The sequence below is a fragment of the Exiguobacterium sp. s95 genome (assembly GCF_018618655.1).
Classification (GTDB): domain Bacteria; phylum Bacillota; class Bacilli; order Exiguobacteriales; family Exiguobacteriaceae; genus Exiguobacterium_A; species Exiguobacterium_A oxidotolerans.
Window position 1 is genome coordinate 1 of the sequence record NZ_JACSMM010000003.1, and the last position, 115,343, is coordinate 115,343.

The 115,343-nt window shown below is 44.8% G+C and carries 112 protein-coding genes (1 of these 112 running past the window's edge); 79 read left to right on the plus strand and 33 right to left on the minus strand.

Annotation, left to right across the window (positions count from 1 at the left end; translation table 11 throughout):
* The first annotated feature begins 1 nt into the window (after window position 1).
* Complete coding sequence (locus tag KNP99_RS07270) at window positions 2–88, plus strand: IS3 family transposase (protein ID WP_353048409.1); 87 nt, start codon at window positions 2–4, stop codon at window positions 86–88.
* A gap of 80 nt (window positions 89–168) precedes the next feature.
* On the opposite strand, the gene KNP99_RS07275 is transcribed toward KNP99_RS07270, so the two are convergent.
* From KNP99_RS07275 to KNP99_RS07290, 4 genes are all read right to left on the minus strand, one after another.
* Window positions 169–1,083, minus strand: coding sequence for a peptidylprolyl isomerase (locus KNP99_RS07275; RefSeq protein WP_214765550.1), 915 nt, complete (start codon window positions 1,081–1,083; stop codon window positions 169–171).
* 263 nt (window positions 1,084–1,346) lie between these two features.
* On the minus strand, window positions 1,347–1,916 hold the full coding sequence (locus KNP99_RS07280) for an HTH-type transcriptional regulator Hpr (protein WP_029332813.1): 570 nt from the start codon (window positions 1,914–1,916) through the stop codon (window positions 1,347–1,349).
* A gap of 84 nt (window positions 1,917–2,000) precedes the next feature.
* The gene (locus KNP99_RS07285; RefSeq protein WP_029332814.1) at window positions 2,001–2,342 is read right to left on the minus strand and encodes a hypothetical protein; all 342 of its coding nucleotides are present in this window, start codon (window positions 2,340–2,342) and stop codon (window positions 2,001–2,003) included.
* Window positions 2,343–2,469: 127 nt separating this feature from the next.
* Window positions 2,470–2,895: an HIT family protein gene (locus KNP99_RS07290; RefSeq protein ID WP_214765547.1), complete on the minus strand. Its 426-nt coding sequence runs from the start codon at window positions 2,893–2,895 to the stop codon at window positions 2,470–2,472.
* Window positions 2,896–3,009: 114 nt separating this feature from the next.
* Between KNP99_RS07290 and KNP99_RS07295 the strand changes: the two genes are divergently transcribed.
* On the plus strand, window positions 3,010–4,086 hold the full coding sequence (locus KNP99_RS07295; RefSeq protein ID WP_214810682.1) for a TcaA second domain-containing protein: 1,077 nt from the start codon (window positions 3,010–3,012) through the stop codon (window positions 4,084–4,086).
* Between the two features lie 65 nt (window positions 4,087–4,151).
* Here the strand turns inward: KNP99_RS07295 and KNP99_RS07300 are convergent, their stop codons facing one another.
* Genes KNP99_RS07300 through KNP99_RS07320 form a run of 5 tightly spaced genes read right to left on the minus strand, consistent with a single transcriptional unit; the run spans window position 4,152 to window position 5,590 of the window.
* Window positions 4,152–4,403, minus strand: coding sequence for a GlsB/YeaQ/YmgE family stress response membrane protein (locus tag KNP99_RS07300; protein WP_088836456.1), 252 nt, complete (start codon window positions 4,401–4,403; stop codon window positions 4,152–4,154).
* A 51-nt stretch (window positions 4,404–4,454) separates the two neighbouring features.
* Complete coding sequence (locus KNP99_RS07305; RefSeq protein WP_159172723.1) at window positions 4,455–4,706, minus strand: GlsB/YeaQ/YmgE family stress response membrane protein; 252 nt, start codon at window positions 4,704–4,706, stop codon at window positions 4,455–4,457.
* Between the two features lie 42 nt (window positions 4,707–4,748).
* Window positions 4,749–5,000, minus strand: coding sequence for a GlsB/YeaQ/YmgE family stress response membrane protein (locus KNP99_RS07310; protein ID WP_088836458.1), 252 nt, complete (start codon window positions 4,998–5,000; stop codon window positions 4,749–4,751).
* A 45-nt stretch (window positions 5,001–5,045) separates the two neighbouring features.
* The gene (locus tag KNP99_RS07315) at window positions 5,046–5,297 is read right to left on the minus strand and encodes a GlsB/YeaQ/YmgE family stress response membrane protein (RefSeq protein WP_159172722.1); all 252 of its coding nucleotides are present in this window, start codon (window positions 5,295–5,297) and stop codon (window positions 5,046–5,048) included.
* 44 nt (window positions 5,298–5,341) lie between these two features.
* On the minus strand, window positions 5,342–5,590 hold the full coding sequence (locus KNP99_RS07320) for a GlsB/YeaQ/YmgE family stress response membrane protein (RefSeq protein ID WP_088836460.1): 249 nt from the start codon (window positions 5,588–5,590) through the stop codon (window positions 5,342–5,344).
* 338 nt (window positions 5,591–5,928) lie between these two features.
* On the opposite strand from KNP99_RS07320, the gene KNP99_RS07325 reads away from it, so the two are divergent.
* Both KNP99_RS07325 and KNP99_RS07330 read left to right on the plus strand, forming a co-directional pair.
* A complete protein-coding gene (locus KNP99_RS07325) occupies window positions 5,929–6,663 on the plus strand; it encodes an ABC transporter ATP-binding protein (protein WP_214810684.1) in 735 nt (244 codons plus the stop codon).
* Window positions 6,660–7,796 carry an ABC transporter permease gene (locus KNP99_RS07330; protein WP_214845798.1) on the plus strand — a complete coding sequence of 379 codons (1,137 nt, stop codon included), beginning with the start codon at window positions 6,660–6,662 and terminating at the stop codon, window positions 7,794–7,796. Before KNP99_RS07325 ends, KNP99_RS07330 begins: the two co-directional genes overlap by 4 nt.
* 97 nt (window positions 7,797–7,893) lie before the next feature.
* On the opposite strand, the gene KNP99_RS07335 is transcribed toward KNP99_RS07330, so the two are convergent.
* A complete protein-coding gene (locus KNP99_RS07335) occupies window positions 7,894–9,189 on the minus strand; it encodes an ammonium transporter (protein ID WP_214765535.1) in 1,296 nt (431 codons plus the stop codon).
* Window positions 9,190–9,306: 117 nt separating this feature from the next.
* Between KNP99_RS07335 and KNP99_RS07340 the strand changes: the two genes are divergently transcribed.
* From KNP99_RS07340 to mscL, 7 genes are all read left to right on the plus strand, one after another.
* Complete coding sequence (locus tag KNP99_RS07340) at window positions 9,307–9,609, plus strand: MerR family transcriptional regulator (protein WP_088836463.1); 303 nt, start codon at window positions 9,307–9,309, stop codon at window positions 9,607–9,609.
* Between the two features lie 143 nt (window positions 9,610–9,752).
* Entirely contained in the window at window positions 9,753–10,799 is a 1,047-nt protein-coding gene (gene hemE / locus KNP99_RS07345) for a uroporphyrinogen decarboxylase (protein ID WP_088836464.1), read from the plus strand.
* The gene (gene hemH / locus KNP99_RS07350; RefSeq protein WP_088836465.1) at window positions 10,796–11,728 is read left to right on the plus strand and encodes a ferrochelatase; all 933 of its coding nucleotides are present in this window, start codon (window positions 10,796–10,798) and stop codon (window positions 11,726–11,728) included. The genes hemE and hemH overlap by 4 nt, the downstream gene beginning before the upstream one ends.
* Entirely contained in the window at window positions 11,718–13,124 is a 1,407-nt protein-coding gene (hemG, locus tag KNP99_RS07355) for a protoporphyrinogen oxidase (protein ID WP_214765529.1), read from the plus strand. The genes hemH and hemG overlap by 11 nt, the downstream gene beginning before the upstream one ends.
* Window positions 13,125–13,235: 111 nt before the next feature.
* Entirely contained in the window at window positions 13,236–14,699 is a 1,464-nt protein-coding gene (gene cls / locus KNP99_RS07360) for a cardiolipin synthase (RefSeq protein WP_214765526.1), read from the plus strand.
* A gap of 116 nt (window positions 14,700–14,815) precedes the next feature.
* Window positions 14,816–15,700 (plus strand): Cof-type HAD-IIB family hydrolase, encoded by an 885-nt coding sequence (locus KNP99_RS07365; protein ID WP_214765523.1) that lies wholly within the window; start codon window positions 14,816–14,818, stop codon window positions 15,698–15,700.
* Window positions 15,701–15,712: 12 nt separating this feature from the next.
* Window positions 15,713–16,099 carry a large-conductance mechanosensitive channel protein MscL gene (gene mscL, locus KNP99_RS07370; RefSeq protein WP_029332829.1) on the plus strand — a complete coding sequence of 129 codons (387 nt, stop codon included), beginning with the start codon at window positions 15,713–15,715 and terminating at the stop codon, window positions 16,097–16,099.
* 75 nt (window positions 16,100–16,174) lie between these two features.
* On the opposite strand, the gene KNP99_RS07375 is transcribed toward mscL, so the two are convergent.
* Complete coding sequence (locus KNP99_RS07375; RefSeq protein ID WP_214765520.1) at window positions 16,175–18,337, minus strand: ATP-dependent helicase; 2,163 nt, start codon at window positions 18,335–18,337, stop codon at window positions 16,175–16,177.
* 267 nt (window positions 18,338–18,604) lie between these two features.
* Here KNP99_RS07375 and KNP99_RS07380 point away from each other — a divergent pair, with 267 nt between their 5' ends.
* Window positions 18,605–19,102 (plus strand): GNAT family N-acetyltransferase, encoded by a 498-nt coding sequence (locus tag KNP99_RS07380; RefSeq protein WP_088836469.1) that lies wholly within the window; start codon window positions 18,605–18,607, stop codon window positions 19,100–19,102.
* A 162-nt stretch (window positions 19,103–19,264) separates the two neighbouring features.
* Here the strand turns inward: KNP99_RS07380 and KNP99_RS07385 are convergent, their stop codons facing one another.
* The 3 genes from KNP99_RS07385 to KNP99_RS07395 form a co-directional block, all read right to left on the minus strand.
* Window positions 19,265–20,728, minus strand: coding sequence for a glycoside hydrolase family 32 protein (locus tag KNP99_RS07385; RefSeq protein ID WP_088836470.1), 1,464 nt, complete (start codon window positions 20,726–20,728; stop codon window positions 19,265–19,267).
* An 86-nt stretch (window positions 20,729–20,814) separates the two neighbouring features.
* The gene (locus KNP99_RS07390; RefSeq protein ID WP_214845800.1) at window positions 20,815–22,413 is read right to left on the minus strand and encodes a sensor domain-containing diguanylate cyclase; all 1,599 of its coding nucleotides are present in this window, start codon (window positions 22,411–22,413) and stop codon (window positions 20,815–20,817) included.
* Window positions 22,414–22,455: 42 nt separating this feature from the next.
* Window positions 22,456–22,947, minus strand: coding sequence for a GNAT family N-acetyltransferase (locus KNP99_RS07395; RefSeq protein WP_088836472.1), 492 nt, complete (start codon window positions 22,945–22,947; stop codon window positions 22,456–22,458).
* A gap of 154 nt (window positions 22,948–23,101) precedes the next feature.
* Between KNP99_RS07395 and KNP99_RS07400 the strand changes: the two genes are divergently transcribed.
* Window positions 23,102–24,019 carry an ABC transporter ATP-binding protein gene (locus KNP99_RS07400; protein ID WP_214765516.1) on the plus strand — a complete coding sequence of 306 codons (918 nt, stop codon included), beginning with the start codon at window positions 23,102–23,104 and terminating at the stop codon, window positions 24,017–24,019.
* Window positions 23,997–24,740 (plus strand): ABC transporter permease, encoded by a 744-nt coding sequence (locus tag KNP99_RS07405; RefSeq protein WP_088836474.1) that lies wholly within the window; start codon window positions 23,997–23,999, stop codon window positions 24,738–24,740. The genes KNP99_RS07400 and KNP99_RS07405 overlap by 23 nt, the downstream gene beginning before the upstream one ends.
* Window positions 24,741–24,785: 45 nt before the next feature.
* Here KNP99_RS07405 and KNP99_RS07410 read toward each other — a convergent pair whose 3' ends face one another.
* Window positions 24,786–25,427 (minus strand): YczE/YyaS/YitT family protein, encoded by a 642-nt coding sequence (locus KNP99_RS07410; RefSeq protein WP_239456834.1) that lies wholly within the window; start codon window positions 25,425–25,427, stop codon window positions 24,786–24,788.
* 155 nt (window positions 25,428–25,582) lie between these two features.
* On the opposite strand from KNP99_RS07410, the gene KNP99_RS07415 reads away from it, so the two are divergent.
* From KNP99_RS07415 to KNP99_RS07480, 14 genes are all read left to right on the plus strand, one after another.
* Window positions 25,583–26,146 (plus strand): glycerol-3-phosphate responsive antiterminator, encoded by a 564-nt coding sequence (locus KNP99_RS07415; RefSeq protein ID WP_088836476.1) that lies wholly within the window; start codon window positions 25,583–25,585, stop codon window positions 26,144–26,146.
* Between the two features lie 190 nt (window positions 26,147–26,336).
* Window positions 26,337–27,161: an MIP/aquaporin family protein gene (locus tag KNP99_RS07420; protein ID WP_214802676.1), complete on the plus strand. Its 825-nt coding sequence runs from the start codon at window positions 26,337–26,339 to the stop codon at window positions 27,159–27,161.
* A 28-nt stretch (window positions 27,162–27,189) separates the two neighbouring features.
* A complete protein-coding gene (gene glpK, locus KNP99_RS07425; RefSeq protein ID WP_214765506.1) occupies window positions 27,190–28,680 on the plus strand; it encodes a glycerol kinase GlpK in 1,491 nt (496 codons plus the stop codon).
* 137 nt (window positions 28,681–28,817) lie between these two features.
* Complete coding sequence (locus tag KNP99_RS07430) at window positions 28,818–30,491, plus strand: glycerol-3-phosphate dehydrogenase/oxidase (protein WP_088836478.1); 1,674 nt, start codon at window positions 28,818–28,820, stop codon at window positions 30,489–30,491.
* A gap of 561 nt (window positions 30,492–31,052) precedes the next feature.
* On the plus strand, window positions 31,053–31,736 hold the full coding sequence (locus KNP99_RS07435) for a DsbA family oxidoreductase (RefSeq protein WP_088836479.1): 684 nt from the start codon (window positions 31,053–31,055) through the stop codon (window positions 31,734–31,736).
* 33 nt (window positions 31,737–31,769) lie between these two features.
* Entirely contained in the window at window positions 31,770–32,759 is a 990-nt protein-coding gene (gene lplA / locus KNP99_RS07440; protein ID WP_029332843.1) for a lipoate--protein ligase, read from the plus strand.
* A 51-nt stretch (window positions 32,760–32,810) separates the two neighbouring features.
* Window positions 32,811–33,698: an SDR family oxidoreductase gene (locus KNP99_RS07445; RefSeq protein WP_215193145.1), complete on the plus strand. Its 888-nt coding sequence runs from the start codon at window positions 32,811–32,813 to the stop codon at window positions 33,696–33,698.
* Window positions 33,699–33,823: 125 nt separating this feature from the next.
* Window positions 33,824–35,368: a fatty acid--CoA ligase family protein gene (locus tag KNP99_RS07450; protein ID WP_214765571.1), complete on the plus strand. Its 1,545-nt coding sequence runs from the start codon at window positions 33,824–33,826 to the stop codon at window positions 35,366–35,368.
* Between the two features lie 121 nt (window positions 35,369–35,489).
* Window positions 35,490–35,921 (plus strand): methylglyoxal synthase, encoded by a 432-nt coding sequence (locus tag KNP99_RS07455; RefSeq protein ID WP_088836481.1) that lies wholly within the window; start codon window positions 35,490–35,492, stop codon window positions 35,919–35,921.
* A 101-nt stretch (window positions 35,922–36,022) separates the two neighbouring features.
* Window positions 36,023–36,178 (plus strand): hypothetical protein, encoded by a 156-nt coding sequence (locus KNP99_RS07460; RefSeq protein WP_167331094.1) that lies wholly within the window; start codon window positions 36,023–36,025, stop codon window positions 36,176–36,178.
* A 131-nt stretch (window positions 36,179–36,309) separates the two neighbouring features.
* The gene (locus tag KNP99_RS07465) at window positions 36,310–36,975 is read left to right on the plus strand and encodes a response regulator transcription factor (RefSeq protein ID WP_088836482.1); all 666 of its coding nucleotides are present in this window, start codon (window positions 36,310–36,312) and stop codon (window positions 36,973–36,975) included.
* A gap of 11 nt (window positions 36,976–36,986) precedes the next feature.
* The gene (locus tag KNP99_RS07470) at window positions 36,987–38,354 is read left to right on the plus strand and encodes a HAMP domain-containing sensor histidine kinase (protein WP_239456836.1); all 1,368 of its coding nucleotides are present in this window, start codon (window positions 36,987–36,989) and stop codon (window positions 38,352–38,354) included.
* Window positions 38,355–38,464: 110 nt separating this feature from the next.
* Complete coding sequence (locus tag KNP99_RS07475) at window positions 38,465–38,938, plus strand: competence protein ComK (RefSeq protein ID WP_034801199.1); 474 nt, start codon at window positions 38,465–38,467, stop codon at window positions 38,936–38,938.
* Between the two features lie 120 nt (window positions 38,939–39,058).
* Window positions 39,059–39,469: a hypothetical protein gene (locus tag KNP99_RS07480; RefSeq protein ID WP_029332849.1), complete on the plus strand. Its 411-nt coding sequence runs from the start codon at window positions 39,059–39,061 to the stop codon at window positions 39,467–39,469.
* A gap of 72 nt (window positions 39,470–39,541) precedes the next feature.
* On the opposite strand, the gene KNP99_RS07485 is transcribed toward KNP99_RS07480, so the two are convergent.
* Both KNP99_RS07485 and KNP99_RS07490 read right to left on the minus strand, forming a co-directional pair.
* On the minus strand, window positions 39,542–39,880 hold the full coding sequence (locus tag KNP99_RS07485; RefSeq protein ID WP_029332850.1) for a hypothetical protein: 339 nt from the start codon (window positions 39,878–39,880) through the stop codon (window positions 39,542–39,544).
* Between the two features lie 59 nt (window positions 39,881–39,939).
* Window positions 39,940–40,320, minus strand: coding sequence for a truncated hemoglobin (locus KNP99_RS07490; RefSeq protein ID WP_088836484.1), 381 nt, complete (start codon window positions 40,318–40,320; stop codon window positions 39,940–39,942).
* A gap of 138 nt (window positions 40,321–40,458) precedes the next feature.
* Between KNP99_RS07490 and addB the strand changes: the two genes are divergently transcribed.
* The 9 genes from addB (at window position 40,459) to KNP99_RS07535 (ending at window position 56,356) form a co-directional block, all read left to right on the plus strand.
* Complete coding sequence (gene addB, locus KNP99_RS07495) at window positions 40,459–43,896, plus strand: helicase-exonuclease AddAB subunit AddB (protein ID WP_251132491.1); 3,438 nt, start codon at window positions 40,459–40,461, stop codon at window positions 43,894–43,896.
* Window positions 43,893–47,444 (plus strand): helicase-exonuclease AddAB subunit AddA, encoded by a 3,552-nt coding sequence (gene addA, locus KNP99_RS07500; RefSeq protein ID WP_214810692.1) that lies wholly within the window; start codon window positions 43,893–43,895, stop codon window positions 47,442–47,444. Before addB ends, addA begins: the two co-directional genes overlap by 4 nt.
* Before the next feature lie 455 nt (window positions 47,445–47,899).
* Window positions 47,900–48,277, plus strand: coding sequence for a response regulator (locus KNP99_RS07505; RefSeq protein ID WP_029332854.1), 378 nt, complete (start codon window positions 47,900–47,902; stop codon window positions 48,275–48,277).
* Window positions 48,258–50,798 carry a HAMP domain-containing sensor histidine kinase gene (locus tag KNP99_RS07510; RefSeq protein WP_214765498.1) on the plus strand — a complete coding sequence of 847 codons (2,541 nt, stop codon included), beginning with the start codon at window positions 48,258–48,260 and terminating at the stop codon, window positions 50,796–50,798. The genes KNP99_RS07505 and KNP99_RS07510 overlap by 20 nt, the downstream gene beginning before the upstream one ends.
* 88 nt (window positions 50,799–50,886) lie before the next feature.
* On the plus strand, window positions 50,887–51,267 hold the full coding sequence (locus KNP99_RS07515; RefSeq protein ID WP_088836487.1) for a DUF1516 family protein: 381 nt from the start codon (window positions 50,887–50,889) through the stop codon (window positions 51,265–51,267).
* A gap of 231 nt (window positions 51,268–51,498) precedes the next feature.
* Entirely contained in the window at window positions 51,499–52,497 is a 999-nt protein-coding gene (locus KNP99_RS07520; RefSeq protein ID WP_088836489.1) for a class I SAM-dependent methyltransferase, read from the plus strand.
* 106 nt (window positions 52,498–52,603) lie between these two features.
* A complete protein-coding gene (locus KNP99_RS07525) occupies window positions 52,604–54,094 on the plus strand; it encodes a phytoene desaturase family protein (RefSeq protein WP_088836490.1) in 1,491 nt (496 codons plus the stop codon).
* The gene (locus tag KNP99_RS07530; protein WP_214810694.1) at window positions 54,091–55,563 is read left to right on the plus strand and encodes a phytoene desaturase family protein; all 1,473 of its coding nucleotides are present in this window, start codon (window positions 54,091–54,093) and stop codon (window positions 55,561–55,563) included. Before KNP99_RS07525 ends, KNP99_RS07530 begins: the two co-directional genes overlap by 4 nt.
* On the plus strand, window positions 55,529–56,356 hold the full coding sequence (locus tag KNP99_RS07535; protein WP_088836492.1) for a phytoene/squalene synthase family protein: 828 nt from the start codon (window positions 55,529–55,531) through the stop codon (window positions 56,354–56,356). The genes KNP99_RS07530 and KNP99_RS07535 overlap by 35 nt, the downstream gene beginning before the upstream one ends.
* Window positions 56,357–56,789: 433 nt before the next feature.
* On the opposite strand, the gene KNP99_RS07540 is transcribed toward KNP99_RS07535, so the two are convergent.
* From KNP99_RS07540 to KNP99_RS07570, 7 genes are all read right to left on the minus strand, one after another.
* Window positions 56,790–58,262, minus strand: coding sequence for a phytoene desaturase family protein (locus tag KNP99_RS07540; protein WP_088836493.1), 1,473 nt, complete (start codon window positions 58,260–58,262; stop codon window positions 56,790–56,792).
* Window positions 58,263–58,278: 16 nt separating this feature from the next.
* Window positions 58,279–59,355, minus strand: a complete 1,077-nt coding sequence (locus tag KNP99_RS07545; RefSeq protein WP_088836494.1) for a glycosyltransferase family 2 protein — start codon at window positions 59,353–59,355, stop codon at window positions 58,279–58,281.
* Window positions 59,352–60,050 carry a lysophospholipid acyltransferase family protein gene (locus KNP99_RS07550; RefSeq protein WP_214810697.1) on the minus strand — a complete coding sequence of 233 codons (699 nt, stop codon included), beginning with the start codon at window positions 60,048–60,050 and terminating at the stop codon, window positions 59,352–59,354. Before KNP99_RS07550 ends, KNP99_RS07545 begins: the two co-directional genes overlap by 4 nt.
* Entirely contained in the window at window positions 60,019–60,774 is a 756-nt protein-coding gene (locus KNP99_RS07555) for a carotenoid biosynthesis protein (RefSeq protein ID WP_029332864.1), read from the minus strand. The genes KNP99_RS07550 and KNP99_RS07555 overlap by 32 nt, the downstream gene beginning before the upstream one ends.
* A 130-nt stretch (window positions 60,775–60,904) precedes the next feature.
* Window positions 60,905–61,642, minus strand: a complete 738-nt coding sequence (gene pssA, locus KNP99_RS07560) for a CDP-diacylglycerol--serine O-phosphatidyltransferase (protein ID WP_200872399.1) — start codon at window positions 61,640–61,642, stop codon at window positions 60,905–60,907.
* 20 nt (window positions 61,643–61,662) lie between these two features.
* Complete coding sequence (ybaK, locus tag KNP99_RS07565; RefSeq protein ID WP_214765488.1) at window positions 61,663–62,130, minus strand: Cys-tRNA(Pro) deacylase; 468 nt, start codon at window positions 62,128–62,130, stop codon at window positions 61,663–61,665.
* On the minus strand, window positions 62,090–63,472 hold the full coding sequence (locus KNP99_RS07570) for an MATE family efflux transporter (protein ID WP_088836498.1): 1,383 nt from the start codon (window positions 63,470–63,472) through the stop codon (window positions 62,090–62,092). Before KNP99_RS07570 ends, ybaK begins: the two co-directional genes overlap by 41 nt.
* Before the next feature lie 198 nt (window positions 63,473–63,670).
* On the opposite strand from KNP99_RS07570, the gene KNP99_RS07575 reads away from it, so the two are divergent.
* On the plus strand, window positions 63,671–64,444 hold the full coding sequence (locus KNP99_RS07575) for an enoyl-CoA hydratase/isomerase family protein (protein WP_214765482.1): 774 nt from the start codon (window positions 63,671–63,673) through the stop codon (window positions 64,442–64,444).
* Between the two features lie 71 nt (window positions 64,445–64,515).
* Here the strand turns inward: KNP99_RS07575 and KNP99_RS07580 are convergent, their stop codons facing one another.
* Both KNP99_RS07580 and KNP99_RS07585 read right to left on the minus strand, forming a co-directional pair.
* Window positions 64,516–65,667 (minus strand): cation:proton antiporter, encoded by a 1,152-nt coding sequence (locus tag KNP99_RS07580; RefSeq protein WP_088836500.1) that lies wholly within the window; start codon window positions 65,665–65,667, stop codon window positions 64,516–64,518.
* A gap of 303 nt (window positions 65,668–65,970) precedes the next feature.
* Entirely contained in the window at window positions 65,971–67,758 is a 1,788-nt protein-coding gene (locus KNP99_RS07585) for a glycoside hydrolase family 13 protein (RefSeq protein WP_088836501.1), read from the minus strand.
* A gap of 455 nt (window positions 67,759–68,213) precedes the next feature.
* Here KNP99_RS07585 and KNP99_RS07590 point away from each other — a divergent pair, with 455 nt between their 5' ends.
* The 7 genes from KNP99_RS07590 to KNP99_RS07620 all read left to right on the plus strand — a co-directional run bounded on the left by KNP99_RS07590 (window position 68,214) and on the right by KNP99_RS07620 (window position 78,047).
* The gene (locus KNP99_RS07590) at window positions 68,214–69,473 is read left to right on the plus strand and encodes an extracellular solute-binding protein (RefSeq protein ID WP_204251432.1); all 1,260 of its coding nucleotides are present in this window, start codon (window positions 68,214–68,216) and stop codon (window positions 69,471–69,473) included.
* 126 nt (window positions 69,474–69,599) lie between these two features.
* Window positions 69,600–70,955: a carbohydrate ABC transporter permease gene (locus KNP99_RS07595; protein WP_088836503.1), complete on the plus strand. Its 1,356-nt coding sequence runs from the start codon at window positions 69,600–69,602 to the stop codon at window positions 70,953–70,955.
* A complete protein-coding gene (locus tag KNP99_RS07600) occupies window positions 70,955–71,788 on the plus strand; it encodes a sugar ABC transporter permease (RefSeq protein ID WP_029332873.1) in 834 nt (277 codons plus the stop codon). The genes KNP99_RS07595 and KNP99_RS07600 overlap by 1 nt, the downstream gene beginning before the upstream one ends.
* 19 nt (window positions 71,789–71,807) lie before the next feature.
* Window positions 71,808–73,337: an alpha-amylase family glycosyl hydrolase gene (locus tag KNP99_RS07605; RefSeq protein WP_088836504.1), complete on the plus strand. Its 1,530-nt coding sequence runs from the start codon at window positions 71,808–71,810 to the stop codon at window positions 73,335–73,337.
* 34 nt (window positions 73,338–73,371) lie between these two features.
* Window positions 73,372–74,403, plus strand: a complete 1,032-nt coding sequence (locus KNP99_RS07610; protein ID WP_088836505.1) for a LacI family DNA-binding transcriptional regulator — start codon at window positions 73,372–73,374, stop codon at window positions 74,401–74,403.
* A gap of 255 nt (window positions 74,404–74,658) precedes the next feature.
* Window positions 74,659–76,959, plus strand: coding sequence for a glycoside hydrolase family 65 protein (locus KNP99_RS07615; protein ID WP_088836506.1), 2,301 nt, complete (start codon window positions 74,659–74,661; stop codon window positions 76,957–76,959).
* A gap of 236 nt (window positions 76,960–77,195) precedes the next feature.
* Entirely contained in the window at window positions 77,196–78,047 is an 852-nt protein-coding gene (locus KNP99_RS07620) for a YitT family protein (protein ID WP_029332877.1), read from the plus strand.
* 63 nt (window positions 78,048–78,110) lie between these two features.
* Here KNP99_RS07620 and KNP99_RS07625 read toward each other — a convergent pair whose 3' ends face one another.
* The gene (locus KNP99_RS07625; protein WP_088836507.1) at window positions 78,111–78,920 is read right to left on the minus strand and encodes a Cof-type HAD-IIB family hydrolase; all 810 of its coding nucleotides are present in this window, start codon (window positions 78,918–78,920) and stop codon (window positions 78,111–78,113) included.
* A gap of 196 nt (window positions 78,921–79,116) precedes the next feature.
* Here KNP99_RS07625 and KNP99_RS07630 point away from each other — a divergent pair, with 196 nt between their 5' ends.
* The 14 genes from KNP99_RS07630 (at window position 79,117) to KNP99_RS07695 (ending at window position 90,021) form a co-directional block, all read left to right on the plus strand.
* The gene (locus KNP99_RS07630; RefSeq protein WP_012369663.1) at window positions 79,117–79,311 is read left to right on the plus strand and encodes a YjzD family protein; all 195 of its coding nucleotides are present in this window, start codon (window positions 79,117–79,119) and stop codon (window positions 79,309–79,311) included.
* 69 nt (window positions 79,312–79,380) lie between these two features.
* Window positions 79,381–80,514: a beta-aspartyl-peptidase gene (gene iadA / locus KNP99_RS07635; RefSeq protein ID WP_214845803.1), complete on the plus strand. Its 1,134-nt coding sequence runs from the start codon at window positions 79,381–79,383 to the stop codon at window positions 80,512–80,514.
* A 13-nt stretch (window positions 80,515–80,527) separates the two neighbouring features.
* Window positions 80,528–81,019, plus strand: a complete 492-nt coding sequence (locus KNP99_RS07640; protein WP_214765474.1) for a thioredoxin family protein — start codon at window positions 80,528–80,530, stop codon at window positions 81,017–81,019.
* A complete protein-coding gene (locus KNP99_RS07645; RefSeq protein WP_214845804.1) occupies window positions 81,012–81,791 on the plus strand; it encodes a phosphatidylserine decarboxylase in 780 nt (259 codons plus the stop codon). The genes KNP99_RS07640 and KNP99_RS07645 overlap by 8 nt, the downstream gene beginning before the upstream one ends.
* A 143-nt stretch (window positions 81,792–81,934) precedes the next feature.
* Complete coding sequence (locus KNP99_RS07650; protein WP_088836511.1) at window positions 81,935–82,519, plus strand: YqeG family HAD IIIA-type phosphatase; 585 nt, start codon at window positions 81,935–81,937, stop codon at window positions 82,517–82,519.
* 141 nt (window positions 82,520–82,660) lie between these two features.
* Window positions 82,661–83,770 carry a ribosome biogenesis GTPase YqeH gene (gene yqeH, locus KNP99_RS07655; RefSeq protein ID WP_029332883.1) on the plus strand — a complete coding sequence of 370 codons (1,110 nt, stop codon included), beginning with the start codon at window positions 82,661–82,663 and terminating at the stop codon, window positions 83,768–83,770.
* Window positions 83,770–84,555: a shikimate dehydrogenase gene (aroE, locus tag KNP99_RS07660; RefSeq protein WP_214765469.1), complete on the plus strand. Its 786-nt coding sequence runs from the start codon at window positions 83,770–83,772 to the stop codon at window positions 84,553–84,555. Before yqeH ends, aroE begins: the two co-directional genes overlap by 1 nt.
* Window position 84,556: 1 nt before the next feature.
* On the plus strand, window positions 84,557–84,850 hold the full coding sequence (gene yhbY, locus KNP99_RS07665) for a ribosome assembly RNA-binding protein YhbY (RefSeq protein WP_088836513.1): 294 nt from the start codon (window positions 84,557–84,559) through the stop codon (window positions 84,848–84,850).
* A complete protein-coding gene (locus KNP99_RS07670) occupies window positions 84,847–85,416 on the plus strand; it encodes a nicotinate-nucleotide adenylyltransferase (protein WP_088836514.1) in 570 nt (189 codons plus the stop codon). Before yhbY ends, KNP99_RS07670 begins: the two co-directional genes overlap by 4 nt.
* Window positions 85,406–85,981, plus strand: a complete 576-nt coding sequence (gene yqeK, locus KNP99_RS07675) for a bis(5'-nucleosyl)-tetraphosphatase (symmetrical) YqeK (RefSeq protein ID WP_214765466.1) — start codon at window positions 85,406–85,408, stop codon at window positions 85,979–85,981. The genes KNP99_RS07670 and yqeK overlap by 11 nt, the downstream gene beginning before the upstream one ends.
* A complete protein-coding gene (gene rsfS / locus KNP99_RS07680) occupies window positions 85,978–86,325 on the plus strand; it encodes a ribosome silencing factor (protein WP_029332888.1) in 348 nt (115 codons plus the stop codon). Before yqeK ends, rsfS begins: the two co-directional genes overlap by 4 nt.
* Complete coding sequence (locus KNP99_RS07685) at window positions 86,325–87,053, plus strand: class I SAM-dependent DNA methyltransferase (RefSeq protein ID WP_214765464.1); 729 nt, start codon at window positions 86,325–86,327, stop codon at window positions 87,051–87,053. Before rsfS ends, KNP99_RS07685 begins: the two co-directional genes overlap by 1 nt.
* A gap of 191 nt (window positions 87,054–87,244) precedes the next feature.
* Window positions 87,245–87,859: a helix-hairpin-helix domain-containing protein gene (locus tag KNP99_RS07690; RefSeq protein WP_214765462.1), complete on the plus strand. Its 615-nt coding sequence runs from the start codon at window positions 87,245–87,247 to the stop codon at window positions 87,857–87,859.
* The gene (locus KNP99_RS07695; protein ID WP_214769877.1) at window positions 87,859–90,021 is read left to right on the plus strand and encodes a DNA internalization-related competence protein ComEC/Rec2; all 2,163 of its coding nucleotides are present in this window, start codon (window positions 87,859–87,861) and stop codon (window positions 90,019–90,021) included. The genes KNP99_RS07690 and KNP99_RS07695 overlap by 1 nt, the downstream gene beginning before the upstream one ends.
* Window positions 90,022–90,056: 35 nt before the next feature.
* On the opposite strand, the gene KNP99_RS07700 is transcribed toward KNP99_RS07695, so the two are convergent.
* The gene (locus KNP99_RS07700; RefSeq protein WP_029332892.1) at window positions 90,057–90,218 is read right to left on the minus strand and encodes a YqzM family protein; all 162 of its coding nucleotides are present in this window, start codon (window positions 90,216–90,218) and stop codon (window positions 90,057–90,059) included.
* Between the two features lie 100 nt (window positions 90,219–90,318).
* Between KNP99_RS07700 and holA the strand changes: the two genes are divergently transcribed.
* Together holA and KNP99_RS07710 are read left to right on the plus strand one after the other, a co-directional pair.
* The gene (gene holA, locus KNP99_RS07705; RefSeq protein ID WP_214765458.1) at window positions 90,319–91,320 is read left to right on the plus strand and encodes a DNA polymerase III subunit delta; all 1,002 of its coding nucleotides are present in this window, start codon (window positions 90,319–90,321) and stop codon (window positions 91,318–91,320) included.
* Window positions 91,321–91,335: 15 nt separating this feature from the next.
* Window positions 91,336–91,773: a GNAT family N-acetyltransferase gene (locus KNP99_RS07710; RefSeq protein ID WP_215193146.1), complete on the plus strand. Its 438-nt coding sequence runs from the start codon at window positions 91,336–91,338 to the stop codon at window positions 91,771–91,773.
* Window positions 91,774–91,908: 135 nt separating this feature from the next.
* Here KNP99_RS07710 and rpsT read toward each other — a convergent pair whose 3' ends face one another.
* Entirely contained in the window at window positions 91,909–92,169 is a 261-nt protein-coding gene (gene rpsT, locus KNP99_RS07715) for a 30S ribosomal protein S20 (RefSeq protein WP_014969761.1), read from the minus strand.
* Between the two features lie 233 nt (window positions 92,170–92,402).
* On the opposite strand from rpsT, the gene lepA reads away from it, so the two are divergent.
* On the plus strand, window positions 92,403–94,226 hold the full coding sequence (gene lepA, locus KNP99_RS07720) for a translation elongation factor 4 (protein ID WP_029332895.1): 1,824 nt from the start codon (window positions 92,403–92,405) through the stop codon (window positions 94,224–94,226).
* Between the two features lie 60 nt (window positions 94,227–94,286).
* Window positions 94,287–95,432 carry a radical SAM family heme chaperone HemW gene (gene hemW / locus KNP99_RS07725; protein ID WP_088836523.1) on the plus strand — a complete coding sequence of 382 codons (1,146 nt, stop codon included), beginning with the start codon at window positions 94,287–94,289 and terminating at the stop codon, window positions 95,430–95,432.
* A 112-nt stretch (window positions 95,433–95,544) separates the two neighbouring features.
* Here hemW and KNP99_RS07730 read toward each other — a convergent pair whose 3' ends face one another.
* The gene (locus KNP99_RS07730) at window positions 95,545–95,724 is read right to left on the minus strand and encodes a hypothetical protein (protein ID WP_215193147.1); all 180 of its coding nucleotides are present in this window, start codon (window positions 95,722–95,724) and stop codon (window positions 95,545–95,547) included.
* A 77-nt stretch (window positions 95,725–95,801) separates the two neighbouring features.
* Here KNP99_RS07730 and hrcA point away from each other — a divergent pair, with 77 nt between their 5' ends.
* From hrcA to KNP99_RS07795, 13 genes are all read left to right on the plus strand, one after another.
* Window positions 95,802–96,839 carry a heat-inducible transcriptional repressor HrcA gene (gene hrcA / locus KNP99_RS07735; RefSeq protein ID WP_029332898.1) on the plus strand — a complete coding sequence of 346 codons (1,038 nt, stop codon included), beginning with the start codon at window positions 95,802–95,804 and terminating at the stop codon, window positions 96,837–96,839.
* Window positions 96,840–96,863: 24 nt separating this feature from the next.
* Window positions 96,864–97,424, plus strand: coding sequence for a nucleotide exchange factor GrpE (grpE, locus tag KNP99_RS07740; protein WP_029332899.1), 561 nt, complete (start codon window positions 96,864–96,866; stop codon window positions 97,422–97,424).
* 53 nt (window positions 97,425–97,477) lie between these two features.
* A complete protein-coding gene (gene dnaK / locus KNP99_RS07745; RefSeq protein ID WP_088836525.1) occupies window positions 97,478–99,304 on the plus strand; it encodes a molecular chaperone DnaK in 1,827 nt (608 codons plus the stop codon).
* Window positions 99,305–99,439: 135 nt separating this feature from the next.
* On the plus strand, window positions 99,440–100,549 hold the full coding sequence (dnaJ, locus tag KNP99_RS07750) for a molecular chaperone DnaJ (protein ID WP_088836526.1): 1,110 nt from the start codon (window positions 99,440–99,442) through the stop codon (window positions 100,547–100,549).
* A 24-nt stretch (window positions 100,550–100,573) separates the two neighbouring features.
* Entirely contained in the window at window positions 100,574–101,521 is a 948-nt protein-coding gene (gene prmA / locus KNP99_RS07755) for a 50S ribosomal protein L11 methyltransferase (protein ID WP_029332902.1), read from the plus strand.
* Window positions 101,522–101,525: 4 nt separating this feature from the next.
* The gene (locus KNP99_RS07760; RefSeq protein WP_088836528.1) at window positions 101,526–102,272 is read left to right on the plus strand and encodes a 16S rRNA (uracil(1498)-N(3))-methyltransferase; all 747 of its coding nucleotides are present in this window, start codon (window positions 101,526–101,528) and stop codon (window positions 102,270–102,272) included.
* Window positions 102,273–102,277: 5 nt separating this feature from the next.
* Complete coding sequence (gene mtaB, locus KNP99_RS07765; RefSeq protein ID WP_214802707.1) at window positions 102,278–103,612, plus strand: tRNA (N(6)-L-threonylcarbamoyladenosine(37)-C(2))-methylthiotransferase MtaB; 1,335 nt, start codon at window positions 102,278–102,280, stop codon at window positions 103,610–103,612.
* A 480-nt stretch (window positions 103,613–104,092) separates the two neighbouring features.
* A complete protein-coding gene (gene rluF / locus KNP99_RS07770; protein ID WP_088836530.1) occupies window positions 104,093–104,788 on the plus strand; it encodes a 23S rRNA pseudouridine(2604) synthase RluF in 696 nt (231 codons plus the stop codon).
* A 55-nt stretch (window positions 104,789–104,843) separates the two neighbouring features.
* Window positions 104,844–105,719, plus strand: a complete 876-nt coding sequence (gene rarD / locus KNP99_RS07775; RefSeq protein ID WP_029332906.1) for an EamA family transporter RarD — start codon at window positions 104,844–104,846, stop codon at window positions 105,717–105,719.
* Window positions 105,720–105,741: 22 nt separating this feature from the next.
* Window positions 105,742–106,626: an EamA family transporter RarD gene (gene rarD / locus KNP99_RS07780; protein WP_215193148.1), complete on the plus strand. Its 885-nt coding sequence runs from the start codon at window positions 105,742–105,744 to the stop codon at window positions 106,624–106,626.
* 77 nt (window positions 106,627–106,703) lie between these two features.
* A complete protein-coding gene (gene deoC / locus KNP99_RS07785; protein WP_029332908.1) occupies window positions 106,704–107,369 on the plus strand; it encodes a deoxyribose-phosphate aldolase in 666 nt (221 codons plus the stop codon).
* A 152-nt stretch (window positions 107,370–107,521) separates the two neighbouring features.
* Window positions 107,522–108,499, plus strand: a complete 978-nt coding sequence (locus tag KNP99_RS07790) for a BMP family lipoprotein (protein ID WP_088836533.1) — start codon at window positions 107,522–107,524, stop codon at window positions 108,497–108,499.
* Window positions 108,496–110,145, plus strand: a complete 1,650-nt coding sequence (locus KNP99_RS07795; RefSeq protein ID WP_214765450.1) for a methyl-accepting chemotaxis protein — start codon at window positions 108,496–108,498, stop codon at window positions 110,143–110,145. The genes KNP99_RS07790 and KNP99_RS07795 overlap by 4 nt, the downstream gene beginning before the upstream one ends.
* 70 nt (window positions 110,146–110,215) lie before the next feature.
* Here KNP99_RS07795 and KNP99_RS07800 read toward each other — a convergent pair whose 3' ends face one another.
* Both KNP99_RS07800 and KNP99_RS07805 read right to left on the minus strand, forming a co-directional pair.
* Window positions 110,216–111,409 (minus strand): murein hydrolase activator EnvC family protein, encoded by a 1,194-nt coding sequence (locus KNP99_RS07800; protein WP_239456840.1) that lies wholly within the window; start codon window positions 111,407–111,409, stop codon window positions 110,216–110,218.
* Window positions 111,410–111,934: 525 nt separating this feature from the next.
* Window positions 111,935–112,675, minus strand: a complete 741-nt coding sequence (locus KNP99_RS07805) for an SDR family NAD(P)-dependent oxidoreductase (protein ID WP_214845806.1) — start codon at window positions 112,673–112,675, stop codon at window positions 111,935–111,937.
* A gap of 162 nt (window positions 112,676–112,837) precedes the next feature.
* On the opposite strand from KNP99_RS07805, the gene KNP99_RS07810 reads away from it, so the two are divergent.
* From KNP99_RS07810 to KNP99_RS07820, 3 genes are all read left to right on the plus strand, one after another.
* Window positions 112,838–113,272: a YkvA family protein gene (locus tag KNP99_RS07810; RefSeq protein ID WP_088836537.1), complete on the plus strand. Its 435-nt coding sequence runs from the start codon at window positions 112,838–112,840 to the stop codon at window positions 113,270–113,272.
* Window positions 113,273–113,411: 139 nt separating this feature from the next.
* The gene (locus tag KNP99_RS07815; RefSeq protein ID WP_215193149.1) at window positions 113,412–113,978 is read left to right on the plus strand and encodes a DedA family protein; all 567 of its coding nucleotides are present in this window, start codon (window positions 113,412–113,414) and stop codon (window positions 113,976–113,978) included.
* 12 nt (window positions 113,979–113,990) lie between these two features.
* Window positions 113,991–114,617 (plus strand): HAD family hydrolase, encoded by a 627-nt coding sequence (locus tag KNP99_RS07820; protein WP_215193150.1) that lies wholly within the window; start codon window positions 113,991–113,993, stop codon window positions 114,615–114,617.
* 54 nt (window positions 114,618–114,671) lie between these two features.
* Here KNP99_RS07820 and KNP99_RS07825 read toward each other — a convergent pair whose 3' ends face one another.
* Window positions 114,672–115,343, minus strand: partial view of a PTS sugar transporter subunit IIC gene (locus KNP99_RS07825; protein WP_251131923.1) — the 3' portion only. The gene runs 432 nt beyond the window's last position; the window shows 672 of its 1,104 coding nt (coding positions 433–1,104); its start codon lies beyond the right edge, outside the window — the gene reads right to left on this strand; its stop codon occupies window positions 114,672–114,674.

The following is a 115,343-nucleotide window of genomic DNA, read 5'->3' on the forward strand; positions in this document are numbered from 1 at the left end:
CATTGACTATTACAATAGCGAACGAAGACAATGGAAACTACAAAAGATGACTCCGGCACAATACCGAAGCCATCTCATAGCAGCTTAAAACAATAAAGGTGCTTTTATTAAATTGTCCAAACTATAGGGCGCAGTTCAATAGAAAACGGAATCATCGGCGTTTTTTGATTACTGCTGTTGTTGCATCATTTGTTGCTGCATTTGTTCTTGTTCTTGTTTATCGAGATCAAATGCGTCTTTAAAGTCTTTATTTTCGACTTTGACATCGTACTCTTTCATCAATGCACGGTAGATATCGTTCGGATTGACTTGTGCTGCTTTTTCTTCAGCAAGTTCTTTTTTGATCCGGTCTTCTTCTTTTTCAAGTGTAAAGTCCTTTTGTTCTTTACGATCCGTTACCTTGATGATGTGGTAACCGAATTGTGTTTTGATTGGATCAGAGATTTTACCTTCAACGCCATCTTTGAAGGCATACGTTTCGAATTCCTCGACCATTTTACCTTTTGTGAAGTAACCGAGGTCTCCACCTTTCGTAGCGCTACCTGTATCTGTCGATTTCTCCTTAGCGATTTTTGCGAAGTCTCCACCGTCATCTAACTCTTTTTTGATTGCTTTTGCTTCTGATTCTTTTTCGACAAGAATGTGGCTTGCTTTTACTTCAACTTTTTCTTGATTGAAACGTTCTTCAATTTCTTTATCTGTTACTTTAGATTTCGCAGATTTCGCTTCTGTTAGGAGCATTTGTGTGCGAAGAACTTTTTCGAATTCTTTTTCACTTTTAATACCGGCTGTTTCCAATGTAGAGTTGAATTGCTCTTCATCCGGGAATTGGTCTTTTGTTTTTTTGACTTCTGCCTCTACTTCTTTATCCGTTACTTTTTTGCCATATTCTTTTTCAAGAAGCTCGTTCATTGTTTGTTGGAAAGCGATTTGCGCACCCGCTTTTTCATAGGCCTCTTCCTGGACATCAGCCTTGTTCACTTCGCCACCTTTATAGTTGATGACGGCTTCATCATTTGACCCACACGCTGCTAGTGTGAAAACACTTGCGACTGCTGCTGCACTTAAAAATTTCTTCTTCATACATACACCCCTAATTTACCATTTATTTCAACCGTTCTATCATATCATATCCTGGCTAGGTTGACAGCTGCACACCTTTTCAAAAGATGTTTGCTCTTTTCTATGCTATCACATTCATCATCAACAGCGTCGACTATTTTTATGGGAAATTGTGATGGGAATTCTGTCTTTGACACAGACTAGTAATGTGACCGTCACTCCACAAAACAGACAAAAAGCGTTCTAGGAAGAGGCTAGAACGCCTGATTTTTAAAAGCATCGAGTTATGCCTTTTTGATTGAATCGATGACAGGGTCTTGCGGGCGACGATCAGCTTCTTCTGTAATCATTTTCGACGTTTCAGCGAAGATATCCATGAAGCTGTCCCCGTATAAACGACGAACGATTGCAGAGATGTCCGTCAGCTCAGGAAACTTCCCGTATAATTCTTGAAGCGGGAGTGAGGCACGGAAGACACCGTTCTCTTCCGGACGGAACGCTTGGATGGTCTCAAGTAAAAGCGTTTCGCCAGCCGGTGTGAGTTGAACGTAGGTATTTCGTTTATCCGTCTCTTTCTTAGAGAATGTCAACAGACCACGGTCTTCTAATTTTTTAGAGAAGTTAAACGCCGTTGAAACGTGCATGACACCGTACTTCGCGATCTCAGAAATCGAAGCACCACCTAAAGCATGTGAAATCCAGAGGATATGATGCTCATTGATGTTTAAATCAAAGGGCTTAATCCAATTTTGCCAATCTTTTTCTACCGTTTTCCATAGTGCTTTGCTCAGCTGGACAATTTTATGACTGTATAACAGTGCTTCTTGTCCAGGATATAATTTTTCATGTTCCATATCTGACTCATCCTTTCGAAAGGTGACGATGGCTAAAAAACGCAAAATGCAAACTATACAAAAAACAAATCGAAGCAATGGACCTTACTTTTGAGGAGAGAGGTGATCCGCATCTTGTTTCGCCTCATCAGCTAATTCTTGGATACGCGAAATGGATTCTTGAATCTCGGCTTGATACACAGAGACATCTTTCGTAACTTCATCTTTGAAGGTTGTACCGGAAATTTTAGCTGTCTCTATTAAGTTCTTGCCCTCCTGTGTTAAATCCTGCACGTTCGTTACGATTGTAGAATAAGAATTTCGACGTTGTTTACCATTCGAAGAGTCACTTTTAGTACCTTGGCGAAGCGCCTTCAAACCGTAAAAAGTCACAAGCGACAGCGTAGCACCAAAAGCGACCCAGTTACGTTGGGGACGCTTCGACATAGTTTACCTCCTTCTTTAATATTAAAATATTTGTTTCATATTATTTTACCGAAAATCCGATATTGGAAACCTATTTTGACAATATTTCTAAAAAAGGGTGTATGGAATAATGCATTCGAAGGTCTTTTTACAGGTGAGTCGAGATTGAATTTGCTAAAATGGCAAGCTCTTCAGCCGTGTAGTCTTCATTATGAACTTCCCATTTTGCGCCAAAACCATCATGTTTATCATGCCGTGGGATTAAATGAATATGAAAGTGTGATACGGACTGTCCAGCGACCTTGCCCGTGTTCGATAGAATGTTGATGCCAGCAGCTTGTGTTTCCTTTTGTAAGGCACGACTAATTTCCGGAACTACGGCAAAGACTGATTGAGCATCTTCGACCGATAAATCGTATACGTGATCTGCATGTTGTTTTGGAATGATTAATGTATGACCTTTTGTAACTTGAGAAAGATCGAGGAATGCAAGAACCTCATCATTTTCAAACACTTTATGGCTAGGTACTTCGTGCTTAGCAATTTTGCAGAAAATACAGTTATCTTTTTGCATAGGGATTACTCCTTTTTTAAAAATAGAATTATCTCCATCTTAAGTGTGATTGACAACGTAATCAAACGTTTTTACACTTAGATACACAAGATTAAAGAAAGTAGGGAACTCACGATGCCGTCTCGTATGACGTTACATGAACAAAGGAAAAAACGAAATCAGCGTTTGCTCATCATCGGAATCGTTCTCCTCTTAGTTGCAGGGGGAGTCTGGGGGTACGTAAGCCAAATCAAGCCGGCTGCTGAGCGAGAGCGTACAGAAGCTGTTTTTGTGAAAGCCGTGAACGATCAGGACCGGGCTGCGTTCCAAAAACTCGTCTATGAAGACGATCAGGTTGTATCGATTGCGGAAGCAACTCGTTTGATGAAATGGTTTCAGGCAGAGGACGGACGTCTCAGCCGAGCAGCGGCGGAGATTAAAGCCGATCAGCAAAATTACCCTGAACCTACAGCAGAGAAAAATGAACAAGATTTGTTCGAGCTAAAAAAAACAGCAGGGCGCTTTTGGTATGACGAATATGTGCTTCATCTAAATAAACAGCTACTTCAAGTAACGAGTGATGTACCAGAGACGACTGTCTTCATAGATGATGAAGAAGTAGGCGTCCAGGAGGATGAGCCGTTGAAAATCAAACGTTTTCCGGGTGAGTACGATGTACTTGCAAGTGTCGAAGCCAATGGTAAGACAGGACGAGACCGTCAAACCGTTCAACTGGGAGACGAAAAAACAACGGAAGTAACGTTTAAGTTAGCGAAGCAAATCAAACCAGACGTCACGGAGCAGTATGGATTAGACATCGAAAAATTGTTAGAAACTGAAGTCGAGGCACGAACAGGCAAGTCGATCGATACGATGACGACTTATCTAGGAGGCGACCGTACGTCGTTCGAAAAAGAATTTGGTCCTCCAGTATCGCCTCCAGCATCAAATGTAGCAAATCGTGCAGTGTACGACGGTTTTGAAGTGACGTATGCAAACAATGATGTAAAAAGCATCATGATTGATTTAAATAAGACGCCGTCTGAGCTTGAAGCAGTCGCCGGTAAACCGGAATCGAAAAGTAATGAATCGATCGGGACCGTCTGGGAGTACCCGACGAGCTTCTTTGAAGATATACTAGGTTGGCTTAACTTGCGCTCAGAAAAAAGAGTGATCGAGCGTTCGGATAAAATGTGGTTAGAATTACGCTGATGGTACAAAAGAAGCACCGGTAACGACTTTGAGAACTTCGAGTCTGTTACCGGTGCTTTCATTTATTATTTTTTGTTCACTGCACGAAGAATGAACGAAACGATTAGAATCAAGATGATTGCTCCGAGTAATGCTGGAATGACGGCGAATCCTCCAAGATCAGGTCCCCAACTACCGAAGAGAGCTTGACCGATCATGGCCCCGACGAAACCTGCGATGATGTTACCGATGATACCACCGGGAACGTCTTTACCAAGAATAAGACTTGCCAACCAACCAATGATACCACCAACGATTAAAGCCCATAAGAATCCCATTTAAAACACTCCTTTTTTAGTTTGAATAAGGTCTCAAGTAATTAGTTTTTATTACCGTTTACGAACTGAACGAAGAACGAGTGATACGATGAAGATTAAGATGATTGCACCGATGATTGCAGGAATGACTGCGAAACCGCCGATGTCAGGTCCCATGTCTCCGAAAATTGCTTGTCCGATCATTGAACCGATGAAACCAGCGACGATGTTACCGATGATGCCGCCAGGAACGTCTTTCCCTATAATTAAACTCGCTACCCAACCAATTAAACCGCCGACGATTAAAGCCCATAAGAATCCCATTAAAATACACTCCTCTGAATTAGTAGTTGTAGTTACTGTTACTTATTTTTTGTTTACTGAACGAAGAATCAACGATACGATGAAGATTAAGATGATTGCACCGATGATTGCAGGAATAACTGCGAATCCGCCGATGTCAGGTCCCATGTCCCCGAAGATGGCTTGTCCGATCATTGAACCGATGAAACCTGCGACGATGTTACCGATGATGCCACCAGGAACGTCTTTCCCGATGATCAAGCTCGCTACCCAACCAATCAAACCGCCAACGATTAAAGCCCATAAAAATCCCATTAAAAAACACTCCTTTGAATTACTAGTTTTAGTGGTTACTGCTACTTACTTTTTATTTACTGAACGAAGAACGAGTGACACGATGAAGATTAAGATAATTGCACCAATGATTGCAGGAATTACCGCGAAACCGCCGATGTCAGGTCCCATGTCACCGAAGATAGCTTGTCCGATCATTGAACCGATGAAACCTGCGATGATGTTACCGATGATGCCGCCCGGTACGTCTTTCCCGATAATCAAGCTCGCTACCCAACCAATTAAACCGCCGACGATTAAAGCCCATAAAAATCCCATTTAAAAACACTCCTCTAATTTAAATTGTTATTCGATGATAATGATTACTTGCGAATGGCACGAAGAATCAATGACACGATGAAGATTAAGATGATTGCACCTAAGATTGCAGGAATGATTGCGAACCCGGCAAGATCAGGTCCCATTGAACCGAAGATTGACTGTCCGATGATTGCGCCGATGAAACCAGCAATGATGTTACCGATGATGCCACCAGGAACGTCTTTCCCGATGATTAAACTTGCTACCCAACCGATTAGTCCACCAACGATTAAAGCCCATAAGAATCCCATTTGAAACACTCCTTTTCATACTTAGATTTACCTGTTTTCAGGTTGTTATAAACACTTTGAAAATGAATGACTCATAAACGTAATTTTTGATGAGAAGTAAAACAATACAAGTAGATAAGATAGCTAGACGATTAGACCAGTTACTTCTCTATAAAACGTTTGATGTGACATACACTTTCAATTTTTGTAAATCGTTTTTCATATATTGATGTAACGATTACACTTAGAGTAATTGCCGTAATAAGATGTATTGAAACCTTTTCTTTTAAAAAAAATCATCAACAGTAGAAAAACAAGGATGAATTGTCTAGGATAGTTAATGAGAGGAGTGGCTAGATTTGTTATTAGAAATTAAAGATCTTTCAGGTGGATATGGATCGAAAACAGTGTTGCATCATATTGATATAGCAGTAAAGCAAGGGGAGTTAGTTGGACTGATTGGATTGAATGGTGCCGGGAAATCGACGACGATTAAGCACATATTAGGATTGTTACCTATTAAGTCAGGTGAAATCTTGATTAACGGTGTCAGTCTGTCAGCTGATGAACAAACGTACCGGAAACAAGTGGCATACATCCCGGAACAGCCGATGTTATACGAACAGTTGACTCTTCGAGAGCACCTTCGCTTAATGGCGCAAGGGTATGATGTCGATGAGAAAACAGCACAAGAACGAATCGAACATTACACAGAGCGATTGCGGATGACGAAACAGCTGGAATGGTTTCCAAGTGTATTTTCTAAAGGAATGAAACAAAAGGCGATGATTCTCTGTGCTTTAATCACAGGCAGTGAGTTATTGATTGTCGACGAACCGTTTGTTGGTCTCGATCCACTAGCGATCCGGGAATTGTTGCATATTTTTAGTGAATTAAAAACCGATGGAAAAGGTATTTTAATGTCCACACATATTTTAGAGACTGCGGAGCGGCATTGTAATCGATTTATTCTCCTTCACGATGGACATATCGCAGCAGAGGGGACGACCGAGGAATTGCGGAAACGTTTTGATTTAACGGGTAGTTCGCTTGATGACATTTATGTAGCTGCCATCGAGGAGGCAGAAGGATGACGAGTGCTACCTTATGGCGAGAACGCTATCAAGCTGCGATGTCGGAAATGACCAAGTACATGAAGTACATGGCGAACGGTGGATTGTTATTTACGGTCTACTTCGTCATCTTGTATGCTCTCGTCGTCTATGGGCGGTTTCTGAATCAAATCAATGGCGACTTTCCTGGAAATCTGCTGATGGGCGGTTTATTCATTATCATCGCCTTTTATCGGACGGCACGAACGTTCTTAGTCGAGGCTGACCAAGTATTTTTATTGCCGAACTTGCCGCAACTTCGTTCTTATATGAAGCGGGTCCGACTGTACAATGCTTTTTTAGGAATGGTTCGAGTTGTCATTCCGTTTTTAGCAATCGCTGTCCTTTATGTAAGAACGGAATCAACGAGTCCGCTTGAGATGATCGTATTATTTTTCGCTCTCGCGATGATTGGTGCGAGCGCGAACCTATCGAAACTAGAAGCGATTCCGCACCGGCTTGTCGTTCTGTATGCAGTGGGCGCAGGGATTTTAGTGATGATTGATATGCCGCTTTTCAGTATAGTGATTACGAGCTTACTGCTCGTCACGCTGCACTTAAAAAAATATCAGCAGTTACCGCTGATGGAATGGATTGCAATCGAGCAGGAGTCGCGTGATCGTTTCTACCGGATTGCGAACTGGTTCGTTGATGTTCCACGCTTATCGAAGACGTATAAACAACGCCGTATCTTAAGCCAACTCGTCGAAAAAATTCAATTTGATAAAAAACAAACGTTCGACTACCTTTACATGAAGCAACTCATTCGTAGCACAGACGGAATTGGATTGATTATTCGGCTCACATTGATTGGAGCAGTCTTCATTTGGCTCGGAAAAGATAATCCATGGCTTGTCACGTTTGCAATTCCTGCCTTCAGTGGTTTGACAAGTTTCCAATTGGCACCGTTCACACGAGCGATTGACTCACACCTCTTAACGCGCTTGTTGCCTTTTGGAGATGCGAATAGCTCTCGTAAAAAAGTCATCCGGGTCGCGTCAATCCTTCAGATTATCGCATTAGCATTAATCGCTATGTTAATGAACGGACAACCTATCGTCTTGGTTGGGGCAATCATCGCCATTGCCGTTAGTGAAATGTATCTCAGAAAATGAAATGTAATGTAATGTATGACAGACTAACCCCCGATTTCTCGTTCCTAAGTAGGTACGAGAAATCGGGGGTTAGTTTCTTGTTTAAGAAAACGAGATGTTAATTCACTTTTTCAGAAGTTTCAGCATCATACGTTGCTTTTAGTTCTTTACTGATTGGAGCGGGGAGGTCATATGAAGCTTGTCCGTGTTCAGCGACATCAAGTCCGCGGAGTTCATCTTCTCGCGTGATCCGAAGGCCGATCGTTACATCGAGGAGTTTGAGGAAAGCATAACTTAAGACACTGACGACGATGACAGCGAAGACAACACCGAGTGCTTGGACACCGAGTTGACTAAAGCCACCCCCGTAGAATAATCCAGCTTGTCCAATCCCTGTGATTTCAACGAGGCGTGGTGAGGCGAAGAACCCGGTAGCAAGTGTGCCCCAAATCCCGGCGACACCGTGAACAGAGAAGGCACATAATGGATCATCGACACGGCGCGCGAGTAAAATGCTTGTTCCGTACGTGATGATACCTGCGAGGAAACCGATGACGACGGCACCCCACGGTTCAACGAATGCACAGGCTGCAGTAATCGCGACGAGTGCTGCAAGTACGCCGTTGATAATCGAAGGAATGTCTGCCACACGACGATGCCAGAAAGAAATAGCGAGTGCGCCGAGTGCGCCGGCAGCTGTCGCAAGTAACGTCGTCAAGGCGACATAACTGAAGAACCCGTCGGCAATCGTCAATGTCGATCCAGCGTTGAAGCCGAACCAGCATAACCAAAGAATGAAGGCGCCGACGACAGAATAGATGACGTTGTGACCAAGGAGCGGCGTTTTTTCAGCGCCAATCCGCTTTTTCAAAATTAACGCGGCGACGAGAGCGGCGATTCCACCTTGTAAGTGGACGACGGTCGAACCGGCGAAGTCTTGCATACCGAGTGAACCGAGGAAACCACCTGCCCAAACGGAGCGAGCGATGATTGGATAAATGATGGCGACAAAGAATGTTCCGAACAGCAGATAAACAGATAGTTTAGCTCGTTCAGCAAACCCGCCCCAGGCAATCGCTAAGGAAACAGCGACGAATGAGAGTTGGAAGAGGAACTTAACATCGATTGTAACATTTGACCAGTCGAGACTTGAGAACCCTCCTTGTAAGAAGAATCCTTCCGTTCCGATTAGACCAGGTCCGTCTCCGAACGTCAGTCCAAACCCAATCGCCCAAAAAGCTAACGCGGCGACGGAAAAACTAATGAGCTGTTTGACGGCGACGTGCCCTGCATTTTTGGCGCGTAACATTCCCGTTTCAAGTAATAGGAAACCGATTTGCATCGTAAAGACGAGTAGCGTAGCGAATAAGACATAAAACGTATCAACTGAAATGATCATTTCTTCAAGATTCATCGTCGTTCCTCCTTTATCAATTTAAAGTATGTGTTTACTTTAAACGGAAATTGTTTTTAAGGAACGACTTGTGTCAGAAAATCTGACATGGTATTTTTATCAAAAGGAGTGACGAAGATGAGTTACCGTGAAAAGAAAGTGATGTCGATCGGGATTGTCTGTGAATTGACAGGGTTATCGGAACGTCAGATTCGTTACTATGAGGAGCGGAAACTTATTTTCCCGGAGCGTACGAACGGGAAAACACGAAAATATTCATTTACAGATATTGAACGACTAGTTGAAGTTGCAGAAAAAATCGAAGATGGTTGGCGGACGCATGAAATCCGTGAAAAAGAGCGGAAAGTAACGGAGCAGCAACGAACTGATTTAATTCGGGGACAATTGAATGCTGCGTTTGGTCTTTACAAGAAACGGTGAACATTTAATGAACTGGATAAGGAACTGTAATTTTGTAACCGATTTATTGGCACAGACTTCTTCATTTCAGATATAATGTTTCTGTGTTCACAAACTTATCGTACGTTATTTTGGGGCGTTAGTAAGAGTATAAAGGGGTAGTTATGATGAAAAACTTCAATGATACGTTTTTACGGGCGGTCCGTGGCGAACAAGTGGGCCACGTACCTGTCTGGTACATGCGACAAGCAGGTCGTTATCAAGCGGAATATCGTGAAATTAAAAAGACGCGTACGCTGTTCGAGATCACACATGATCCAGAACTATGTGCATACGTCACTGAATTGCCGGTTAAACAACTTGGTGTTGACGCAGCGATTCTGTACAAAGACATCATGACGCCATTACCATCTATGGGTGTTGATGTTGAAATTAAAAGTGGCATCGGTCCGGTCATCGCGAATCCGATTCAAACGATGGAAGATGTACAGGCGCTACAACCGTTTAAAAAAGAAGATATTCCATATATCTTCGAGACCATCAAGTTATTACGGGAACGATTAGAAGTACCATTGATTGGGTTTTCAGGCGCACCGTTTACACTTGCCAGCTATATGATTGAAGGTGGACCTTCAAAAGGCTACCATAAAACGAAAGCATTGATGTATGGACATCCGGATGTATGGCATGCATTAATGGAGAAACTCGGAGACATGGTGATTGACTACATTAAAGCTCAAGTTGATGCTGGGATTCAAGCGTTTCAGATTTTTGATTCATGGGTCGGAACGACAAGTCAGAAAGATTATGTTCTCTACATCAAACCGACAATGGAGCGGATTTTCACGGAATTAAAAGAAACGGGCGTTCCGATGATTATGTTTGGTGTCGGTGCAAGTCACTTAGCAGAAGAGTGGCATGATTTACCGCTCGACGTCGTTGGACTTGATTGGCGTCTGTCGATCGACGAAGCACGCGAACGCGGGTTGACAAAAACGTTGCAAGGAAACCTTGATCCCTCTTATTTACTTGCACCATGGGAAATCTTAGAAGCGAAAGCAACAGAGATTCTTGACATGGGAATGAAACGTCCTGGATTCATCTTTAATTTAGGACATGGAATCTTCCCGGAAGTCGACCCAGAAGTCTTAAAACGCTTGACTGCATTTATCCATGATTATTCGAAAGAAAAAATGGAGGTAGCAAAATGAAAACACTTGGATTACTCGTAATGGCATACGGAACACCGTATAAACCGGAAGATATCGAACGATATTACACGCACATCCGTCGTGGGCGTAAACCGTCACCTGAAGCACTCGCTGAACTGACGGAGCGTTATGAAGCAATCGGCGGTGTCTCGCCACTTGCACAAGTCACGATTGACCAGGCGGAAGAATTACATCGTCAGTTGTCTGCAAAATATGCGGGCGAAATTGAGTTCAAACTCTATCTAGGTCTCAAGCACATCGAACCGTTCGTCGAAGATGCGGTCGAGCAAATGGCAAAAGACGGCATCACGGAAGCAGTGACGGTTGTTTTAGCACCACACTATTCGACATTCAGCATTCGTTCATACAATGGACGAGCAAAAGAAGTCGCGGACAAACACGGAATTCAGCTTGCTTCTGTCGAATCATGGTACCAAGAAGAAGCATTCATCAACTGGTGGGGACAAGCGATTCGTCAAACATTCGATGCACTGCCTGTAACAGAAGAAAAAGCGGTCCTCGTCGTGTCAGCGCATAGTCTTCCTGAGAAAATCATTGCAAACGGTGACCCGTATCCGGATCAATTGAAAGAAACGGCAGAGTTGATTGCAAAACGTGCTGGTGTCAAACATATGATTACAGGATGGCAATCGGCAGGACAAACACCTGAACCTTGGCTCGGGCCAGACGTTCAAGATTTAACGCGTGATGTTTATGAAACAGAAGGGTATGAAGCATTCGTATACGTACCAGTCGGATTCGTCGCTGACCATTTAGAAGTTTTGTTTGATAATGATTACGAGTGTAAAGTCGTATGTGACGAACTCGGTATCCACTATGCTCGACCAGGTATGCCAAACGCGGAGCCGGCTTTCATGGAGGCAGTCACGGAAGCCGTCGCAAAACAAGTTGGTAGCTATGTCAAGTAAACGTCTCGTTATCGTCGGCGGGGGTATTACTGGTCTTGCCGCTGCCTATTTCGCAGAACGTTTATTTCCTGATTTAAATATCACCGTCCTAGAAGCAGGTGAGCGACTTGGTGGTAAAGTCGCGACCTATCGAGAAGACGGCTTCATGATTGAGCGTGGTCCGGATTCTTACGTCGCACGAAAACACATCTTGACCGATTTAATTGAAGCGGTTGGATTAGGCGATAAGTTGGTTCGAAACAACACGTCGCAAGCATTCATTTTAGATCCAGGTGGTCTCCATCCGATTCCGAAAGGGTCTGTGATGGGGATCCCGACCGATTTAAACTTATTTTCAGAGACGACGTTGCTGACAGATTCGGAAAAAGCGGAGGTTGCACGATTGTTGCTTCATCCTTCTGATCAATTGACGATTCCTGAAGAAGATATTCCGCTCGGTAGTTACTTGCGTCCTCGCCTCGGGGATGCGCTGGTCGAGAAGTTGATCGAACCGTTATTGTCGGGAATTTATGCCGGGAACATTGATCAAATGAGTACGTTCGCGACATATCCGCAGTTCGTTGCGAATGAACAAAAAGCGGGATCGTTATTCGAAGGGATGCGTTTGATGCGTCCGACTGCTCAAGTTCAAGGACAAACGAAACCAGCGACAGGACAGTTCCTGTCACTTTCAACGGGACTTGAATCGCTAGTCGAACGTTTAGAAGAAGTGCTTGAACGGACTGAAATTCGTCTAGAAACGCCTTTACTCGAAGTTGCGCGTGAAAATGAACGGTATCGCTTAAAAACAGATCATGGTCCTGAGTATGCCGATTATGTACTCTTGACGATTCCTCATCCTCAAGTCGTCAGTTTACTTCCGGATGCCGATTTACGGGAACTTGAGCAGTTGAAGACCCATTCAACGGCGACGGTTACGCTGATTTTCGATGAGCAAGCGACATTACCCATTGAAGGTACAGGTTTTGTCGTCAATCGACGTGCCCCGTATTCGATTACGGCATGTACGGCGATCGATCAAAAGTGGAGTCATTCTGCACCAAATCATACGGTTTTACGCGCTTTTGTCGGTCGGCCAGGTAATGATGCGCTCGTTCACGAGACGGATGATGTCATCAAGGAAACAGTATTAAAAGATTTGGAACAAATTTGTGGTCAAACGCTTGCACCGAGACAAGTCATCATCAGCCGGTTAGTTGATGGTTTACCAGCTTATACGGTTGGTCATGCAGGACGGATTCAAATTGTCCGTGACGAAGTCATGAGTAAGTATCCTGGTGTGTATTTAGCGGGATTGGCTTATGATGGCGTCGGTTTACCGGATTGTGTTGCCAGTGCGAAAACGATGGTTGAAGAAATCGCTATACAGCACGGACACGAACAGTCGAACGCTTAAACTAACATGCCTGAAATTCAGTTACTACTGAATTTCAGGCATGTTTTTTAATGAACGGCAAAGGGACTAAAGAATGGATGCTGGGGAATAGAAGGGAGAGGAGGGATGGATATGATGGATGTACTTAGCACGTTTACAGTTGTCTTACTGTTTGGACTGGGAATCATGAATTTACTTGCAGTGTTGACGGTCATCTTCTTGGAACGGCGTGATATTGGTGCGACATGGGCCTGGATGCTCGTCCTCTATTTCATTCCGATCGTTGGATTTTTAATTTATTTATTTTTTGGACGCCTACTCAAGAAAAAGGATTTTTATCATGTTAAAGAAGAGGAGCGGTTGGAACAGTCACGACGTGTCGAGCTACAGATTGCAGAATTGAACCATTTGGGTGACCTTCGACGGACATATCCGTTGATCGAACGATACAATCAATTGATTCAAATGAATCTGAAATCAAACGGGTCATTACTCAGCCTGAAAAATGAAGTGACGATTCTATCAGATGGTGAACAAAAATTTAATCGAATGATGACAGACATCATGAATGCCAAACATGAAATCAATATCCAGTATTACATCATCCAAAAAGATTCCCTTGGCTTAGCATTGATTGACGCATTGACGAAGATGGCGCGTCAAGGAATCAAAGTCCGTTTATTGTATGATGCAGTAGGCTCTCGTGATTTGAAACGACAAGATTTTAAAGACTTACTTCATCATGGTGGAGAAGTGTTTGCGTTTTTCCCACCGACGTTTGGAGTCATTAATTTTCGAATGAACAACCGGAATCATCGTAAGTCTTGTATCGTCGATGGGCAGATTGGTTACATCGGAGGCTTTAATGTCGGAACGGAGTATTTTGGAATTGATGAGAAATTCGGCTATTGGCGTGATACACATTTTCGGCTAGAAGGTGAGGTCGTTCACGATCAATTAGATCGATTTATTTTGGATTGGAATCAAGCGAATGACATCTACACGGATAAAACGCTCTTTTATTATGGATCTCACGAAATCAATCAGCCGTTACCCATGCAAATTGTCACATCAGGACCAAATTCTGAGACAGAACATTTAAAAAATGTATTGATTAAAATGATTTCACTTGCTAAGAAATCAGTAATGATTCAGTCGCCTTATTTCATACCAGATGCCAGTTACATGGATGCGTGTAAGATGGCGCTATTGTCTGGTGTCGATGTTCGAATCATGATTCCGAATAAACCGGATCACCCATTCGTTTACTGGGCGACGACAGCCGCAGCGGGAGAACTGATTGCCTATGGAGCGAAAATCTATACGTACGAACCAGGGTTTCTTCATGCAAAGACAATTGTCGTCGATGGAGAGATTGCTTCAGTCGGAACGACGAACATTGATGCCCGGAGTTTTCGATTGAACTTTGAAATGAACTCGATTGTATATGACCGAGCGACTGCGCTCGAGTTAGAACAATTATTTCTCGCTGATTGTGATGTATCAAAGTTGTTAACTGCTGAAATATATGCAGAACGGTCGAGGCTGATTAAATTTAAAGAGAGCATTTCTAGATTGTTGTCTCCGATTTTGTAAGGAAGAAAAAGTAAAGGTATGACTTTGATCACGATTCGTTCGAAACAGGTTTGAGAAGGCAAAGAAAAAGAGAAATGGTATAGTGGGATTGAAAAAGATAAAGGAGAGTGGAAGAAGTGGCAAAAGCAATCAAGTTATTGATTTCCGACATGGATGGTACGGTTTTATCGAGTAATCAAAAAATCGAACAGGAAACGATTGATGCGATTAAGGCGGCAAAGGAACAAGGCGTCGATTTTGCGATTGCAACAGGGCGGAACTACTTAAATGCGAAGGAATTAACGGATCAAGCAGGAATCGTTTGTCCAATCATTGCATCGAACGGTGCACGTGTCATGACGCGCGATGGTGAACAACTGAGCGCAACGACGTTGACGGCTGAACAAGCGCAACAAATTTATAGTATCATCAGCCAATATGAAGTGTTTTTCGAGATGTTCTGTGATCAAGGTCTCGTAACAGCGCAAGGCGCAACAATCGATGCAGCGTATGACTCATTAAAAGATATGAGTCGTGAAAGTGACCGTGCGAAAGAAGTTCTCGACTTTTTCTATAAACGCTATTACGTCAATGAAGATGTAAAAATGATTGATGGGTTCCGTTCCTTCATCCGGAATCAGGCGGGACAAGTCTTTAAATTCATCTCATTCTCGTTCGATCAAGACTTAATGAATAAGATTTGGAAAGAAGTCGAAGAAAAAGTTGACGGTATTTATGTGACGTCGTCTGGTCACGATAACATCGAAGTCATGGCAGTCGGTGCCGATAAAGGAACAGCTGTCAAAACGTTAGCGAAGCACTTAGGTGTATCAATCGATGAGGTCGCAGTCATCGGTGACAACTTAAACGACGTTCCAATGTTCAAAGTCGCAGGTGTTGCGATTGCGATGGGAAATGGACATGAAGATGCAAAAGCGATTGCCTCTCACGTCACAAAAACAAACGATGAACATGGTGTCGGTCATGCAATCAGTCAACTTGCAGCCGGAACATGGTCTTAACGGGAGGGTAATATGTTTAAAGCGTTTAAAGAGTTTGCCTTTCGCGGAAATGTCGTTGATTTAGCGATTGGTGTCATCTTAGGGGCAGCATTTAGTAGTATCATCAAGGCACTCGTCAACAGTATCTTCATGCCGTTGATTGGCATCGTAGTTGGTGGAGTAAATGTAAAAGGATTATCAGTGTCCGTCGGGAGTGCAGAATTATTGTATGGACAGTTTCTTCAAGCAACGATTGAATTCATCTTAATTGCCTTTGCGTTGTTTTTATTCGTCAAAGCTATCAATCGTTTTCGGAGTAAAGAAGAAGTTACGGAAGAAGTCCCGGAACCGACGACGGAAGAAAGACTGCTTACAGAAATTCGAGATGCACTCGTCAGTCGAAACGATGATCGTATTTAAGTAGAAAATTAAATCAAGAAAAAACCCGTCAGCTTTTCTACTCGTCGTAGCAGTAGAAAATGCAGCGGGTTTTTCTTATAAAATGGAAATGAGTTGATTCTCTGAACAAACTTGAAGGGAAAATTGTTTTTCGACACCTTGATCAAATTGAACATCGAGAACGTCTCCTGTTAAATGAAGAACAGTCCCTTCGCCAAATGATTTATGGGCAATCCGCATCTTTTCCTCGATTGGTAATAGTTCTACGGGAGGACGCATACTCGGTCGAACTTGTGCTTGCTGTTTCTGTCGTTTAGCGGCATCTGGATTCAGGATTTGTCGCACGTTGCCAACAAAAATCGATTCTTCGACGACTTTTGATTTGTAGCGATACGAAATCAAATGGAGTTCATGACGTGCTCGTGTCATGCCGACATAGAACAACCGAGCAGCCTCTTCCATTTCTTCGAGCTGACCATCTTTATAGGATTTGATATTATCTGATGATGGTAAAACGCCATTGATTAAATCAATCATGAAGACACGATTAAATTCGAGTCCTTTTGCACTATGGAACGTGGAAAGCGTGACTGCGTTTTGATGTTTATTGGACTTGGCATCACGCATCAGTTGCTCTAAGTGAACAATACGCTCCTTGAATGCGAGAGCGGTCGGTAAGTCACTGGCGACATTTTCAATCGTGTTCAACATCTCAAGTAAATAATCGATACTGAATCCAAGACTGTCACTCATCTTACGTAAGTTTTTTTCGTATCCGAGTTCATTACGAATCAAAGCAAGAGCAGCAGCCGGACGGGCAGTTTGAATCGAAGCGAAAACAGTTTTCATCGTTTTTAATTGTTTCTTTTGGTAAAACTTCATCTCGACATGTTGAAGTAACAAGTCAAACGCATGTTCACCATTACGTAATTCATAGAGGCGTTGCAACTGGACTTTAGAAATATAGCCGGCAAACTTCGTATGAATTTGTGCCAATACATCGATGTCGGAAGGATCCTGGGCGAATTCGATAAAATGTAAAATATCTTTTAGGACCCAGTGACTGAAGAATTTATGATCGACATCTTTAATGTAAAATGGAACATTTGCTAAATCGAGTGCATTCATGACATTGATTGACGATGCATTGTTCCGGTAAAGAATCGCGACTTCCTCAAAGTTCGTTTCCTGCCGCAACTGATTGATGACATATCGCGTTTGATCTTCATAAGAAGCAAGCTGTTCAATCGTAATCGGACGGATGGATGGATTTTCTGTGAACATTTTTTTTGGATGTCGTACTTTATTCCGTTGAATGAATTGATTCGCCGTTTCGACGATTTCTTTTGACGAACGATAATTTTGTTCCATATACAAAACCGTTGCATCCGGGTACGTGTCCTTGAAGTGGATAATCTTCGAAACATCGGCACCACGCCAGCTATATAAAGTTTGGTCATCATCAGCGACAACACAGAGATTGTTATGCGGAAGAGCCAATTTTTCAACGAGTTGATGCTGGACGAGAGAGGTATCCTGACTTTCATCCGTCAATATATATTCGAAACGTCGTTGATAGTTAGCTAACAAAGAAGCATCGTCAGCAAGAATCGTATTGGCATACGTCAACATGTCATCAAAATCCATCAAAGGATGTGAGGGATCGCGCAGTTTAAATTGTTCATATGCAAGATAGATTTCTGTGAAGTTTTTAATCGTTGTTTTTAATGTACGAATATCTTTTTCGACGAGGAGGCGGTTTTTGACAAAAGAAATCATCCGTAACAACTCGTCCATTTGATCTTCTGTGATGACGCTACGGTTTATTTCCTGGAAAATACGACGTAATACCATTCGTTTATGCATCGGCTGATTCGCTGTCTTTTCCAAAGCACCTTCGATGATCGTATATTGTAACTGATTCAATGACGCATAATCTCGCACGACCTGAAAAGCGAAACTATGGATGGTGGAAAAGGACGCAGTCGTCCCAATAAGATGATGAAACCAACCGTGAAACCGTTCCGCCATTTCATGGGCTGCTGCTTTACTAAACGTCAAACCTAGAATCGCTCGTGGATTTACTTTCTTTTCTAAGATTAAATAAGCAATTTTAAAGTTTAAGGTAGTTGTCTTACCAGACCCGGGGGAAGCAAGTAACAGAAGCGGACCTTCATCATGCTCAATCGCAGCACGTTGAACGGGGTTCAACTTCGTACCAGTTTCAAGCTCCATTTTTTTAAAGAAATCATCGGACATGTCAATCTTCACCTCTAACATCTGTAAACTCGATTTTCTTTCCCTAGTTTAGCATTTCCGACATCATAATTGATTAAGGAAGTAAAAGAAGTGGAATAATATTAGAACGAAACAGAAAGTATGATATGAGAAAAAATGAGAAGTGACTTCGTTTTTCGGTGAGTTATGTATAGGATAAAACTTAAAATCAGTGTAAAATGGGAATTGATGTAAGTCTAGTGAGCTAAAGTAGCTCTTTTTGAAATAGACGGAAGGATGAAAAAAACCATGTCTCAAATCAGATTATTTATGTATACGGATGAACACTATGAGCAATGCGATGCCTTTATACTTCCGGAAGAACAAGTTCAATTTACGACTTTCCCGACTCGTGTCGTAACGGAAGCGTTAGAAAATCCAGATAAGTTTCCTGTCGTCATCAAAAAAGACTTGGAAGTCGTCGGCTTTTTCATCTTGCACTTAAACCCCCCGAAAACGCATCGGACAGAAGAACAAAGTGTTCTCTTACGTGCATTTTCGATTGATGCTAAACATCAAAAACAAGGGTATGCCAAAGAAGCGATGTTGCAGCTACCAAAATTCGTTCAGCAACACTTTCCACAAGTAACTGCCATTACATTAGCTGTCAATAAAAAAAATATCGCGGCTAAATCGTTATATTTTAAAACCGGTTATGTAGATACGCTCCAATCAGTCATGGGACCAATCGGCGAACAACACATACTCGCTTTTAGCTTGCAAAAAGAAACGCAATTAGAGCGTTGAGTACCATCGAAAAGGCTTGAGATACAATCGGATGATTTTGAACAGGACGAAATTAAAGAAGGGATTGCGCATCGATTTTAGATGGCAATCCCTTCTTTAATTTTTTTTAGAGCAAATCACGTGTTTCGGACTCTCGGTCTAAAAGTGCTGTGCTTTTTATATTTACAATTCGTAGATCGCAATATCTGCTGTCAAATCACCGATTAACGTAATATCCTGACTCGTTGATTTCGGGAAAATGCGAGTGGAAGCGACAGCTTCACCGTCATTCAAAAAGATTTCGATTGATGAGCGATCAACGAATAGCCGTAGTTGATGTAACGGTTGTTCTAATTGAACAGTACGTGTCGTACCGTAATCGACAGCAGGAACTTCAGCGCCAGAACGACTACGATCAAGCGTAAAGCGTTGTGTCATCGCATCATAAGTTAGGACGGTTGCTTCCTGGTCAGCGGCTCGAACATGTATCTCGAACTGCGTTGTTTGAAGTGCTAAGTTTGATAGATCGAGTTCAAATGTCTCTGCTTGGGCCATCACCATCGCATGATTAATTTCAGTAGATTGCGCGTAAATTGTACGTTTTCTAAGAAGATCGAGTTCACGGACAGGCAATTGTTTCAAACGTCCTTCCTGCAACGTCAGTTCACGTGGAAGTGTTAATGCATGAGCCCAGTTATACATGTCGCTCGGGTATGAAATGTCTGGTAAGCCCATCCATCCGACTAAAATCCGGCGTCCATCTGCTGCTTGCGTCGTTTGGGGGGCATAAAAATCAAACCCGAAATCGAGTTCTGAGAAGGCATGGTGTTGATACGTTAACTCAGGCAAAGCTAGTTTTTCCCCAATCATGTATCCGGATTGGAAAATGTTTTGATAAGCGTCCCCGTCCGGCTCAATGCCTTGTGGGCTGAATAATAAAATACCTTTATCGTCGAGCTCGAAGTAATCAGGACATTCCCACATGTAGCCAAAGTCAGGGTATTGTGTCTTCAACTCTCCGAGGAACGTCCATGTTTCAGTATCTTCCGACTGATAGAGGACGGTGCATCCCGTTAAATCGTCGCGCTGAGCTCCGATGATGCAATACCATGTACCAGACGCTTCCTGGAAGACTTTCGGGTCGCGAAAATGTTCTGTATAACCTGCAGGAACGTTCGGAATCGCAGGAGGTAAGTGTTTGTCGATGCGACCATCCGAACGCAAATGACCAACGATTTGACTTGGATGCCGTACCCAATCTGCATCGCGTTTGTTTCCTGTATACATAATATGGACAGCATCATCCTTAATGAAGCCGCTACCTGAGTATGCACCATGGGAATCTGCATCATCGTTCGGAATAAGTGCCGCGCCTTCGTCAAACCAATGGACTAAATCTTTTGATGTCATGTGGTACCAATACTTTAGACCATGAACAGGTCCAAGTGGGAACCACTGATAAAATAAATGATACGTTCCGTCGTGATATACAAAACCGTTCGGATCGTTTAGGAGACCGGTTGGAGGTTGGATATGGTAAGAAAACCGCCAAGGAGAATTTCTTACTTCTTCCTTCATTGTTTGATAAACTTCCGGTGCGATATCTGAGAGGGGGCGATAGCGTGCCTCGCGTGTCCACTGATTCATGCTGACAGCTCCTTATGCATTTATTTATATTTTTTCTTCTATTTGCTTACATTACGGAGAGCGTTCCCTCTTGTCAATGTCTAATGTTAGCGATGGAACGTCAATCGACCTTTACCAAGTTTTTTAGAATCATATAGTGCAATATCAGCACGGTGGATGACTTGTTCAACCGATTCGTTTAATCGTCGCGTCGCAATTCCGATACTTACCCCAATCTGAAGTGTGGATTGATCGATGACATAGGAATCTGAAAGATACGCTATGATTTCTGTTCCGTACTGATCGAGTAAATCAAAGGATACGACATCGTTCAAAACGATTAAAAATTCATCTCCGCCAAGTCGTGCGATCATACTGTTCGGGCGTCTCATCTGGCTCAAACGTTCAGCTACTTCTTTTAATAATACGTCACCTGTCTGATGTCCAAATCGATCATTGATTGCTTTGAAGCCATCTAAATCAATATAAAGATAGATTTCGGGCGTTTCATTTAAAGAAATCTCATGTAAGTAGTTCGACAGTCCGTTTCGGTTCGGTAAACCGGTCAGCGGATCGATGAGCGCTAACGTCTCATACGTCGTTCGTTGCTGTTCTGTATCAGACAGCTGAGCAATCAGTTGACGTAAGGCAACCGATAGAACGGTGATTTCTCGAATTCCTTTATGGGACGGGATTGAGATTGAATGATCGTGTTGCATCTGCTCAGCAGCCAATGTAATTTTCTTGAGTGGTTTCGTAATGAGTTGCGCGATGAACCAACCGATGACGGCAGTAACGATGGAAGCAATCAGTCCAGCGAAAAAAATAAATTTCTTCAATAGGATGGCGTCGTTAAAAGCGATTTCACTTGGTTGACGGACAAGAATCGTCCAGCCGAGACCATCGTAGTTTTTGTAGCCTTGGCTTTTAGTCGAGCCGGTCAAATAGACATTTCCATCAGACCATTCCGATACATGATAACCGGACTCGACGGGTTCGACGAGATTCTGTGGGAGCGCTTTACCGCGCCACTCATTCGGTCCGAGTAAAACAGTCCGTTGATTTTCGCTGACGATGAAAAATTCTAAACCCTCGATTTGTTTGGTTGAACTCTTAAAGCTTTGTTCGATTTCTTTTGCCCAGGCGAAGCTCAGGTGCGCTGCAAGGACGCCAGTCAATCGACCATCAGTGAATAAAGGGGTGCTGATATCAACGAACTGTAAAGGTTCATTACTCGGATTGGGAAGCAGTTTTGCAAGCAAGACGGCATCATGGACATCACCAATGAATGGGCGTTCTGTCGCTTCTTGGAAGACGGGGCGTGATTGAATCGATTGCCCTTCTAAGATTTGATCCGTCGAAGCACGCACTGTACCGTTCGCATCGAGTAGACCAATCCAAGAGAAATCAGGAATTTGTTGCTGAAGTTGTTCTAACGTCGTTCGCGTGACAGGGAGGTCTGCTGAATTTTTAAGCGTCGGAAGCGTAGCAAGTAGATTAACTTCTGCTGCCCGTGACCACATGTAATGGTCGAGTTTATCAGACAACTGGTAGGCAGTCGCAGACAACGTCATTCCGACTTCTTCTTTTAGGCGATCTGTTGCACGGTCACTAATAAAAAAGGTTAAACATAAGGTCATTGTAAAAAAGAGTAGGGCAATTAGCATTGCAAGTAACACATCAAAACGAATTGATAACTTTTGCATCTAGTGAGCTCCATTTCACCTGTAAATATACGATGACGTATTCTACTTTATTTTATCATAGTTCCTCGACAGGTCTTGAAATTTGACGAAAACTTCGACCTCCTGGTTCGTATTAGAAATACTTTTCTGTTCGAAAATATAACTTAGTTTCCGCCAAAAAGATTGTCCGATTTGATTTTTTGGAAGAACAGCTAAACGAATGACGTCTTTGTTCTTTAAATAGCGTTCATGAAAAGTATGATAAAGGATTGTACCGACTCCCTGGTGATGATAGCGGCCATCAATCAAAAAGAGACCAATCCAAGTTGATCCGTCCCTTGGATGTTCAGGCAAATAGTCGATAATTGCAAAAAATCCCGCATCACTTCGACATAGAAGACTGACGGTTTCGGGGTTAAGGAACTCTTCTGTGAATGCTTGACGAGTTAAAGGAAGTTGACGATTTTCTAGCTGAGCATATGCCAGGTTGTGATTAAAAATGGTTTGAACATCTTTAAAGTGGTCCGGGGTGATTTCAATAAACGTAACGTCCATGTCGAACCTCTCTTTCATCAATTTCGTAACATTCAATGCTTTTATTATACAAAGAGCAAGTGGGTTTTGATTACATAATTGTAAGAAAAGGAACTTTTTCTTTTATTTCCCGTACAATGTAAAGGTAGAGTAAAAAAATGAGGAGGCGAAAAAAATGTTGAAGATTGAACATATCTCGAAGCGGCTCGGAAAAGAGCAAATCCTAAAAGATGTCAGCTTTGAAGTTGCACCCGGAGAAGTCTTTGGATTTTTAGGTCCGAACGGTGCAGGGAAAACGACGACAATTCGAATCATTACAGGGTTGTTAGAGCAGGACGAAGGTAAAGTGACCGTGAATGGACATGATGTCGTCGAGGAGCGTTCGAAAGCATTGACGCAAATTGGAGCGATTGTCGAAAATCCGGCATTTTATCCGTATATGACAGGGAAGCAAAACCTCGTTCATGCGAAAAACTTAATTCCAGGTTTAGGTGAAGTCGACTACGAGGCACTTTCCCGTCTCGTTGGGCTGGAAGGGAAGCTGTCGAAAAAAGTCGGCGAGTATTCTCTTGGGATGAAACAACGTTTAGGAATTGCCCGCGCTTTATTACATAATCCGCGTGTTCTCATTCTCGATGAACCGACGAACGGGCTTGACCCAGCCGGAATCGCAGAACTGCGTGAGTATTTACGGGCGATGGCTCGGGATCAACAGATTGCGATTTTAATATCGAGTCATATGTTGGGTGAAATGGAGCAGATTAGCGACCGGTATGCCATCATCGATCAAGGTGTCATCAAATCTGTCGAATCCGTCCGCAATGAGACGGGATCGAAAATTTTATTACGTGTTGCGACGGAAGAAACGGAAGACGTACTTGAAGCACTTAAAGCAGCAAACTATCAAGCGGATCTGTGGAATGATCGAATCGTCGTTACGGCTCCTGAAACGTCATGCCCGGCGATTGCTCGCCTAGTCGTTCCGATTGCTGATTTACACGAGTTAACCATTAAACGGATGACGTTAGAAGAACAATTCTTGCAAGTCACGAAAAAAGAGGGGGATTCACATGCTTTCACTCATACAAAATGAATGGATGAAATGGTGGACGATGAAAAAATCGAAAATCGTATTGGCCTTGTATGTACTCGTTACGATTGGAATCATCATAATCGCAAAGACAAATGATATCGATTTTACGCGAAGTGAATTTTATTCAATCACGTCGATGGTTTTAATTGCACTGCTTGGTATCATCACAATCGTCTTCACAGCTGAAGCGATTGGTAATGAAGTCCGGTATGATACGATGAAACATTTATTGATGAGTCCATATTCTCGGATGACGATTTATTTCTCGAAATTAGCGTTTTCCGTTCTCATCATGCTCGGTCAGTTCCTGTTTATCGTCCTGCTTTCATACGCATTGTCATTTACGTTCTCTGAAGCTGGAGACCCACTCGTCATGCGGGATACCTGGTTACAACTGGTAGGTCCAATCTTTACGATTTTCATGACGTTATTCTTTTCGCTCGTTTTCCGCTCCGTCGGAATGATCATCGGTTTTACTGTACTTGCTCAGTTCTTTACTTCGATTGCCGGGAACGTCTTGCTTGCCTTTAAACCAGAAATCGCGAAATGGATCGTCTTCATGCACCTCGATTGGTCGATGTACTTCGATGGTTCACTAATGGCAGAGATGGCTAATCAAATGGACACGACATTGACGTTCTCCGTGCTCTTTGTACTTGCGCATATCTTAGTATTGCTCGGTGGATCAATTTTAATCTTCCAAAAGAAATCATATACGTAAAAAAATCTCGTCCTCATATGATTCGTGAGGGCGGGATTTTTTTAATTACTTCACTCGATTGGAAATCGGGAAAATCCGCTGGAAAAACTCGATTAATGGACCATTCAATAACAAGAACACAAAGGTTCCGACACCAATTCCAATCAATTCGTGTTCGACGATGGAAAGAACACTTGCGATGAGGAAAGGGATTGCTAAGCTGATCGTCGCACCGATTGTCGTACTGTTAAAACGACTGATTAACGATTTCATCAAGTAATCAGGCGGCATTAAGACGAAACCGATTTGTAGATAAAGGGCGAGACCTAATGAAATCATCGGCATCCCGATTATCATATAAACCGAACGGGTTACAAGGTTCGATGGCACATAGAGTAACTGATGAATAGCTAAGAAAAAGTCAATCGCAACACCAAATAAAACGACGAGCGAAAAACTTAAAATAATTGTCCACCAACTAAAACGACTTCCTAAAGCGAGAGCGCTGGCGAGCGCGAAGATATGCAGACAAACGATTGCTAACCCGACCGTTAAAGGTGAAATTCTCGCTAAAGCTTCGCTGGCGGAAGTCCAAGGAGCACTCCCGATTGCGGCGGTGACCATAAAGCTGTTCCCTAAGGCGTTGATGATGATAGAAAATAAGTAAATCGTAATTCGTTTTTGTTGACTCATGGTGGAACGTAGCAAGTGATGCTACGCTTCTCACCTCCTTTTCAGACAGTTTTACGTTAAGGTATACCCTAAAAGTGTTGACTCTTTTCATGGAAATTCAGGAAACCCCATTGCGAAACCTTTACTGGACACGACATACTGAAAACAATTCAAAGAAATGGGGAGTGACGATGACTTATTTTGGTCAGAAAATTTTACCGTCCGTCAGGAAACTTGAGGACTTTGAAAAAATGCTGAAAAGTCCGTATGAATACGGAGTGTTACTCGAGATGCACGTCTCGCGTTTGAAGTCGGTTTATGAATTAGCCAATCGATATGATAAAAAAATGTTTTTGCATATGGATTTAGTTCAAGGACTAAAAAATGATGAATACGCGACGGAGTACGTCTGTCAGGAATTAAAGCCATATGGTGTCATTTCGACGAAAGCGAGCGTCATCTTAAAGGCGCGTCAAAAGAAAGTTAAAACGATGCAACGGATGTTCTTGCTCGATTCCAGTTCACTCGAAAAAAGTTATCAATTGATGGAGCGGACTCAGCCTGATTATATCGAAGTGTTACCCGGATTGATGCCAAAATACATTGAAGAAGTTAAACGAAAAACGGGACGACTCGTTTTTGCGGGTGGGTTGATTGATACGGTCGAGGAAGTAGAACAAGCGATCGCAGCGGGTGCGTCGAGTATTACGACGTCCAATAAAGAGTTGTGGCGACATTTTGAACCTGAACGATGAAAGCGCTATGATAAAACGCACAAAAAGTGTTTGACAGCGTTTTCATCGATTGTTATAGTGACATTAAGTTAATACACAGTGACGGAGAAATCGGAGATTCACGCTTTTATTCCCTTTGAGTAATTCTCAAGAGGGAGGAAGTGTGAATCTCTTTTTTTTGTTGCTATTTTGATAAAAGGGGGAATAGAACATGTCAGCAGTACTAGCAGAATTTTTAGGGACAGCCTTACTTGTTGCGTTAGGTAACGGAGTCGGGGCAGGGGTTTCGCTATCAAAGTCGTATGCTAAAGACGCTGGATGGATTGTCATTACGTTTGCTTGGGGATTTGCGGTAGCGTTGTCCGTCTATGCCGTCGGTCAGTTCAGTGGAGCCCACTTGAACCCTGCCGTCACACTCGGATTAGCCTTTGACGGTTCATTTGCTTGGGCAGATGTACCAGGATACATGATCGCGCAGGTCTTAGGTGGAATCGTCGGTGCCAGTATCGTTTATCTTCATTACTTACCGCACTGGGCAGAAACAAAAGACCCGGCAACAAAATTGGGTGTTTTCGCAACGTCACCCGCTATTCCACATACATTCGCAAACGTAGTCAGTGAATTGATTGCTACGTTCCTGCTCGTCGTCGGAATCTTATCGATTGGTGCTAATACGTTCTCAGATGGTTTGAATCCACTCATCGTCGGCTTTTTGATTGTTAGTCTCGGTATGTCATTCGGGGGAACGACAGGCTATGCAATGAATCCGGCACGTGATTTAGGACCGCGGATCGCACACTTCATTTTACCGATTGCAGGAAAAGGATCATCGAATTGGGGTTACGCTTGGATTCCAGTACTCGGTCCCGTATTAGGCGGAAGCTTAGGTGGATTATTTTATCGGTCTGTTTTCTCAGGCAAGGATACACCGGCCTTCATTATCGTCGGACTTGTGACAATTGTCATTTTAGGTTTATGCTATAAATTCGGTATTCGTCCGAATAAAGAAACGTCAGTAGCGTCAAAGTCAGCTTAACTTACTAGATACAAAGGATGGGGAAGAGATGGAGAACTACATTTTATCATTAGACCAAGGAACAACGAGTACACGAGCGATTCTGTTTAACCAAGCAGGGGAAATCGTTCATTCCGCCCAACGTGAATTCACGCAGTATTTTCCAAAACCGGGTTGGGTCGAGCATAATGCGAATGAAATCTGGGGTACAGTCCTTGCAGTTGTCGCAACATGTTTAACAGAAGCGAACGTAAAAGCGAATCAAATCGCTGGAATCGGGATTACGAACCAACGTGAAACAGCAGTCGTTTGGGAAAAAGAAACGGGTAAGCCAATTCACAACGCAGTTGTTTGGCAATCCAGACAGACAGCTGAAATCTGTGAAGAGTTACGTGAAGCGGGTCATGGTGAATTGTTCCGTTCAAAAACTGGTCTTTTAATTGACGCTTACTTCTCAGGTACAAAAGTCAAGTGGATCCTCGATCACGTCGAGGGGTCACGAGAACGTGCAGAACGAGGAGAACTCTTATTCGGAACGATTGATACGTGGTTGATTTGGAAGTTGTCAGGTGGAAAAGCGCACGTGACAGACTATTCAAATGCCAGTCGGACATTGATGTACAACATTCATGAACTGAAGTGGGATGACGAATTACTTGAGATTCTTGATGTGCCTAAAGCCATGCTTCCTGAAGTCCGTCCGTCGTCTGAAATTTATGCGAATACAGCAGGTTATCATTTCTTCGGTGAGTCGGTTCCGATCGCTGGAGCAGCAGGCGATCAGCAAGCGGCATTATTTGGTCAAGCTTGTTTTGAAAAAGGAATGGCGAAAAACACATATGGTACAGGATGCTTCATGTTGTTGAACACAGGAGAAAAACCAGTCGTTTCGGATCACGGCTTATTGACGACGATCGCTTGGGGTGTCGACGGAAAAGTCGAATATGCACTCGAAGGAAGCATCTTCGTTGCCGGATCAGCAATTCAATGGTTGCGCGACGGCTTACGTCTCATTAATGATGCGAAGGAAACGGAAGCTTACGCAAAACGTGTCACTTCTTCAGACGGCGTCTATGTCGTTCCGGCATTCGTCGGACTCGGGACACCTTACTGGGATAGCGACGTCCGTGGAGCAGTCTTCGGCCTGACGCGTGGAACAGAAAAGGAACACTTCATTCGTGCGACACTCGAGTCGCTTGCGTATCAGACACGCGACGTCTTGACGGCGATGGAGCAAGATTCAGGAATTGAAATGTCAGCACTTCGTGTTGATGGTGGTGCTGTTAAAAATGATTTCTTAATGCAGTTCCAAGGCGATATCATCAATGCACCAGTCGAACGTCCGGAAATCAATGAGACGACGGCACTTGGTGCTGCATATCTTGCAGGACTCGCAGTCGGATTCTTTAAGGACAAAGAGCAAATCGCGGCACATTGGAAAATGGATCGTCGTTTCGAACCAGAGATGGATGGAACAGAAAGCGATGCATTATATGACGGATGGAAAAAAGCTGTCCAGGCAACGATGTTGTTTAAATGATGTGACATATGTTATATTGGGTATAAGTTAATAAACCGGTCGGAGAATATGGAGAGACCACAACAGCAGTTGGCATAGTCAGCTTGTTCGTTGTGGTCTCTTTTTTTCTTTTTCGAACCTAACAGGAGGAACTATTCATGGCTAACCAATCTTTTTCAAGCAAAAACCGTACAGACGTCTACAATCGATTGACACGTGAAGAACTTGACATACTCGTCGTCGGTGGCGGAATTACAGGCGCAGGAATCGCACTCGATGCTGCGTCACGCGGCATGAAAATCGGTCTCGTTGAAATGCAAGACTTTGCAGCCGGGACGTCAAGTCGTTCAACGAAACTCGTCCATGGTGGTTTACGTTACCTGAAACAATTTGAAATTCAAATGGTCGCTGAAGTCGGGAAAGAACGAGCAATCGTCTATGAGAACGGACCACATGTTACGACACCGGAGTGGATGTTACTACCGATGCATAAAGGTGGTACATTCGGACCGTTCAGTACGTCAATCGGACTCCGTGTCTACGATTTCCTAGCGGGTGTCAAACGTTCAGAATGGCGTTCGATGTTATCTGCAAAAGAAACACTCGCAAAAGAACCGTTAGTCAAACAAGACGGATTAAAAGGTGGCGGCTATTACGTCGAGTACCGGACAGATGATGCACGATTGACGATTGAAGTCATGAAAGAAGCCGTCAGTCACGGAGCACGTGTCGTCAACTATACGAAAGCTGAAGAAATCATCTACGAAGCAGGTAAAGTCGTCGGTATGCGTGTGACAGATCTCTTAACAGGAGATGTTCATGAAATCCGTGCTAAAAAAGTTGTGAATGCGACAGGACCATGGGTCGATGAGTTACGTGAGAAAGATGGTTCAAAAGTCGGGAAACAACTTCGTTTGACAAAAGGGGTTCACGTTGTCATCGACCAATCTAAATTCCCACTCAAACAAGCAGTCTATTTTGATACACCAGACGGTCGGATGATTTTCGCGATTCCACGTGACGGTAAAGCATATGTCGGAACAACCGATACGTTCTTCGATAAAGATACAGCGCATCCGAAATTCACTGTCGAAGATCAAGATTATGTCTTAGACGCGATTCGCTACATGTTCCCAGAAGTCAAAGTCACGGCGGAAGACGTCGAGTCAAGCTGGGCTGGTGTTCGTCCATTGATTTATGAAGAAGGGAAAGATCCTTCTGAAATTTCACGGAAAGATGAAGTATGGCAGTCAGAGTCAGGACTCATCACAATCGCAGGTGGTAAATTGACAGGATACCGCAAAATGGCAGAGCATGTTGTCAACCTGGTCGCGAAACTATTAAAAGAAGAAACGAACCGTGCCTATGCGCGTTGTTCAACAAAAAATATGCCAATCTCAGGTGGACATGTCGACGGAGCAAAAGGTTTCGAACGGTTCTTGAAATCGCAAGCACCAGCAAACGGACTCACTTCAGAAGAAGTCTTGTTCCTTGCGCAACGTTACGGATCAAACATCTCTGAAGTATTGACGTATGCTGCAGCTTACGATCAAGCAGAAACAAAACTTCCGCGTGATGTCTATGCACAGCTCCATTATGGAATTGAGCAAGAAATGGTCGCACGTCCAATCGATTTCTTTATTCGTCGGACTGGCGCTGTCTTCTTCAATATCGCTTGGGCACGTCAGTATAAAGACGCAGTCATCGAAGAGATGAAACAACACTTGAACTGGACGGAAGAACAAACGAAACAGTATACAGAAGAATTAGAAATTGAAATTAACGATGCGTCACACGCACTCGTTACTGAAACAGCTTCTGCCGCTAACTGAATGAAATAAGTGTGTAATGCCCCCGACGACACGTCGGGGGCATTTGAGGTTGTAGACAAATGCTTATGAAGCGTGAACATGCGATATCGAGATGCTATCAACTCGCGATTCCCTGTCCCGCCTCGTTTTCCAAGTGGCAATCGATCGCGCCGCTACAGCAAAGTTGCAGGAGCGCGACCGATTGCTTTTCGCGGTCTAAAGCGATTCAAGACGGATTGTGCTCTAAACCGTATGCATGCCTTTCCCTCACGGTATCACCTAAAAAGCGTCACGTGTCGTTGACTCCTACGGGTGAAAGTGCGTGTTTAACGCACTTTCAGAGGCAGGCAAGACCCTGCTCGTTGTCCATTAGGATCAAGGCGCAATGGCTTACGCCTCACCCGAGGAAAGCAACGAAAAAAACCGCTTTTATTTCTCGAGATCACTTTATCTACACGTTGTAATGCTCCCTACAATACGTCGGGGGCATTTTTCCATGACTTGAAATCAGATTAATTGCAAGAGGTGTCGCTGAGGATTATGCTTAGTCCATACTGAAAAATCAAAGGGAGTTGGAATGAAATGAAAGTAGAAGTATGGTCAGATTACGCGTGTCCGTTTTGTTATATCGGGAAAAAACGTCTAGAAAAAGCAATTGAAGCGAATGGAATGAAAAATGTCGAGGTCGAATTTAAAAGTTTTGAACTCGATCCGAATGCACCGGCTGAACCGACGAAAGGATTATATGAAATTCTTGCTTCGAAATACGGTACGACAGTCGAGGAAGCACGTAATATGTCACAAGGCATCGTTGAGTCAGCGAAAGCTGACGGATTAATGTACGAAATGGATCGTGTCGTTCCTGCCAATACATTTGAAGCTCATCGCTTGACTCAACTCGCGAAAAAACATGGTAAAATGGATGAGATATCGGAAGCACTCTTTCAGTCTTACTTCATGAAAGGGGAGAACTTGAACGATCCGTCAATCTTGACGCGCGTTGCGCAGGAAGTCGGACTCGACTCAGAAGAGGTTGAGGCATTCCTTGCATCAGATACTTCAACAACTGAAGTCCGGGAAGAAGAAGATATGGCACGCGAACTTGGTGTGACAGGAGTTCCCTTCTTCGTATTTGATCGTAAATATGCGATTTCAGGGGCGCAACCCGTTGAAGCGTTTAGCCAAGTGATGGACCGGATTCAAGCGGAACAAAAGATTGAAGTCGTAGCAGATGGTGATGCTTGCGGAGTCGATGGTTGTAACTAAAATCCAGGCTAACAAAAGGAGAACGTACCCTACATGAAACTTATCTTTCACCCTGAAATTCGAGATGCGCGGATTAACCTTGCTGTCGAAGAATTCATCTTGAATAACTTGAACGTCAATGAAGAAGACTATTTTTTATTTTATATCAATGGTCCTTCCATCATCGTCGGAAAAAATCAAAACACGAATGAAGAAGTCAACTTGAAGTACGTCGAGGATCATGGCATTCACGTTGTGCGTCGTCTATCTGGTGGTGGAGCGGTTTATCACGATGAGGGAAACTTGAACTTCAGTTTCTTGACGAAAGATGACGGTGATTCGTTTAATAACTACAAAAAGTTCACGGAGCCTGTCGTGCAAGCCCTTCACAAACTGGGCGTGGAAGCTGAGCTATCTGGGCGAAACGATATTCATGTCGGAACGCGTAAGATTAGTGGGAATGCTCAGTTTACGACCCGTGGGCGGATGTTTAGCCACGGGACATTGATGCTTGATTCGAATATTGAAGAAGTCGTCAATGCGTTAGTCGTCAGCGAAGAAAAAATGCGATCAAAAGGAATCAAATCAGTTCGTAGTCGTGTCGCCAATATTTCTGAATTCTTAACTGAACCGTTGACGATGGATCAATTCGTTGATCATCTGCTCGCTTCGATTTATGAAGGAAAAGAAATCGAGCGTTATACGTTGACGGAAGCAGATTGGGAAAAGGTTAATGCGATTTCAGCAGAACGGTATGGCAACTGGGACTGGAACTTCGGCAAGTCTCCGAAGTTTGATGTCATCCATAAAAAACGTTTCCCGATCGGAACGATTGATTTCCGGCTTAATGTTACGAAGGGCATCATTCAAGAAGCGAAAATCTATGGAGATTTCTTTGGTGTCGCGGATGCCTCGGAAATTGCTCAAGCATTAGAAGGAAAACGATACGACCGTGCGTCATTGCGGGAAGTATTAAGTCAGTATGAATTAAAAAAATATTTTGGTGCTGTCGAACTAGACGAAGTACTCGACGTTTTAGCATAAGCTTTTTTGGGAAAACTCTCTCTATCAACTTGCATAGGGGGAGCTTTTTTTATGGGCTACAATAAAGATAACTTTTTAAAAGGTACGTTAGAGGATTTCATCAATTTTGAACAGGTCTCAGAAGGGTTACCAAAAACAGAGGATAATCAACCGCTCCCTTACTATGAACGTGACGATTATCGTGCGGCCGGGAAATTAAAAGGCAAGGTCGCAATCATCACTGGTGGTAATTCCGGAATCGGACGTGCCGTATCGCTTGCCTATACGCTTGAAGGTGCGAAAATCGTCATCGCCTTCTATGGCGACCAAGAGGGCGCGGAAGAAACGAAAGCGCGTGTCGAAGAGCTTGGTGGGGAAGTGCTCCTGTCTAAAGGAGACATTGGAGACGCAGCTTATTGTGAAGAACTCGTTCAAAAAACAATCGACAAATTTGGCCGCCTCGATATTGTCGTCAATAATGCGAGTATGCAAAAACCAGAAGACTCGCTTCTCGATATTGAAGACAAGTCGCTGGAGAAGACATTCAAAACAAATATTTTTGGAATGATGCGTCTTGCACGTGCTGCTTTACCACACCTCAAGCAAGGATCTGCCATCATCAATACAACATCATCAACAGCATATGAAGGCAATGCCCTTCTGATTGATTATTCTTCAACAAAAGGGGCGATCGTCAGCTTCACGCGAAGTTTATCCATGAATCTCGCAAAACAAGGGGTTCGTGTCAATGCTGTCGCACCAGGTCCGATTTGGACACCGTTGATCACAGAGACGTTCCCCGATGAATCGGTAAAAACGTTTGGTAAAAATACACCGATGGATCGACCGGGCCAACCGGCAGAAATGGCATCCGCGTACGTGTTCTTAGCATGTAACGATTCGAGCTATATGACAGGACAAGTGCTTCATCTCAATGGTGGCGTCATCGTCAACGGATAATGATAAAGAACGTGAAAACGTTTCCATAAAATGATATACTATCCATACTAACGCAAGCGTTATGTATGGATTTTTTTTGCGTAAAAAATGAATGGTTGTTCATTTGAAGGGGGAAGTTAATGATGATGGGATTGATTCATTCTGTAGAGGAGACCGCCCGGAGAAGTCCGGATGCAGTCGCCTACGTCTTCGAAGACACGAAAGTCAGTTATCATGAGTTTGTCGAGAAGTTCCACCGGGCAGCAGGGGCATTAGAAGCGAACGGGATTCGCAAAGGAGATCATGTTGCATTGATACTTGGGAACAGTCCAGCGTTTTTAGTTGGGTATTATGCCATCATGAAGCAAGGGGCGATTGCGATTCCAATCAACCCAACATATACACCGGATGAAATCGGGTACATTTTGATGAATGGGGACGTTAAAGGAATTCTTGGGATCGCTCCGCTCGTCGAAGCAGCAAAAGCACGGTTAGTTCATTTACCGAACTTATCCGTTGTCGTATCGGTGCCGTTTAACGGGGTAATTGGCCCAAGCGAAAAAATCGGGAATGTTGAATTTACGACGTTAGAAGACTGGCTTTCCATCGAACATCCGGTCAAAGACGTGATGAATGAACTCGATGATACGGCAGTCATTTTGTATACGAGCGGAACAACAGGGAAACCGAAAGGCGCCATGCTCTCACACCGTAACTTAACATCAAATGCACAATCGATTGGTGAATACTTAAATGTGTCAGAGCGCGACCGGACGCTCGCTGTGTTACCGATGTTCCATGTCTTTTGCTTGACGGTCGTCGTTAACGCTTCACTTGCACACGGAGCATCAATCATCATTGCACCACGTTTTTCACCGCAAGAAACGTTTGAACTGGCGAAAAAAGAGCAAGTTACGATTTTTGCCGGCGTACCGACAATGTATAATTTCCTTCTTCAGACGGTTCAAGCCCACCCGCATTTTGCAGATTACTTTGCGTCGAGCCGATTATTCGTTTCCGGTGGAGCGAGCTTACCGGTTCCTTTACTTGAATCATTTGAAAAGACGTTCAACTGTCACATACTAGAAGGATACGGCCTATCAGAAGCCTCACCCGTCACGTGCTTCAATCCGTTAAATGGAATCCAAAAGCCGGGGTCGATCGGTCCGTCCATCATCGATGTCGAAAATAAAATTGTGGACGAACTCGGACAAGAATTACCGGATGGTCAAGTCGGAGAGTTAATTGTCCGTGGACCGAATGTCATGACGGGCTATTATAAGATGCCGGAAGAGACACAAGCGACGCTACGCGACGGTTGGTTATATACGGGAGATCTCGCGAGAAGAGACGAGGACGGTTATTTTTATATCGTCGATCGGAAAAAAGATATGATTATCGTTGGTGGTTACAATGTCTATCCACGTGAAGTCGAAGAAGTGCTCTATAAACATCCAGGGGTCGTCGAAGCTGCCGTAATCGGTGTACCAGATGAAGAGATGGGAGAAGCCGTCAAGGCATTTATCGTGTTAAAAGATAGCGTCACAGAAGCAGACCTTCTCGATTTTTGTGCGATTTCACTCGCGAAATACAAGTGTCCGACACGTCTCGAATTCATTGATCAATTGCCACGCAATACGACCGGAAAAATTTTACGGACCGTGTTGAAAAAACAACCATCCAATTCATGACATCCTTCTTAACCGACGACGTTCAAGCGTGAACATCGTCGGTTTTTTAGTCTATTCATGAAAATGAGAGGTTTTTGAAGGCGCGTTTGAGTGCATATACTCTAGAGAGGAGGACGATAAAATGAACATTGCATTGATTGCACATGACGAGAAAAAAGATGAGATGATCATGTTTGCCCGGGCCTACCAGGACTATTTAGCAAAGAATCAATTGTACGCCACGGGGACGACAGGGAAGCGGATCGTCGAAGCGACGGCGCTCGACGTACACCGCTGTAAATCTGGACCACTTGGTGGCGATCAAGAAATTGGCGCGATGGTTGCTCGAGGGGAAATTGACATCGTGATCTTTTTACGTGATCCGTTGACGGCACAGCCTCATGAACCGGATGTATCGGCCTTGATTCGCTTATGTGATGTCTATGACTTGCCGTTAGCGACAAATGTCGGGACGGCTGAGATTTTAATTAATGGGCTTGAACAAGGTGATTTTAAATGGCGTGAAATTATTCAAAAGCGACGGGAAGAGGAACAAGATAAATTTTCTTCGTAACAAACTGCTTGAGAACGCTTCTCATTTTCGTTTCATCGTGTTATAGTCGTATTGAAGATGATACTGATTATCAATTGCGATAGAAAAGGGCGGCGAAAACAATGGAAATCATTTTAATGACAGGTGTCACGGTCTTACTCGGTGGAGGAGCAACCTTCTTAGCACATATTGTAAAGACGGAACGTCGTCATATTGCGACAGATGTTAAAACGAACGTAGAACGTGCAACCTATCCATCGTTGCGCCTCGTAAAATAAATAGTGTTACTGACTAAACGCGCCTCTTTTTGGATAAAAGAGGGCGTTTTTTTCACATTTGGAGTGTTCTCACATAATTGTGCGGAATTCCTTTGATACACTACAAAAAAAGGACTTAGTCAGGAGTGACAGTGATGCATACGATTTATTTAGTGGATGATGAAGTGAATCTGAACCGCGTGCTCGTAAAATATTTAGAACAAGAAGGATGGCAAGTGAAATCGTTCACCTCTGGGGAAGCGGCAGCTTCAGCGATTATTGAAAAGCCTGATTTATGGGTGCTCGATATTATGTTACCGGATATGGACGGATTTCAGTTGATTAAACGAATCAAGGCACATGATGAGACGACACCTGTTATTTTCATCTCTGCCCGAGACGAAGATATCGACAAAATCATCGGCTTAGAAATGGGCTCGGATGATTACATCGCGAAACCGTTTTTGCCAAGAGAACTTGTCATTCGTGTCAAAAAAATCTTAGCGCGCGCCTATGCGACACCAAAAACAGGAGTGATTCAGTATGGCGATTATACAATCTATCCTGAAAAACGAGTCATCGAAGAAAATGGTCAAGAAATTGATTTGACCTCAAAAGAGTATGATTTGTTGATTTTATTTGCGACACAAATCGGGACGCCAATGTCCCGTGAACAGATTCTTGTCAGTGTCTGGGGTGATGATTACTTTGGTTCCGATCGTGTCGTCGATGATTTAGTTCGACGAGTCCGGAAAAAATTATCCAAACTTGAACTAGAGACGATTTATGGGATTGGCTACCGGTTGGTGTCTGCATGAAGAATCGGAGTTTGGGATTTCAGATTTGGGCGATGTTTCTACTCGTCATCGCAACGCTCTCGATCGTTATCCTTGTCGTCATGCGGTCATCGATTGGAAACTTTATTGATGAACAGGTCTATTCGACGTTAGAAAACAGTGAAGTCTTCTTTTCAAAAGATGCTTCTGTCATCGACATGTTGCAGGACAATCCAATTGAATTTGATCGTCGAAAACAGGAGTCGCGTTCCGTTAATATTTTGTTGCTTTCGAAAAATGGGAAACTCTATTATGGGGGAGCCCCGCAACAATTGATTGATCAGATGTATCGTGATGCGATCAATCAAAAAGCAGAAACGGAAAAATATACGACGCAACTTGATAAAGAAGACGTCTATTACAGCATTCTCAAGATAGAATCGGAAGGGGAGACGTATTATCGTGTCTCTTATGTCTGGGATGCCTATCGTCAAGAACTGATTACGCAATTGTTTTCAAAAATTGGCTGGGTCGTCGTAATTGTGAGTATCTTGACATTGTTCATCGCTTTTTGGCTAGCACGTCGCTTGACGCAACCATTGATTGAAATTGAAGGTGCAGTCGGAAAGATTGCAGCGCAACAGTGGAATACGCCACTTCCTCTTGATCGCGGAGATGAAATTGGTCGTTTGGCACGATCGGTCAATGCCATGCGCGTCGATTTAGAAAAGCAGGATAAAGCACAAAAAGCATTGCTACAAAATATTTCACATGACCTGAAGACACCAATCATGGTCATTCGCAGTTATGCACAGTCCATTTCTGACGGGATTTATCCGGATGGTGATTTGACGGGTTCGGTCTCGGTAATTGAGGAAGAGGCCGAGCGGTTAGAAAAGAAAGTCGCTGCCTTGCTTTATGTGACGAAATTGGATTACTTTGAATTAGATCGTTCTACATGGGATACGATTGATTTAGACCGAATGGTTCATTTACTACAAAGTCGTTTTTCAAGTACAAAGCCGCTTTCGTGGACGATTACAGGGGAAGCCGGTCTTGTACTTGGCGAAGGAGAACAATTACGGGTTGCACTTGAAAATGTAATTGATAATGCGATGCGATATGCTGAGACATCGATTGATATTCGTTTATCCGGGACCGAAGAGATAGCTCAAATCGAGATTGAAAACGACGGTCCACCACTCGATTCATCATCACCACTTTTTCATCAATTTTCACGTGGTAAAGAAGGTAAATTTGGTCTAGGTCTTTATATCGTAAAACGTATCGTTGAGCGTCATGACGGGGAAGTTTCAATCGAGAACCAAGCAGTGGGAAATGGAAAAGATAAAGTTTGTGTGATTTTCAAATTCCCACGTCATTTTAAGCCAGAGATGGACCAATCAACGAAAGAACTTTAAAAACGAGATAGCGATATCTCGTTTTTTATATTGGGAAATATCGAACAGTCGAGGGCGTACAGGTGGGTTCTTTGATATAAACAAAGTAATAGAAGAAGGGAGATAGTAGGATGCCACATAACATCACGGAAGAAACGTTAGCTCTTATTCCTCAGTACGGTCAATACGGGGAACCGCAAACACTACTTATTAAAGAACGGTCGGAACTTGTGCTCGAAGGACATCCGATCAAACTGATTGAAGAATCATGTTTGTATTTTGGTTCTTCGATGCGAGGAAGAATTGAAGCAGCACGACATATCTTAGGACCAAACCGAAAAACGCCGGTTTTAATTGATTGGCAAGCACAAACCATCTTCTTTCCGACGACAGCTAAAGAAAAGGCGGAGTGCATCTGGATTAACTTTAAACAAATGAAGACCGTTAAGAAGAGTGGCGGAAAGGTGCAAGTCGAGTTTCAAACAGGACAGCGGATTGATACGGCCGCATCTGCCTATAGTATTGAACGACAGCGGATTAAAACCCTAGAATTAGCTTACGAAATGCAACGACGCTTCCAGGGGACGGGACATGAACACGTTTAAAAAGTGCAGAAAAGTGGAACACTCTAACAGGAAACGTTACCAATGAGAGCGAAATGAACTTGAGTAGAAACTGAATGCGCATTGAAGGGGAGGTGAAGCGGCCGATCTGGTCGCTACACGATGAATGAATCATATGAATGGTTAAACCGTAGAAAATTACAGCCGGGCTTCGGTGTTAATGGAGGACGCCGTTTTATTAGTTCACGGATCGTCCGTCCAGAAAACACGCCCGGCAAACGAATTAAAGATATTAAGCGAACACGCCAACTCATCGTCGACGAGGCAGGAAATCGACGTTGGGTGACAAAGCGAGTAGTCGTCACAGATGCATCAAAACATATGACGATTAACCGCCGCACATCGATTGCGCAAAAAGAAGTAACAGAATCTCGCTTAGAGCAAGTGAAGCAAAAATTATCTTCGAAGAAAGTATTGATTCCCGTTTTAGCGGCGACAGGGCTTGCCGTTGCCGGAGGGGTACTCGCATATGTACTTCGTCGCAAAAAAAGAAACACTCCCGAGAGTGAATAAACAAGCGTATAAGAAAAAAGCCGCGTCCCTCATTTAATCCAGGGACGCGGCTTTCTCTATACATAACCTATCTTAAAGGAAACGTTTTCGAATCGAAGTTGAGAGTGCTTTCTCTGCAATTTCTTCGAGCTGTTTCAAATTCGTCGCGTCAAAACTATCATTATAGAAGCGACCAACGAATTCGACACGATCATAATCGAGTTCCTTGAAAATCAAATGCTTGTGGTCATCATAAAAGACGACACGGAAGTAATCAGAACCGCGCTCTAATGTGACGAGTCCTTTAATATGTTCGAGTTTCTTTTGCTCGTCAGACTTTTCTTCTTCAACCGGTTCCTCTGCAGTTTTCGCCTCTGCTTGTTCGAGTGCCGATTTCACTAAATCAGGTTTCTTATCTTGTTCTTCAGTCATAATTATCGCCTCCATCTTTCATTTTACATGGAAATGGACAGATGAGAAAGAAAAATCCCTCACGGTTCCTGATGAGCCTCACAAATCCGTAAGACGTTTAATGCACCAATTCGTAAGCGCTCCATCAAACGTTCAGCTACAGCTCGATTGGAAAGTGTCTCATAGATGGCCACTTCCATCAACTCCATCCAGCGAAAGGCGTGTTGCTGTTCAATTGGTAAGAGTCGGTGAATCATCGCTAAATTCGTCCGCGAATCATCTAACTCATATTGGCGTGGACCACCTGTTAAGTGTGTCAAAAAAATAACTTGCGCCTGCTCGACACGTTGACGATCATCAGGAAAAATCGGACGAAGTATGGGGTCGGCATAAACAAGTTGATAAAAGCGAGCGACTAGCTGTTCAAGCATCGGTTGTTTTCCGATGTCATCATATAGCATGGTATTCCTCCTGTCTAACTAATTTTAATTGGCTTCAGTGTAGCAAAAATAAGTAGAAAAATATAGCTTCAAAAACGGACGTTTGTTCGTGTTTTATGAGATAATGACGTATACAAAAACGAGCTAAGGGAGGAACTGATGACCATGAATCATATGCACCTCGGTCGTGCCGGAACCGGAAAAACCACAAAATTAATAGAGACTGTAATCAATGAGCTCGAGGAGCGACCACTTGGAGAGCCGATTTATTTTATCGTCCCCGATCAAATGTCATTTGAGATGGAACGTCGAATTGCGACGGATGCCCGCCTATCTGGATTAGTACGGATGGAAGTCATGAGTTTGCGGCGCTTTGCTTTTCATATCATGCGGGATCATGGCAATCAGGCGATTCCGTTTTTAGACGAGACAGGGACACAGTTGTTATTACGTCAAGTCGTCGAAGAAGTTGAAAATGAGTTAAAGATTTTCAAACGGACAAAGAATATGCCCGGGTTTTACAAGGGGCTTGATGAACTGATCGCTACGTTCAAACGTTCGCTCGTCGCTCCAGACATGTTACGTCAAATTAGCGGACTTTCTCCGGAACGCTCGCCGAAACTAAATGATTTAGCTCTGATTTATGAGCGGTTCTCAGAACGCATCGTGGATAAAGCGCTTCATGCAGATGATTACTATACAACGTTACTCGACTTGTTACCGACAGCAGGTCTTGGTAATACACAATTCTTTATTGATGGTTTCTATGAGTTTTCGTTACAGGAACAACAGGTGTTGCTTAAATTGATGGAACTAGCAAAAGAAGTGCATATCAGCTTTACAATCGATGTGAGCGATCCCTATGCGAAACAGACGGAGTTTGGGGTCTCCCAACGTTGTTATATGCAATTGCTCGAACAGATGCAAGACCGACAGCTCGAGCATGAAGAGGTCCATTATGAACGGACGATTAAGTTCAAGTCGGAAGGACTACAAACATTAGAACAATCATTGATGAGTCCTGCCTATCCTCCTGTCGATCATGAAGTGGACGGGGTCACGGTGACAGCTGCCGTCAATCGCCAAGTCGAAACGGAAGCCGCTGTCCGCCAGGCAATCCAACTCGTGCGCCAGCATGGTTACCGGTTCAATGAAATTGCTTTTATCGTACGACATCTTGAACCGTATGCGGATCATTTAGAACGTGCGTTTCAGCTCTATGATATTCCGTATTTCCTTGATAAGCGGGAAACGATGATTCATCATCCGATTGTTGAATTGATTCAGTCTGCTTTAGAGCTCGTCGTCGCCGGTTACCGTGAAGAAGCAGTCTTTCGTCTGCTGAAAACGGAATTGATGCCACTCCCGGCAGATGATCAACGGCTCGCGCTTGATCGATTGGAGACGTTTGTCTTAGAACGTGGCATTAAAGGCACGATGTGGCAAAAGCCGTGGCAATTGAAACGACGCTTAACGGATGAAGTCAGTCTGACGGCGGAGGAACTCGAAGAAGAGGATGAGTTAAACCGGATGCGTCAATTCGTCGTCGATGCGATTACCCCGTTACAAGACCGGTTGAAGAAATCAAAAACAATGAGTGAACATACGCGTTCGCTTTATCAGTTCCTTGAAGAACACCAGTTGACAGATCGGCTGTTCAGTTGGAAACAAGAGGCGCTCGAGCGCAATGAGCTCAGTCATGCCCGGGAACATGATCAAGTATATGAAGCGGTCTTACATTTACTTGAACAACTCGAAGCAGCAGCTCCTGAGACGGAACTGTCGACAGACTTATTCGTACAAATGGTCGAAACCGGACTTGAGAGTCTGCGCTTCTCACTCGTCCCACCATCGCTCGATCAGGTCATCGCGACGGATTATGTCCGGGGGCGTTTACAACGAGTAAAAGTCGCATTTTTACTCGGCGCGAATGATGGTATGATTCCGTTCGTCGAAGACCAGTCGAAACTATTGTCGGAAGGAGATCATGATTTCCTTCACAATCATGGAGTTCCGGTCGGTAAAGCGTCACTGGATGTCTTTGATGACGAATTATACTACCTGTACCACGGAGTGACGGCACCGAGTGAATCGTTGTATATCAGTTATGCTCTTGTTGATGAGGACGGGAAGGCATTACAACCAGCCTCCATCGTGAAACAAATCAAGTACCAGTTACTGCAAGACCGTCCTGTCAAAACACACTTCGCAGAAGCAGGAGAGCATGCACCAAATGATCAATTCGATTTCGTAACTGATCCCGACCGAGCGGCGGCTGCGACGGCAATCGAGTTACGCCGTTTACAGCGCCGGTATCCGATTCAATCGTCATGGTTTGATGTCTACAATGCATTGCTCGAGAATGGTCAAGGACGAGAACGAATGGCGTTACTCGTCGATGCGTTATTTTATCAAAACCGAGCAGATGAACTTCCAGACGACTTAGCACGTTCCCTTTACGGTGACAGCATCAAGGCGAGTGTCTCTAGATTTGAGACGTATAATGCGTGTTCCTATAAGCATTTTGCACGGTATGGGCTACGTTTGAAGGAACGAAAACTATATAAATTCGAGGCACCCGACATTGGAAATCTATTTCATGGCGCGTTAAATGATTTGTCCGTCAACATCAAGGAGTCCGGCAGAAAATGGCGTGATTTAGATGATGCATCGTGCACAGAACTTGCGAAAAATGCCGTGGAAAAAGTGACACCAGACATTCAAAATGCTATTTTGATGAGTTCGAATCGGTTCGGATACATTCAGAAAAAATTAACGGATGTCGTCGAACAAACGGCGAAGATGCTCGTCAAACAAGCAGAACGGTCTGACTTCGAACCTGATTTATTTGAAATCAGCTTTGGGAACGCGATGTTCCCGCCGTTACGGTTTACTCTGCCGGATGGAACGGAAATCGAATTCACTGGTCGAATTGATCGAGTCGACCAAGCGACGATTGGTGACCAATTGTACGTCCGGATTGTCGATTACAAGTCGAGTGCCCGAGCGCTTGATTTTGCTGAAATTTATTATGGTCTTGCGATTCAGATGTTGCTCTATTTAAAAACGGTCGTCGAACAATCAGAAGTCTTATTTAATCAACAAGCGAAACCAGCAGGCGCCCTGTACTTCCATGTCAAAAATCCGATGTTACGAAGTGATTTGTCGGCGGCTGAAGAAGAACGGAATCGTTTATTGCTCGAATCCTACCAGATGCAAGGTGTGATTGTCGAAAATGATGATGTGTTACGGGCGATGGATCAAATTGCGTTTGATGAACGGAAAAAATCGCCACTCGTCAAAGTGACGTTTACGAAGACAGGACTGCATAAATCACATACGAAAGGGGTCGTCAAAGAAGCGGAACTGAACGCGTTGATGGATCATGCCTGGGACGAATTGAAAACAAGCAGTGCCGAGATGTACGCGGGAGATATCGCCATCGATCCGTTCGACTATCAAGAGCGAACACCGTGTACGTTTTGCGAATACCGTTCGGTCTGTCAATTCGACGAATCGCTCGGGAACAGTTATCGTCAACTGGACCCTTTATCTGAAAAAGAAGTATTGGACCGACTGAAGGAGGAAGAGGAATGAGCGTCAATTGGACGGATGAGCAACAACAAGCAATCGATGCGCGCGGAGGACACATTCTCGTTTCGGCAGCAGCCGGTTCAGGGAAGACCGCCGTACTCGTTGAACGGTTGACGCAACGCGTCATCGATCAGGAAGATCCACTGACAGCAGATCGGATTTTAGTCGCGACGTTTACAAACGCTGCCGCAAAAGAAATGAAAACGCGTGTCATCGAGGCGATCGAAGCGAAAATCAAAGAAGCCCCAGACGATGTTTATTTGAAGAAGCAGCGTCAGATGATGAACCGGGCACAAATTACGACAATCCATTCCTTCTGTTTATCAATCTTACGGGAAAACTATTATCGAATCGGGCTGGATCCGGCTTTTCGAATTGCGGATGAATCCGAATTATTGTTGTTACAAGATGATGTACTGGAAGAGGTCTTTGAAGAATTTTACGCTGCCGCCAATCCGGCATTTTATGAATTGATTGATAGTTATACTTCCGATCGGGACGATCAGGCAATGCTCTCTCTGATTTCAAACTTGTACCGGTTTTCGCGTTCGCTACCAGATCCAGACGGTTTTTACGAGCATCTGCTTGCACAATACGACCAGCCGGTTGATCCTGATGAATCTTCGTTGCTGACACGACTCCTTGAATTAGAATGGCAAAAAATCGCACCGCTTTTAGAACGTTACCTTGAGCTCTCCTATCGTTTGCATCAGTCCGGCTATACAGAAATGGCGGAGCTCCTAATGCGTGACATTGAACCGTTACGCCGTATTAATCCGGCGACTGATCGTTGGACGACGGTCGCACTGACGTTCCAAGCTGTCGAGTTCGGACGCTGGAAAAGTCCGCGTGGGGATGAGGCGATTAAAACATTTCAAACGGAACGGACGCGTCTCGTCAGTGAGTTGAAAAAGCGTCAGGAACTATTCGTTCAAAAAGAGGGTGTCGACTACCTCGAAGATCTTCGGTCGCAACTTGGACATGTCGAGATGATCGTGACACTCGTCCGAAAGTTTGCTGAAGCCTATCTCGAAGCCAAACAAGAACGGGGGCTTGTCGATTTTTCCGATTTGGAACATTTTGCTTTAGCCGTTTTAGAAGAAGACGGGGCACCGACCGATGTCGCCCGCTTGCTTCAAGAACGCTTCGTCGAAGTGCTCGTCGATGAATACCAAGATACGAACGAAGTGCAAGAACGTATCTTGACGTTAGTCTCCCAATCAGACGAACAAACCGGTAATTTATTTATGGTCGGTGACGTTAAACAATCGATTTATAAATTCCGTCATGCTGAGCCGGGACTTTTTCTTGATAAGTTCAAGCGATTCCGGCAAACAGATTATGGAACACGAATCGATTTGACGAAAAATTTCCGGAGTCGTCTTGAAGTCCTTGATGGGACGAATCATATTTTCAGACAAGTGATGGATGCCGCCGTCGGTGAAATCGATTATGACGACGCAGCCTATCTACGGCTCGGGAATCTGGGTTACTTCGAATCAGAACAAGTCGAACCGGAATTGATTTTAATCGATCAACAAGATGAAAATAAGGAAGAATTAGAGGCCCGTGCCATCGCAACCCGAATCATCGAGATGGTCAATGATGACAATCCCTATCTCGTCTTCGATGCTAAACAAAAACGTTTTCGAAAATGTGAATACCGTGACATCGTTGTGCTCGTTCGTTCACGTGGGAAACGCGTTCAAGCGCTCGTTGAAGTGTTTGAACAATATGAGCTGCCGGTATACGCGGACACGACAGGCGGTTACTTCCAAGCGACGGAAATTCAAATCATGATGGCATTATTAAAAACGATTGATAATCCGTTACAGGACATTCCATTCGCGAGTTTGCTCCGGTCGCCGATTTTTGGTCTGACCGATCGCGATTTAGGACGGATTCGTGCAAAATCGAAGGATACGAGTTTTTATGAGGCTGCCGTCCATGTGGCAGGCGAAGCGACACCACTCGGGATTCGAGTCGATGAAGCGTTACAACGTGTCAACCAATGGCGGACAGAAGCCCGTGGTAAGTCACTTGCTGCACTCATTCGCTCACTGTTTGATCAAACCGGGTATTTCGAATACGTCGGGTGTCTCGCAGGAGGACGAAGTCGTCAAGCGAATTTGAATGCGTTATACGAACGTGCAAAACAATATGAAGGAGCAGGGTATCGCGGGTTGTATCGTTTCCTACGACTGATAAATCGTTTGATTGAGCGTGGCGAAGACTTTTCCGAAGCTCGTTCACTAGGAGAAGACGAAGATGTCATTCGCATCATGACGATTCATCAATCGAAAGGGCTCGAGTTTCCTGTCACGATTGTCAGTCAGCTCGGAAAGCAATTTAATAAACAAGATCAAATCCAAGCCATACAATTACACAAAACGTATGGGATTGCGCTTGACGCGATTGATCCAATCAAACGCTTGCGGTCAGGTACATTGTTAAAAGAGGTCATTCGCCGTGAGATGGATCGTGAAATGAAAGCGGAAGAAATGCGAGTTCTTTATGTCGCGATGACCCGAGCAAAAGAAAAGCTGGTATTAGTCGGTTCAATCAAGGGATTAGATGAACAGTTGGTAAAATGGCAAGCTGCTCCACACGACGAATTATTGTTGCCGGAAATCGACCGTCGTAATGCGAAAACGTATGCAGACTGGGTAGCACCAGCTGTACTTCGAAACTTTATGTTACAAGAAGGAGAGCAACAATGGGCATTCCGGATCATGGAACTGAACGAAATTGCCCCATACCAAGAAATTTCGACGATGATTGAACAACTGGAACATGTCCGCTCACTTGAAAAAATTGATCGTCCTGAAAATGACGCTTTCAAAGCGCGAATCGAAGAAAGTTTTGCTTATCGCTATGCGCACCAGCTTGCGACCGAGACGGCAGCGAAGCAAACCGTGACTGAACTCAAACGGACCGAACAACTGGAGCGGGCAGCGTTTGAAGCGACAGAACGTCAAGCGACGTATTACCGGACCCCACAGTTCTTAGGCCCGGTCTTAACGGGAGCAGAACGTGGGACTGTCTTACACTTAGCGATGCAACTTTATGAAGCGGATCTGCCGCTCGCTGAACAAATCACGAAGTGGGAGACAGGTGAACGAATCTCAGAACAAGAAGCTTTGACGATGCGTGATGCGCAAAATCAGCTCGAGACATTCCTGTCCTCAAGCATCGGACGATTATTTGAGGAGCGTTTACGGACGGGAGACGTCTACCGTGAACTACCTTTCACGTACAAAATCGATGCCTCACGTTTTCGTACGGATTGGCATGGTCCCGTTGATCAAGCAGTCATGCAAGGGATTGTCGATTGTTTAATTCAAGACGGGGAGGATTATATTCTTCTCGACTATAAATCGGACCAAGTCTTCGAGACGAGCGCTGACCAAACGCCAGCTGAGATTCTTCATGAACGTTACGCGACACAATTGAACCTGTATCAAGAAGCTCTTGAATCCATTTTGAACATTTCTATCTCTCGAAAATTGATTTATGCATTTTCCTTAGAGCAAGTGATTGAAGTTATTTAACGAGTAAATAAGAGTAGGATTTCTTTTCCAGTAGGCGTCGAGGATGGAAGGTTCCGCTTTACCGCAATCAAATGGCCGATGATCCGATGAAACAGGGGGGATCATCGGTCATTTCTATGTGGATTTTTCCCAATCCTGACGTTCGTTTCTTTAAGGCATGCCTGCAAAAAACCTCTTCCCTTGTATATGAGGAAAAGGAAGCGTATCGCCTTACACGATTCCTACAGGAAAAAGCACGTGAAAGGAGTTGATTCCTTTTTGAATCAACTCCTTTCAGCTAGGCACATGAGACGACTCGCATTTAAAAACAATAGTCATCGAGTAATTTCCATTTCCTATTATGAAGGAACTGTGTAGAATGAAGGAAGTATGGTTGAACTTCCTCCATCCATGTGTATAAGTGAGGATGGAGCGAGTACCGCCAAGATGAGTAGATATTTTAGGAGGAATTATAGATGGCACGTATTTTATTAGCAGAGGACGAAGACGTATTACGGATGTTGGTCCTTGATACGTTAGAAGATGAAGGGTACACGATCGATGAAGCGACGGATGGCGACGAAGCCTATCAAAAAATCATGAGTCAGCATTATGATCTTGTATTACTTGATTACATGATGCCTGGAATGACGGGAATCGAAGTTATCGAAAAAGTACGACGTCATCCGGACAAACAACAATTAAAGATCATGATGTTAACGGCTAAAAGTCAACAATCTGACCGTGAGCGTGCTGAAGAGATCGGGGCGAATTACTTTTTCTCAAAACCGTTCAGTCCGTTAGAGTTGATTGATGTCGTAGGAGGGATATTGAGTGATCATCAAGTGGATTAATCGAAAAATCGGACGCCAATTGATGGCTTCCTTTTATGTCGTTTTAGCTACGCTGATGATTTCTTCTTTGGTCGTCTACAACTATACGGACACAAGGTTACAAGATACCCGCGCGAAGCTTGAAGATATCAGGGATCGTAGCGCCCGGGCCGGTGCACTATGGGAAGAGTGGCAAGACCTTCAGTTTAATATGCGTGGTTATGCGTTAATGGGGGATGCCACCTTATATGAAAAAATCGCTGCGCAACAAACAACGATTGATCGTCAAACACGGTGGTTCGAAAAAAATGCGATTTATGAGCAAGGAAAAGTCTATGCGACATCTTCACGCGAATTGTATAGCTATTACTTCGATTCGGTTTTGCCGCTTGTGCAGTCCTATGTAAAAGGTAAAAAAGATGGGGACGTAACGGAGACTTTTCTTCGCGGGACGACTTTAACAAATCTTCCATTAGGGAAAGAACTTGTCGCGGATGGAAAAATTTCATTAGATGACGCAGGCAATATCGATGTCCTCTCGGAAATCGATAAAAGTGAGTTGGCACTTGGAGGATACCGTGAATTTCTTGATGAGTGGGCAGAGAGAACGAGCCAGCAGTTAGGACGAGAGATTCGAACGACACAACTGATTTGGTTGTCGAATATCATCGTCGTCATTGCTGTGTTGATTTTCTTTATCTACCCGTTCATTCGAAGAATCACCTCTGAGCTTTTAGGACTCGTTAAAAATAGTCAGCGCCTTGCAAATGGAGAAGACATTTCGAACATTCAAGTCCCAAAACGAAAAGACGAAATCGGAATCCTAGCTTTGTCATTCAATCAAATGGCCAGTTCAATCTCAGAAAATAAACAACACTTACTTGCAAAAAACGAAGAACTGCAAGCGCAACAAGAAGAACTGCAAGCCCAACAAGAAGAACTACAAGCCCAACAACAAGAGTTGGAAGAAGCGCTAGAACTGACGATGCGAAACGAACAGCATCTTCAATACCGAAATGATTTAACAGAGACGCTGGCGGCTCGGGAAGCATTGACAGCCTATCCGGAAATTATCGAAAAACTTGTAACGATTACAGATTCAGAAATTGGTGCCCTCGTTTTCGTCGATGAAGGACAAAGTTATTCTGTCGTCACACATGGTATGACGGAGCAATTGACGGAACAATTGCTAGGTAGCGATTTCTCATTGTTGAAGCGAGCAGATACTTTGAAAAAAGCAGTCCATTCGTCTAAACAAGTATCGAGTAATCACCCGTTGCCCTACCCGTACTATATGTATGAGACAGCAGTACCGATTTTAGATCCGTCATCGGATGAAGTGATTGCTTTCATCTATCTCGTTCGTTACCGCGACCAATTTACGAATGAACAAATGCGGGATGTCATGTCGTTCTCACGTCAATTGTCACTCTCCCTATTACGGATGCGGTTATTTGATGAGATGAACAAAGAGAAAACGAAAACTGAACGTATTCTCGATTCGATCCGTGAAGCGGTCATTTACATCGAACCCGGTAAAGAAGAGGTCTTCGTCAATCAGCCATTGTATGATCTATTTCCAGAGTTGCGCTATGGAGCGAACGAAGAAGTCGAGACACTTGATTTCTGCCTAGAAGCAATTCATTCCATCGTCGATGACCAAGCGGCATTTTCACAGTACGTTGAAGCCGTTCTAGAAGGAGATGTCCCGACAGAAAGTCTTCAATTCTCAATCCGACAACAAACGGTCTTCATTCAATTTTATGTCGAGTCGATTGAAATCCTTGGTGTTCACAAAGGGACGATGCTCGTCTTGCGTGACGTGACGAAAGAGACGGAAATGGATCGACTGAAGTCGGAGCTTGTTTCGACGGTTTCGCATGAATTACGGACACCGCTATCGTCCATCTATGGATTTACGGAGTTGATGTTGAATCGAGATATCGATACGACCCGTCAAGATAAGTATTTGCAGACGATTCACTCCGAGACAGAGCGCCTTGCCAATCTCGTCAATGATTTTCTTGACGTACAACGGATGGAATCGGGGACACAGTCGTATAAAAAAGAGCCGCTTGATTTGCGTCTACTCCTCGAAGAGACTACACAATTTTATGCAGCATCGACGAAAAAGCACACGATTTCTTTCCGGGCGATGAGTGAGGCACTTCCGCTCATAGAAGCAGATGAAGAAAAGATGAAACAGTTGATGAATAACCTATTGAACAATGCCGTCAAATATTCACCGTTCGGTGGAAACATTGATGTGACCCTGTCGATTGAAGAACAACATGTCTTGTTCGAGGTCCGTGATCAAGGGATTGGTATTCCGGCGGCAGCACTCAACCACTTATTCGAGAAGTTTTATCGTGTCGATAATTCAGATAGCCGTAAAATTGGCGGGACTGGACTGGGACTCGCGATCTGTAAAGAAATCGTCACGGGTCACGGCGGAGAAATTCAAGTCGAGTCCATCGAAAAACATGGAAGTGCGTTCATGGTTAAACTTCCATTACTGGTAGAACGTGTGACGATTTCTTGAATAAATGATATGTTACGAAAATAACCCTATGTCTAGCAAGGGAAATCAGCTACCATGAAATAGGAACTAGAAAAAGGGGGAAATCATCATGCCAATCACTGCTTTTGTTCATACCCATGTTTTACTATGGGTGTTACTACTCGTTGCGTTCTTTGTCGCCTTTTCAATGTATAAGAAGGGGAAGCCTGCAGCTAAAGGAATCCATATGGCCTTTCGCCTCTTATTGGTGTTAACGTTTGCGACAGGATTGTATCTGTATATCCAAATCATGGGGATGTCTGAAAATCCGGACGGTTTATACCATGCAAAAATCACCGGTGGTTTATTGTCACTCATCTTGGGTGAATTGACATTAGTTCGACTGAAAAAAGGAAAATCGTATTCTGGGTTCTTGCTCGGATTTGCGGTGCTCATACTCGTGACGATTTTCTTAGGATATTCGTTACCATTCGGTATGGAGTTCTTCTAATTCACTGTCCGGTTGAGAGTCGACCATCATTGTGTTCCGGCACAGCGATGGTCGACTCTTTTTATTTTGCGTTTTCCCGCCTCGATCGAGGAAAACAACGAAAAAAATGCTTTTATCTCCAGATAGCACTTTGTATACAGTCTGAAGCAAAAGTTTGATGCGTTTTTTTTGTTTACAAGTTGTTGTTATTTGGGAAAAGGGATGTATTACGTGGTAGAGAGGGGAACGCTTGTGGCACAGTTGAAAGAATGGACAAAGGTTTTTCGGGCGAGAAAATGGATGAAACGGGCGGAACCGGTTTTACCATTATGGCATGGATATATTGGCTATAAATATGGGTTGTTCGATGTCTTAGGTGCTGGCGCAACACAAGCAGAAGCCCAAATACGACTGAAGCAACCGCTTACAACAGAGGCATTATCGCGTTGGTTCGAGGTTGGTCTGGCAGTCGGACACCTCAAAAAGAAAGATTTACGGTACACGGCAACACGGCATGTCCTTCCAGAACTCTCGAAATCAGATGACCGCAGTATCGGCTTCATGTTATCAGAACTGATGGAACTTCATTTGCCGGCTTTATTTTCCTATCCGCAATTTTTAGAGGATGGTCAACAGAAGACCTTTAATGGAGAGGAACACGGGGACATCGTTGCTGAGACGTCCGCACTTGTCGAAACGGTTGCTTTTCCGGCAGTACGTCATATCATTCGAAATGAAAACGTTACGTCCTTACTTGATATCGGATGTGCGTACGGAGGATACTTACGAAAAATCCATGAAGCCTTACCGGAACTCCGTCTGGCTGGAATTGATATCGAAGAGTCTGTCATCGCTGAAGCGAAGCGACGCGATACGACAGGAGAAATTGATTTTGTTGTCGGAGATATTAAAACCTTTGAAGTAACGGAAACATACGATGGTGTCATGATGAACAACATTCTTTACTATTTCCCGAAGGAAGAGCGACTCCGTCTCCTCGAAGGTGTCCGTCGCTTCGTCAAGGACGATGGAACAGTTATTCTTGTCACACCACTTCGGGATAGTGAATACGGGGCGCCGTTCTCAGCTGCCTTTAACGCCTTCATGACGTTACACGAAAATTTATATCCGCTTCCTGGAAAAAAAGAATTGACTGAACAATTACATGCAGCCGGTTTTGAAAATGTATCGATCACACCATTTTTGAAAGAAGGAGCTTGGTATATCGTCACTGCAAACGCCACTTCCTAATCGGAAGCTTGGCGTTTTTACAGTTTGAAGGCACTTTAGATTTGTGGGCATAGTATGTGATTAGTATAATAGTTAAAACGACCAGAGAGAAAAAGGAGAGATTCGTGTGAAGCAGCGTGTAGCCGTTATTGGAGCAGGACCCGGAGGACTCGCCTGCGCTATGTTATTAGCAGGGCGAGGGGTAGATGTGACTGTGTACGAGAAACAAGCAGTCGTAGGTGGACGGACGTCACGTGTGCAAGTTGGTGATTATCAATTTGATCGAGGACCGACCTTCTTAAATATGCCCCATATTTTAGAAAATCTATTTACGAGCATCGGATTGAATTTGCACGATTATTTGGAACTGAAGGCACTGGATCCGATGTATACACTCTATTTCAATGGAGGAAAGGATCAGTTCACGATGACGACGGACCGAGACCGGATGAAGCAAGCAATTGAAGACCAGTTCCCGGGTAATGGAGAAGGGTATGATCGCTTTATGGCGGAACAAGCATTAAAACTAGGGAAGTTGATGCCTATCCTCCAAACGAAGCATGATCGATTGACGGATTATTTATCACCACGTGTGTTGACGGCGTTACCTCGGCTATCGTTAGGACGCTCGTTATATGATGTATTGTCGGACTACTTTACAAGTGAAGAATTAAAGTATTCGTTCACGTTCCAAGCAAAATACCTTGGTATGTCAGCTTGGGAATGCCCAGGCGGCTTTTCAATTCTATCTTACATGGAGCATGCTTACGGCGTTCATCATCCGATTGGCGGAATGAACCGCATCCCGGAAGCGATGAAACAAGCAATTGAGGACTTAGGCGGGAAAGTTCATCTGAATGCTGGAGTCGATCAATTGATTTTAGATGGAAAAGAAGCAACCGGTGTTATTCTAGAATCGGGAGAACATGTGTTATATGACGATGTAGTCGTAGGTGCGGATTTCGCTCATGCGATGAATCATCTCGTACCGGAAGGTGTTCTCAAAAAATGGTCCCGTCCGAAAATCGATCGTAAAAAATTCTCATGTTCGACATTCATGTTGTATTTAGGTGTCGATAAACGGTTTGACGCTCCGCATCATACGATTTATTTTGCGGAAGACTACGAAAAAAATGTCCGTGAGATGACGCAGACTCTTGAATTATCAGAAGACTTTTCGTTTTATGTTCAAAATCCTTCAATCATTGACACGACGCTTGCTCCTGAAGGCAAGTCATCTCTATATGTGCTCGTCCCAGTCCCGAATAATTATTCAGATCTTGATTGGGCAGTTGAAGGACCGAAGTTACGCCGGAAAGTCCTCGATGCACTAGAAGAACGTTCTCCTTATAAAGGTGTGGAAGGGGCAATTGAAGTCGAAGAAATGTTCACGCCTGACGATTGGGAAGCGATGGGGGTCCATCAAGGAGCGACGTTCAACTTAGGACATCAATTGACGCAGATGATGTATTTTAGACCACACAATCGGTTTGAAGAATTAGATCATGTCTATCTAGTTGGAGGCGGGACACACCCAGGTAGTGGCCTTCCGACGATTTTTGAGTCCGCTCGTATCACTGCCGATTTGTTGACTGGTGAAGTAGGTGTGACGAAATGAAGATTGGATTTGTAGGCGCGGGCGTCGGGACACTGCACGCGGCGCTCTTATTGACGAAACGCTATCCAGAGATTGATATTACAATCTACGAAAAGGAAGGGCGGGTCGGTGGTCGACTCGCTTCTGTCGACTTTGAGTCAGGCGGTCGGATTGATCAAGGGCCGACGATTGTCTTGATGCCTGGAAAATTACAGGAACAGTTAGCGGAAGCAGGACTCGATGGAGTCGAATTGTTACAAATCGATCCCTTGTACGATTTACATTTTGATGATGGGACGGTCGTGACGAAATTAGGTGATGTCGTCGATCAGGCAGTTGCGATTGAGCGACAGTTTGGAGAAGGCCGTGGCTTTTCTGAATTTATGCATCAAAAATCAAAGGATTATGACATCAGCGTCTCGAAATTTTTAGAGCGGAGTTATTTCCGTAAAACTGAATTGTTACAGCCAGGCATGTTGAAACCATTAGTAAAGATGCATGCACTTGAGACAGCGCATGATCATTTGAAGCGATATTTTAAAAATAAATACTTGCGAATGGCCTACAGTTTTCCGACGTTTTACATTGGTGGGAATCCTTACACAACTCCCTCGATTTACGGTTTGATTCCATATCGTGAACAAGCAGAAGGTGTCTGGTACGTTAAGGGCGGCTATTTCTCTTTAGCTGAACGCATGTATGAAGTATTGGTTGAACGCGGTGTTCGTTTTGAATTCAATCAGTCCGTTGAACGTGTCACGATTCAGGACGGGCAAGCGACAGGTATCGTAGTGGGTGATGCAGAATATCATTATGATAACGTTGTTTTAAACGGTGAGTTTCCATTGATGGAATACCTTGTCGAAGGGAAAAAACCGAAAGCCTATACGCCTTCTGGCGGAACGTTACTCTTGTATTTTAAAATGCGAGGAAAAGTCAATCTGCCGGTTCATCGTTTTTTGATGCCGAATGACCTAGAACCGTTGATGAACTCGATTTTCCATCAAGATGAACTACCAGAACATCCGGCTGTTTATTTGTTTAATCCGAGCAAGGTTGACGATTCGCTAACGGATCGTGAGGATAGTGTCGTCTATGCGTTAGTTCCTTCTCCGCGGAATTTTAATCGGGAGAAGTTCGAGCAACACGGTTTTATTGAAACCATCTTAACGAAAATTGAGAATCATCATCCAGGATTCCGTAATCAAATCGAAGAGATGCAAATCCGAACACCGCAAGACGCAAAAGAGTTTGGATTGTATGAAGGCGGAAGCTTTGGTATCGCACCGACGATTCGCCAATCAGCAGCCTTGAAAACGCAGGCGCGTCCTTATCCTGATATTGAACGATTATATGCAGTAGGTGCATCCGTCCATCCATGTGGAGGCGTTCCGATCGTCATGATGGGAGCGACATTACTTGTCAATCGTATGGAACAAGAGATGAGGTGGAAAAATGAATACAGTGACGCAGGCATACGCAACGTGTGAAGAAACGATTCAGAACGGATCAAAAACCTTTTATAAAGCATTTTCGTTATTACCAAAACAAGATCGATTAGCCGTTTATGCCATTTATACATTCTGTCGTTTTTTAGATGATGCCGTTGATGAATCCGACACACCTAAAGAAAGTTTGGAAGCCTTTTTAGAAGAATTTCGTTTGTTCCGTTCAGGATACCCTATAAAAAAGCCACTTTGGATTGCATTGACGGATGTCTTTGAACGGTATGAAATGGATGAGACGCCTTTCCTTGAGCTGGCGGAAGGTATGCGTTGGGACATCGAAAAAAATCGATATCAGTCACTCGAAGAAACAGAACAATACAGTTATTATGTTGCGAGTACGGTCGGCTTGATGCTGCTGCCGATTTTAGCACCGGGTCAACCGGAACTCCGTCAATCTGCGATTGAGTTAGGCATCGCGATGCAATTAACGAATATTTTACGGGACGTCGGTGAAGATGCAAAGCGTGGCCGAATCTATTTGCCGAAAGAATGGATGGATGAATACGACGTCACGCCACATTCTTTGCTCGCAGGAACGCCGTCTGGGGACTTCGTAGGTCTTTGGGAGGCATTAGCTCTACGCGCAGAGCATCTCTATGATGCAGCAAGTCCTTCGTTCGAGCGTTATCCAAAAGAAAGTCGACGGGCCTTAAAAGTGGCAGCATTGCTTTATCGTGGTATTTTGGATGCGGCACGCGATAACCAATATGATGTTTTTACGAAGCGGGCGTACGTAAGCCGCTGGCAAAAGATGAAGTTACTCGCAACGATTTAAAAGTCCATAAAAAAAGACCTTGGCGGGGACCAAGGTCTTTTTTTTATGTTTCGTCTAGACCGGGGAGTCTAAGACGTTTCTGAGCGATTTTTGAAACAGTTGAGCAGTTGCTAACAAGGCAGGTCAACAATTCACGGGGATGAACTGTATTTCAACGAGCTGCCTGTGAACTAATCAGGATGAGACGATCTAAGGGGGAACGTCGTAAATCATGCTGACAGTTCAAACGTAGAACTACTTCGTTTAAGTGGGTCTTAAACGATGAATCAAATAACCGCTGCAAGTGTGTTAAGTTCCTAAACGCTCTTGACTCGGGGAAGTCACCTTGCGCTTGATTGAGGATGTGGGGTCAATCACTACCTCTTGAACTCGAAGTAATCGTATCAAATCTTAGTTGTCCGTACAAGTAATCGATTTGCAATTCACATAACGTTCACAGGGATTGGGCAGCGCTTGACACGATTCGTTCACTTGCCAGTTTTCCTGAAAGCGTCACCATTGGACTACCGCCACCAGGATGGGTCGATCCTCCCGCGAAAAACAAATTGTGAACATTTTTTGAACGGTTGCTTGGGCGCATGAACGCATTGCGTGTACCATTCGAAGAGAGTCCATAAAGAGACCCATGATACGCAGAAAATTTTTGTTCGATATCGGTCGGTGTGATGCGTTGTTCGAAGACGACGTCCGATTCGATATCGATTCCGAACTGTTTCAGCCGTTGATTAATCAAGTGATCATACGTGTCGAAGTCGATGACGTTGCCTTCATTCGTCGCGGGTGCGTTGACAAGTATAAAGAGGTTGTCCCCAGCTTCGCCCATCTCAGGTGCCGTAACGGAAGAATTCGAAATGTAGATGGTCGGTTCTTCCGCGTAACGGTGTTCTTCAAAAAGGGCACGAAATTCTGCTTCATAATCCGATGAGAAGAAGACGTTATGATGGGCAAGCCCTTCAATTCGTCGCGTGAGCCCGATACAACGAACATAGGCCGAAATCGAAGGTTCCATTTGACTGGGTGTCGGGTTTTTAAAATCGGGTCGAATCGTTTCCGAAACGAGACGCGGGTATTGTGTCAATAGATCACCATTCATCACGACGAAGTCGACAGGTAAGTAATCGACATGGTTCAGTTCGATTTCTGTCGCAAGTCCATCCGTAACTTCGATTTGTGTGACTTCCTCGCCTAAGCGGAAAACGACGCCCATCTCTTGCGCCCGGCGTGCGAACCCTTCTGCGATTGCCGTATTTCCGCCACGAGTAAAGTAGACGCCGTCATTCAGTTCGAGATGAGCGATTAAAGCAAATGTCGCGGGCGCCTGATACGGACTACTACCAATATACGTCGCGTAACGATCGAGTGCCTGAATCAGTTGAGGATCCTTGAAATAGCTCTTGTGCAGCGAATGGATCGTTTTGAACGGGTGAACTTTGACCATATCTCGTAGTAAAGAGAAATTGAAATATGAATCGATATTGATAAAAAATTGCTGTTTAGCGATTCGGAATAATTCGGCGGCCTCTTCTTGATAGCCTGTGATATCATTTTTTGCTAATTGTCCGTTCGTAAAACGATCGATTTCCGTCCGCATTGCTTCTCGGCCATGCGTAAAAGTTAAGGTCCGCCCGTCAGGAAAGTGATTGGCGGTATGGCGTGCTAATTTTTCGAACTGGAAGTAATCATCGGGATCTGCTCCCGACTCCCGGATGACAGATTGAAAGACTTCGGGCATCGTGATGGTATTTGGACCGAAATCAAACCGGTGTCCTTCCGTGATCAGCGGCATCAATTTTCCACCAATATGATCATTTCGTTCAACGACAGTAACTTTAAATCCTTTTGAAGCGAGTGAAATAGCGGCACTTAAACCACCTAAACCGGCTCCGATGATAGCGACATGTTTCATAATGAACAATTCCTCCTTAAGAATAGGCCCGACCTTTCCAAGTGATTTCCCGTTTCCGAGCTCTTCGAATCATCGCCGTTGCAAGTAAGAGGACATAAAGACCGGTTGCGAACGGGTGCAACAACCAAACATGGCGAATCCGCGCCATCCGATCAATCCTGTATCGTGCGAGCAACAAGAGAGCAAGTCCACCAATCGTCTCCCAAGACGGAAAGAGGAGGGCAGCTGGTAGTAAAGAAAACTGTACGAGATAGAACAACAGGAAGTAACTGCCGACGAAGTAGGAGTCGTTCATTCCCCGAAAGACATTTTTGAGAAATCCCTGCCATACTTCACCGTTCGTAGCATACATGTCACAACTGACATAAGGGGCGACATGAACGAGTGTCGTCGTATGACCGTGTTGCTTAAACGTCCGACAGAGCTCTAAATCATCGACGAGTGCCGTTTGAATCGCTTGATGTCCCCCGACGTGTAAATAAGATGCACGTTCAACGATTACGACCATCCCGTTCGCAGCGGCAAAAGCAGGGTGCTTTACCTTGCGAAAAGCAAGCGGGAGATGTTGCGAAATTAAGACATGTTGCATCGGAATCAAACACTTGCCTAAAAACGTTGGTACAGGAAATGACGGAAAACCAGATAAAAAGCTAGCTTTTTCCTGTCGCATCGTCGCATATAGTCGAGGAATCGTATCCGGCATCAATGTAATGTCTGCGTCAAGAAATAACAGATAGTCTTCCTTTGCGACAAGTGATAGTTGATGGCAAGCATGAACCTTTCCCGCCCAATCTGAGGGGAGGTCGATTCCGTCAATGATTGTAAAGCGGTCATCCTGATGTGTCTGTTGCAACAGTAGGTTACGTGTCTCATCCGTTGAGCGATCTTCATAAAGATAGACATGCATATTCGGTCCGAGTGCGCGTTTGAGTGAATCAAGCAACTTCACGACATTTCGTTCCTCGTTCCGCAAGGGGATACAAATTGCGAGACTCGGTGGTGGAACGGGTGCAGCGAGTTTAGGGAGAAACATCAAGTTAATGAACGTATAGAGGCAAACAAGGAGCGAGAATATGAATAAAATCATGCTCATCGTCGAACCGCCTTTAGCCAACGCTCCGTTTTAACAGGAAGCGGGTCTGTTCGCTGCGTCAATACTTGATAAGCCTCGACATTTTCTGACATCGCATCAAGCCGGACATCATCATATAAGCGAGTCATTGCTGCTGTTAGAAATTCAGTCTGGTTTGAAGTACGACCAGGTGGTATTTCGATTTGGCGTGTTCGGATATAGACATCCGGTTGTTGTTCATGACTGAACGAATAATAAAATGAAAAAATGGAGACAGACCGGGCTGCTTTAGCAAGATAAGTCGCGCCGCTCGCGAGTTGAAGCGGTCGTTCTTCTTGATGGCGTTCTTCGCCTTGCGGGAACATCCAAACACTACTGCCTTCCTGCAAACGTTCCTTTGCGTAGTTGAGGCTCATCTTTACATCCTTTAAGGAGTCCCGGTTGATGGAAAAGGCACCGAGTCGTGAAAAGAAAGGGAAGCGCTTTAAGCCATGTTCATCAATCATGACGTACGGGTTTTGATGGAGTACGGATTGATCGAGATGAAATAAGATCATCCCGTCCCACCACGAACCATGTGTTGCAAGCATCAAACCAGGTACCGGTAAATCATCAGGGCGATACAATATTCGATGGAACTGTTTGCGGATGAGCTGCTCTTTCAAGTACAGATGAAAGGCTTGTTCAGCTAATTTGTTTTTTTGCGCCTTTTGCATGTAGTGCTCCTCCTTTCGTCAGCCAGTAAACAAGCAATGCTAGGCTACTGATTATCGTCACACCATAAAGGCCTGCGACACCAGCAGTCAGTCCAAATAAACCATGAAGCATCAAAAATAAGTACTGGTTGTTTCGTTCGAGCTCGGTGAACGTTGGCTTTTGTTCAAATCGTGCCATCAAAAGAGCGAAAACAAGTGCTGTTCCGTACCAACCGATAAAGTTTTGTGTTGGGATATCATAGTACAGACCCCCATCTTGCCAAAGCCAATACGATTTGACGTTCGCTGAGACCGGATCAATGGCCAAGTCGAGCCAAACAGCAAACAAGGGGACGAGGATCAGGGTGTTGTAACGAAACGGAAAACGCTTCGAGAATGCAAGACTTGCCCCCATAACGGACAACCAAGCTGCACCGATCGTGATTGGAACACCGAGTAACTGAACACCGAAGTCCGATTCATACCGATAGGTCCCGAATGGCCATCCGGTGTGGACACCAATTGATTCGATTAAAATAGACCCAAAGAAAATAAAAGGAATAATGAAGCGTCCTTTCGGTAAGACATCCCATAAGTAACAAGCGGCATACAGACCAGAAGCGAACAAAAAAACGGCATTTGCCCATTCGAGCCAAGGGGGTAATAATGAAAATCCGACTAAAATGAGCCCGATGACGAACCAAACTGTAAAGAATAACCAAAGGCGGCGCTGAAATATGGCCATGACGTATGTAAACCTCCATTCATTAGCATGATGTCACTAGTATACCCATATCCATCTGACTCGAGCGAGCATGGAGGGGCAGATCAAAAAAACAGACCGTCAAAAGACGGTCTGTTCAGCAGTAAAGCGTTTAATGTTGCTTTTGTTTTTTTCGTTTGACGAATGAAAAGAGTAAAAAGGCAATATAAAGGGGGACGGCAATAAACCAAAACGTCGACCATTCGTTACTCCGGGCAATCATGACATACGTGACATAGAGTAACGTGAACGTGATGACGAATGTATGGCGCGGCACTGGAATATCTTTGAAACTCGGAATCTTGACGCGACTGACCATCAAGAAGGCAAGTCCCGTAAAGGCGAGCGGAACCATTAAATCATTCATTCGTCCACTAAACAGCGTGACGACAGCTAAAATCCCACCTGCTGCCGTAATCGGTACACCTGAGAAGTAGGTGGACGCGACATTTGTTGCTGAAAGGTTGAATCGTGCCAAGCGAAATGCTCCGAATAAAGGGAACAAAGCGGCAACGAGTAAGCCGATTTCACCAAAGTCGTAAAAATAAGTGTAATATGCCATCATTGCGGGGGCGACACCGAATGTGACGACATCGGCGAGCGAATCAAGTTCCTTCCCAAAATCGCCAGCGACACCGAGCATCCGTGCAATCCGACCATCTAAACTATCCAACATCATGGCGATGACAATCAACAGTGTGGCATTTTGAAAATCTCCCCGCGCCGCCATGACGATTGCGAGAAAACCACAATATAAATTCCCGAATGTAAAGAGATTCGGGATTGAGTTACGAACACGTTCTTTCCACAAAATGATTCCTCCTGCCACTTCTTCGATACTACTCATCATATCATATCTAGCTGTTCGTATCAGCGGTTTCGATAGAGAATCCCACTAGTAAATTCCAATAAATCATCCGGAGACAATTTGATTTGCTGTCCCCGTTTACCAGCTGAGATGATGATGAACGGTTGACCGATGGCACGGTCGGACAGGAAGACGGGAAAAGCTTTTTTAGCTCCGATTGGAGAAACACCGCCACGGACGTATCCTGTCAGACTTTCTAATGCCTTCATTGGAACCAATGACATTTTCTTCGCACCAGATGCCCGAGCGACCGCCTTCAAGTTAACCTCTTCTTCGCCAGAGATGACAGAGAACAAGTAGTTTTTTTGATCGTCCTCTAAAACTAATGTTTTAAAAACCGATGAAAGCGGGAATTTAATTTTTTCAGAGACGGCTTGAGCGGACAAATCGCTCAAGTCGACCGGATAAGAAATAGATTCAAAGGAAACGTTAGACTGCTTCAGTAGCCTTTCTGCGTTCGTTTTGCTCATGAGATTCTCCTTTAGTGAGGGAATATTGAACCCACTTACGACCGTTCCAGCGTTTCAGTGCGAAGATACCACGGAACCATTCGTCGGCTGAGAAGGCAATCCAGATACCGAGAAGTCCGAGACCGAACTGAAGTCCGAGTACATAACTGACAACGACAGCGATTCCCCACATCGATAGGACACCGATTGTGACCGGGAAGCGGACGTCTCCTGCTGATTTCAACGTTCCCATCAAGACGATATTCAGCGCGCGTCCTGGTTCGAGGATGACACTTGCCCAGAGCAACGGAATACCGATGGCAATGATTTCAGGGCTCGATGTAAAGAGTGACATGATGGATGTCCCGAACGCTGCGATTGCGACGGCTGATACGAAACTTGCGAAGACAGCGATTTTTAATGTCTTGATGCCACGTGCATGTGCCTGTTCAAATTGTTGTGCTCCAACTTGGCGGGCGACTAACAATTGTGTTCCTTGGGCAATTGCGAGACTGAACAAGAAGCAGAGCATTGTGATGTTTGAGACGTAAACGCGTGCAGACAAGGCAGCTTCACCAATTGTTGCGATGAAACCAGTGATGATGAGCTGTGAAAACTGATAAGAAATTCCTTCTCCGGCTGATGGAATTCCGATGTTCATGATGCTCTTAATGTCTTGACGGTTGATTTGAATTAAATCTTTTAAACGAAAACGTAGTGATAATTTACGGTAAACGACAAAGAATAACAGTGTGACGGCAAAAGCACGTGCGATGACGATCGACCACGCGACACCTGCGACGCCGAGTACCGGAATACCGAACAGACCGAGTACGGCGATGACGTTACCGAAGGCACTGACGAAGTTCATCAAAAGAGTGACGTACATTGCATTTTTTGTGAAACCATGACTCCGGAGGATTGCTCCGAGTGTTAACGAAATGGCTTCTAAAAATAGGAATAAGCCAACAATCTTTATGAATGTTTCGCCGTAAACTAATGTTTGTCCTTCTAATGAGAAGAAACCTAATAATTGTTTCCCGGTTAGGGCGACGAGTACAGATATGATTAATCCGATGTAAAGATTAATCGAGAAGGCAGAGCGGGCGGTTTGACGTGCATCTTGGACACGTTTTGCACCTAGGTACTGACCGATGATGATTGTCGCTCCGACAGATGTGATATTAAATAAAATAATAAAGATGTTCAAAACCTGGTTCGAGACACCGACAGCGGCTGCTGCACTGTCGGAGTAGTAACTTAAGATTAATGTCGCGATGATCCCTAAACTCATATGCAACGCGATTTCGATGAATAATGGCCAAGTGATTTGGAATAATGTTGGTTGTTTTACAGTTTTCATAAAATTAAATTCCCCTTTTAAGTCCTTAAAACATTTTGTCTTACTGTATCTTTTGGAAACTATACGCCTTCAATTTTCATAATGAAAGTGAAAAACAAAGCTTTCATAAAAAAAACGGGGATTTAAAAGGATTTTCATAAAACATCACGAATACATCATAATGAATCGTTGTTCACTTTTGAAAGGTAGGGGAATGTGATGAATTCTGAAGTAGAGTACACGGTAGCATCGAGCGTAGCAACGGTGACGTTAGCTCGTCCGGAACGATTAAATGCCTTAACATCAACACTTTTAAATGAATTAGCAGATTCAATCGAGGAAGCCAATCAAGATGAAGCAGTCCGTGTCATCGTATTAACTGGAAAAGGACGCGGCTTTTGTGCCGGTCAAGATTTAAAGACGGTCTCACCAGGAATGGACCATGGCGATTATTTGAAAAGCTATTATCATCCCGTTGTCCGTGCATTAGCCGGATCGAAAAAGCCGATCATCGCAGCAATCAATGGTGTGGCAGCAGGAGCAGGACTGTCGTTGACACTCGCATGTGACTTCCGGATTGTTCAGGAAGATGCAAAATTGTCACTCGGCTTCATTAACATCGGTCTCGTCCCGGATGCTGGAGCACCATACTTCTTACCGCGTTTAATCGGTTCGGCGAAAGCACTCGAATTAGCGCTGCTTGGTGATACGATAACAGGAAAGCAAGCAGTCGAGTTTCAACTCGTGACAAAAGCGGTCGCAGCTGACCGGTTTGAAGAGGAAGTAATGGATTTTGCTCAGCAGCTCGCAGCGCGACCGACAAAAGTAATTGCGTATATTAAACAACTTCAATCAGCAAGTTTCGAGTCGACGCTCGATGATATGTTGGCACAGGAAATTATCTACCAATCACGTGCCGGTAAAACGGAAGACCATCAACGTGCGGTTCAAGCATTTCTTGAAAAAAAACCGCCTGTTTTTACCGGACGTTAAAACGACTTATTTTAATATCAGTGAAACAAGCAGGACCACTTCCGTTGTAATCGGAAATGGTCCTGCTTGTTTTAGCGCATTTTTTGTTTGATTTTTTGGGCCGTAGCATGTGTTTGATCGGTTAACCTACTCGAGAGACGAAATAGTAAAATTCCTAGAAAAGCGGAGACGAAAATATATAACCCCGTCAGCGTGATGAAGGCGCCGCTAGCGAGTGTAATAAAAAGAATTGAAAATTCTCCGCGTGGTCCTAAGCAAAAACCGGATTCGATGGCATGGTAGTTTGACAGCCCGAATGAACGGCCACCGAAGAATCCGACCAAAAATTTAGATAACAGCCCCCAGATGACGAGTGCCAAAAAGAACCAGTCTAAAGGCAGTCCTTCCGTCAATTCAAACGACATCCCGAATGCAATGAAAAAGAGAGGGAGCAGTAAATCTTGAAAAGGTGTGACGAGCCGCTTCAAGTAGCGTGTTTCCTTTAGTTCAGTCAACAAAATCCCGACGATGAAAGCACCGAGTACTTCTGATAAACCGAACATGATACCGACACCTGAAAAAGTTAAAATCAAGCCGATGATTCCAATTCCGGCGTCAGGATGCCGGTACAAGGAACCAATGATCCGTTCTTTTCTGCGAATAAAGACGGTTAGTAAGATTAAAGCACTGAACAGAAAGAGAAAACCCGCGAAAATGGACCCTACTTTGGCAAATGTAAAAGGTTCTGTACCAAGTATAAACGGTGCCGTCGTCAAGAGAAGCGGGGCAATCAAATCTTCAAAAATAAGTAACGATAAGACAAAGCGATTAACGTCCTTGTGTTTGTCTGGCTCACGATCGAGCAAACGGGCAGAAATCGAAGAACTCGTCGCATATAAAACGCAGCCGATTAAAAAGGCTTCAGGAATGGAAAAGCCAAACGCAAGCGTCAGGAGGAATGTTCCACCAAAAGATAACGCAACATCAATTAATCCGGCTTTCCACACGTGGCGTAGTTGACTGAGCAAGTCAGCAATTGAAAATTTAAGTCCCAGCAAAAAAAATAGAACGATGATTCCCGCTTCACCGCCTAACTTCAATTCTTCAGGTGCATCGTAATAAAGCCCGATGGCAATCCCGATTAAAATGAAAGCGAGGATACTCGGAAGGTGGAAACGTTCACTCAAATAACTGATTGCAAATAAGCCGATGAGAATAAGACCGGCATAAAAAAATAATTCCATAGCGAGCACGTCCTCCTTTTATGTTTTCCTTTACCCTAGAAAAGCATCAAAATAACTATTAGATGAGTTTCAAGGGACAGAAAATGAAGTAGGAGGGAAAACTCGCTGATTTTGTTTCTTCCTTCCTGTACTTGCCCGTGACAGTACTTGTCCCCGCATAGCTAGAAACAGGTAAGAATGGGATTAAGAAGCAACAGCTTGCGCTTTGTCCGAGAAAAGTAACGAAAAGGACGTGTCCAATATTACTTTGTCGACACGTCAAAATACGGCATCCATCTCGAAACGAGACAGATACCGTATTGATTAAAGGACTTGGACGATTGTTCCTGCATAAGGTGGAAGTGTTACTTCTAAAGAAGGAAGTGGTGAATTCGAGAACAAATCCATGCCTTGTCCTGCCGCTGGTGCGGGAAGTGTTACTTGCTGATTCGAGTTGTTGAAGTAGATGTAGTAAGTTCCATCTTCGCTCGTTCGACGCATGACGATCGAATTCGTCTCGTCATCCGCATGAACGAATGAAATGTGTCCGTTATTCGCAAGAGTCTTATGCTGTTGCCGCAGTTGAAGTAAATGTTTTGTATACATCAAAAGGTTTAAGTCCTGTTCTTCTTTGTCCCATGGCATACATTTACGGCAACCCGGATCTTGATCCCCATCGAGTCCGATTTCATCGCCATAATAGATGACGGGACTACCGGAAAACGTCAACATCGATAGTAAGAGGAGACGCATCTTATTTTTGTCATGGCCGGCACGCGTCAAGGCGCGCGGTGTATCATGTGAGCCGATTAAGTTAAATGTCACTTCGTTGACGTTCATCGTATTCGAGAAGAGAACGTGTGACATTTCATTGGCATACGCCGTCGCCTTCGTTTTATCAAGGGCAAAGAAGTTTAACGCTGCGTTCGTAAACGGATAGTTCATGACGGCATCAAATTGATCACCGAGTAACCACTCTTGCGAATCATGCCAAATTTCTCCAAGTATATACGTTTCAGGATTTGCTTCTTTGACGACCCGACGGAAATCACGCCAAAAAGCGTGGTCGACTTCATTCGCGACATCTAATCGCCAACCGTCGATTCCGAATTCCTCGACCCAGTAGCGGGCGACGTGAAGAAGGTATGCTTTTACTTCAGCATTTTCTGTATTGAATTTCGGCATCTCAGGCACAAAGGCGAACGTATCATAGTTCGGCATCGGTTCTGTGACGAGTGGGAAGTCGCGGAGGTGGAACCAATCACGGTAAGACGAGTTGCTACCGTGTTCACGGATATCAGCGAAGGCTTCGTGATGGAATCCGGCATGATTGAAAACGGCGTCGAGCATGATACGAATGCCATTTTCATGTAGAAGGTCGACCATTTGTTTAAATTTTTCTTTTGTTCCGAACTGTGGGTCGATTTCGAGATAGTCGATTGTATCGTATTTATGATTTGATTTCGCTTTAAAGATAGGACAGAAATAAATGCCCGTAATACCAAGCTCAACCAAGTAGTCGATGTGATCAATCACCCCTTGGAAATCCCCACCGAACAGATTCGTTGTCGTCGGTTCTGTACTATTCCAAGGCAATGTACCGGTAGGGTCGTTCGATGGATCACCATTCGCAAAACGATCAGGGAAAATTTGGTACCAGACCGTATCTTTGACCCAAGCGGGTGATGTGAAGACATCGATTTTATTTAAGTAAGGTACACAGAAGTAGTAACCGGTATCATCAAGTGGTTTTTCATTGAACCACCCACGTTCTGTGAAAACTTGTGTTGTTTGCCCATCGTGTAACCGGAAACCATAGCGAAGACGACGGAATGGGGGGATGACATCAATAAACCAGTAATCATATAATTCGTCTGAACCACTTCTTTTCATTGATGTTTCGAATGTGTTCCAATGATTTGTTTTCGATGGATCGAAGTTCCAGTCCGCATCATCGGGATTTTCAGTATGCCAATCATACGGGTCTCCCCAAATCAGTTCGACATGCTCAACATCATTTTTCTTAGTTTGGAGACGGATATGAATCGTGTTTTCGTCGTACTTATAGACGAACGGAGACATGGCGCGATGGAATACGGCTTCTTTGAGCATAATGGTCACTCCTCTAGTGCAATCGATTGCACTCTAATGTAATGGTCCTCGAACTAAGAATAGTAAAGCGCTTTCTTAAAGTCAATTAGAATGGGTGAAAACGAGAATTCCAAAAGATAATTTTATGATTTAATGCAATCGATTGCATTAAAGTGCGCAATTAAATTAAATGTAAACGTTTTCTTTTTTGGGTAATAAAAATTTTAGGGAAGTTTATTCGATTAAATACTTTTTTAGAATGTTTTTAAAATGTAGGAAAATAATTAATAAAAAGGACTTGTCAAAAGGGATTTAGATTGTATAATAAAAATGTAAAGGTGATGCAAACGTTTTCATAAAACGCTTACAACTACTCAGTTGTTATCATGAGAAAATGGTTGTGCCTTTATGCAAACGTTGTGCATTAGAACTTATCATTCGTACGTTAACTTGGGGAGGAATTTTCAATCATGGAAATGAAAAAACTTGTAGCAGGTCTTTCGGTATCGGTAATGGCAATCGGTGCTCTCGCAGCATGTGGTGGCGGAACAGATTCAGACTCTTCATCGAATACATCAGGCGATGGTGGCAAACCAGATAAAATCGTTATTTGGGAAGATACTGAAAAAGCCGAAACAACAAAAGCAGCGGCAAAAGCGTTTGAAGAAAAAGAAGGCGTAAAAGTTGAAGTTAAAGAAGTCAAAATGACAGATCAACAGAAAAAAGTTGCACTTGACGGACCTGCTGATAAAGGACCAGATATCATTCTTCTTCCACACGACCAGATTGGGACAGTCGTTGACCAAGGATTGATCACTGAACTTAAAGATGGTGAAAAAGCACTTGAGCCATTCATCGATACAGCAAAATCTGCTGTCACATTTGATGGTAAAGTGTACGGCTATCCAAAAGCTGTTGAAACACCGATTCTCCTTTTCAACAAGGATGAGTTAAAAGAAGCACCAGCTTCAATGGATGATCTCTATAAAGTATCAACGGAACAGAAAAAAGACGGCAAGTATGGTTTCCTCGCACTTTGGGATAACTTCTACTTCGCACACGGTCCGATTGCTGGGTACGGTGGATATGTCTTTAAAGATAACGGTGGAAAACTTGATCCTGCAGACATCGGCTTGAACAATGCTGGCGCTGTCGAAGGAATGGACTACATCGGCAAATGGTACAAAGAAGGTCTCTTCCCGAAAGGGTTGATCGGCGGTGGCGGCGGTCAAGCGATGGATCAATTGTTCGGTGACAAGAAAGCAGTCGCTGTCATGAACGGACCATGGGCAGTCTCAAGCTATAAAGAAAAAGGCATCAACTTAGGAGCATCGGCGCTTCCGAAGCTTCCGAACGGTGAAGCAATCAAAACATTCGTAGGAGTTAAAACGTATGCGGTTTCTGCATATTCTAAAAATCCGGAATGGGCTGAGAAATTCCTTGCTACATTAACAGGTGAAGAAAACGCGAAAGCGATGTTTGAGAAATACAACGAGATTCCACCGGTCACTTCACTCCAAGAAGATGCATCGATTAAAGATAACGAAGTTGCAGCAGCAGTCTTCGCTCAGTCTAAAGACGGTGTGCCAATGCCGAACATCGCCGAGATGGGACAAGTTTGGGAACCAATGGCAGCAGCACTTCAACTTGTTGCAACAGACAAGCAAGATGCTCAAAAATCAGCAGATGACGCTGTCAAACAAATCAAGCAACAAATCGAAGCGAACAATCAATAAGTCGTCGTTTCCCAATTGAATCACTAAAAAAGAATTAAAGAGAGGGGGATCATTGATTCCCCCTCATCTTTATGGTTGGAAGAGAAGCCTGAGGTCAGACATGACCTTTGGAAAGGAGAACAGACGATGGCTGCCATTACGACACCGAAACAAACGGACCCGACACCGGAACTACAAACGAATCACCGCAAAATTGCTTCGTTGATTTCAATTGTCCCAGGTTTAGGGCAACTGTATAATAAACAATTTTTAAAAGGCGCGATATTCTTTATCGTCGTCCTGTCATATTTTTTAGTCAATTTTGATTTGTTTTTTAAAGGAGCCGGGAATGGACCAGGGGATCGCGGTGCGATCTGGGGTCTGATTACACTCGGTGAGGTAGCAGGCGTAAGGGGAGATCACTCGATTTTCTTAATGGTCGAGGGAATCATCGCGTTGATTTTACTTGTGTTTGGTATTGCCATTTACGTCTGGAACTTTATCGATGCGTATCGAATCGGTAAACTGCGTGATTTAAATGTAGAAGTACCTTCACTGAAGATGCAGCTACGGAATTTCCGTGATAACGGGTTCCCGTATGCTATGCTGATTCCATCGTTGGTACTACTCGTCTTCACAGTCGTTTTACCGTTGATTTTTACATTCTTGATTGCTTTTACGAACTATAAATTCAATAACTCGCCACCAGCCAAGCTCGTCGACTGGATTGGCATTCAAAACTTCTTAAACATTTTCACGGTCGATATTTTCCGTGATACGTTCATCAGTGTGTTAGGTTGGACGCTCGTTTGGACAGTTGCTTCGACGACAGGCGTCATCGCAATCGGAATTGGTCTGGCTGTTCTCTTGAACCAAAAAGGTCTTAAAGGGAAACGCTTCTTCCGTTCAATTTTGATTTTATCGTGGGCGGTACCGGCTTTTATCACGATTTTGATTTTCCGTTCAATGTTCAATGAAACATTTGGCGTCTTTAACACGACGTTGCTCCCGGCAATCGGAATAGGCGGTGGTGTCGAGTGGATGACTGACCCGACGTACACACGTCTCGCACTGATCGGGATTCAGTGGTGGCTCGGATTCCCGTATATCATGACGCTCACGACAGGAATCTTACAGTCGATTCCGGAAGATCTATATGAAGCGGCGACGATTGACGGGGCGACTTCAGGTGAAAAATTCCGTTTGATCACGTTACCGATGATTTTATTCGCGACAGCTCCAATCTTAATTACGCAATACACGTTTAACTTCAATAACTTCAACATCATCTATCTCTTTAACAATGGTGGACCGGCTGTACCGGGACAATCTGCGGGTGGAACCGATATCTTAATCTCCTGGATCTATAAGCTATCGCTCGGTTCAAATCCACAGTATGGTTTCGCAGCAGCAATTACACTCGTACTGTCGTTCTTCATCATGACGATTGCCGTCATTCAGTTTAAACGTTCAAAATCATTCAAAGATGAGGATATGATCTAATGAGAAAACAAAACCGAATCAATATGGCGTTGTCATACCTCATTTTGACGATCGCCTCGATTATTATTGTCTATCCACTACTTTGGGTTGTCGGGACTTCGCTCAACCCGGGGAAAAGCATTACTTCGGACATCTTCCCGAGTAATCCGACACTCATCCATTACTTCGATCTGTTTGATGCGACACAAACGGATTACGGCATGTGGTATTTGAACACCATCAAAATCGCTGTCATTACAATGGTCGTCTCGGTCGCATTGATCACGTTAACGGGCTATATCTTCTCACGTTACCGGTTCGTCGGGCGAAAAAATTCGTTGATTTTGTTCCTCGTCTTGCAGATGGTTCCGCAATTCGTCGCGATCATCGCGATTTATGTGTTGCTCAACATGCTCGATTTGTTCGATACACATCTTGCGTTGATTCTTTTATACTCTGGTGGAGCGATTCCGATGAATACGTATCTCGCCAAAGGATATTTTGATACAATACCAAAAGAGCTAGATGAAGCGGCACGAATGGATGGGGCAGGTCATCTTCGGATTTTCTGGCAAATCATCCTTCCGCTTGCTAAACCAATGGTTGCTGTCATCGCTTTGTTCAATTTCATGGCACCGTTCAATGATTTCATCCTGGCGTCACTTGTTCTCCGTTCGCCGGAGAAACAGACGCTTGCGGTCGGATTATACAACATGGTTTCTGAGCAATTTGATAACAACTTCACGTTGTTTGCGGCAGGTGCCGTTTTATCTGCAGTCCCAATCGTCCTTCTGTTCTTCGCCTTCCAGCGCTACTTCGTATCTGGATTGACGGCAGGTGGAACGAAAGGGTAATAAAGGAGGAATTAGCGGCATGAGACGAGGCGTGATGCTTCTCTTCTTGCCGCTTCTCTTGTCTTTCGGACTTTTTCCGCAGACGAGTGAAGCAGCAAATTGGGAAAAGGAACGAATGTATTTTATTATGATCGACCGGTTTGAGAACGGGAAAACGAGTAATGATATCGATGTGAACAAGGACGATCCGAAAGCTTATCATGGTGGTGATTTGGCAGGGGTGACGAAACGCCTTGATTACATAAAAGATGAAGGATTCACGTCAATCTGGTTGACACCGGTCTTTAAGAATCGACCGAATGGCTATCATGGTTACTGGACGGAGGATTATTATAAAATCGATCCCCATTTCGGAACAAAAGAAGAATTTAAAACATTGGTCGACGAAGCACACGAGCGTGACATCAAAGTTGTTCTTGATTTAGTTGTCAATCATCTCGGACCAAATCATCCGCTTGTCGAAGAAAAGCCGGATTGGTTCCATGAAGAACAACCGATTATGAATTGGAACAATCAAGTCGAAGTCGAAAACAACTGGTTATTTGATTTGCCAGATTTCAATACTGAAAATCCAGAAGTCGTCGATTATTTGGTTGACGTCGCGAATTACTGGGTCGATGAGACAGGAATCGATGGGTATCGTCTCGATACGGTCCGTCATGTTCCGCCGGCATTTTGGAAGGAATTCATTCCGGCCGTCAAAGAAAAACATCCGGACTTATTTTTACTCGGAGAGGTATTCGATGGTGATCCGCGAAAGATTGCGACCTATTCAGAGCTTGGATTTGATTCCGTGACAAACTTTCCTTTCTATTACGGGATAAAAGATCAATTTGCCCGCAAAAATGGTTCAGCGGAAGAACTCGATTCAGTTTATAATCGAGATATCACATTTAATCCGAAAGCGATGTCGCTCGCGACATTCATTGATAATCATGATTTGAAACGATTCATTACAGAAGCGAAAATCGGTGGAACTTCAGATGAAGAACGCCAATTACGCCTCGCGTTATTCGCCCTATATGCTGCTCCAGGTATGCCGGTCGTCTATCAAGGAACGGAAGTCGCCATGCCGGGTGGTGAAGATCCGGGGAACCGAATGATGATGGAGTTTGATAAAAATGAAAAGATGCAGGAGTATGTAAAAACGTTGAATCAGATGCGTCAAGACTACCCAGCGTTCGCGACAGGGAAGCAACGCTTGTTAGGAAAGACGGATCATATGGCCGTATACGCTCGAGAATCAAAAAATCAGACGGCGATTTACGCAATCAATCTAGGAGAGAAGAAAACGACGATGCGGATTAAAGCTTCTGAAATCGGTGATGATCAACGTCTGCGAGGATTATTATTTTCCGATCTCGTCCGACAAGATGGAGATGCCTATGAAATTACATTGGATGGCAGTAGTGCGAATGGATATATCTTAGAAGATTCTCAAGTGAACTGGTGGTCACTTGTTGCGATTGGATCCATTGCCCCAATCCTTGCGTTGATTCTTCTCTTGGTCCATCGCAGACGCGTCAATCGTTCGAACGAAAAACAATAAAATACATTTGTAGGGAAATGATGAGGTGAAGGGGATGCAAGTCACAATTAAAGACGTCGCTAGGGAAGCGAACGTCGCACCATCGACGGTCTCACGTGTCATCGCGAATAGTCCGCGAATCAGTCAAAAAACAAAAGAACGTGTTCGACAAGCAATGGAAGATCTCGGTTATTATCCGAACGTCCATGCTCGGAGTTTAGCGAACCGGACGACGCAAGCAATTGGTCTCGTCATGCCGAGCGCAGCGACGAAAACACTTCAAAACCCATTCTTTTCAGAAGTCATCCGTGGAATCAGTACGAAAGCGCATCAAAATGGGTACTCGCTTTATATGACGACAGGCGTGTCGGAAGAAGAAGTATATGAGGGCGTCGTCTCGATGGTTCAGGGCCGTCGCGTCGACGGAGTTGTCGTTTTATATTCAAGAACCGATGATAAAGTCGTACAATTTCTTCAAGAATCGAAGTTTCCCTTCGTCGTCGTCGGGAAACCGTTCAGTGACTCATCGCAAGTCACGTATGTCGACACGGATAATTACCTTGCCGGTCGTGAAGTGACAAAGTATTTGCATCAGCTCGGACATGAATGTATTGCCTTCGTTGGCGGGTCACAAGACTTAGCGGTCACGCAAGAACGCGTCGGTGGGTATAAAACGGCTTTAATGGAAGAGGGTCTTCCGGTCGAGGATAACTATATCGTCAGTGCACCATTCATGACGACTGGTGGGGCTGACGCCGTTAAACGATTGATGTCACTCGATCATCCGCCGACTGCCGTCGTCGTCAGTGATGATATGATGGCGCTCGGCGTCATGAGTACGTTGAATGAGATGGGGATTAGTGTCCCGGACCAAATGGCGGTCGTCAGCTTCAATAACCTGTTCATCGCTGAGTTTTCGAGTCCGCCATTGACCTCGGTCGAAATCAACATCTTTGGTCTAGGATTTGAAGCGACGAATTGTTTGATTGAACAAATCAATGAAGATGCGACGCCGTATGGTAAACGTGTCATCGTCCCGCATTACCTCGTCGTTCGTCAGTCTTGCGGGGGTCCAAAAAACGAATGAAAACCAGTGACTTCATCTCGCCCGGAACGGGGCTCGAGATGAAGTTTTTTTTATGCTATGAACAAAAAAACACAAAGAAACTAAAGTGGAAAGTAAGTTATTAGGAACGGTTTCACAAAAAGAAATTTATTTTCGTGCAAACGATTGCATTAAGCTGTTTTATGTGTAAAATAAAGAATGTACAGAAACGTTGAAACGCTTACAAATGACGATGAAAACGTTCGAAATCGGCAATGATAAAAGGAGCGACTGATGATGAAACGATTATTTGATATGAATGAATGGAAAATTATAGAGCAGGGGTTCCATCCTGAGGATAACCGTCTCGCCGAATCGATGACTTCGATTGGGAATGGCCATATGGGGATGCGTGGTAATTTCGAGGAAGATTACTCAGGCGATACACACCAAGGAATGTATGTGGCAGGTGTCTATTATCCGGATAAAACACGTGTCGGCTGGTGGAAAAATGGCTATCCCGAGTACTTCGCAAAAGTATTGAACGCAGTCAATATCATGGGTATCCGTGTTTCGATCAATGGTAAGAATGTCGATTTGAATGAGTGGGAAGTCGTCGATTTTAAGCGTGAACTTGATATGCAACATGGTGTTTTGACACGAACGATGTTACTTAAGAATGGCGTCGAAGAGACGAAGATTGAATCGACGCGATTCTTCTCAATCGTGACAAAAGAAATCGCAGCACTCCGTTATACGGTCACACCGATCAACTTTGAAGCGGAAATCATCATCGAGTCGTATCTTGATGCGGATGTCGAGAACGAGGACTCGAACTACGATGAAAAATTTTGGCTCCCGGTCGAACATGGGACGGAAGAGCGTTTCGGATATGTCACGTCGAAAACAAAAAAACTCGATTGGCACGTAACGGCGGCGATGATTACAGATGTTGAAGGCGCATTTTGTGAAGTCGTTGAAGGGACGTCACAATACGTGGCGAACCGCTTTACGAAACAAGTCGAACCAGGTGAAGCGGCGACGGTAGAGAAAGTAGTCGCGCTCGTGACAAACCGTGATTATGAAGTCGAACATTTACTGGAGCAGGCAATGAAGCGTGTCAATGAAGCGTTCGAACTGGGATTCGATACCGTCCTCGCACAGCATGAGGCCGCTTGGTTGAAGCACTGGGAAGAAGCAGACGTTAAAATCGAAGGTGACGTCGAAGCGCAACAAGGGATTCGCTTCAACATCTTCCACATGTTCCAAACCTACACAGGAGAAGACTCCCGGTTGAACATCGGACCAAAAGGATTCACCGGCGAAAAATATGGTGGCGCGACCTACTGGGATACGGAAGCGTATTGTCTCAACTTCTACCTTGCGACATCAAAACCTGACGTCGCGTGGAACTTGTTGAAATACCGTCATAATCAATTGCCGCAAGCAAAAGAGAATGCAGACAAGAACGTCGGTATGAAAGGTGCACTCTATCCGATGGTCACGATGAACGGGGAAGAGTGTCACAACGAGTGGGAAATCACCCATGAAGAAATTCACCGGAACGGCGCAATTGCGCATGCGATTTATAACTATACGAACTATACAGGGGATACGTCATATCTCGGACAATACGGGTTTGAAGTCCTTGTCGAAATTGCGCGGTACTGGGCGAGCCGTGTCAACTATGTCCCGCAAAAAGACGTCTACATGATCCTCGGTGTGACAGGACCGAATGAATATGAAAATAACGTCAACAATAACTGGTATACGAACTTGATGGCAGCATGGTGCCTTGAATACGCGCAAACCGTCCATCGTCATTTAGCGGACAACGAGCCGGACCGTCTCGCCGAGTTGATGCATCAATTAACATTGACGGATGAAGAGCTTGCGCAGTGGGCCGACATCGATCAAAAAATGTATTATCCAAAAGATGAGACGGAGCCGGCAGTTTTCATGCAACAAGACGGCTTCATGGATAAAGAACAAATCATGGTTGCTGATCTTGATCCGAAACACTTGCCACTCAATCAAAACTGGTCGTGGGATCGTGTCCTCCGGTCTGTATTCATTAAACAAGCAGACGTCTTGCAAGGCCTTTACTTCTTGACGGATCGTTTCTCGATTGAGCAAAAGAAAGCGAACTTCGACTTCTATGAACCACGTACGGTGCATGAATCGTCGCTCTCACCTTGTATCTATTCCATCATTGCCGCTGAAGTCGGATATGAAGAAAAGGCGGTTGAATTGTATCAACGTTCTGCACGCCTCGATCTGGATAACTACAACAATGATACGGAAGATGGTCTTCACATCACGTCAATGGTCGGATCATGGATGTCGATCGTGCATGGTTTTGCCGGACTCCGTGTTCAAGAAGGAGTATTATCCTTCAATCCGATGTTACCGCAAGGCTGGACGAGTTATTCGTTCCGGATGCAGTGGCGCGGTCATCATATCCATATTCACGTCAAACAAAATGAAATCTCGATTGAGCAATCTGTAGGTGAAGCATTCTCGTTGAAACTCCATAATCAAGTCGTTGACGTACCAGCTGAAGGTAGCGTCACGGTTCCTTCTTCAATGACGGTCTAAAAATTAGAACGAATCAGGTGTATATGATTGACACAAAACCGGACGATTTTCGAAATTCTTGATGAATCTCGAAAATCGTCCGGTTTTTCGAGTTGTTTTCGTTCAGTCATCGCGCGGACACATGAGAGCGCTACCAAAAAAAGAAATCAATTTCTTTCGCATTCTTGACTATCCGCTGTCATTTGTTATGTGCTAAAGTGTTCCAAGATAGTTCAAGCAGGAGAGGAGAACGAGGTGTGACAGCAGTTGTGAAGGAAAATATTTTAAAGGTAATGGTCGCTTCGATTGGTGGGTTCGTCATTGCGGTCGCAATGAACTGGTTCTTGATTCCAAGTGGCGTTTATTCGACAGGGTTTACGGGGCTTGCCCAAATCCTGACTCAGGTTTTACAGGACACGGCATTTGCGTTCGGTGAGAACGTTTGGTTTTTAGCCCTTAATATTCCATTGATTATATTGGCGTGGATTATGCTCGGTCGTAGCTTTACAATCATTACGCTGATTTCTGTTTTAGCGACAACGATCTTTATCGGTTTGATTCCACAATATGCTGTCATTCCGGGTGACCAAACATTAAACGCAGTGTTTGGTGGTGTCTTGCTTGCGATTGGAACGGGGATTACGATTAAATTTGGTGCGTCGACCGGTGGCTTCGATATCGTCGCCTTGATTTTTGCCCGGTTCTCGGACCGAAGTGTCGGTCTTTATTTATTCGTTTTGAATTTTTTGATTGCAATCCTTGCCGGCGCATTGTTCGGTTGGTCGACAGCTCTCTATACGATTGTCTTTATCTACGTGACGTCGAAAGTGGTCGATGAGATTCATACGAGCAATCAGCGCCTGACAATCTTCATCATCACGAACCATGCCGACGATATCACGATGGCACTGCATCAACATATCATTCGTGGAATCACACAGATGCCGTCGATCGGAACGTATTCACGGGCCGAGAAATCGACGCTGATGATGGTCATCGAACGACATGAACTGCGGGATATCGAACGGATTTGCCGTGACGCGGATGAAACCGTCTTTATCAATGTCGTACCAACCGATTCAGTCGTTGGTTACTTCCGAAAAGGATAGAACAAAAAACGCATCCTCTTGAGTAACGACATTTGTCGGTCAAGGAGATGCGTTTTTTTTACATCAAGCGAGTCCGAGGACATGCTTCAAGTAATAGGCGATACCATCGTCTTCATTTCGTTTTGTCGTCCCGTTTGCAAGTAATTTGAGTGGTCCAATCGCATTGCCCATCGCGACACCGTGCCCCGCATACTCAATCATTTCTAAATCGTTTTCTTCGTCACCAAAGGCAACGATTTGTTTCTGTTCAATTCCGAGATGTCGTGCGATTTGCTCAAGACCAATCGCTTTGCTCGTTCCTTTACGCATGACTTCGACCATATACTCGGGCTTGATCCACTGACGGTTCAAGACGGTCTCGGCATGAACATGCGACAGCTCTGACCGGATTTCGTTAACGTGCTCACCCTTGGCATGAATCAACAGCGAGGTCGGTTCATGTTGGAGCAGCCTCCGCAAATCACCGGTCGTCACGGACAAGGCATGGTCGGTATAAAATTCGTAAATCCCGACCGGATCACGTTGGAAATAGACATGATCGGTCACTTCACAGACGATGTTTTGTGTTTTCGTATCAGCAACAGATTCGAGAATATGCTGGACGGTCTTTAGTGGGATCGGATGATGACTGACTTGAAAGTGGGGATCATTCGGATGATGAACGAAACCTCCGTTGAAATTAACGATTGGTGTCGTTAAACCAAGTTCTTCATAGTAGCGTTTCGCGTGGCGAAACGGACGACCTGTCGCGATGACGACTTCATGACCATTTTCACGCGCTTTGTGCAGTGCGGCAATATTTGCAGGACTGATTGTCTTGTCGTCTTTTAAGAGTGTACCGTCGAGGTCGACGGCAATAAGATGACGTTTCATACATTCACCAACTTCGCTTTAGATTCTTTCCTCATTACTTTAGCATATGGACCGGTAGAAAACAGGGAAGTGACTGTTTTGAGCAAAAAGGAAAACGCTTAAAAAAATCCGATTAAAGCTGTCGGATGATTTAAAAAATGATATACTACGAGACGTAGGACTAATAAAAGTAAGCTATGGAAATGGAGGGGAAAGAATGCGTTTTCTCGTTACATTCTTTTGGTCGTTCTTACTCGTGAACACAGCTGTGTTCATCGTATCAGCGGTCGATGCAGTTACGTATAACTTTGGATTTGCGACAGCGATGTCAGTCGTGACGTCACTTGTTGTCTTCGCACTTGATGCAGTCAACGAAGATCTTGGTCTTGGTCAAGGGACAAAGGCAGAATAACTTGAAAGCGAGGTATCGTCACGGGGCGATATGCTCGCTTTTTATCGTTTATAGTGAGGGGGAAGAGGCTTGATTTTAATTAAACAAGCACTTGTTAACGAGATCCCGACGGATGTACTTGTCGGAGGTGGAACGATTCTAGGAATCGGGACATATAATATCGATCAGGATTTGCTTGAACAAACGATTGACGGTACGGGGAAGCGACTCGTTCCAGGATTGATCGATGGTCATGTTCATCCGATTGGCGGAGGTGGGGAAGGCGGATTTGCTTCTCGGACGGCTCCGTTAGTCGCTAGTGATTTCTTGACGGGTGGTGTGACGACGGTCGTCGGATTACTTGGCACGGATGGTTGGACCCGGACCGGGATTGATTTACTGGCACACGTCCGCGGGTTTGCACGACACGGAATTCGACCTTTTCTGTTAACGGGCAGCTACGCTGTCCCGCCCGTTTCGATTACGGATACGATTGGTCGTGATATCGTCCTTATCAATGAAGTCATCGGACTCGGCGAGATTGCGATCAATGATCATCGTTCGACTCAACCGACTGTTCAGGAGCTGACGCGACTCACAGCTGAGGCGCGCATCGCCGGGATGGTCAAAGGGGTCAATGGAACGATGAACGTCCATATTGGAGACGGGAAACAAGCGTTACATCTCCTCGAAGAAGTCGTCCGGACGTCGGATGTACCGATCGAACAATTTTTACCGACACATATCAATAGAAGTGAACGGATTTTTGGAGCCGGTCTTGCTTGGGCGAAACAAGGGGGACGGATTGATTTTACGACCTGTACGACAAAAGCCTTCATCGAAGAAGGCGAGGTGCCGGCTGGACTTGCGCTGAAACGGGCACTTGAAGCAGGGGTTCCCTTACGGCAGATCACGATGTCGAGTGACGCCGGTGCGAGTCTGCCGGCGTTCGATGCGGCAGGTAAACTTCTACGAATGGAATCAGGAAAGCCGACCTCGATGTTGCAAGCGGTCGAGGAAGCGGTTCGTCATGGGGTAGCGTTTACGGACGCCATTCAGACGGTCACACGAAACGTTGCCGAAGCTTACGGGATTTCTGGAGGGACAATCAAACCGGGTGAACGTGCCGACCTGTTACTGATTAGTGACGCTTTTGAAATCGATACGATTCTAGCAGGTGGTCATGCTATAATGATTCAGAAAAAATGGCTTATGCCAAAATGATGGAGGGATCGATTTGTCGAAAAAGTCTACGCGCGTGAAGCCGTCGAAAAAGTCGCAATCAAAAGCGAATTGGATAACGGCCGGCGTCATCGTATTGATCGTCATACTGGGAGCAACATTGCTACTCTTCATGGATAATGAAGATTCAGCAACGAAAGATGGAAATCTAACAGCGAGTCAAGTCGCTGAAAAATTAAAGTCAGGTGACGAATTCTATACGTACTTCTATCAGACAGGGTGCGTCCACTGTGAAAAAGTAAAACCGTACTTAGTACCGCTCGGCGAGCAACAGGATATTCCGTTTGAACAAATTGATCTTGCTGTCGAACAGTCGGCGTGGGATACATTCGGTATCGAAGGAACACCAACCGTCGTTTACTTCAAAGATGGTAAGGAAGTAAGCCGTGTCGCAGGCGAACAGACAGAAGATAGCTACAAGGAATTTTTCGCAGGTAAGGATATTGAGGATTCAAAAGAAGAATCATCGGGTGATTTAAATGATTAAAAAATGGTTTTTTAAAAATCTATTCGAATTAAATGGACGCCCGTTCGTCGCACGTCAATTGCGGCGCTTTGCGATGAGCGAATTGAGCCGACCTTTCATCAAACCGTTTATTAAGCTGTATGATTTACAAATGGACGAAGCGAGTCAGCCGGTCGACGCGTACCCGACTCTACATGAGTTGTTCGTCCGTCACTTAAAAGAAGAAGTCCGACCGATTACGCAAGCTGAGCACGCATTCGTCAGTCCGTGCGACGGTGTTTTATCTGTCGTCGACGACTTGACGGAAGAGAGTCGCTTCACGGTCAAAGGACAAACGTATTCAGTCGCGGAATTGATTGGTTCACACCATGAAGCGGCAACGTACGTTGGTGGCCGTGTCCTGATTTTTTATCTCAGCCCACAAAATTATCATCGCGTTCATGTTCCAATCGATGGGACAGTTCGGACGAGTTATACGCTCGGGCGGGATTCTGCACCGGTCAATGATCTTGGATTGGCTTACGGAACGCGACCGCTGACACGAAACTATCGACGGGTGACGCGAATCGTCCAAGGTGCACATGCGCTTGAACACGTCATGGTCGGAGCGTTGAACGTCAACACGATCGTCCAGACGAATCATGCACGTGACATTCGTCGTGGCGACGAGTTCGGGTATTTTTCATTCGGTTCGACGGTCGTTTTAATTGCTCCAAAAGGTGCGCTTGATTTAGAAGGTGATGTAACTGGTCCTGTCTTGATGGGACAAGCACTTGGTATTTGGAATTCATGAAAGCAAAAGCGCCCTTAAAGTGAAAGGGCGTTTTCTTTTGTGCATCGCTCTACGCCATTGATTGTGCTATAATCGAACGATAAGAACATAACTGTTTCTTAAACTTAACTATAGAGTTAGACCATTATCTGGAGGTTTTATTCTTGTTCAAACGACTTTATCCGAAACATTTCGTCGCATCCATTTATGATATCGATTTAGAGATGTTAAAACGAAACGGTGTCAAAGCAATTTTGACGGATCTTGATAACACGCTTGTTGCATGGGATATTGCCGATGCTCCAGACGAATTGGTGTCATGGCTGGATATGGTGAATAATCAATACGGATTTGACGTCATCATCGTCTCGAATAATAACGGCGATCGTGTCAAAAAGTTCGCGGATCCACTCGGACTTCACTATATTGCACCTGCCCGAAAACCATTACCAATCGGTTTCAAACGAGCATTAACGGAATTCGGTTACCATGCAAAAGAAGTTGTATTTCTTGGGGATCAGCTGTTTACTGATGTGCTAGGAGCAAATTCCGTAGGCATCGAAGTCATTCACGTCCAACCCGTCGTTAAAACAGACGGTGTCGTCACTAAATTCAATCGCTTGATGGAACGTCTCGTCTTCCGTCGCATGAAACGTAAAGGCATCTATAAATTGACGCAACGTGTCAAAGAAGAGTCTGAAACGGAAAAGCGGCAGATCGAGTCACTGCGTCAAGATAAGCAACAATGACCCTGTCATACCGGTAGATGAAAGGATAGGCAGTAGTCGCAACATGTACGGCAATAGGTCGGAAGTTACGCTCTTGGAGTAGCGTGCAGGGTGCTACGTTGAATAGAGAAGGGAAAGTTCCCGATGCGGCTCAACACACATATGAACGAAGAAATTCATTGCGCCGGCTGTGGTGTCGAGATTCAAACAGAGGATCCGAAAGCACCAGGTTATGCGCCTAAATCTGCACTTGACCGTGAAATGGTCATTTGCCAACGTTGTTTTAAACTGAAACACTACAACCAAATTCAAGACGTTGCATTGACGGACGATGATTTTGTCAAAATTTTAGACGGAATCGGTCAAAAAGATGCACTCGTCGTTAAAATCGTTGATATTTTTGATTTCAACGGAAGTTGGTTACCAGGATTACACCGCTTCGTCGGAAAAAATGATGTCCTGCTTGTCGGGAATAAGGCAGATTTGTTGCCGAAATCACTTAATCCGAATCGTTTGATGAACTGGATGCGCCAAACATCGAAGGAACTGGGCTTACGTCCGGTAGATGTTCACTTGATTAGTGCGAAAAAAGGGCATGGCGTCGATGAATTAGCCGAGAAGATTGACTACTATCGTAAAGGGCGCGACGTTTACGTCGTCGGCTGTACGAACGTCGGGAAATCAACGCTCATCAACCAAGTCATTAAACGTTTTGGTGAAGAAGAAGAGGCCGTCATCACCGTCAGTCACTTCCCAGGAACGACACTCGATTTGATCGACATTCCGCTAGATGACAACTGTAACCTGTACGACACGCCAGGAATCATCAATCATCATCAGATGGCGCACTATGTCGATGCGCGCGACTTGAAATTGATTACGCCGAAAAAAGAAATCAAACCACAAGTCTTCCAAATCCACCCGCAACAAACGTTATTCTTTGGTGGTTTAGCACGCCTTGACTACATGGAAGGGAACAAACGTTCATTCGTCATCTATATGTCAAATGAACTCAAGGTTCACCGGACGAAGTTAGATAAGGCGGACGATCTTTATGCAAATCATAATGGAGAGTTATTATCGCCTCCGAATGAAAAAACGCTTGAGATGTTACCACCGCTCGTCCGTCATGAGTTCAGCTTACGTGACAACATGAAAACAGATATCGTCTTCAGTGGACTCGGTTGGGTTGCAGTTCACGGAAAAGGTGGACGAGTAGCTGCCTACGCGCCTAAAGGTGTTGCTGTTTCCTTACGTGAGGCGCTCGTCTGATGCGTTTCGCTGTCATCGGTCATCCGATTGCCCATTCACTTTCACCCGTGCTGCACGAGGCATGGCTGGAAGCGGCTGGGCTTTTCGGCTGTTATAGTATGATAGATGTCGAAGCAGACGATTTAGAGCAGGTCGTCCGGCAATTACGGATGCGCGAGCTCGACGGGATTAACGTCACGATTCCCTATAAGACGGCAATCATCCCGTTTCTTGATCGACTCGAGCCTTCTGCTGAAAAAGCAGGGGCGGTCAATACGGTCTATTTTGACGGGACGGAACTGGTCGGTGCGAATACGGACGGGACGGGATTCGTTCGTGCCTTGTCCGCAAGACAATCGTCAGAAAACATTCTTGTGATTGGCGCGGGCGGGGCGGCGCGAGGAATCGTCGCAGCGCTCGACGGGACTGTCACACTCATGAACCGGACGAATCAACGCGCGCGCGCGCTTGCCGCTGAATTTCAGGCGCAGGCAATCGACTGGTCGGAGTCACCAGATTTAACGCCGTATGACACAATCATCAATACGACATCGGTCGGTATGATGCCACGCATCGAAGCAACACCAATCGTATTGACCGAGACGACGGCACTGATTTGTGATATTATTTATCGACCGACTCCGACGCAACTACTACGTGATGCCTCGGCTCGAGGACTCGCGACACTAGACGGCGTCCCGATGTTCGTTTTACAAGCGGCTGAAGCATTTGAACGCTTCACCGGTCATGCACCTGATCTTACGCTTGGTGAGCAGGTGATTCGAAAGCAATTGGAGGAATATTGATATGTTAACAGGTAAACAAAAACGATTTTTACGTGCGACAGCACATGATTTAAGCCCGATTTTCCAAGTGGGGAAAAATGGCGTTGGAGAAGCGATGTGTGCGGATTTGATTGATGCACTCGAAAAACGTGAATTATTGAAAGTCCAAGTTTTGCAGAACTGTGCCGACACACCAAAAGACGTAGCGGCTGAACTCGTCGACGGAACAAATGCTGAACTCGTTCAAGTCATCGGTAAAGTTGTTGTTCTCTACAAAGAATCGAAAGAGAATAAAACGTTACAATTACCACGATGAAGATTGGTTTGATGGGCGGAACGTTTGACCCGCCCCACATCGGTCATTTATTGATAGCGGAACAAGCAAAGGAACAACTGCATCTTGATGCGGTTTGGTTTTTACCTGCGAACGTCCCTCCGCATAAAGCGGCGAACGTGACGAGTGCTGCGCAACGGTTGAAGCTCGTTGAAGCCGCTGTCCAGGCAAACGATGCGTTTTCCGTCTCGACGATTGAGTTCGAGCGTCAGGAAAAATCGTATACGCTTGAGACGGTTCTCGAATTGAAAAAACGGTATCCGACAGACGAGTTCGTGTTTCTACTCGGGGCAGACTCGCTTGCGAGCCTTGATACATGGTATCAAGCAGACCGCCTGTTTGAGGCAGTTCAATTCGGAGCGGTCGCACGTCCAGGCAGTCGTTATTTGATTCCGGCAGGTGCGCAGGTGACAGCAGTCGACTTACCGTCGCTTGAAGTGTCTTCGACGGACATTCGAAAACGTGTCGCCCGCGGTAAAAGTATCCGTTACCTTGTTCCTGAAGCTGTCCGACAACTAATCGAGGAGTGGGAATTGTATGTTACTTGAAGAAGCAGACGATATCATTAAACGAACACTCCCGCATAAGCGTTATGTGCATACGCTTGGAGTTGTTGAAACAGCTCGTCAACTCGCGCGGCGAAACGGTGTCGACGAGGAGACGGCAGCGTTCGCTGCGATGCTGCACGATTATGCGAAGTATCGGGACACCGAAGAAATGCGGACGCTCGCTCGCGAACTCGGACAGCTCGAGTTGCTCGATTATGACGATGAGCTCTTGCACGCGCCAATCGGCGCAGAACTCGTCAAACGTGAACTCGGTATCGAGGATACGGTGATTTACCAAGCAATCGCGAATCATACGACCGGTGCTCCGGATATGCCGTTGCTCGATCAAGTGATTTTCGTCGCCGATGCGATTGAGCCGAATCGTACGTATCCAGGCGTTGAAACATTACGTAAAATTGCAGACGCCGATTTAACGGACGCCGTCATCGCGACGCTTGCGCATACCATCCAATTTTTATGTAACAAACAAACAGTGATTTTTCCGTTGACGATTGAAACGTATAATGCGTTCGTCACGGCTAAACGAAAGGGGACCGTCCTATGACAGTCGAACAAGAATTAAAATTAATCGTAAATGCAATTGATGATAAACGGGCAGAAGATATCATCGTTTTAGATATGAAAAACATCTCTCCAATCGCAGATTATTTCGTGATTTGTGAAGGTGGATCAGAAAAGCAAGTTCAAGCGATCGCACGTGAAGTGAAAGAAGTTGCGCATAAAAATGAACTTCCGATCAAACGTCTCGAAGGACTTGACGCAGCGCGTTGGGTACTCGCCGATCTTGAAAATGTTGTTGTGCATGTCTTCCACCGTGATGACCGTGACTACTACAACCTTGAAAAACTCTGGTCAGACGCACCTAAAGTAGAAGTCGAGATCGACTGATGGCGTACGAACAGTTTGCATACGTCTATGACGAGTTGATGCAAGATGTTCCCTACGACGAATGGGTCGCCTGGGTATCGCAATACGTCGAAGCAAACAGTACGATTGCTGACGTCGGTTGTGGGACAGGAACGGCGACGTTGTTACTCGCTGAGCATTACCGCGTGACAGGTATCGATCTATCGGAAGAGATGCTTGAAATTGCACAAGAAAAAGCGATGGAACAACAGCAAAAAATCGATTTTTGGTGTCAAGACATGCGCGAAATCGAATTGCCTGCTCCAGTCGATGCGCTGACGATTTTGTGTGACTCGCTCAACTACCTGAAGACAGAAGCGGATGTGCAACAGACGTTCGAACATGCGGCACGGACGTTAAAAGAAGGCGGGAAGTTGTTGTTTGATGTGCATTCCCCGCATAAGATGGAAACACTCTTTAACGGGAAAACATATGCGACACACGCCGAACAAAGTTCTTATATTTGGTTTGCCGATCCCGGAGAAGCACCACTGTCCGTCGTCCACGAATTGACGTTCTTCATCGAAGACGAAGATGGACGTTACGACCGTGTTGACGAGACACATCATCAACGGACGTATCCGCCGGAACAATACGTGACGTGGCTTCGTGAAGCAGGATTCCGGACGCTCGCCGTAACAGGTGATTTCACGAGTGATGCACCAACACCGACGGCCGAACGAATTTTCTTTGTAGCTGAAAAAATATAATGGATGGACCGTTGCAAAAGGAAACTTTCGCAGCGGTTTTTTGTGCTGTATGTTAAAGAAAAATACACGATTTACATGAAAAAGATTTCTTGAGGAATTGATTTGTCAGTTAACACCACGAGAAAAACGAATTACTCAAAGCTACGTGACGACTCGAGCCTGGTAAAGTCGAGGCAAGAGGAGGGAGACCGATGACTATTCCCCGGATTCAACAAATCGCGAGTGTTGTTGTTGTCGTGTTACTGATAATCGTACTGTTCGTCCCGTTACCATCGTGTTCGAAAGAAGCGCTCGTCGACAAACCAGCAATCGTTAAGCATGAGCAAGACGCCAAAGCAGAAGATCAAGGGTCCACGGAGCAGACCCTCTTAAACAAAAAAATCATGGTTGATGTGAAAGGGGCAGTCAAGCGACCGGGACCCTATTCCTTTAAGTTAGGCGACCGGATTAAAGACGCAGTCGTTCGTGCGGAGTTGACACAAGCTGCTGATGTGACAGAAATGAATCTCGCGGCACGGTTGATTGACGGTCAGGAAGTCATTGTTCCGACAAAAGAAAAAGTGAAACTTACACAACCGAAAGAAGAAGTGCCACAAGCAGATGTGCCGACTGGTCTGCTCGACTTGAATGCTGCGACGGAGCAACAGTTACTTGAAATCCCTGGAATCGGTCCAGCTAAAGCGAACGCGATTTTAGCCTATCGTGAAGAAAAGGGCGGGTTCGCGCGTTATGAAGACTTAGGAGAGGTTAAGGGATTTGGTGACAAGACGCTTGAAACATTGAGAGCCTATTTGATTGTTTACTGATGCCGTTATTCCCGTTATTTTTCATGATTGTATTGATCGCAATCAAAGAGTCACTTTGGCTCGTAGGTGTGATTTGTCTCGTTTTGACCATTAAAAGCTGGTCTTTTACTTCGACACGCCTTGTCTTGATGAGTCTGTTGGTCGTAGTGCTCATCGTGTACGGACAAGATTTCGTTGATACGACACCGATTCAGACAATTGATATTTTGGACGCGAAGCAAAATGGAGATCGGATTCGGTACCTGGCGACTGCGAATCAACAGGAGTTGATCGTTTCGGCGACGCTAGATGAACATCAGGATCTCGATTACGAGCGAATTGGAAGACGATGTCAAGTCGAACTGACGGAAAAAATGGTTTTACCCCGTGTCAATCGTGGCGGCTTTGACGAGGCGCGCTGGATGCGTACAGAACGATTAGCAGGAAAATTCGAAGTGAAAGAATGGGGATCGTGTACCGATACACCTGGATTTGACGCGCAGGGACGCAGGATGCGCCAAGCATGGATGGACCGGATTGAACGACTTCCGGCGAAACAAGCCTTGTATATCGAAGCGCTCGTGCTAGGTGAGGACCGATTGATGGATCAGTTGACGCTTGATCGCTTCAAGAAGTTTGGATTGTTACACGCAATCGTCATTTCAGGTTCACATATCGCCTTTTTGATTTTTACGATATTATGGATTTTGAAAAAGTGCCGATTGACGCGTGAACGAAGAGCGGAATTCGTCCTTGTCTTATTACCGTTATATGGTTGGCTGACGGAATGGAGTGCGCCGGTCACGCGTGCAGTCTGCGTCGCGTTCATCTTGCTGCTCTATCAGCGTCTCGGACGACGGACAGACCCGCTCCTCGTGGTTGCCTATGTTGCAGCAGCGCAACTCGCCTATTCCTATACGAGTCTTTATGATATCGGCTTTCAGTTGACTGTCGGACTAACGATTTTTTTATTATTGTCGCGCAAGATCTGGCAAAAAGTAAAACGTCCTTGGAACTGGTTGTTAATTAGTGTCTGGGCGCAAATCTTAACGAGCCTAGTCTTGCAAATGGCGGAACAAACGGAAGTTTCGCCATGGTCGCCTCTGTTGAACCTCGTCATTGGAGCCTGGATCGAATGGATCATCCTTCCGCTTTCCTTTCTAGTAGGCTTACTCTTGTTTTTCCCAGTCACGGATACATTCATGACGCTCCACGAGCGAGCAGTTGGTGTACTTGATCTTGCCCTCGCGCAAGCGGAGCAGTTACCTGTTCCGACCGTTGCTGTCCACTTATTGTCGTTACCACTCTTTTTGCTCGTTATAGTCGTCGTCTTAATCGGATGGTATGTAGCGGAACAAAAGTGGTGGGGGCATCTTCTTCCCGTCTGTGCTCTCCTTCTTGGAAGTGTATCGATGGATTTAAGGACGGAAGAACAGGTGACATTTCTCGACGTCGGTCAAGGCGATAGTACGGTAATCGAGAAGGATGGAGAAACGTTCGTCATCGACACAGGCGGGGCGTTTACGTTATCACAACGTCCCACGTTACGTCCGTTCGACCCTGGTAGTCAAATCGTTGCGCCTTTTCTTCATACGCGCGCGGAGACAGTAATCGACGGACTCATCTTGACTCATGCTGACAATGATCATATTGGAGGTGTCATCGGGTTATTAAAGAAAATTCGTGTCGATACGATTTATTTCGGAAGATACGATAATCAGGATGAAAAGCGGCATCGTTTGCTGGAGCAGATTGAAGCGACAGGGACCAAAGTGGAGTTCGTCAAGGCAGGGCGAGAGATACGACCTTGGCTTACTGTTGTTGCACCTGACGAATCAGAAGCAGAGGAGAATGACCGTTCCATCGTGTTGCTTGCGGACGTTGCAGGAAAACGGGTTTTGTTGACGGGTGACGCGAGCATTGAACAAGAAGAAGGTTGGAACCTTGGACCAATCGATATTTTGAAAGCGGGTCATCATGGCTCGAAGACGTCGACGGGACTCGACTTGTTGCAACAAACGAATCCAGAAACAGTCATCATCTCCGCGGGACGGAATAATCGTTATGGTCACCCGCATGAAGAAGTGTTAGATCGCATCGGAAATCAGCGGACGATTTGGCGGACGGACAGGGACGGGATGATAACTTGTTCTTCAGCAGGCTGTGAAGCTATGATAAAATAAAAAACAGCAACCCCCCAAGGTTGCTGTTTTAGTGATTATAGACTTAAGAATTTGATTAAAACGCCAATGATGAATAAAACGGCGAAGAAACCAAATGAAGCGCCAAAACCGACGGCTGAGTCAAGCGCGTCATTACGTTTTGATTGAATATCGTTTTCAAACGCATTTTCACTTGGTGGGCGTACTGAATGTGCCATGCTGCATTCCCCCTTAATAGATTCCGCTTCTAGTATAGCGGAATAAAAGAGGATTATCTATGATGAAGTTAAGAACAAACTGTGAAATGTGGTGGGAATGATGAAAACACCTTGGCTTGTCAATGGAAAGTTGGCTAACCTTTATTTATTATATGGGACGGAGCGTCATCTTTTAGAGGAGTGGGAACGTGAAATCGTGAAGGCGGCATTACCAGATGGCGAACGATTTGACTACATGAAGATCGATTTAAACGATCAGCCTCTCGATGCCGTGTTAGATGAGGCGGAAACAGTTCCTTTTTTAAGTGATTACCGTGTCGTGGTTGCAAAACCAGCGACTTTTCTGACGGGCGCGAAAGATAAAAAAACGCATAACGTTGATCGATTAGCGGAATATGTCTTACAACCGGCAGATTATGCAGTCGTCGTTTTAATTGTCGAAGCGGAGAAACTGGATGAACGAAAAAAAATCGTCAAGCGGTTGAAAGATCGTGCGACGGTCCTCGAAGCAAAAAAGCCGACTTCGGAAGAATTATTCCGCTTTACGATGGATACTGTTAATGACAAAGGATACCGGATGGAGCGACCGGCAATTGAACGGTTAATCTTTTTGACAGGAGAAATGTGGGGAACGTTAGCGCATGAGCTCGATAAGCTGATGCTTTATGCAGGCGATCATCCGACGATTGAATTGGCGGATGTTGATTTGTTAGTACCGCGGACACTTGAAGACAATGTCTTTCAATTGACGGATTACTTAATGAAACGTCAACTTGAGCCTGCGATTCGCCTGATTCGTGACTTAGAAAAGCAAGGTCAGGAAATATTAGCGCTGCTCGGTTTGATGGCACGTCAGTACCGAATGATGTTACTGTCTAAGCGCCTGGCGGAACAAGGTTATGGTGAACGACAAATTGCTTCAAAGGTCGGGGCGCATCCATATGCGATTAAATTAGCATTGCAGTCCGGGAAACGATTTACGTTCGCCCAACTCGAACAAGCGTTAATCGCCATCACGACGACTGATGAAGGGATGAAGACTGGGCGTGGTGATAAGCGAATATTGTTTGATTCACTAATCGTCCGACTAGCGACTTTGTGAGGAGCTGACTAACTAATGGAAATTCGAATGATTCAAGCAACAGAAGTGATTCCACTTCGTCATGGCGTCTTACGTCCGCATCAACCGATTGAGGCGTGCACGTATCCGGACGACTTGGCGACAGATACGTTTCACCTCGGAGGCGTCAAGGGCGGTAAAATTGTCGCAATCGGCTCATTTGCAAAACGGTCATGTGATACAGCTCCCGAATTGACATATCAATTGCGAGGAATGGCGACGAGTCCGGATGTACGTGGTGAAGGATACGGGATTGCATTGCTTGAAGAAGCACGACGAATTTTAAAGGAACGGCAAGCTACTGGTTGGTGGTGTAATGCCCGGCTAGTCGCAGTTCCGTTCTACGAACGATTTGGAATGAAGATTGCGAGTGAGCAATTTGAAATCGAAGGAATTGGTCCGCATCACGTGATGGTCGATCGATTGACGTATTGAAACGAAGTATTCAAATCAACTGAGACTGACTCGAAAGGAAGCATTCTTTTGGAGTCGGTCTCTTTTTTAAGCACAAAAAAATCGCCACCGGGGAAGCCCCTAGTGGCGATCGATCACCGTATTCTTCGGAAAGAATTAAAGTGCGTTTACGAGTTTAGCGAGACGTGATTTGTCACGACCAGCTTTGTTGCTGTGGATAAGACCTTTAGCAGCAGCTTTGTCGATTTTCTTAGACGCTGTGTTGAAAGCTACGAGCGCTTGCTCTTTGTTACCTTCAGTAGCGAAAGTTTCGACTGCTTTGATAGCTGAACGCATTGACGATTTACGTTGTACGTTAGCGACGCGGCGTTTTTCAGCTGTTTTAACACGCTTGATTGCTGATTTAATGTTAGCCATGGATGATTCACCTCCAAGAAAACTCATTCGAGATTTATATTCGCATATCTGCATTTATCGTTCAACAGAACAAACACAATTGTAGCAAACGTTTTTCTTAAAAGCAATAACAGCTCTAGGGTTTCTTTGGATTTTTGTTTTTCGGTAAAACAAAACGGGATGGTACAGCTCGTCTGATTTTTGTTATAATGAAGCGTATGTACGTTTGAATATAAGGTAAGGTGACTATAAACATGAATAATGCAGACCGTTTAAAACGGCAAAAGAGCATTCGGAACTTCTCGATTATCGCCCATATCGACCACGGGAAATCGACGCTCGCTGACCGTATTCTAGAAAGAACAGGCGCTTTGACGTCACGGGAAATGAAAGACCAAACGCTTGATGCCATGGATCTCGAACGGGAACGTGGAATTACAATCAAGTTGAATGCCGTCCAATTGAAGTATACAGCAAAAGATGGTGAGGAATATATCCTCCATCTGATCGACACACCTGGACACGTCGACTTTACTTATGAAGTTTCGCGTTCACTCGCAGCGTGTGAAGGTGCTGTTCTCGTCGTCGATGCGGCGCAAGGGATTGAAGCACAAACACTCGCGAACGTCTACTTGGCGTTAGATAACGATCTTGAAATTTTACCGATCATCAATAAAATTGACCTGCCGTCGGCGGATGTCGAACGTGTTCGTCAAGAAATCGAAGATGTCATCGGACTCGATGCATCTGAAGCGGTTCCGACGTCAGCAAAAGCAGGAATCGGAATTGAAGAGATTCTTGAACAAATCGTCGAAAAAGTGCCTGCACCAACCGGTGATCCGGCTGCACCGCTTGAAGCGTTAATTTTTGACTCGTTCTATGACCCGTACCGTGGTGTTGTCGCATCAATCCGAATCGTCAACGGAACGGTCAAAGTCGGTGATAAAATTCGTATGATGTCGACCGGTAAAGATTTCGAAGTCTTAGAACTTGCCGTTTCGACACCAAAGGCACTTCGTCAACAAGAATTAACGGTCGGAGATGTTGGTACATTGTCAGCGTCGATTAAGACCGTTGGAGACGTCCGAGTAGGGGATACGATTACACTCGCGAAACAACCGGCAATCGAAGCGTTGCCGGGTTACCGGAAAATGAATCCGATGGTGTATTGTGGACTGTATCCAATCGATGCCGCCCGTTACAATGATTTACGTGAAGCGCTTGAGCGTCTCCAGTTAAGTGATGCAGCACTCGAGTTCGAGCCGGAGACATCGCAAGCACTCGGATTCGGTTTCCGCTGTGGATTCCTAGGTATGTTGCACATGGAAATCATTCAAGAGCGAATCGAACGTGAGTTCAACATCGATATGATCACGACAGCACCGTCGGTTATCTACAACGTGACGACGACGTCTGGCGAAGTCTTGCATGTCGACAACCCGTCGAAGATGCCCGATCAACAAAAGGTCGAGTTCATCGAAGAACCTTTCGTCAAGGCAGCTGTCATGACGCCGAACGACTATGTCGGGGCAATCATGGAACTTTGTCAAAAGAAACGTGGGACGTTCATCGACATGGAATACATCGATACGACACGTGTTAAAATCACGTATGAGTTACCGCTTTCGGAAATCGTTTATGATTTCTTCGATCAATTAAAATCGAGTACAAAAGGATATGCTTCACTGGATTACGAATTGATTGGCTACCAACAATCACGCCTTGTGAAGATGGATATCCTATTGAATAACGAAAACGTCGATGCCCTGAGTTTCATCGTTCACCGTGATTTTGCGTACGAACGTGGGAAAGTCATCGTTGATAAATTAAAAGAATTGATTCCACGGATGCAATTCGAAGTGCCGATTCAAGCTGCGGTCGGGACAAAAATCGTTGCGCGTTCGACGATTAAAGCCCTTCGGAAAAACGTTCTCGCAAAATGTTATGGTGGGGATATCTCACGAAAACGTAAATTGCTTGAGAAGCAAAAAGAAGGTAAGAAGCGCATGAAGATGGTAGGCTCGGTAGAGGTACCTCAAGAAGCCTTCATGTCGGTTCTGTCGATGGATGAAGATTAAAGTCAAAAGGGGGCGTTTAACGCACCCTTTTTCTTGTTTATATAGAAAGGATGAGGCGAAATGACTCCACGCGCCGCATATGTCCACATTCCGTTTTGTGAACATATCTGTTACTACTGTGATTTCAATAAAGTATTTTTAAAGAATCAACCGGTTGCGGAATATTTAGATGCGTTAGAACGTGAAATCGAACTGACACTACAACAATACCCGACCGATCGACTTGAAACGATTTTCATTGGTGGCGGAACACCGACTGCCCTGAACGAACAACAGATGCAACGTCTGATGGACATCATCAGCAAACATCTCTTGCCGCTGACGGATGAGACGCTTGAATACACGGTCGAGTCGAATCCGGACGGCGTATCGCCTGAAAAACTCGATATCATGAAAGCGGGTGGTGTCAACCGTGTCAGTTTCGGTGTCCAGTCGTTTGATGACGGATTGCTTGAACGGATCGGTCGGACGCACCGGGAAGCGAAAGTCGCAGAGACGCTTGACGAAGCGGCTAAACGGTTTGATAACATTTCCGTCGATTTGATGTTCGGCTTACCGAATCAAACGCTTGAGCAAGTTAAATACGATGTCGAGCGCGCCCTTCGCTTACCGATCACCCATATTTCGTCGTACTCGTTAATTTTGGAACCGCACACCGTGTTCGCGATTCAAGAACGAAAAGGAAAACTCCCGTTACCGACACAAGATCTTGAAGCAGAGATGTATCGTTTGATGATTGAGACGATTGAAGCCGGTGGTTTGAAACAATACGAAATTTCGAACTTCTCGTTACCGGGGAAAGAAAGTCGGCATAACCGGGTCTACTGGGAAAATGATGAGTATTACGGTTTCGGCGCAGGCTCGCATAGTTACATCGCTCAAACACGTCGCGCGAACATCGCACCGATTCCGCATTACATCAAGGCGGAAGGTTTACCGGTCCGCAACGAGACACCACTGACACGTGTCGAGCGAATGGAAGAAGAGATGTTCCTCGGACTTCGGATGAAACAAGGGGTGTCAATCGAACACTTTGAGCAAAAGTATGGGATAGCGTTAGATGCTGCTTTTGGTAAAACAATCACGAAGTTATTGCCGCGCGGATTAGTCGAACGGACGGATACACACTTGCGATTAACGGAGGCGGGTGTCCCGCTTGCGAATGAAGTATTCGCCGAGTTCATCGGTGAAGCGGAAGTTGAATGATTTCAGGACGACAAAAAAACCAATCCACAGTAGCGGGATTGGTTTTTTGCGTACAGACAACGTGCTATTGGGAGATAAAAGCGTCTTTTCTCGTTATTTTCCTCGTACGCGTCTATTTTTTAGATTTTCTTGCGAAATAAGCAGTCGTTCCGATGATGGCAATGAACAACCAAACGAACACACCGGCCATCGCAAACATCTCAAGCATCTTGATCATCCTTTTCATCATTTGTTTCACTGTATCGTATAATGGGAAATTGTTCAAAGGGTTCAGCAAATCTGTTGACATCATTTCCACTATTCCTTATAGTAAAGATGTAATTAGCACTCGTTAAAAGTGAGTGCTAACAAAATAAGGTGGTGAAGAAGGTGCTGACGGATCGTCAATTGTTGATTTTGCGTGCAATCGTCGATGATTATATCAAAACCGCTCAACCCGTCGGCTCACGGACGCTCTCGAAACGAGACGACGTGACGTTCAGTTCCGCGACCATTCGAAATGAGATGGCGGACCTCGAAGAGATGGGATTGATTGAAAAACCGCATACTTCTGCGGGACGAATTCCATCTGAGCTTGGATATCGATTTTATGTCGATCATCTGATTCGTCCGGAAAGCATCTCACCGCAAGAGGCAAAAGCATTAAAATCATTATTTGCCCATTCCGTGAATGAAAATGATCGCTTGATCAGACATACGGCGGACTTGTTGAGCGAATTGACGCATTACACGACACTTGTATTAGGTCCTAAAGAAGAAGGACAACGGCTCCACCATTTAGAATTAATCCCGTTAGCAGAAGGACGCGTCGTAATCGTTCTCGTAACGGAGACAGGTCATGTTGAGCATAAGACACTTCAGTTAGCGGAAGCTCTCTCACGTGAGGCAGCGAGTCGACTGATGGAACGTCTGAATAAGACGTTACGAGGAACGCCACTGAGCAATCTTCGTATTCGTTTGCTGGAAGAAATCAGACGTTTTCGTTCCGAACATTCGGAGCAGACGTCGTTACTTTCGAAAGCACTCGATATCGTTCTGATGGATCAACAGGATGAGCGTCCCTTGATTTATCTGGGTGGGAAAGCAAATATGTTCGACCAACCGGAATTTCAAGACGTCGCCAAACTAAGACCTGTCTTAGAATTGATTGAACAGCAGGAAGCATTGTTTGATTTCTTGAGTCCGAATCTCGATAATCAAATCTTGATTACGATCGGAAGCGAGAACAATGTCGATGCCCTGAAGGATTGTAGCGTGATCCGTGCCCATTACTCCGTTGATGGCGTTTCGCTCGGGACACTTGCGCTGATTGGTCCAAAACGGATGGATTATAATCGAGGCATCAATTCGATCATTCATCTTTTGCAAGCATTCCAAACCGAGCTGCGTAAAAACAGCTTGGATTGAATATAGAAAGGGGCTCGATTCAGAGTGGAAGAAAAAGAGCAGAATCAAAACCTCAGTAATGAAGAAACAACCGAGCAACAAGCAGAAACAGTTGAAGTAACAGAAGAGGAACTCGTGCAAGCGGACCTCGTCGAAGAAGAAGCGACACCGAATTTTGAAGCGCAACTTGCTGAAGCAAAAGCATCAGAATTACGGTTGCGTGCCGATTTTGATAACTTCAAGCGCCGTAACCGGATTGAAGCAGAAAATCGTGCGAAGTATTCATCACAATCTATCGTCGAGAAGTTACTCCCACTCGTCGATAACCTTGATCGCGCACTTCAGATTGAGTCTGACAACGAAGAAACAAAGTCCGTCTTAGCGGGTGTCGAAATGGTCAAGCGTCAGTTAGCCGAAACCCTTCAAAACGAAGGTGTCGTTGAAATTCCAGCGGTTGGCGAAGCCTTTGACCCGAATCTGCATCAGGCAGTCGTTCAGGAAGCAAGTGACGAATTCGAGTCGGGCATCGTAACGGCTGAATTCCAAAAAGGGTATAAGTTACATGACCGCGTGATTCGTCCAAGCATGGTCAAAGTCGCAGAGTAATCTCGAATCATCCGAAACACAACAATTAACTAATCGAAGGTGAGGAATTTATCATGGCAAAAATCATTGGTATTGACTTAGGTACAACGAACTCATGTGTAGCAGTAATGGAAGGCGGAGAGCCGGTCGTTATCGCAAACGCAGAAGGTAACCGTACGACACCATCTGTCGTCGCTTTTAAAAACGGAGAGCGTCAAGTCGGGGAAGTCGCGAAACGTCAAGCAATCACGAACCCGAATACAATCATGTCGATTAAACGTCACATGGGTACAGACTACAAAGTTGAAGTTGAAGGAAAAGATTACACGCCACAAGAAGTATCAGCAATCATCCTTCAAAAATTGAAAGCGCAAGCTGAAGATTATCTCGGTGAAAAAGTAACGGAAGCTGTCATCACAGTACCTGCTTATTTCAATGATGCAGAACGCCAAGCAACAAAAGACGCGGGTACAATCGCTGGTCTTGACGTGAAACGGATCATCAACGAGCCAACTGCAGCAGCACTTGCATACGGACTTGAAAAAGGCGAAGACCACACAATCCTCATCTATGACTTAGGTGGCGGTACATTCGACGTTTCAATCCTTGAACTTGGTGATGGTGTCTTTGAAGTTGTTTCAACAGCCGGTGACAGCCGTCTTGGAGGAGATGATTTTGACCAAAAAATCATCGATCACCTTGTTGCAGAATTCAAAAAAGACAATGGCATCGACTTAGCACAAGATAAAATGGCACTTCAACGTTTGAAAGATGCTGCTGAAAAAGCGAAGAAAGACCTTTCAGGTGTCTCTTCAACACAAATCAGCCTTCCGTTCATCACGGCTGGCGCAGCAGGTCCACTTCACCTTGAAATGACGTTATCACGTGCGAAATTCGACGATTTGACTGCTGACCTCGTCGAGCGGACGATGGAACCAACGCGTCGTGCACTTAGCGATGCTGGTATGTCACCAGATAAAATCGATAAAATCATTCTTGTTGGTGGATCAACACGAATTCCTGCAGTCCAAAAAGCAGTTCAAGACTTCACAGGTAAAGAATCATTCAAAGGCGTTAACCCGGATGAAGTTGTTGCCCTCGGTGCAGCAGTTCAAGGTGGCGTATTGACTGGTGACGTCAAAGACGTTGTTCTTCTTGACGTAACACCACTCTCACTCGGAATCGAAACAATGGGTAGCGTGATGACGAAGTTGATCGATCGTAACACGACGATCCCGACATCGAAATCACAAGTGTTCTCTACAGCAGCTGATAACCAGCCGGCAGTAGATATCCACGTCCTTCAAGGGGAACGTCCGATGGCAACAGATAACAAAACGCTGGGTCGTTTCCAGTTGACAGACATTCCACCGGCACAACGCGGCGTGCCGCAAATCGAAGTTAAATTCGACATCGATGCAAACGGAATCGTTAACGTATCGGCGAAAGACCTCGGTACAAACAAAGAACAATCGATCACAATCCAATCATCAAGCGGCTTGACTGAAGCGGACATCGATCAAATGGTCAAAGATGCTGAAGCGAACGCAGATGCAGACAACAAACGTAAAGAAGAAGTTGAACTTCGTAACGAAGCCGATCAACTCGTCTTCGCGACAGATAAAGCAATCAAAGATCTCGGCGAACAAATCGATGCTGCCGATAAAGAAAAAGCAGAAGCTGCAAAAGAAAAAGTAACAACGGCTCTTGCTGGAGAAGACATCGAAGCGATTCGTACGGCGAAAGATGAATTATCAACAGTCGTTCAAGAACTCACACAAAAAGTCTACGAAAACATGGCTCAACAACAAGCTGGCGCTGAAGGCGCACAAGCTGACGGACAAGACGACAACGTCATGGACGCAGAATTTGAAGAAGTAGACGATAAAGACAACAAATAATTCGAATCGACCGATTTTTCGGGCGCTAGAGAGAGCCAAAGCGTGATCCGCGCTTTGGCTCTTTCCATGTCGCACGAAGTTCGGTAAAATCAAACAGTATGAAGTGAATCGGAGCCAAAGAGAGGGAGACTGAACGTGGAAAAACGCGATTATTATGAAGTGTTAGGTGTTGCACGCGACGCCTCAGCAGCAGAAATTAAACGAGCTTATCGGAAACTCGCCCGGACGTACCATCCGGATGTCAATAAAGAATCAGATGCCGATGCAAAATTCAAAGAGATTTCGGAAGCGTACGAAATTTTGTCTGACGACAATAAACGAGCACGTTACGATCAGTACGGTCACCAAGATCCATCGCAAGGTGGTGCAGGATTCGGCGGCGCAGAAGGATTCGGGGACATCTTTGACATGTTCTTTGGTGGTGGTGGACGCCGTCAAGATCCGAATGCACCGCGTAAAGGACAAGATCTCCAGTACGTAGAAGAAATTGATTTCATGGAGGCATTCTCGGGTGTTGAGAAAGTCATCACGATTCCAATCGAGGAAGATTGCGAAACGTGTCATGGATCAGGTGCAAAACCAGGGACGCACCCAGAAACATGTAAACGTTGTGCTGGATCAGGTCACATCAACGTCGAACAAAACACGATGTTCGGTCGTGTCGTCAACCAAACAACATGTTCGACATGTCACGGGCGTGGACAAATCGTCAAAGAACCATGTGAAACATGTCGTGGTGCAGGTCGTGTCCGTAAAAATAAAGACGTTCGTGTCAAAATTCCAGCAGGGATCGACAATGGACAACAAATTCGCTTAGCTGGTAAAGGGGAAGCAGGCGTCAACGGCGGACCGTTCGGTGATCTCTACGTCGTCGTCCGTGTCCGGGAACACGAATTGTTCGAGCGCGTTGACGATCATATCGTCATGGACATGCCGTTAACATTCGCTCAAGCGACACTCGGGGATGAAATCGAAGTGCCAACCGTTCATGGAAAAGTTAGCTTGAAGATTCCGGCCGGTACACAAACTGGATCACGGTTCCGCCTTCGTGGTAAAGGGATGCCGAACGTTCGTTCAGGTCATCATGGTGACCAGTATGTCAACGTCGTCCTCATCACACCGAAGCATTTGACAGATCGTCAAAAAGAAATCTTACGTGAATTCAACGAAATCAGTGATGAAAAAGGTGTCGAAGAGCAGCATGAAGGTGTCTTTGGCCGTATTAAAACATTCTTTAAAGGGTGATTCGCTAAAGGAGCGTGACAGGAAATGAAATGGTCAGAAGTTTGTGTCCATACGACACAAGAAGCAGTCGAAGCAGTCTCGAATATTTTACATGAAGCAGGAGCGAGTGGTGTCGTCATCGAGGATGTCGAAGATTTCGAGATGATGTCGCATCGTGAAGACAACTTCGGTGAAATTTGGGATGAGAAAAAACGAGACGAATATCCGGATACAGGTGTCCTCGTCAAAGCTTATCTTGCGGAAAGTAGCGATTTGACGGATATGATTAAAGGAATCGAACGTGATATCCAGATGCTGACGCAGTTCGGACTGACGATCGGTTCAGGTACTGTCACGCTCACACAAGTCGATGAAGAAGACTGGGCCCATTCGTGGAAACAGTTTTATAAACCGGTCAAGATCAGCCGTCACTTGACGGTTGTTCCGATGTGGGAAGACTATACACCACAACCGGATGAAAAAATCATCGAACTTGACCCGGGTATGGCGTTTGGGACAGGAACGCATCCGACGACAGTTCTCTGTATTCAAGCGATTGAAAACTACTTGCAAGAGCAAGATCGCGTCGTCGATGTCGGGACGGGTTCAGGTGTCCTCGCAATCGCCGCTGCGAAACTGGGAGCAAAAGATGTGTTCGCGCTTGATTTAGATGAAGTCGCTGTTAAATCAGCGACGGATAACGTGGCACTCAATCAAGTCAGTGACCGGATCACAGTCCGTCAAGGTGACTTGATGAAAGCATTAAATGAGCCTGTCGAATTGATTGTCGCAAACATCTTAGCTGAGGTCATCTTATTGTTTGTGAACGATGCCTACGAGCTGACACTGCCAGGCGGGCACTTCATTGCTTCAGGCATCATCAGTCAGAAGAAAGACATGGTTGTCGAGGCGATGACCGAGGCCGGCTTTACGATTGTTGAAACAACAAAACTGGAAGACTGGGTCGCAATCATTGCGAAACGCGAGGCCTGAGCCGATGCAACGATACTTTGTAGAACAGGCAGCTCGCTCGGGAGAACGGTTTACCTTGCAAAAGGATGACGCCCATCATATGAAAAACGTCATGCGGATGGATGTCGGGGATGAAATCTTGGTCCTTGATGGAACCGGCCTATTTCGTTGTGCGCTCGAAGAACTCGACAAACAACAGGCCATCGCACGGATTGTCGAGTCGTCATCAATCGATACAGAATTACCGATTCGGGTGACGCTTGCCTATGCCTTGCCGAAAGGTGATAAAATCGAGCTTGTCGCTCAAAAAGCGACCGAACTCGGGATGAATCAACTACTCATTTTTGAATCCGCCCGTTCGGTCTCGAAATGGGATGCGAAAAAGGTCCCGAAAAAACTCGAGCGTCTTGAAAAAATCATCAAAGAAGCTGCCGAGCAATCCTACCGTGCTCACTTGCCGCAAGTTGACTATGTGACGTATGATGAAGTCCTACAAGAAGCACCGCAATATACTGCATGTTTAGTCGCGTATGAAGAAGCAGCGAAAGAAGGCGAAGCTACGGCTTTTGCCTCGACCCTTGCGCGACTACAAGCAGGGGATTCACTCCTCGTCGTGATTGGTCCTGAAGGTGGACTGACGGAGACGGAGGTAACACGGTTGACTGATGCCGGCTTCTTACCGGCATCACTCGGACGACGGATTTTACGGACGGAAACGGCGCCGCTGTATGTCCTATCCGCCGTATCGTATCATTTTGAACTGAAAGGGTGAACGAAATGGCTACTGTTGCCTTTCAAACGCTTGGCTGTAAAGTCAATCATTATGAGACAGAGGCCGTCTGGCAGCTGTTTAAAGATGCAGGTTACGCGCGTGTCGATTTTGCAGATCATGCAGACGTCTACGTCGTCAATACATGTACCGTTACGAATACGGGTGATAAAAAAAGTCGTCAAGTCATTCGACGGGCGATTCGTCAAAATCCAGACAGTGTCATCTGTGTAACGGGTTGTTATGCGCAGACATCGCCTGCAGAAATCATGGCGATTCCAGGGGTTGACGTCGTCGTCGGGACGCAAGACCGCCACAAGATGATTGGGTACATCGAACAGTTCCGCGAAGAACGGATGCCAATTAATGCAGTCGGGAACATCATGAAGGCAAAAGTCTACGAAGAACTGGACGTTCCAGCGTTTACGGACCGGACACGTGCTTCGCTGAAGATTCAAGAAGGCTGCAATAATTTTTGTACCTTCTGCATCATTCCATGGGCACGTGGGTTGATGCGTTCTCGTCAACCGGAAGATGTCTTAAAGCAAGCACAACAGCTCGTTGATGCCGGTTACAAAGAAATCGTCTTGACGGGGATTCATACGGGTGGCTACGGTGAAGATTTGAAAGACTATAACTTAGCGAAGTTACTCAAAGCACTCGAGTCCGTCACAGGTCTTGAACGCCTTCGGATTTCTTCGATCGAAGCGAGTCAAATCACGGATGAAGTGTTAGACGTCTTAAAGGATTCGCCAATCGTCGTCCGACACTTGCATGTTCCGATTCAGTCAGCATCGGATACCGTTTTACGGCGGATGCGTCGTAAGTACACGATGGCGGAGTTCGGGGAACGGATCACGCGTCTGAAAGAAGTGTTACCGGACTGTGCCATCACGTCAGATGTCATCGTCGGTTTCCCGGGTGAGACGGAAGAAGAATTCATGGAGACGTTCAACTTCATCAATAATCATAAGTTCAGTGAGCTGCATGTCTTCCCTTACTCGAAACGGACAGGGACACCAGCTGCGATGATGGACGATCAAGTGGAAGAGTCGATGAAAGAACAGCGTGTTGCGCGTTTGATCGCTTTATCGGATCAACTCGCAAAAGAATATGCTTCAAAATACGAAGGGGAACTGCTTGAAATCATTCCGGAAGAGTTTTCGGAAGAAGCAGGCGGTCGTCTCGTCGGTTACACGGACAATTACTTACGTGTCGCGATCGAGGGAGACGAATCTTTGATTGGTCAACTCGTGCGCGTCAAAATCAATAAAGCCGGCTATCCAATGAATGACGGACAATTCGTCCGCATCATGGAGACATTAAAAGAACAAGCGATCTGAAATGAGTTCGTCTTCCTGCTTCAGGGAGGCGAACTTTTTTAGCGAGTAGACAACGTGCTATCGGGAGATCAAGCGTCTTTATTCGTTGCTTTCCTCGGGCGAGGCGCAAGCCGTTGCTCCTTGGTCCTAACGGACAACGAGCAGGGTCTTGCCTGCCTCTGAAAGTGCGTTGAAAACGCACTTTTTCCCGTAGGAATCAACGAAACGTGACGCTTTTTAGGTAATATCTTGAAAAAAAGCCAGACAAGCAGACGGTTTAGAGTGCACTCCGTCTTGAATCTCCTTAGAACCGCAAAATACAATCGGTCGCGACCCTGCCGCTTTGAAGACGAGGTGAGAGACAGGGGAGCACGAACGGATTGACTCTCGATATCGCATGTTCACGCTTCATAACACGCTGTACAAAATAAATTATTTTGTTTTCAAGTAACGGATACGCTACACTGAGGAAAGATTCTAACAAGAGAAAGAGGACAATCTATGCGAATTAATAAATTCATCAGTGAAACAGGATACTGCTCAAGACGAGCAGCGGATAAATTGGTCGATGCCGGTCGCGTCACAATCAACGGTGTCGTTGCCGAACTCGGCTCACAAGCGGAAGCGACGGATGCCGTTGAAATCGATGGACAGCCGCTCCAAACAAAACCGACACTTGAGTACTTGATTTTGAACAAACCGGTCGGCATCACATGTACGACCGAACTCGACATCGAAGGAAATATCATCGATTTCGTCAATCATCCGAAACGGATTTTCCCGATCGGGCGCTTAGACAAAGACTCAGATGGACTGATCATTTTGACGAACGATGGGGACATCGTCAACCGGATTTTACGGGCAGAGAATAATCACGATAAAGAATATATCGTAACGGTTGATGCCCCGATCACAGAGACGTTCATCGAAGGAATGGCGAGCGGCGTCGATATCCTTGGAACGACAACGAAAGAATGTATCGTCGAACAACTCGAGTCACGGACATTCCGAATCGTCTTGACGCAAGGGCTGAACCGGCAGATTCGTCGCATGTGTAAAGAATTTGGTTACCGCGTCAAACGGTTGCAGCGGGTCCGTATCATGAATATTGAGTTAGGTGATTTACCGATTGGTGAATGGCGTGACTTGACGGAGTCAGAAATGAAAACCTTATTTACGACGCTCGATCAGGAATAACGAAAAAGTCGCCATGATGATGGCGGCTTTACTTGTATACATAAGGAGGTTCATTGTGGATAAACGGGGAATGAGCGCGACGTTCGTCGCCTACGTGATTGGCGGGTTGTTACCGATTTACAAATTATTTGCAGACACTGTTCCGGCATGGACGGTCGTGTCGATTCGCATCATCAGTGCGTTCATCTTCGTCACACTATTATTACGTTTGTCCGGCAAATTTACGCAAGTCGGTCGATTATGGCGGAATAAAAAACAACGTCTGACCGTTTTAGCTGCTGGTCTTGTCCTCGGTGGGAATTGGACGCTCTATCTCTATGCAATCGGTGAAGGGTACATCGTCGAATCGTCGCTCGGCTATTACATCAATCCGCTCGTCAGCGTATTGTTTGGGTTGTTATTTTTCCAAGAACGTTTGAACCGGCCCCAATTGATTGCCATCATCAGTGCCATCATCGGTGTCTTGATTTTGACATTCGGCTACGGGAAGTTTCCAATCATTGCTTTTTCGCTTGCTGTTTCGTTTGCTTTTTATGGTGTGTTAAAGAAAAAGGCAGCGGCAGAACCGTTATCAGGGTTATTCCTAGAGACGTTAGTGACATTACCGTTCGCGTTGTTGACGCTTGGTGTGACGGGAGCGAATCCGCTCGCTTTACCGACCGGAGCCTTGATTGCCATCATCATGCTTGGTGTTGCGACAGCTGTTCAGTTGATGCTGTTTGGGTACGGTATGCCGAAGATTCCATTTGTATATGTCGGTATCTTGCAGTACATCGCACCGACGTTGACGTTAGTACTCGGTGTCTTTTTGTTTAATGATGTGTTTACATCGATTCACTTCGTGGCCTTCCTGTTCATCTGGATTGCCGTCGCACTGTTTACGATCAGTGGTTTATCGGCAGGACGAATGAAGATGAAAAAGGTCTCGTAATTCAGAAAAGAGGAATGGAACGATGAATAAACCTGGCCTGTTTGCCACATTAGGAGCATATGTCATTTGGGGATTACTTCCGATTTATTGGAAGCTGTTAGCTAGCGTCTCAAGCGAGGCAATACTCGCCAATCGGATTGTCTGGTCGTTTTTGTTTTTATTACTGTTATTGTATTTCCAAAAAGCATTACCTAAATTGACGACGGCGTTTAAAAATCAACGGACACGAAGATTGTTTTTCTTGAACGGAATCATCATTAGTATGAATTGGTTTATCTACATCTGGGCAGTCAACCATAATTTCATCGTCGAAGCCTCGCTTGGCTACTACATCAATCCGCTCGTCAGCATCGTGTTCGGGGTGTTCTTCTTTAAAGAGAAACTGTCACGGATTGAATGGATTGCAATTTTGCTCGCGACGATCGGTGTCTTGATTTTAACAATCGGTTATGGCGAGTTCCCTTGGATTTCGCTTGCGCTCGCATTTAGTTTCGGCTTTTATGGTGTCGTCAAGAAACAACGTCCGCTCGAAGCGACGGTCAGTCTGACACTCGAAACGCTCGCACCGCTACCGCTCGCACTCCTTTTTATCAGTTATCTCGGTGTACAAGGAACGTCGACCTTCTCGCACACACCGTTCGTCACGGCAGGATTATTGTTGACAGGTGTAATCACGGCCGTACCGTTACTTTTATTCGGTTTTGGTGCCCAACGGATCCCATATACAGTCGTCGGTTTTCTACAGTTTGTTGCTCCGACGCTATCACTTGCCATCGGTGTTCTCTTGTATGATGAACCCTTTACACGTACACACTTGGTCGCGTTTACATTTATTTGGTCGGCTGCGCTCGTCTTTACGTTAAACAGTTTGCTGCTTCGAAAAAAACAACTGCGGAAAGTAGCGTAAAAAGATAGAAGTCTGACCTCTTGCGTGATAGAATAGAAAAAGAGTATAAGGGATATCCTTAAGGAGGAAAACTAATCATGAACTTAGCAGCTATGATCGACCACACGGCACTCAAGCCGGAAACATCACGCGCCCAAATCGAAACACTTTGCAAGGAAGCACTCGAGTACAAATTTGCTAGCGTCTGTGTCAACCCGACGTATGTCGCACTTGCAGCAGAACTTTTAAAGTCTGACGACGACGTTAAAGTTTGTACAGTAATCGGTTTCCCACTTGGTGCGAACACACCAGAAGTCAAAGCTTTCGAAACGAAAGATGCGATCAAAAACGGTGCAACTGAAATCGACATGGTTCTTAACATCGGCGCACTAAAAGACGGTGACGTGGAACTCGTGGAACGTGATATCCGTGCAGTAGTCGAAGCGGCGAATGGTACGCTCGTTAAAGTCATTTTTGAAAACTGCCTCTTAACAAAAGAAGAAATCAAAACAGCTGCTGAACTTTCAGTCAAAGCTGGAGCGAACTTCGTTAAAACATCAACTGGTTTCTCAACTGGTGGTGCAACGGTTGAAGACATTCGCCTCATGCGTGAAACAGTGGGACCTGACATCGGTGTAAAAGCTTCAGGTGGCGTTCGTGACTTCGAAGGCGCTAAAGCGATGATCGATGCTGGTGCATCACGTATCGGTGCATCTGCTGGTATCGCCATCGTAACAGGCGGTTCTTCAGACAGCGATTATTAATTCGCAATAAATACATCATCAGACACGTCTTTCCTATGTTAGGAGGGGCGTGTTTTTTTGTTGTCAGGAAAATTCTGAATTTAATCTAGCTATTAAGAAGTCAGACATCACTTCCGATAATCAGATGTAGAACGTTGGAAGGAAGTGTAGAGATGTTGAAACACTGGAAACTAGCAATGCTTGCGACGACGATCAGTTTAGCAGGTTGTGGAAGTATCATCGACGATCCAGATCAAGCAGTGAAGGAACGTCAAAAAATGGCGGTTGTCTTATCAGATGTCGGTCTTGGTGATCAATCGTTTAGTGATGCCGCGATGAGTGGGATGGCCTTACTACGTGAAAAAGAAGATTGGTTCATTGATTATCGTGAACTAGGGGAAACGAAAACATATAAAGTGGCGTTTGATACGTTGGCAAAAGAGAAGCCGACCGTCGTCGTCGGATTAGGTTTTATGGGACAAGCGGAATTAGAAGAAGTCGCGAAACGTTATCCATTGCAACAATTTGCGTTGATTGATGCCGTATCAGAACTACCAAATGTCTTATCGGTTACATTTAAAGAAGATGAAGGCAGTTATCTTGCAGGAGCTGCTGCTGCGCTTCAATCGGAAAATGAGACGATTGGGTTTGTTGGAGGAATGAAGTCGCCTTTAATCGAAAAGTTTGAAAAAGGATACACGGCAGGAGCAAAAGCCGTCAATCCGGACATCAAAGTTTTAGTCGATTATGCAGAAGACTTTGCAGCACCCGAAAAAGGACGGACGATTGCGAACGATCAAATGAAACAACAAGCAGATGTGTTATTTGCCGCAGCTGGTTTGACGGGCAGTGGTGTCCTCGAAGCAGCGCAAGCAAAAGGCAATAAAGCGATTGGTGTCGATAGTGATCAGACGGCAATTGCGCCTGACGCCGTCATGACCTCGATGTTAAAACAAGTCGATCTCGCGATCACGACGATTGGCGATACGGTAAAAGAAAAAGGGTTACAGTCGGGTCAAATCGTGCTCGGTGTCAAAGAAGGTGCGATTCAACTAGCCCCGATTCGAAATGTAACGTTTTCAGAGAAAGATTTAAAGCAACTTGAGCAACTGAAACAAGATGTATTAGAAGGGAAGGTTGACGTACAATGACGTTACGGACACGCTTTTTAATTTCGACACTCGTGACGATCATCAGTGTCGTTGCCTTGATGGGATGGACGTTGGTTGAACTCCGGCAAATTCAATCGTACAACGAAGATTACGGAAAACAGCTTGTCGAAATCTCGGAACTTGAAACAAAACTACTGTACGAACAAGCCGCATGGAACCGTCTTGCAACTCAACCGTCTGACAGTCAAGTCGAGCAAGTACTCGCTTTAAGTCAAAAGAACGAGAAGGCGCTACAGTTGCTTGAAAAAACGTATTTAATTGATGCATTTAAAACGGAAATGGACCGGGCGGAAGCAAAATATACTGCGTTATCAGCTGAACGAAATGATTTGGTCGAGGGGCGTAACCCGATTGAAATCCGATCATATGCTGCCCGAATCGAGGGTGTACTAAGTGATTTGTATACACTACATACAAAAAACGGTGAGTTTTATGATGTACTGCAACAAGAAGCGAAGGACCAGACCGTCAATTTGACACGGACTGTGTTAATCGCAACGTTTGTTTTATTGATTGCGTTAGCACTATATAATTGGTATTTCGCACGGAGCATTACGCGTCCAATCAGCCGTGTCGTTAAAACAGCGGAGCAAATTTCGGCTGGTGATTTATCGGAGCAACTGGAGACGTCAGGACGAGCAGATGAAATCGGTCGTCTCGAGTCAGCGATTGCGCAAATGCAACAAACGTTACATGGTGTGATTGGGACGATTAGTCATACTTCGAATACAATCAGTCAAATGAGTGAACAGGCAACGTCTGAAAATGCGAACATCGTCGAAGTGTCTGGTAACATGACGCATGCGATCAATGAGATGGCGAGCGGAACACAGACAGTATCGGATGATTTACAGACGACGGTCAGTACGATTACAGACATGAGCTCCTCATTCGACCAAAGTGAACGTCGGGCTCAGCTTGCATTAAGCCAAGGTCAAGTCGCAGACACGACGATGGGGCAGAGTGCTTCGGTCATGGAAGAACAAACAGCCTCACTCGCTGCGTCGACGGTTCAAAACCGCGAACTTGGACGTCAGCTAGAAGGTTTCCTTGAACAGACACAACAAATCGAAAAAATGGCAGAACTTGTTTCAGGTGTCTCGGCGCAGACAAACCTCTTATCCTTGAATGCAGCGATTGAAGCGGCAAGAGCCGGAGAAGCAGGACGTGGCTTTGCCGTCGTCGCAAGCGAAGTGAAAAAACTTGCGGACGAGACGCACCAAGCGACACGATCAATCTTCTCACTCGTACGTTCGATTCGCCAAGATGGTGCTGTCTTGCAAGAAGCATTGTTGCGTTCTGAAAAAGAACAAGAGAATCAGGTCGCAAACTTTGCTCAAGTCAAATCGGCATTCGAAGAGACGCGGAAAAATGTAGCCGATGTCACTGAAACGCTCAATTACGTGACATCACAGCTTGTCCGCTCGAAAGAACAAGCGAATGATGTAGTCAATCAGGTCAGTTCGGTTAGTGGCGTAATGGAAGAGTTAGCGGCAGGGAATCAAGAGGTCGCAGCTTCGATGCGTGATCAACAAGCTTCGTTCGAGCAAATTCATCAATTGATGTTAGAACTCGAGGCGACAACAACATCACTTGATCAACAAACAAATCAATTTAAAATTTAATGATCTCTCATGTTCTCAATAAAAAAAATAAGCCCCGACACATCAATCGACGTGTCGGGGCTTATTCATTTTAAAAGAAACTTTCTGGGTTTAGTTCGTTTGTCCGTCCGTTCGCATTATATTGGTAGCCACCTTCATGAATCTCGAAGTGAAGATGGGGACCGGTTGAATTCCCCGTACTACCGAGTTTTCCGATTTGTTGGCCTTGCTTGACTTGTTGTCCTTGTTTAACTGTCAAGGCATTCATATGCGCATAAACAGTCGTATATGTCTTACCACCGATGTTGTGTGCGATATAGACATGATTACCATACGGACCACCGGAGCTTGCTTGAATGACAGTTCCAGCAGCTGATGCGACGATTGCAGAATTGACCGGTCCAGCGAAATCGGTCCCGTTATGATAAGCATAGCCATTATTTCCGCTCGCGGCACCCATACCTTGTGAAATGGAACCGTTCGCAGGTTTGATGAATTTTCCGGTTGCATTTGAGATAACTTTCGTACTTGCTTTACTGATTGAAGCAGGTTGCGCCGATTGCGCGGCTGCTTGTTTTTTAGCTGCGAGAGCAGCGGCTTTGGCTGCCGCTTCTTGTGCCTTAAGTTGAGCAGCGGCCTCTTTTAGACTTAAGATGTTTGATTCGATTGAACGCTTTTGTTTCTTCAAGCGTTTTAATAAGGCTGTTCGTTTGTCCTTTTCAGCATTCAACTCGTGTTGCTTCTTTTTTAGAACTTTCCGGTCATGGATGAGTGCGGTACGTGTATCTTCAAGTTCTTGTTTTGCTTCTGCCAACTCTTGTTTACTCGTTTCGTAATCTTTTAATAATGAAGCATCACTTTCGGCAATCGTATTGAATGCGTTGAAGCGACTGATCATATCACCAATGTCTTCTGCACCGAAGACAGCTTCGAGCAATGGATCTTTATCAGATTTAGCTTGTCGAACTGCCAGCCGATCGCCGAGCATTTTTTCTTGTTTTTTGATTTTCTTCTGTAAAGCTGTAATCTTTTGTTTAAGTTTCGTTAACTGACGTTCGTTTTGATCAATCTTTTGTTCATTTTCGACGACTTGAAGCGTCAATCCATTGATTTGTTGGTCAATCGCGTAAACTTTCTCTTGGGCTTTCGATAATTGTTGATTGTTTTCGTCGAGTGCTTCTTTTTGTTTTGATTGTTTTTGTTCGTTTTGTTGTTGTTTGTCTTTATATGAAGTCGCAGCACCTACGGATGTAACGAATGGTGTTGTGAGAAGTGTGAGTGTCATCAGGGAAATTCCTATTGAGTGCATGAAAGATTTTTTCATAAGTGAATCGATCAGTCCTTCCTTGTTGTTGAGTGATACTTGTACTACTCTAACAACAATTTTTACGGAGGGACGTTACAGTTTATTTAAAATAATAAGGAAAATAATGATAGAAAGGATGTACTTTTTATGAAAATAATTGATAAGTATCGTAAAGAAGACAATGAAAAGACTGGTATAAAGCGGTAAAAAAGGAATGGTAGACGTGATAGAAAGATAAAATTCAATAAAAGACCATTGATATGTTTTTGTAATATTTTATATTCATTATTAAAAAGTGGTTTGATATATGAATGATTTGGTTATTTAAATTAGTTTTGGACTAAATGGTCAGACACAAAAAAAGGAATTACTTTTTTAAGCGCTTTGCTCGGCAAGACAAGATACGTTGGGACTTTTTCCTGAAGGAGTCACGTGAAACAAGAGGGGAGAATGCAATAACTCCCACCCTTGTAGTCGCATGGTTTTCAATCAGTCGATCGGTACTCATTCTTCATAGATCATTTTTCGCGTCATCCCACCATCAAGGACAAGTGTCTCTCCCGTCAAGAAATCATTTTCGGGGTTCGTTAAGAACAGGGCGGCACGAGCGACATCTTCTGGCTTACCGACGCGTCCAGACGGGTGTTGCGAATGATCCTCCGGGGAAAGTTCATGATAATTCCCGGTCTCGATCCACCCTGGTGCGATTGCATTGACGAGAACGCCTTTGGGACCTAACGAAACGGCAAGAGCATGTGTCAAAGCGACGATTCCACCTTTTGTTGCGGCATACGATTCTGTATCAGGCTCCGACATATAGGCACGAGTCGAAGCCAAGTTAACGATTCGACCACCGTGTTTTAGATGTGGTGCAGCTGCCTTTGTTGTCAAAAAGATACTGCGTAAGTTCGTATGGTTGACGCGGTCCCATTCTTCGAGCGTGAGTTCAAGAAGGGATTTTCGAATGATGATGCCGGCGTTATTGATGATGATGTCGATTTTACCTGTATGTTCTAATGCTTTTTCGATGAGTAAGTTGACATCATGTTCGTCTTGAACGTCCAACCGGTAAAAGTAAGCCGTTCCACCAGCTTCTTCGATTTCTTGAGCAATGACTTCACCCGTCATTTGATCAATATCTGCTAAAATGACGACGGCACCTTCATTTGCATATGTTTTAGCAAGCGTTGCACCAATCCCGTTTGCAGCACCAGTAATAATGACCGTTTGATTGACTAAATCCATGTCTTTCACTCCTCTTCTTTGCAACTTTCCTTCTAAATGGAATAGCCTGAATCGGATTGATTAAAACCTAACGTTTCAAGTACGGTTGAGGATTATCAATCAAGTGTAGAGGGAATAGTATTAACGTTAAAGACATTAAATCGTCGAATGGGGGATTTACGGATGGATTTATCGAATGAGAAATTAAAACAACAACAAGATCAATATGCGGAAGAAGCAAAGGACTATATCGATCGTCCGAAAAAAACAAAATCGATTTTAAAACGAGCGAACAATTCAATTCAAAAAAATTCAAGTCTGTCACTTGTCTTTTCGCCGGTTCGCTTATTCATTGATATGGTACGTTCGTATCAATCAGGAGAATACCGAAATATCCGCCGGACAACAATTCTAAAAGTAATCGGTGCGTTGATTTATCTGGTTTCACCAATCGACTTGATTCCAGATTTTATTCTTGGTTTTGGGTTCGCAGATGATGTCGCGATTATTCTGTTCGTCACGAAAACGATTTTTGAAGAGTTGACGCGATATAGTGATTGGCAGGATGAGCAACAAAAAGCACGAACGCAACCTATCCAAAGTGAAGATGCCTACTGAAACATAGACGGATTGTTGAGCCTGACACTGATTGATTCAGTGTCAGGCTTTTATAATGGAAAAAAGTTGTTTTCTGTACGCTACTCGTAAAGTTCGTTACACTAAGAAGAGGAAACGAACGGAGAAGAGGAGGTATGTGATGGCCTGGCATGCATGGATGGAGTCCTATGGTTATCTAGGGATTATGGTGACATTAATGTTTCCGTTTTTACCAAGTGAAGTTCCGCTCGCCTATGCGGGTTACTTGGTGCATACGGCACAATCAAATATTGTCTTGATGTTACTTGTCGCCGTCTTCAGTTTCGTCGTCAGCCAGAACATCTTCTTTACGATCGGTCAACTCGGAAGTGAGCGGCTACTTGGACGCGTTTTTAAATTGTTTCGGATTTCTGAAACGAGAATGGTTCAATTTCAACAGCAAATGGAGACGCGCGGACGATTTATTTTACTCCTGTCACCGATGTGGCGAATGGGTTTTGCGGTTGGAGCAGGTCTGACAGGTGTTTCTCGTTTAACGTTCACGCTCGCAACGACAGTGTCCTTTTTTGTGTGGTCCGCGTTTTTCATCTGGGGTGGAAAAAAGCTCGGGCATGGTATGAATGGACGACATCATGATTTTCACCAGTATACTCCGTGGATTGTCGGGCTATTGCTTCTTCTCGGGGTTTACCTATATGTTAGAAAAAAGAGAATGCTAAAAAAATAGAGGAGTGTTTTCATGGCAGTTATTTTATTTGATATTGATGGGACATTGATCGACTCGACAAATCAGATGACAGAGGCGATTCATCTTGCGATGGCAGACATGCCGCATCTTGAAAAGCCATCAAAAGACCGCGTTCGGGCAAGTTACGGACTGGCGGGAAGTGCGTTTTGGGAAAAGGCGATTCCGGATGCGTCAGAAGAAGACATTCGGTTGATTCGCCAAAAGCGTCATCATCATTTAGAACAGACAATGAAGGATCAAGAGGTGTTGTTTGAAGGAGTCCGGGATTTACTCCGCACCTTGACGGAACAAGGACATATTGTCTCGACGGCAAGCAATTGCGGGGTCCACTACATGAATCTTGTCCTCGACAGTCAAGCCATCCGACCGTTTTTCACGAGTCCGAAATGTTTAGGTTCAGTGAACGGGAAACAAAAAGCTGATATTTTAGCGGCACATCGAGCAGAGTTTGGAAACGTCGAGTACTTGATGGTCGGTGACCGGTCGTCTGATATCGAAGCAGCACGAATTGCTGACATGCCGGTTGCGATTTGCCGGTTCGGTTTCGGGACGACGGATGAATGGGAACTCGCAGACCACCAGCTTAAACAACCGTTAGATGTCTTAAAGTTTGTTTAAAGTATGTTAATTAAAAGAAGCGGATTGCCGGTACCGGCAATCCGCTTCTTTTAATTATTCAAAATCGAGTCGGTAGTCTTCCTGGTTCGTCCAGGGGCGGAAGCGACGGAATAACTGATGGAAGGATAAGCAGAGGACAATCGGGAGTAAAATGAATAATCCGAAGACGAGCAGTCCATTTGCCCATGTCCATCCACCTGCCATCAAATGCAAAGCATTGATTGGACCGATCAACCCGGACATACCGAAGCCGGCGCTAAACGGTGTTCCTTGAATCCCTAAAATCCCGGCTAACCCGCCGAGAACAGCGGCACTACACATGACGGGAACGATCATGATGGGATTTCGAATGAAGTTTGCCATCTGAATTTTCGGTGATCCTAAAAAATGCGCAATCGACGTTCCGCGAGAATTTGCCTTCCAGCCTGCGATTGCAAGACCGAATCCAGCTGCACAGACACCGAGGTTCGCAGCGCCTGCTGCAATGCCGGAGAGGCTGATGGCTGTCGCAATCCCGACGGTCGATAGGGGAGAGACAATCAAAACAGAAAACGTGACCGCTAACAGGACGCCCATCAAGATTGGTTGCAGAACAGTGAACTGAGTGATCATTTGACCGATCGCCGCAGTGATTTTAGTGACGAACGGATATGTAAGGACGCCGATCCCACCTGCACCGACAATGATCAACGTCGGCATGACGAGAACAGTGTAGGTTTTAAAACG

Bases quoted from the DNA above. Each gene is read 5' to 3' on its own strand.
- KNP99_RS07275 (WP_214765550.1), bottom strand. From the start codon at position 1,083: ATGAAGAAGAAATTTTTAAGTGCAGCAGCAGTCGCAAGTGTTTTCACA.
- KNP99_RS07280 (WP_029332813.1), bottom strand. From the start codon at position 1,916: ATGGAACATGAAAAATTATATCCTGGACAAGAAGCACTGTTATACAGT.
- KNP99_RS07285 (WP_029332814.1), bottom strand. From the start codon at position 2,342: ATGTCGAAGCGTCCCCAACGTAACTGGGTCGCTTTTGGTGCTACGCTG.
- KNP99_RS07290 (WP_214765547.1), bottom strand. From the start codon at position 2,895: ATGCAAAAAGATAACTGTATTTTCTGCAAAATTGCTAAGCACGAAGTA.
- KNP99_RS07295 (WP_214810682.1), top strand. From the start codon at position 3,010: ATGCCGTCTCGTATGACGTTACATGAACAAAGGAAAAAACGAAATCAG.
- KNP99_RS07300 (WP_088836456.1), bottom strand. From the start codon at position 4,403: ATGGGATTCTTATGGGCTTTAATCGTTGGTGGTATCATTGGTTGGTTG.
- KNP99_RS07305 (WP_159172723.1), bottom strand. From the start codon at position 4,706: ATGGGATTCTTATGGGCTTTAATCGTCGGCGGTTTAATTGGTTGGGTA.
- KNP99_RS07310 (WP_088836458.1), bottom strand. From the start codon at position 5,000: ATGGGATTTTTATGGGCTTTAATCGTTGGCGGTTTGATTGGTTGGGTA.
- KNP99_RS07315 (WP_159172722.1), bottom strand. From the start codon at position 5,297: ATGGGATTTTTATGGGCTTTAATCGTCGGCGGTTTAATTGGTTGGGTA.
- KNP99_RS07320 (WP_088836460.1), bottom strand. From the start codon at position 5,590: ATGGGATTCTTATGGGCTTTAATCGTTGGTGGACTAATCGGTTGGGTA.
- KNP99_RS07330 (WP_214845798.1), top strand. From the start codon at position 6,660: ATGACGAGTGCTACCTTATGGCGAGAACGCTATCAAGCTGCGATGTCG.
- KNP99_RS07335 (WP_214765535.1), bottom strand. From the start codon at position 9,189: ATGAATCTTGAAGAAATGATCATTTCAGTTGATACGTTTTATGTCTTA.
- KNP99_RS07340 (WP_088836463.1), top strand. From the start codon at position 9,307: ATGAGTTACCGTGAAAAGAAAGTGATGTCGATCGGGATTGTCTGTGAA.
- hemE (WP_088836464.1), top strand. From the start codon at position 9,753: ATGATGAAAAACTTCAATGATACGTTTTTACGGGCGGTCCGTGGCGAA.
- hemH (WP_088836465.1), top strand. From the start codon at position 10,796: ATGAAAACACTTGGATTACTCGTAATGGCATACGGAACACCGTATAAA.
- hemG (WP_214765529.1), top strand. From the start codon at position 11,718: ATGTCAAGTAAACGTCTCGTTATCGTCGGCGGGGGTATTACTGGTCTT.
- cls (WP_214765526.1), top strand. From the start codon at position 13,236: ATGATGGATGTACTTAGCACGTTTACAGTTGTCTTACTGTTTGGACTG.
- mscL (WP_029332829.1), top strand. From the start codon at position 15,713: ATGTTTAAAGCGTTTAAAGAGTTTGCCTTTCGCGGAAATGTCGTTGAT.
- KNP99_RS07375 (WP_214765520.1), bottom strand. From the start codon at position 18,337: ATGTCCGATGATTTCTTTAAAAAAATGGAGCTTGAAACTGGTACGAAG.
- KNP99_RS07380 (WP_088836469.1), top strand. From the start codon at position 18,605: ATGTCTCAAATCAGATTATTTATGTATACGGATGAACACTATGAGCAA.
- KNP99_RS07385 (WP_088836470.1), bottom strand. From the start codon at position 20,728: ATGAATCAGTGGACACGCGAGGCACGCTATCGCCCCCTCTCAGATATC.
- KNP99_RS07390 (WP_214845800.1), bottom strand. From the start codon at position 22,413: ATGCAAAAGTTATCAATTCGTTTTGATGTGTTACTTGCAATGCTAATT.
- KNP99_RS07395 (WP_088836472.1), bottom strand. From the start codon at position 22,947: ATGGACGTTACGTTTATTGAAATCACCCCGGACCACTTTAAAGATGTT.
- KNP99_RS07400 (WP_214765516.1), top strand. From the start codon at position 23,102: ATGTTGAAGATTGAACATATCTCGAAGCGGCTCGGAAAAGAGCAAATC.
- KNP99_RS07405 (WP_088836474.1), top strand. From the start codon at position 23,997: ATGCTTTCACTCATACAAAATGAATGGATGAAATGGTGGACGATGAAA.
- KNP99_RS07415 (WP_088836476.1), top strand. From the start codon at position 25,583: ATGACTTATTTTGGTCAGAAAATTTTACCGTCCGTCAGGAAACTTGAG.
- KNP99_RS07420 (WP_214802676.1), top strand. From the start codon at position 26,337: ATGTCAGCAGTACTAGCAGAATTTTTAGGGACAGCCTTACTTGTTGCG.
- glpK (WP_214765506.1), top strand. From the start codon at position 27,190: ATGGAGAACTACATTTTATCATTAGACCAAGGAACAACGAGTACACGA.
- KNP99_RS07430 (WP_088836478.1), top strand. From the start codon at position 28,818: ATGGCTAACCAATCTTTTTCAAGCAAAAACCGTACAGACGTCTACAAT.
- KNP99_RS07435 (WP_088836479.1), top strand. From the start codon at position 31,053: ATGAAAGTAGAAGTATGGTCAGATTACGCGTGTCCGTTTTGTTATATC.
- lplA (WP_029332843.1), top strand. From the start codon at position 31,770: ATGAAACTTATCTTTCACCCTGAAATTCGAGATGCGCGGATTAACCTT.
- KNP99_RS07445 (WP_215193145.1), top strand. From the start codon at position 32,811: ATGGGCTACAATAAAGATAACTTTTTAAAAGGTACGTTAGAGGATTTC.
- KNP99_RS07450 (WP_214765571.1), top strand. From the start codon at position 33,824: ATGGGATTGATTCATTCTGTAGAGGAGACCGCCCGGAGAAGTCCGGAT.
- KNP99_RS07455 (WP_088836481.1), top strand. From the start codon at position 35,490: ATGAACATTGCATTGATTGCACATGACGAGAAAAAAGATGAGATGATC.
- KNP99_RS07460 (WP_167331094.1), top strand. From the start codon at position 36,023: ATGGAAATCATTTTAATGACAGGTGTCACGGTCTTACTCGGTGGAGGA.
- KNP99_RS07475 (WP_034801199.1), top strand. From the start codon at position 38,465: ATGCCACATAACATCACGGAAGAAACGTTAGCTCTTATTCCTCAGTAC.
- KNP99_RS07480 (WP_029332849.1), top strand. From the start codon at position 39,059: ATGAATGAATCATATGAATGGTTAAACCGTAGAAAATTACAGCCGGGC.
- KNP99_RS07485 (WP_029332850.1), bottom strand. From the start codon at position 39,880: ATGACTGAAGAACAAGATAAGAAACCTGATTTAGTGAAATCGGCACTC.
- KNP99_RS07490 (WP_088836484.1), bottom strand. From the start codon at position 40,320: ATGCTATATGATGACATCGGAAAACAACCGATGCTTGAACAGCTAGTC.
- addB (WP_251132491.1), top strand. From the start codon at position 40,459: ATGACCATGAATCATATGCACCTCGGTCGTGCCGGAACCGGAAAAACC.
- addA (WP_214810692.1), top strand. From the start codon at position 43,893: ATGAGCGTCAATTGGACGGATGAGCAACAACAAGCAATCGATGCGCGC.
- KNP99_RS07505 (WP_029332854.1), top strand. From the start codon at position 47,900: ATGGCACGTATTTTATTAGCAGAGGACGAAGACGTATTACGGATGTTG.
- KNP99_RS07515 (WP_088836487.1), top strand. From the start codon at position 50,887: ATGCCAATCACTGCTTTTGTTCATACCCATGTTTTACTATGGGTGTTA.
- KNP99_RS07530 (WP_214810694.1), top strand. From the start codon at position 54,091: ATGAAGATTGGATTTGTAGGCGCGGGCGTCGGGACACTGCACGCGGCG.
- KNP99_RS07535 (WP_088836492.1), top strand. From the start codon at position 55,529: ATGAATACAGTGACGCAGGCATACGCAACGTGTGAAGAAACGATTCAG.
- KNP99_RS07540 (WP_088836493.1), bottom strand. From the start codon at position 58,262: ATGAAACATGTCGCTATCATCGGAGCCGGTTTAGGTGGTTTAAGTGCC.
- KNP99_RS07545 (WP_088836494.1), bottom strand. From the start codon at position 59,355: ATGAGCATGATTTTATTCATATTCTCGCTCCTTGTTTGCCTCTATACG.
- KNP99_RS07550 (WP_214810697.1), bottom strand. From the start codon at position 60,050: ATGCAAAAGGCGCAAAAAAACAAATTAGCTGAACAAGCCTTTCATCTG.
- KNP99_RS07555 (WP_029332864.1), bottom strand. From the start codon at position 60,774: ATGGCCATATTTCAGCGCCGCCTTTGGTTATTCTTTACAGTTTGGTTC.
- pssA (WP_200872399.1), bottom strand. From the start codon at position 61,642: ATGATGAGTAGTATCGAAGAAGTGGCAGGAGGAATCATTTTGTGGAAA.
- ybaK (WP_214765488.1), bottom strand. From the start codon at position 62,130: ATGAGCAAAACGAACGCAGAAAGGCTACTGAAGCAGTCTAACGTTTCC.
- KNP99_RS07570 (WP_088836498.1), bottom strand. From the start codon at position 63,472: ATGAAAACTGTAAAACAACCAACATTATTCCAAATCACTTGGCCATTA.
- KNP99_RS07575 (WP_214765482.1), top strand. From the start codon at position 63,671: ATGAATTCTGAAGTAGAGTACACGGTAGCATCGAGCGTAGCAACGGTG.
- KNP99_RS07580 (WP_088836500.1), bottom strand. From the start codon at position 65,667: ATGGAATTATTTTTTTATGCCGGTCTTATTCTCATCGGCTTATTTGCA.
- KNP99_RS07585 (WP_088836501.1), bottom strand. From the start codon at position 67,758: ATGCTCAAAGAAGCCGTATTCCATCGCGCCATGTCTCCGTTCGTCTAT.
- KNP99_RS07590 (WP_204251432.1), top strand. From the start codon at position 68,214: ATGAAAAAACTTGTAGCAGGTCTTTCGGTATCGGTAATGGCAATCGGT.
- KNP99_RS07595 (WP_088836503.1), top strand. From the start codon at position 69,600: ATGGCTGCCATTACGACACCGAAACAAACGGACCCGACACCGGAACTA.
- KNP99_RS07600 (WP_029332873.1), top strand. From the start codon at position 70,955: ATGAGAAAACAAAACCGAATCAATATGGCGTTGTCATACCTCATTTTG.
- KNP99_RS07605 (WP_088836504.1), top strand. From the start codon at position 71,808: ATGAGACGAGGCGTGATGCTTCTCTTCTTGCCGCTTCTCTTGTCTTTC.
- KNP99_RS07610 (WP_088836505.1), top strand. From the start codon at position 73,372: ATGCAAGTCACAATTAAAGACGTCGCTAGGGAAGCGAACGTCGCACCA.
- KNP99_RS07615 (WP_088836506.1), top strand. From the start codon at position 74,659: ATGAAACGATTATTTGATATGAATGAATGGAAAATTATAGAGCAGGGG.
- KNP99_RS07625 (WP_088836507.1), bottom strand. From the start codon at position 78,920: ATGAAACGTCATCTTATTGCCGTCGACCTCGACGGTACACTCTTAAAA.
- KNP99_RS07630 (WP_012369663.1), top strand. From the start codon at position 79,117: ATGCGTTTTCTCGTTACATTCTTTTGGTCGTTCTTACTCGTGAACACA.
- KNP99_RS07645 (WP_214845804.1), top strand. From the start codon at position 81,012: ATGATTAAAAAATGGTTTTTTAAAAATCTATTCGAATTAAATGGACGC.
- yqeH (WP_029332883.1), top strand. From the start codon at position 82,661: ATGAACGAAGAAATTCATTGCGCCGGCTGTGGTGTCGAGATTCAAACA.
- aroE (WP_214765469.1), top strand. From the start codon at position 83,770: ATGCGTTTCGCTGTCATCGGTCATCCGATTGCCCATTCACTTTCACCC.
- yhbY (WP_088836513.1), top strand. From the start codon at position 84,557: ATGTTAACAGGTAAACAAAAACGATTTTTACGTGCGACAGCACATGAT.
- KNP99_RS07670 (WP_088836514.1), top strand. From the start codon at position 84,847: ATGAAGATTGGTTTGATGGGCGGAACGTTTGACCCGCCCCACATCGGT.
- yqeK (WP_214765466.1), top strand. From the start codon at position 85,406: ATGTTACTTGAAGAAGCAGACGATATCATTAAACGAACACTCCCGCAT.
- rsfS (WP_029332888.1), top strand. From the start codon at position 85,978: ATGACAGTCGAACAAGAATTAAAATTAATCGTAAATGCAATTGATGAT.
- KNP99_RS07685 (WP_214765464.1), top strand. From the start codon at position 86,325: ATGGCGTACGAACAGTTTGCATACGTCTATGACGAGTTGATGCAAGAT.
- KNP99_RS07690 (WP_214765462.1), top strand. From the start codon at position 87,245: ATGACTATTCCCCGGATTCAACAAATCGCGAGTGTTGTTGTTGTCGTG.
- KNP99_RS07695 (WP_214769877.1), top strand. From the start codon at position 87,859: ATGCCGTTATTCCCGTTATTTTTCATGATTGTATTGATCGCAATCAAA.
- KNP99_RS07700 (WP_029332892.1), bottom strand. From the start codon at position 90,218: ATGGCACATTCAGTACGCCCACCAAGTGAAAATGCGTTTGAAAACGAT.
- holA (WP_214765458.1), top strand. From the start codon at position 90,319: ATGAAAACACCTTGGCTTGTCAATGGAAAGTTGGCTAACCTTTATTTA.
- KNP99_RS07710 (WP_215193146.1), top strand. From the start codon at position 91,336: ATGGAAATTCGAATGATTCAAGCAACAGAAGTGATTCCACTTCGTCAT.
- rpsT (WP_014969761.1), bottom strand. From the start codon at position 92,169: ATGGCTAACATTAAATCAGCAATCAAGCGTGTTAAAACAGCTGAAAAA.
- lepA (WP_029332895.1), top strand. From the start codon at position 92,403: ATGAATAATGCAGACCGTTTAAAACGGCAAAAGAGCATTCGGAACTTC.
- hemW (WP_088836523.1), top strand. From the start codon at position 94,287: ATGACTCCACGCGCCGCATATGTCCACATTCCGTTTTGTGAACATATC.
- KNP99_RS07730 (WP_215193147.1), bottom strand. From the start codon at position 95,724: ATGATGTCAACAGATTTGCTGAACCCTTTGAACAATTTCCCATTATAC.
- dnaK (WP_088836525.1), top strand. From the start codon at position 97,478: ATGGCAAAAATCATTGGTATTGACTTAGGTACAACGAACTCATGTGTA.
- prmA (WP_029332902.1), top strand. From the start codon at position 100,574: ATGAAATGGTCAGAAGTTTGTGTCCATACGACACAAGAAGCAGTCGAA.
- KNP99_RS07760 (WP_088836528.1), top strand. From the start codon at position 101,526: ATGCAACGATACTTTGTAGAACAGGCAGCTCGCTCGGGAGAACGGTTT.
- mtaB (WP_214802707.1), top strand. From the start codon at position 102,278: ATGGCTACTGTTGCCTTTCAAACGCTTGGCTGTAAAGTCAATCATTAT.
- rluF (WP_088836530.1), top strand. From the start codon at position 104,093: ATGCGAATTAATAAATTCATCAGTGAAACAGGATACTGCTCAAGACGA.
- rarD (WP_215193148.1), top strand. From the start codon at position 105,742: ATGAATAAACCTGGCCTGTTTGCCACATTAGGAGCATATGTCATTTGG.
- deoC (WP_029332908.1), top strand. From the start codon at position 106,704: ATGAACTTAGCAGCTATGATCGACCACACGGCACTCAAGCCGGAAACA.
- KNP99_RS07790 (WP_088836533.1), top strand. From the start codon at position 107,522: ATGTTGAAACACTGGAAACTAGCAATGCTTGCGACGACGATCAGTTTA.
- KNP99_RS07795 (WP_214765450.1), top strand. From the start codon at position 108,496: ATGACGTTACGGACACGCTTTTTAATTTCGACACTCGTGACGATCATC.
- KNP99_RS07800 (WP_239456840.1), bottom strand. From the start codon at position 111,409: ATGACACTCACACTTCTCACAACACCATTCGTTACATCCGTAGGTGCT.
- KNP99_RS07805 (WP_214845806.1), bottom strand. From the start codon at position 112,675: ATGGATTTAGTCAATCAAACGGTCATTATTACTGGTGCTGCAAACGGG.
- KNP99_RS07810 (WP_088836537.1), top strand. From the start codon at position 112,838: ATGGATTTATCGAATGAGAAATTAAAACAACAACAAGATCAATATGCG.
- KNP99_RS07815 (WP_215193149.1), top strand. From the start codon at position 113,412: ATGGCCTGGCATGCATGGATGGAGTCCTATGGTTATCTAGGGATTATG.
- KNP99_RS07820 (WP_215193150.1), top strand. From the start codon at position 113,991: ATGGCAGTTATTTTATTTGATATTGATGGGACATTGATCGACTCGACA.